This window comes from Priestia iocasae (genome assembly GCF_016909075.1).
In the GTDB taxonomy this organism is placed as follows: Bacteria; Bacillota; Bacilli; order Bacillales; family Bacillaceae_H; genus Priestia; species Priestia iocasae.
Map to the genome: position 1 here is coordinate 1 of NZ_JAFBFC010000001.1, position 115343 is coordinate 115343.

At 36.5% G+C, this 115343-nt stretch carries 107 protein-coding genes and 4 other annotated features (1 of these 111 running past the window's edge); of the genes, 89 read left to right on the plus strand and 18 right to left on the minus strand.

Translation table 11 applies throughout. The annotated features are described in order from the left end of the window. The 4 genes from JOC83_RS00005 to murC all read left to right on the plus strand — a co-directional run. Positions 1–1715: DNA translocase FtsK (locus JOC83_RS00005; RefSeq protein ID WP_205182350.1), on the plus strand; the 1715-nt coding region annotated here is incomplete at its 5' end. 444 nt (positions 1716–2159) lie between these two features. Further along, positions 2160–3245 carry a nicotinate phosphoribosyltransferase gene (locus JOC83_RS00010; protein WP_205182351.1) on the plus strand — a complete coding sequence of 362 codons (1086 nt, stop codon included), beginning with the start codon at positions 2160–2162 and terminating at the stop codon, positions 3243–3245. A gap of 67 nt (positions 3246–3312) precedes the next feature. Then, positions 3313–3999: a nicotinate phosphoribosyltransferase gene (locus JOC83_RS00015; RefSeq protein WP_205182352.1), complete on the plus strand. Its 687-nt coding sequence runs from the start codon at positions 3313–3315 to the stop codon at positions 3997–3999. Between the two features lie 169 nt (positions 4000–4168). Continuing rightward, on the plus strand, positions 4169–5464 hold the full coding sequence (murC, locus tag JOC83_RS00020) for a UDP-N-acetylmuramate--L-alanine ligase (protein ID WP_205182353.1): 1296 nt from the start codon (positions 4169–4171) through the stop codon (positions 5462–5464). Positions 5465–5573: 109 nt separating this feature from the next. Here murC and JOC83_RS00025 read toward each other — a convergent pair whose 3' ends face one another. Further along, positions 5574–6689 carry an aminopeptidase gene (locus tag JOC83_RS00025; protein ID WP_205182354.1) on the minus strand — a complete coding sequence of 372 codons (1116 nt, stop codon included), beginning with the start codon at positions 6687–6689 and terminating at the stop codon, positions 5574–5576. Between the two features lie 254 nt (positions 6690–6943). Between JOC83_RS00025 and JOC83_RS00030 the strand changes: the two genes are divergently transcribed. The 7 genes from JOC83_RS00030 (at position 6944) to motS (ending at position 12984) form a co-directional block, all read left to right on the plus strand. Continuing rightward, positions 6944–7435, plus strand: a complete 492-nt coding sequence (locus JOC83_RS00030) for a DUF948 domain-containing protein (RefSeq protein ID WP_205182356.1) — start codon at positions 6944–6946, stop codon at positions 7433–7435. A gap of 25 nt (positions 7436–7460) precedes the next feature. Beyond that, positions 7461–7880 carry a YtxH domain-containing protein gene (locus JOC83_RS00035; RefSeq protein WP_205182358.1) on the plus strand — a complete coding sequence of 140 codons (420 nt, stop codon included), beginning with the start codon at positions 7461–7463 and terminating at the stop codon, positions 7878–7880. A gap of 144 nt (positions 7881–8024) precedes the next feature. Then, positions 8025–8348, plus strand: coding sequence for a bacillithiol system redox-active protein YtxJ (gene ytxJ / locus JOC83_RS00040; protein ID WP_205182360.1), 324 nt, complete (start codon positions 8025–8027; stop codon positions 8346–8348). Positions 8349–8935: 587 nt separating this feature from the next. Next, positions 8936–10012, plus strand: coding sequence for a bifunctional 3-deoxy-7-phosphoheptulonate synthase/chorismate mutase (locus JOC83_RS00045; protein WP_205182368.1), 1077 nt, complete (start codon positions 8936–8938; stop codon positions 10010–10012). Between the two features lie 297 nt (positions 10013–10309). After that, positions 10310–11308, plus strand: a complete 999-nt coding sequence (gene ccpA, locus JOC83_RS00050; protein WP_205182369.1) for a catabolite control protein A — start codon at positions 10310–10312, stop codon at positions 11306–11308. Positions 11309–11363: 55 nt separating this feature from the next. Beyond that, a complete protein-coding gene (gene motP / locus JOC83_RS00055) occupies positions 11364–12179 on the plus strand; it encodes a flagellar motor protein MotP (protein WP_205182370.1) in 816 nt (271 codons plus the stop codon). Then, entirely contained in the window at positions 12172–12984 is an 813-nt protein-coding gene (gene motS, locus JOC83_RS00060; RefSeq protein WP_205182371.1) for a flagellar motor protein MotS, read from the plus strand. The genes motP and motS overlap by 8 nt, the downstream gene beginning before the upstream one ends. Before the next feature lie 132 nt (positions 12985–13116). On the opposite strand, the gene JOC83_RS00065 is transcribed toward motS, so the two are convergent. The 3 genes from JOC83_RS00065 to JOC83_RS00075 all read right to left on the minus strand — a co-directional run bounded on the left by JOC83_RS00065 (position 13117) and on the right by JOC83_RS00075 (position 15622). Continuing rightward, positions 13117–14286 carry an acetoin utilization protein AcuC gene (locus JOC83_RS00065; RefSeq protein WP_205182372.1) on the minus strand — a complete coding sequence of 390 codons (1170 nt, stop codon included), beginning with the start codon at positions 14284–14286 and terminating at the stop codon, positions 13117–13119. Continuing rightward, positions 14283–14927, minus strand: a complete 645-nt coding sequence (locus JOC83_RS00070) for an acetoin utilization AcuB family protein (protein WP_205182373.1) — start codon at positions 14925–14927, stop codon at positions 14283–14285. The genes JOC83_RS00065 and JOC83_RS00070 overlap by 4 nt, the downstream gene beginning before the upstream one ends. Before the next feature lie 62 nt (positions 14928–14989). Then, the gene (locus tag JOC83_RS00075) at positions 14990–15622 is read right to left on the minus strand and encodes a GNAT family N-acetyltransferase (protein WP_205182374.1); all 633 of its coding nucleotides are present in this window, start codon (positions 15620–15622) and stop codon (positions 14990–14992) included. A 244-nt stretch (positions 15623–15866) separates the two neighbouring features. On the opposite strand from JOC83_RS00075, the gene acsA reads away from it, so the two are divergent. After that, positions 15867–17582: an acetate--CoA ligase gene (gene acsA / locus JOC83_RS00080; RefSeq protein ID WP_205182375.1), complete on the plus strand. Its 1716-nt coding sequence runs from the start codon at positions 15867–15869 to the stop codon at positions 17580–17582. Positions 17583–17693: 111 nt separating this feature from the next. Here the strand turns inward: acsA and JOC83_RS00085 are convergent, their stop codons facing one another. Further along, the gene (locus tag JOC83_RS00085; RefSeq protein WP_205182376.1) at positions 17694–18755 is read right to left on the minus strand and encodes an SDR family oxidoreductase; all 1062 of its coding nucleotides are present in this window, start codon (positions 18753–18755) and stop codon (positions 17694–17696) included. Between the two features lie 339 nt (positions 18756–19094). After that, positions 19095–19323, plus strand: a binding site (T-box leader). Between the two features lie 67 nt (positions 19324–19390). Here JOC83_RS00085 and tyrS point away from each other — a divergent pair. After that, the gene (tyrS, locus tag JOC83_RS00090; RefSeq protein ID WP_205182378.1) at positions 19391–20647 is read left to right on the plus strand and encodes a tyrosine--tRNA ligase; all 1257 of its coding nucleotides are present in this window, start codon (positions 19391–19393) and stop codon (positions 20645–20647) included. Between the two features lie 160 nt (positions 20648–20807). Here the strand turns inward: tyrS and rpsD are convergent, their stop codons facing one another. Continuing rightward, positions 20808–21410 (minus strand): 30S ribosomal protein S4, encoded by a 603-nt coding sequence (rpsD, locus tag JOC83_RS00095; RefSeq protein WP_205182380.1) that lies wholly within the window; start codon positions 21408–21410, stop codon positions 20808–20810. A 441-nt stretch (positions 21411–21851) separates the two neighbouring features. On the opposite strand from rpsD, the gene JOC83_RS00100 reads away from it, so the two are divergent. Then, on the plus strand, positions 21852–23723 hold the full coding sequence (locus JOC83_RS00100; protein ID WP_205182382.1) for a sensor domain-containing diguanylate cyclase: 1872 nt from the start codon (positions 21852–21854) through the stop codon (positions 23721–23723). Positions 23724–23851: 128 nt separating this feature from the next. Here JOC83_RS00100 and JOC83_RS00105 read toward each other — a convergent pair whose 3' ends face one another. Continuing rightward, the gene (locus JOC83_RS00105; RefSeq protein ID WP_205182383.1) at positions 23852–24334 is read right to left on the minus strand and encodes a GAF domain-containing protein; all 483 of its coding nucleotides are present in this window, start codon (positions 24332–24334) and stop codon (positions 23852–23854) included. 259 nt (positions 24335–24593) lie between these two features. Here JOC83_RS00105 and refZ point away from each other — a divergent pair, with 259 nt between their 5' ends. Then, positions 24594–25244 (plus strand): forespore capture DNA-binding protein RefZ, encoded by a 651-nt coding sequence (gene refZ, locus JOC83_RS00110; protein ID WP_205182384.1) that lies wholly within the window; start codon positions 24594–24596, stop codon positions 25242–25244. Here refZ and hisJ read toward each other — a convergent pair. Further along, positions 25239–26033, minus strand: coding sequence for a histidinol-phosphatase HisJ (hisJ, locus tag JOC83_RS00115; RefSeq protein WP_205182385.1), 795 nt, complete (start codon positions 26031–26033; stop codon positions 25239–25241). The two genes, refZ and hisJ, sit on opposite strands and share 6 nt — an antisense overlap. Positions 26034–26354: 321 nt before the next feature. On the opposite strand from hisJ, the gene ezrA reads away from it, so the two are divergent. Then, positions 26355–28046 (plus strand): septation ring formation regulator EzrA, encoded by a 1692-nt coding sequence (ezrA, locus tag JOC83_RS00120; protein ID WP_205182386.1) that lies wholly within the window; start codon positions 26355–26357, stop codon positions 28044–28046. A gap of 77 nt (positions 28047–28123) precedes the next feature. Here ezrA and brnQ read toward each other — a convergent pair whose 3' ends face one another. Beyond that, positions 28124–29479: a branched-chain amino acid transport system II carrier protein gene (gene brnQ, locus JOC83_RS00125; RefSeq protein ID WP_205182387.1), complete on the minus strand. Its 1356-nt coding sequence runs from the start codon at positions 29477–29479 to the stop codon at positions 28124–28126. Positions 29480–29672: 193 nt separating this feature from the next. Here brnQ and JOC83_RS00130 point away from each other — a divergent pair, with 193 nt between their 5' ends. The 4 genes from JOC83_RS00130 (at position 29673) to JOC83_RS00145 (ending at position 34079) form a co-directional block, all read left to right on the plus strand. After that, a complete protein-coding gene (locus tag JOC83_RS00130; RefSeq protein ID WP_205182389.1) occupies positions 29673–30815 on the plus strand; it encodes a cysteine desulfurase family protein in 1143 nt (380 codons plus the stop codon). 6 nt (positions 30816–30821) lie between these two features. Then, positions 30822–32033 (plus strand): tRNA uracil 4-sulfurtransferase ThiI, encoded by a 1212-nt coding sequence (gene thiI, locus JOC83_RS00135; protein ID WP_205182390.1) that lies wholly within the window; start codon positions 30822–30824, stop codon positions 32031–32033. 87 nt (positions 32034–32120) lie between these two features. Further along, complete coding sequence (locus JOC83_RS00140) at positions 32121–32315, plus strand: alpha/beta-type small acid-soluble spore protein (RefSeq protein WP_205182391.1); 195 nt, start codon at positions 32121–32123, stop codon at positions 32313–32315. Positions 32316–32489: 174 nt separating this feature from the next. After that, the gene (locus JOC83_RS00145) at positions 32490–34079 is read left to right on the plus strand and encodes an amidohydrolase family protein (RefSeq protein ID WP_205182392.1); all 1590 of its coding nucleotides are present in this window, start codon (positions 32490–32492) and stop codon (positions 34077–34079) included. A gap of 74 nt (positions 34080–34153) precedes the next feature. On the opposite strand, the gene JOC83_RS00150 is transcribed toward JOC83_RS00145, so the two are convergent. Next, a complete protein-coding gene (locus JOC83_RS00150) occupies positions 34154–34954 on the minus strand; it encodes an NAD kinase (protein WP_205182393.1) in 801 nt (266 codons plus the stop codon). Positions 34955–35084: 130 nt separating this feature from the next. On the opposite strand from JOC83_RS00150, the gene sppA reads away from it, so the two are divergent. The 8 genes from sppA (at position 35085) to JOC83_RS00190 (ending at position 42272) form a co-directional block, all read left to right on the plus strand. Continuing rightward, positions 35085–36101 carry a signal peptide peptidase SppA gene (gene sppA / locus JOC83_RS00155; protein WP_205182394.1) on the plus strand — a complete coding sequence of 339 codons (1017 nt, stop codon included), beginning with the start codon at positions 35085–35087 and terminating at the stop codon, positions 36099–36101. A gap of 11 nt (positions 36102–36112) precedes the next feature. Beyond that, the gene (locus tag JOC83_RS00160) at positions 36113–36625 is read left to right on the plus strand and encodes an RDD family protein (RefSeq protein WP_205182395.1); all 513 of its coding nucleotides are present in this window, start codon (positions 36113–36115) and stop codon (positions 36623–36625) included. A 143-nt stretch (positions 36626–36768) separates the two neighbouring features. Continuing rightward, the gene (locus JOC83_RS00165) at positions 36769–37476 is read left to right on the plus strand and encodes a DUF2953 domain-containing protein (protein ID WP_205182397.1); all 708 of its coding nucleotides are present in this window, start codon (positions 36769–36771) and stop codon (positions 37474–37476) included. Positions 37477–37489: 13 nt separating this feature from the next. Then, entirely contained in the window at positions 37490–37981 is a 492-nt protein-coding gene (ytfJ, locus tag JOC83_RS00170) for a GerW family sporulation protein (RefSeq protein ID WP_205182399.1), read from the plus strand. 155 nt (positions 37982–38136) lie between these two features. Continuing rightward, positions 38137–38637, plus strand: a complete 501-nt coding sequence (gene tpx / locus JOC83_RS00175) for a thiol peroxidase (RefSeq protein ID WP_205182401.1) — start codon at positions 38137–38139, stop codon at positions 38635–38637. A gap of 249 nt (positions 38638–38886) precedes the next feature. Then, a complete protein-coding gene (locus tag JOC83_RS00180; RefSeq protein WP_205182403.1) occupies positions 38887–39873 on the plus strand; it encodes a class I SAM-dependent methyltransferase in 987 nt (328 codons plus the stop codon). Between the two features lie 208 nt (positions 39874–40081). Beyond that, positions 40082–41272, plus strand: coding sequence for an acetate kinase (locus JOC83_RS00185; protein ID WP_205182405.1), 1191 nt, complete (start codon positions 40082–40084; stop codon positions 41270–41272). A gap of 145 nt (positions 41273–41417) precedes the next feature. Beyond that, on the plus strand, positions 41418–42272 hold the full coding sequence (locus JOC83_RS00190; RefSeq protein WP_239583249.1) for an EcsC family protein: 855 nt from the start codon (positions 41418–41420) through the stop codon (positions 42270–42272). Between the two features lie 58 nt (positions 42273–42330). Here the strand turns inward: JOC83_RS00190 and JOC83_RS00195 are convergent, their stop codons facing one another. Next, positions 42331–42645 carry a hypothetical protein gene (locus JOC83_RS00195; protein ID WP_205182407.1) on the minus strand — a complete coding sequence of 105 codons (315 nt, stop codon included), beginning with the start codon at positions 42643–42645 and terminating at the stop codon, positions 42331–42333. Between the two features lie 206 nt (positions 42646–42851). Here JOC83_RS00195 and JOC83_RS00200 point away from each other — a divergent pair, with 206 nt between their 5' ends. The 7 genes from JOC83_RS00200 (at position 42852) to JOC83_RS00230 (ending at position 49961) form a co-directional block, all read left to right on the plus strand. Further along, positions 42852–44060: an argininosuccinate synthase gene (locus JOC83_RS00200; RefSeq protein WP_205182409.1), complete on the plus strand. Its 1209-nt coding sequence runs from the start codon at positions 42852–42854 to the stop codon at positions 44058–44060. Further along, positions 44057–45436, plus strand: coding sequence for an argininosuccinate lyase (argH, locus tag JOC83_RS00205; protein ID WP_205182411.1), 1380 nt, complete (start codon positions 44057–44059; stop codon positions 45434–45436). Before JOC83_RS00200 ends, argH begins: the two co-directional genes overlap by 4 nt. Before the next feature lie 130 nt (positions 45437–45566). After that, entirely contained in the window at positions 45567–45737 is a 171-nt protein-coding gene (locus JOC83_RS00210; RefSeq protein WP_205182412.1) for a hypothetical protein, read from the plus strand. Between the two features lie 173 nt (positions 45738–45910). Then, the gene (gene ald / locus JOC83_RS00215) at positions 45911–47032 is read left to right on the plus strand and encodes an alanine dehydrogenase (protein ID WP_205182413.1); all 1122 of its coding nucleotides are present in this window, start codon (positions 45911–45913) and stop codon (positions 47030–47032) included. 284 nt (positions 47033–47316) lie between these two features. Next, a complete protein-coding gene (locus JOC83_RS00220) occupies positions 47317–48000 on the plus strand; it encodes a metal-dependent hydrolase (protein ID WP_205182414.1) in 684 nt (227 codons plus the stop codon). Between the two features lie 273 nt (positions 48001–48273). Then, the gene (locus JOC83_RS00225) at positions 48274–48510 is read left to right on the plus strand and encodes a hypothetical protein (RefSeq protein ID WP_338038845.1); all 237 of its coding nucleotides are present in this window, start codon (positions 48274–48276) and stop codon (positions 48508–48510) included. 134 nt (positions 48511–48644) lie between these two features. Next, positions 48645–49961: a CBS domain-containing protein gene (locus JOC83_RS00230; protein ID WP_205182415.1), complete on the plus strand. Its 1317-nt coding sequence runs from the start codon at positions 48645–48647 to the stop codon at positions 49959–49961. 172 nt (positions 49962–50133) lie between these two features. Here the strand turns inward: JOC83_RS00230 and JOC83_RS00235 are convergent, their stop codons facing one another. Then, entirely contained in the window at positions 50134–50433 is a 300-nt protein-coding gene (locus JOC83_RS00235) for a YtpI family protein (RefSeq protein ID WP_205182416.1), read from the minus strand. Positions 50434–50568: 135 nt separating this feature from the next. On the opposite strand from JOC83_RS00235, the gene JOC83_RS00240 reads away from it, so the two are divergent. Then, positions 50569–51504 (plus strand): DHH family phosphoesterase, encoded by a 936-nt coding sequence (locus JOC83_RS00240; RefSeq protein WP_205182417.1) that lies wholly within the window; start codon positions 50569–50571, stop codon positions 51502–51504. A 139-nt stretch (positions 51505–51643) separates the two neighbouring features. Here JOC83_RS00240 and ytrI read toward each other — a convergent pair whose 3' ends face one another. Both ytrI and ytrH read right to left on the minus strand, forming a co-directional pair. Then, on the minus strand, positions 51644–52168 hold the full coding sequence (gene ytrI / locus JOC83_RS00245) for a sporulation membrane protein YtrI (protein WP_205182418.1): 525 nt from the start codon (positions 52166–52168) through the stop codon (positions 51644–51646). Next, entirely contained in the window at positions 52165–52500 is a 336-nt protein-coding gene (gene ytrH, locus JOC83_RS00250) for a sporulation membrane protein YtrH (protein ID WP_205182420.1), read from the minus strand. Before ytrH ends, ytrI begins: the two co-directional genes overlap by 4 nt. Before the next feature lie 118 nt (positions 52501–52618). Between ytrH and dnaE the strand changes: the two genes are divergently transcribed. The 8 genes from dnaE (at position 52619) to JOC83_RS00290 (ending at position 63398) form a co-directional block, all read left to right on the plus strand. Continuing rightward, complete coding sequence (dnaE, locus tag JOC83_RS00255; RefSeq protein WP_205182422.1) at positions 52619–55981, plus strand: DNA polymerase III subunit alpha; 3363 nt, start codon at positions 52619–52621, stop codon at positions 55979–55981. 143 nt (positions 55982–56124) lie between these two features. After that, a complete protein-coding gene (ystJ, locus tag JOC83_RS00260) occupies positions 56125–57354 on the plus strand; it encodes an NADP-dependent malic enzyme (RefSeq protein ID WP_205182423.1) in 1230 nt (409 codons plus the stop codon). Between the two features lie 21 nt (positions 57355–57375). Then, positions 57376–57978, plus strand: coding sequence for a FadR/GntR family transcriptional regulator (locus JOC83_RS00265; protein WP_205182424.1), 603 nt, complete (start codon positions 57376–57378; stop codon positions 57976–57978). A 145-nt stretch (positions 57979–58123) separates the two neighbouring features. After that, positions 58124–58987, plus strand: a complete 864-nt coding sequence (gene accD / locus JOC83_RS00270) for an acetyl-CoA carboxylase, carboxyltransferase subunit beta (RefSeq protein ID WP_205182425.1) — start codon at positions 58124–58126, stop codon at positions 58985–58987. Beyond that, the gene (gene accA / locus JOC83_RS00275) at positions 58981–59958 is read left to right on the plus strand and encodes an acetyl-CoA carboxylase carboxyl transferase subunit alpha (RefSeq protein ID WP_205182426.1); all 978 of its coding nucleotides are present in this window, start codon (positions 58981–58983) and stop codon (positions 59956–59958) included. The genes accD and accA overlap by 7 nt, the downstream gene beginning before the upstream one ends. 130 nt (positions 59959–60088) lie before the next feature. Further along, positions 60089–61048 carry a 6-phosphofructokinase gene (gene pfkA / locus JOC83_RS00280; protein WP_205182427.1) on the plus strand — a complete coding sequence of 320 codons (960 nt, stop codon included), beginning with the start codon at positions 60089–60091 and terminating at the stop codon, positions 61046–61048. A gap of 51 nt (positions 61049–61099) precedes the next feature. Continuing rightward, positions 61100–62860 (plus strand): pyruvate kinase, encoded by a 1761-nt coding sequence (gene pyk, locus JOC83_RS00285; protein ID WP_205182428.1) that lies wholly within the window; start codon positions 61100–61102, stop codon positions 62858–62860. A 145-nt stretch (positions 62861–63005) separates the two neighbouring features. Beyond that, on the plus strand, positions 63006–63398 hold the full coding sequence (locus tag JOC83_RS00290) for an FxsA family protein (RefSeq protein ID WP_205182429.1): 393 nt from the start codon (positions 63006–63008) through the stop codon (positions 63396–63398). A gap of 81 nt (positions 63399–63479) precedes the next feature. On the opposite strand, the gene ytvI is transcribed toward JOC83_RS00290, so the two are convergent. Next, on the minus strand, positions 63480–64601 hold the full coding sequence (ytvI, locus tag JOC83_RS00295; RefSeq protein WP_205182430.1) for a sporulation integral membrane protein YtvI: 1122 nt from the start codon (positions 64599–64601) through the stop codon (positions 63480–63482). Positions 64602–64761: 160 nt separating this feature from the next. On the opposite strand from ytvI, the gene JOC83_RS00300 reads away from it, so the two are divergent. The 25 genes from JOC83_RS00300 (at position 64762) to JOC83_RS00420 (ending at position 90664) form a co-directional block, all read left to right on the plus strand. Next, positions 64762–65223 (plus strand): DUF441 domain-containing protein, encoded by a 462-nt coding sequence (locus JOC83_RS00300; protein WP_205182431.1) that lies wholly within the window; start codon positions 64762–64764, stop codon positions 65221–65223. Between the two features lie 356 nt (positions 65224–65579). Next, on the plus strand, positions 65580–66698 hold the full coding sequence (gene citZ / locus JOC83_RS00305) for a citrate synthase (protein ID WP_205182433.1): 1119 nt from the start codon (positions 65580–65582) through the stop codon (positions 66696–66698). A 145-nt stretch (positions 66699–66843) separates the two neighbouring features. Further along, positions 66844–68130, plus strand: a complete 1287-nt coding sequence (gene icd, locus JOC83_RS00310; protein ID WP_205182435.1) for an NADP-dependent isocitrate dehydrogenase — start codon at positions 66844–66846, stop codon at positions 68128–68130. Between the two features lie 116 nt (positions 68131–68246). Then, on the plus strand, positions 68247–69185 hold the full coding sequence (mdh, locus tag JOC83_RS00315) for a malate dehydrogenase (RefSeq protein WP_205182437.1): 939 nt from the start codon (positions 68247–68249) through the stop codon (positions 69183–69185). Positions 69186–69260: 75 nt separating this feature from the next. After that, entirely contained in the window at positions 69261–69737 is a 477-nt protein-coding gene (locus JOC83_RS00320) for a MaoC/PaaZ C-terminal domain-containing protein (protein WP_205184688.1), read from the plus strand. A 267-nt stretch (positions 69738–70004) separates the two neighbouring features. Then, entirely contained in the window at positions 70005–70721 is a 717-nt protein-coding gene (locus JOC83_RS00325; protein ID WP_205182439.1) for a response regulator transcription factor, read from the plus strand. Beyond that, positions 70714–72483 (plus strand): two-component system histidine kinase PnpS, encoded by a 1770-nt coding sequence (pnpS, locus tag JOC83_RS00330; protein WP_205182441.1) that lies wholly within the window; start codon positions 70714–70716, stop codon positions 72481–72483. The genes JOC83_RS00325 and pnpS overlap by 8 nt, the downstream gene beginning before the upstream one ends. A gap of 340 nt (positions 72484–72823) precedes the next feature. Then, positions 72824–73789 carry an FtsH protease activity modulator HflK gene (gene hflK / locus JOC83_RS00335; protein WP_205182443.1) on the plus strand — a complete coding sequence of 322 codons (966 nt, stop codon included), beginning with the start codon at positions 72824–72826 and terminating at the stop codon, positions 73787–73789. Next, a complete protein-coding gene (hflC, locus tag JOC83_RS00340) occupies positions 73782–74717 on the plus strand; it encodes a protease modulator HflC (RefSeq protein ID WP_205182445.1) in 936 nt (311 codons plus the stop codon). Before hflK ends, hflC begins: the two co-directional genes overlap by 8 nt. A 103-nt stretch (positions 74718–74820) precedes the next feature. Further along, entirely contained in the window at positions 74821–77451 is a 2631-nt protein-coding gene (gene polA / locus JOC83_RS00345; RefSeq protein ID WP_205182446.1) for a DNA polymerase I, read from the plus strand. Between the two features lie 18 nt (positions 77452–77469). Then, complete coding sequence (mutM, locus tag JOC83_RS00350; RefSeq protein WP_205182447.1) at positions 77470–78300, plus strand: DNA-formamidopyrimidine glycosylase; 831 nt, start codon at positions 77470–77472, stop codon at positions 78298–78300. Between the two features lie 95 nt (positions 78301–78395). After that, positions 78396–79031, plus strand: coding sequence for a sporulation membrane protein YtaF (ytaF, locus tag JOC83_RS00355; RefSeq protein WP_205182448.1), 636 nt, complete (start codon positions 78396–78398; stop codon positions 79029–79031). Between the two features lie 27 nt (positions 79032–79058). Further along, the gene (coaE, locus tag JOC83_RS00360) at positions 79059–79655 is read left to right on the plus strand and encodes a dephospho-CoA kinase (RefSeq protein WP_205182449.1); all 597 of its coding nucleotides are present in this window, start codon (positions 79059–79061) and stop codon (positions 79653–79655) included. Positions 79656–79915: 260 nt separating this feature from the next. Further along, positions 79916–80947, plus strand: a complete 1032-nt coding sequence (locus JOC83_RS00365; RefSeq protein WP_205182450.1) for a glyceraldehyde-3-phosphate dehydrogenase — start codon at positions 79916–79918, stop codon at positions 80945–80947. A gap of 406 nt (positions 80948–81353) precedes the next feature. Next, positions 81354–81734, plus strand: a complete 381-nt coding sequence (gene speD / locus JOC83_RS00370) for an adenosylmethionine decarboxylase (RefSeq protein ID WP_205182451.1) — start codon at positions 81354–81356, stop codon at positions 81732–81734. A gap of 80 nt (positions 81735–81814) precedes the next feature. Beyond that, entirely contained in the window at positions 81815–82219 is a 405-nt protein-coding gene (locus JOC83_RS00375) for a cytosolic protein (protein ID WP_205182452.1), read from the plus strand. A gap of 227 nt (positions 82220–82446) precedes the next feature. Beyond that, positions 82447–82908: a transcriptional regulator NrdR gene (gene nrdR / locus JOC83_RS00380; protein WP_205182454.1), complete on the plus strand. Its 462-nt coding sequence runs from the start codon at positions 82447–82449 to the stop codon at positions 82906–82908. Between the two features lie 109 nt (positions 82909–83017). After that, entirely contained in the window at positions 83018–84442 is a 1425-nt protein-coding gene (locus JOC83_RS00385) for a replication initiation and membrane attachment family protein (RefSeq protein WP_205182456.1), read from the plus strand. Positions 84443–84540: 98 nt separating this feature from the next. Next, positions 84541–85473, plus strand: coding sequence for a primosomal protein DnaI (gene dnaI / locus JOC83_RS00390; protein WP_205182458.1), 933 nt, complete (start codon positions 84541–84543; stop codon positions 85471–85473). 93 nt (positions 85474–85566) lie between these two features. Then, positions 85567–86445, plus strand: coding sequence for a putative sporulation protein YtxC (locus tag JOC83_RS00395; protein WP_205182460.1), 879 nt, complete (start codon positions 85567–85569; stop codon positions 86443–86445). A 50-nt stretch (positions 86446–86495) separates the two neighbouring features. Further along, positions 86496–86774, plus strand: a binding site (T-box leader). 54 nt (positions 86775–86828) lie between these two features. Next, entirely contained in the window at positions 86829–88760 is a 1932-nt protein-coding gene (thrS, locus tag JOC83_RS00400; RefSeq protein ID WP_205182462.1) for a threonine--tRNA ligase, read from the plus strand. 234 nt (positions 88761–88994) lie between these two features. Then, positions 88995–89120 (plus strand) — a sequence feature (ribosomal protein L20 leader region). A gap of 86 nt (positions 89121–89206) precedes the next feature. Continuing rightward, positions 89207–89710 (plus strand): translation initiation factor IF-3, encoded by a 504-nt coding sequence (gene infC, locus JOC83_RS00405; RefSeq protein WP_205182464.1) that lies wholly within the window; start codon positions 89207–89209, stop codon positions 89708–89710. 21 nt (positions 89711–89731) lie between these two features. Continuing rightward, positions 89732–89932 carry a 50S ribosomal protein L35 gene (rpmI, locus tag JOC83_RS00410; RefSeq protein ID WP_110114071.1) on the plus strand — a complete coding sequence of 67 codons (201 nt, stop codon included), beginning with the start codon at positions 89732–89734 and terminating at the stop codon, positions 89930–89932. 37 nt (positions 89933–89969) lie between these two features. After that, entirely contained in the window at positions 89970–90329 is a 360-nt protein-coding gene (gene rplT / locus JOC83_RS00415; RefSeq protein ID WP_110114070.1) for a 50S ribosomal protein L20, read from the plus strand. Between the two features lie 74 nt (positions 90330–90403). Beyond that, complete coding sequence (locus tag JOC83_RS00420) at positions 90404–90664, plus strand: DUF1294 domain-containing protein (RefSeq protein ID WP_205182465.1); 261 nt, start codon at positions 90404–90406, stop codon at positions 90662–90664. 146 nt (positions 90665–90810) lie between these two features. Here JOC83_RS00420 and JOC83_RS00425 read toward each other — a convergent pair whose 3' ends face one another. Next, positions 90811–91197 carry a sigma-w pathway protein ysdB gene (locus tag JOC83_RS00425; protein WP_205182466.1) on the minus strand — a complete coding sequence of 129 codons (387 nt, stop codon included), beginning with the start codon at positions 91195–91197 and terminating at the stop codon, positions 90811–90813. Positions 91198–91367: 170 nt separating this feature from the next. Here JOC83_RS00425 and JOC83_RS00430 point away from each other — a divergent pair, with 170 nt between their 5' ends. Then, positions 91368–91856, plus strand: coding sequence for a dUTP diphosphatase (locus JOC83_RS00430; protein ID WP_205182467.1), 489 nt, complete (start codon positions 91368–91370; stop codon positions 91854–91856). A 78-nt stretch (positions 91857–91934) separates the two neighbouring features. Then, positions 91935–93020: a M42 family metallopeptidase gene (locus JOC83_RS00435; RefSeq protein WP_205182468.1), complete on the plus strand. Its 1086-nt coding sequence runs from the start codon at positions 91935–91937 to the stop codon at positions 93018–93020. A 42-nt stretch (positions 93021–93062) separates the two neighbouring features. Here the strand turns inward: JOC83_RS00435 and sspI are convergent, their stop codons facing one another. Further along, entirely contained in the window at positions 93063–93269 is a 207-nt protein-coding gene (gene sspI, locus JOC83_RS00440; RefSeq protein WP_205182469.1) for a small acid-soluble spore protein SspI, read from the minus strand. A 101-nt stretch (positions 93270–93370) separates the two neighbouring features. Between sspI and JOC83_RS00445 the strand changes: the two genes are divergently transcribed. The 3 genes from JOC83_RS00445 (at position 93371) to pheT (ending at position 98092) form a co-directional block, all read left to right on the plus strand. After that, entirely contained in the window at positions 93371–94126 is a 756-nt protein-coding gene (locus tag JOC83_RS00445; protein ID WP_239583251.1) for a TrmH family RNA methyltransferase, read from the plus strand. 212 nt (positions 94127–94338) lie between these two features. After that, positions 94339–94573, plus strand: a binding site (T-box leader). Between the two features lie 55 nt (positions 94574–94628). After that, complete coding sequence (pheS, locus tag JOC83_RS00450; protein WP_205182470.1) at positions 94629–95663, plus strand: phenylalanine--tRNA ligase subunit alpha; 1035 nt, start codon at positions 94629–94631, stop codon at positions 95661–95663. Positions 95664–95677: 14 nt separating this feature from the next. Continuing rightward, a complete protein-coding gene (gene pheT, locus JOC83_RS00455) occupies positions 95678–98092 on the plus strand; it encodes a phenylalanine--tRNA ligase subunit beta (protein WP_205182472.1) in 2415 nt (804 codons plus the stop codon). Positions 98093–98120: 28 nt separating this feature from the next. Here the strand turns inward: pheT and rnhC are convergent, their stop codons facing one another. Then, complete coding sequence (rnhC, locus tag JOC83_RS00460; RefSeq protein WP_378912562.1) at positions 98121–99017, minus strand: ribonuclease HIII; 897 nt, start codon at positions 99015–99017, stop codon at positions 98121–98123. Between the two features lie 248 nt (positions 99018–99265). Between rnhC and zapA the strand changes: the two genes are divergently transcribed. From zapA to JOC83_RS00535, 15 genes are all read left to right on the plus strand, one after another. Next, on the plus strand, positions 99266–99526 hold the full coding sequence (zapA, locus tag JOC83_RS00465; protein ID WP_205182476.1) for a cell division protein ZapA: 261 nt from the start codon (positions 99266–99268) through the stop codon (positions 99524–99526). A gap of 5 nt (positions 99527–99531) precedes the next feature. Then, on the plus strand, positions 99532–100074 hold the full coding sequence (locus tag JOC83_RS00470) for a CvpA family protein (RefSeq protein WP_205182478.1): 543 nt from the start codon (positions 99532–99534) through the stop codon (positions 100072–100074). 125 nt (positions 100075–100199) lie between these two features. Beyond that, positions 100200–101915 carry a DNA polymerase/3'-5' exonuclease PolX gene (gene polX / locus JOC83_RS00475; protein ID WP_205182480.1) on the plus strand — a complete coding sequence of 572 codons (1716 nt, stop codon included), beginning with the start codon at positions 100200–100202 and terminating at the stop codon, positions 101913–101915. 12 nt (positions 101916–101927) lie between these two features. Further along, a complete protein-coding gene (locus JOC83_RS00480; RefSeq protein WP_205182482.1) occupies positions 101928–104291 on the plus strand; it encodes an endonuclease MutS2 in 2364 nt (787 codons plus the stop codon). Positions 104292–104305: 14 nt separating this feature from the next. Continuing rightward, complete coding sequence (locus JOC83_RS00485) at positions 104306–104713, plus strand: DUF350 domain-containing protein (protein WP_205182484.1); 408 nt, start codon at positions 104306–104308, stop codon at positions 104711–104713. Between the two features lie 450 nt (positions 104714–105163). After that, positions 105164–106849 carry an AMP-binding protein gene (locus tag JOC83_RS00490; RefSeq protein ID WP_205182486.1) on the plus strand — a complete coding sequence of 562 codons (1686 nt, stop codon included), beginning with the start codon at positions 105164–105166 and terminating at the stop codon, positions 106847–106849. Positions 106850–106967: 118 nt separating this feature from the next. Beyond that, the gene (locus JOC83_RS00495; protein WP_205182488.1) at positions 106968–107561 is read left to right on the plus strand and encodes a TetR/AcrR family transcriptional regulator; all 594 of its coding nucleotides are present in this window, start codon (positions 106968–106970) and stop codon (positions 107559–107561) included. 49 nt (positions 107562–107610) lie between these two features. Continuing rightward, positions 107611–108384 (plus strand): enoyl-CoA hydratase, encoded by a 774-nt coding sequence (locus tag JOC83_RS00500; RefSeq protein WP_205182489.1) that lies wholly within the window; start codon positions 107611–107613, stop codon positions 108382–108384. A gap of 68 nt (positions 108385–108452) precedes the next feature. After that, positions 108453–109226, plus strand: a complete 774-nt coding sequence (locus JOC83_RS00505) for an electron transfer flavoprotein subunit beta/FixA family protein (protein WP_205182490.1) — start codon at positions 108453–108455, stop codon at positions 109224–109226. Between the two features lie 91 nt (positions 109227–109317). Then, entirely contained in the window at positions 109318–110298 is a 981-nt protein-coding gene (locus tag JOC83_RS00510; RefSeq protein WP_205182491.1) for an electron transfer flavoprotein subunit alpha/FixB family protein, read from the plus strand. Positions 110299–110626: 328 nt separating this feature from the next. Continuing rightward, entirely contained in the window at positions 110627–110941 is a 315-nt protein-coding gene (gene trxA / locus JOC83_RS00515; protein ID WP_205182492.1) for a thioredoxin, read from the plus strand. A 153-nt stretch (positions 110942–111094) separates the two neighbouring features. Further along, a complete protein-coding gene (locus JOC83_RS00520; protein WP_205182493.1) occupies positions 111095–112306 on the plus strand; it encodes a hypothetical protein in 1212 nt (403 codons plus the stop codon). A 118-nt stretch (positions 112307–112424) separates the two neighbouring features. Further along, entirely contained in the window at positions 112425–113375 is a 951-nt protein-coding gene (locus JOC83_RS00525) for an NAD-dependent epimerase/dehydratase family protein (protein WP_205182494.1), read from the plus strand. Beyond that, complete coding sequence (locus JOC83_RS00530; RefSeq protein WP_205182496.1) at positions 113362–114303, plus strand: lysylphosphatidylglycerol synthase transmembrane domain-containing protein; 942 nt, start codon at positions 113362–113364, stop codon at positions 114301–114303. Before JOC83_RS00525 ends, JOC83_RS00530 begins: the two co-directional genes overlap by 14 nt. Then, a protein-coding gene (locus tag JOC83_RS00535; protein ID WP_205182498.1) for an alkaline phosphatase family protein crosses the window boundary here: on the plus strand, positions 114300–115343 show its 5' portion. Its footprint extends 417 nt past the window's final position; only the first 1044 of its 1461 coding nucleotides appear in the window; its start codon is at positions 114300–114302; its stop codon lies beyond the right edge, outside the window. The genes JOC83_RS00530 and JOC83_RS00535 overlap by 4 nt, the downstream gene beginning before the upstream one ends.

A 115343-nucleotide genomic window follows, 5' to 3' on the forward strand; every position in this document is an offset into this window, starting at 1 on the left:
ATACAGAACCGGCTAGTTCTGTACAAGAGAGCGCACCAATTCAACAAGTGGAAGAAGTAAAAGAAGAAAAAATTTACAATGAAAAAGAATCAGCACCTGCTTTACTTTTTGAGAACGCGTCTAGTGTTGATGTAGAACAGCAAGAAGAAAAGCAAGAAGAAAAACAGGAAGAACGATCAAATCCATCAAGGCGTTATGTACCTTACAATGTCATGATGTTAAAGAAGGATCGTCGAAAAATGGAACAGAAGCAAATCGAAAAAAAACCGGAATTAACGCAACCTCAACAAGGAAATTATAGATTTCCTTCCATGAACTTGCTTAATATCCCACCAGCTAAAATGGAAGATGACAATCAGTGGTTAGAGGATCAGCGAGAGTTGCTTGACATAACATTAAAAAACTTTAACGTACGTGCGAAAGTAGTGAATGTGACACAAGGGCCTACTGTAACAAGGTTTGAAGTGCAGCCCGAGCCAGGTGTGAAAGTTAATAAAATTACAAACTTAACAGATGATATTAAGTTAAGTTTAGCGGCGCGTGATATTAGGATTGAAGCGCCGATTCCTGGGAAAAATACAATCGGAATTGAAGTCCCTAATCGCCATAGCAAGCCTGTTTTATTGAGAGAGATTTTAAGAAGTCCAGCTTTTAATCAAAGTCAGTCCCCATTAACTGTTGCATTAGGGTTAGATATTTCGGGTGATCCAGTTGTAACAGATTTAAATAAAATGCCACATGGGCTAATTGCAGGGGCAACAGGATCTGGAAAAAGTGTATGTATTAATACAGTTATTGTGAGCTTGTTGTACAAAGCAGCTCCTCATGAAGTAAAGCTAATGCTCATCGATCCAAAGATGGTGGAATTAGCTCCTTATAATGGTATTCCTCACTTAGTCAGTCCTGTTATTACCGATGCAAAAGCGGCTACAGCTGCTTTAAAGTGGGCAGTTGAAGAGATGGAACGTCGTTATGAACTGTTTGCTCACACAGGTGTACGTGATATTACAAAATACAATGAGCGTGTTCGTGCTCATAATGAAAAAAGTGGGGAGCTTCCTTACCTCGTTATTATTATTGATGAGTTAGCTGACTTAATGATGGTTTCACCAGGGGAAGTAGAAGAAGCGATTTGTCGCATTGCGCAAAAAGCACGTGCATGTGGTATTCATCTATTGCTGGCTACGCAACGCCCATCAGTGGATGTAATCACAGGTTTAATTAAAGCGAATGTTCCAACACGAGTTGCATTTTCAGTCTCTTCACAAGTAGATTCTCGTACGATTATTGATACGGGTGGAGCTGAAAAACTACTAGGTAGGGGAGACATGCTACTTTTAGAAAATGGATCTTCTAAAACCGTTCGTGTTCAAGGGAACTTTGTTTCAGATGAAGAAATCGACAATGTAGTGGCTCACGTGAAATCACAGCAAAAACCTACCTACTTGTTTAGCCAAGAGGAATTACTGACAAAAAATCAAACATCGCTTTCTCAAGAAGAGGATGAGCTTTTTTATGAAGCATGTGAATATGTGTTAGAGCAAGGTGGAGCATCTACTTCAAGTTTGCAACGTCGCTTTCGCATTGGATATAACCGTGCAGCACGACTTATTGACATGATGGAAGAACAAGGCATTATTTCTGAAGCAAGAGGAAGTAAACCAAGAGATGTATTAATTACAGAGGGCGACTTACAAGAGATTCATAGTTCATGAATCTTATAAGAATAATAAAAGAATGGGTTAATCTATTAAGGTGAATGAAGACCACAATAGATTAACCTCTTTTATTGTGATATCAATTAACTTCATCATGATGGTACATCATTTTCATAAAAAGAGATCCGTTCATAAATCGTTACCTAGGCCTCTTAACATCTCTCAAAGGTTAGGGGGTATGACATAAAAGCTCTTTTATCATGTTAAATTTTCTAAACCAATTTATATAATAAGCTTCAAGATTGCTGCCTTTTTTAAAAGGTTTGTCATTATGTTTAAAATGATTTACTATATGTAAAGATAAGTAAAAGTTCATTCATATAGATTGTATAATTGTTTCGCACTTATTAGCTAAAGCATGATCATTGGTTTTAGCTTATTATTGTTATGGGGATATGTCAGGTATTAAGAATGGATTTATAAATAAAGGGAGTTTAGGGAATGAAGGAAATAGAGTTAAAACTACAAGGTAAGATTAAACGTCTGACAAATCGAACGTTTAAATTTGATGACCGTGTAAAAGAAGGTTGGTTTTCAGCTGTTTATTTTCTTAAAACAAAAGAAATTGTCAAAGAGTTTAAGACTGATAATATTGTAACAATGCAATTTTTTCAAAAAGACCATGCTGTTTTATGTGGGACAGATGAAGTTATTGCATTAATTAAAGCCTATGCCGATAAGCCGGAAGACTTAGAAATTTATTCGTTAAAAGATGGAGATAAAATTAAACCATTTGAGACCGTTTTAACCATCACTGGACCTTATCAAAACTTCGGGTTTTTAGAAGGTGTAATTGATGGAATTTTAGCGCGTCGTACATCTGTTGCGACAAATGTGTATAACGTCGTAAAGGCGGCTGGAAAAAAGCCTGTTATCTTTATGGGAGATCGAGATGATCACTTCACACAGCAATCGGGAGATGGATATGCAGCCTACATGGGGGGCTCTACTGCTCAAGCTACTCATGCGATGAATGAATGGTGGGGCAAGCAAGGTATGGGTACAATGCCTCATGCACTTATTCAGCTATTTAATGGCGATATTGTAGAGGCGACAAAAGCTTATCATGCTAAGTTTCCAAATGATGAACTAATTGTTCTTGTTGACTACAACAACGATGTGATTACAGATGCATTGAAAGTAGCAAGAGAATTTGGTGACAAGCTAAAAGCAGTTCGTGTAGACACATCGCGGACAATGATTGATCAACATTTTGTTAGACATCCAGAAGTGTTAGGAACGTTCGACCCTCGAGGGGTGAATGCAGAACTAATTTTTGCACTGAGAGAAGCATTGGATCAAGAAGGATTCAATCATGTCAAGATTGTCGTAAGTGGTGGGTTTACAGAAGAACGGATTTCTAAGTTTGAAGAAAGACATGTACCAGTTGATATGTATGGAGTTGGCAGTAGCTTACTAAAAATTCATATTGGCTTTACCGGAGATAATGTCTTATTAAATGGTAACCATGTTGCAAAAGCAGGAAGACGTTATCGACCAAACCCTCGTTTAGAAAAAGTGGAGTGACTCAAACACAGATAGGCTCTTTCTCTCGTGCATATTTAAAAAGATACTGGTCAATAGGTGATCGAGGATGAAAGATGAAAGAAAGATTGTACACTTTTCAAGCATTCGTGAGCAAAAACAAGCACAAGCAGACGACGGTATTATCCATTTTTACAGCCAAGTTTTGTCTTTTGTGAAAAGATATGCAAACATTCGAGAAAAAGTAAGAGCAAGTTATTTATTTCGTGAAAAAGTTGGATTTCCTCATAATCAAACACTTACAAGCGAATTAGAAGAGACTTTTTACGATTGGTTTGCTTTTGATTACGTGACGATACAAGGTAAAACAATGTTGCATGTTTTTTTAGATGAAAACAAGCATGAGAAACAAGAGCCCTTTTTTATTCAATTAGCGCTATTTTTGACGAGTGTGTGGGAGCCTGTTTATGTGTCAAAAGTACCTGATTCATTTTTCGTAAAAGGATATAATCCATTGACAAATGAGCCCACAATCATCAAAGATGTAAGAGGGAGATTTACAGAAGTTAAGCAAGGTAAGATACTATGGGTTCGAAAAATAAAATCGATTGGATATGATGTGTTAGTTAGCTCTCGTCTATTATATGTAGACAATACAACATGTGTAATAACCGAGTTACATCATCGGTTTATGTGTACGCAATTACAAATGGAAAAGCCATCGTGGCGCACATTTTTTAAAATGTATGCAATAGAGTATGTAGTAAATGGAGATACTAAAAGAGAAGATGATTGAAATTGGACATATTTACATGTATATGAATCCATGGTGTCATCAGAGTATCAATGCTATAATAAACAATCGTTATTGACGCGTATACATTATTTACATATGTTGATAAGAGCAATTCTAAATAACCGTCATATACTGTCTTACAGATAGACGAATGTTGGAGGTTCTTTATATGACAGTTTACCATTTTGTTGGAATTAAAGGTGCAGGAATGAGTGCATTAGCACAAATTTTACACGATATGAACTTTCAGGTTCAAGGATCAGATATCGAAAAAGAAATCTTTACACAAAAAGCACTAGAACAAAGAGGCATTAGCGTTTTACCATTTGATAAAGACAATATTAAGACAGGCATGACTTTGATTGCAGGAAATGCGTTCCCTGATACACATGAAGAGATTGTAGCGGCAAATGAATTAGGTGTTGAGGTTATTCGTTATCATCGCTTTTTAGGCGACTTTATGAAACGTTATACAAGTGTAGCGGTAACAGGAGCTCATGGAAAAACATCAACAACAGGTTTACTCGCACATGTGATGCAAGGTGGCCAGCCTACTTCTTATCTTATTGGAGATGGTACAGGTAGAGGCGTAGACAATGGAACGTATTTTGCATTTGAAGCATGTGAGTACCGTCGCCATTTCTTGTCCTATACTCCTGACTATGCAATTATGACAAACATTGATTTTGATCATCCAGATTACTTTACAAGCGTTGAAGATGTGTTTAGTGCATTTCAAGAGATGGCACTTCAAGTGAAAAAAGGTATCATTGCTTGTGGAGACGATGAACATTTACAGAAAATCCAAGCAAAAGTACCTGTTTTATACTATGGACTTGGAGCAGAGAACGATTTTCAAGCTCGAAACATTGTAAAAAGTACAACGGGTACAGCCTTTGATGTATTTGTGAGAAACACATTTTTTGCATCATTTGAGATACCAGGTTACGGAGATCATAATATTTTAAATGCATTAGCAGTAATTGCAATTTGTCATTATGAAGAAATTGACGTTGAAGTGATTCAAGCACAATTACAAACATACAAAGGTGTAAAGCGTCGCTTTAGTGAAAAGACAGTTGGAACACAAGTACTAATCGATGATTATGCTCATCATCCAACTGAAATTACGGCAACCATTTCTGCAACTCGTCAAAAGTATCCAGAGCGTGAAATAGTAGCGGTCTTTCAACCACATACATTTACACGAACACAGACGTTTTTAGAGAACTTTGCAGAAAGCTTACAAAAAGCTGATAAAGTTTATTTATGTAATATCTTTGGTTCAGCTCGTGAGCATCAAGGTAAATTAACAATTGAAGATTTACGCGAAAAGATTAGTGGTGCCGAGCTAATTGGCGAGCAAAACGTTGAAATTCTGAAAGAACATGAGGATGCTGTGCTTGTGTTTATGGGTGCAGGAGATATCCAAAAGTTTGAAGAGTTATATCAAAACACAATTTAAATAAAAGCTTTGTCAAAAGGAGCAAAAAGTGCACCAGTTGGCAAAGCTTACAATAATCCCTTTCACGTTTAACTTCATTTATACAATGGAGTTAAACGTGGGGGATTTTTTATTTTAAATTCTCAGGATTAAGAGGTTCTAATTCTGAAATGACGAATCGTCCATCTTTACGAATTAATACGTCATCAAAGTAAATTTCTCCTCCTCCATATTCAGGACGTTGAATCATTACCATATCCCAATGGATATTTGATTTATTTCCGTTGTTCGTGTCTTCATAGCATTCACCAGGAGTAAAGTGGAAGCTACCATCAATTTTCTCATCAAACAGAATATCTTGCATTGGATGTTGAATATAAGGATTTACCCCAATTGCAAACTCACCAATGTATCTAGCTCCCTCGTCTGTATCAAAGATTTTATTAATGCGATCTGTGTCATTAGCCGTTGCTTCTACGATTTTACCATCTTTAAATGTTAGTTTTACATTTTCGAAGGTGAAACCATGATAAGGTGAAGGAGTATTATAAGTAATGGTCCCGTTTACAGATTCACGGACAGGAGCTGTATAGACTTCGCCGTCTGGAATGTTCATTTCTCCTGCACATTTGACAGACGGAATATCCTTGATTGAGAAAGTAAGATCTGTTCCTTCTCCTGTAATGCGAACTCGATCTGTTTTATTCATTAAAGCAACAAGGCCATCCATTGCTTTTGACATTTTGCTATAATCTAAGTTACAAACGTCAAAGTAGAAATCCTCAAAGGCTTCTGTGCTCATTTTTGCCAGTTGAGCCATTGAAGCATTTGGATAACGTAACACAACCCATTTTGTTTTTGGAACACGAATGTCTCTATGTACTTTTTTCCCAACTGTGTTCCCATAGAGTGCCATTTTATCGCTTGGTACATCTGATTGTTCAAAAATGTTTTCACCAGATCGAAGTCCTATGTAAGCATCCATGTTGCTCATAACGTTTGCTTCAAATTCAGCAATCATATTAAATTGCTCCTCTTGAGCACCGTTTAAAAGAGAACGGTCTACTGCATGATCTTTTAAAAGAACAAATGGATAGCCTCCAGCTTCATAAGCTTCGTTCACTAAAGCAGTTACAAGCTCACGTTGAAGACCAAAATTTTCAATTAATACTTTTTCACCTTTTTGAAGACGAATGGAGTAATTAATTAGATTTTTTGCTAATTTTTGAATTCTAGGGTCTTTCATTTTGTATGCCTCCTAATGTATCATCAATACTGTAGATTATTATATATGACTTTTAGTAAAAAACATAATATTTCAACATTTAAAGGAATTACGTTATACTTTAACGAAAACAAGGTAATACATGTAATACATTCAATGTTTACATAGTCTATAAAATCGAGCCTCTAATCATATACGGCTAACGATGTTTGATTTTTGTTAACAACGGGTATCGTTTTGTAACAACAAGACTAATTGGAGGTGTCATCAACCTGATGATCATTATTTTATATCTAAGTGCAGCAGTAGCTGCGATTGCATTTCTCTATCTCGTTATTTCTATTTCAAAAACATTAAAGTCTGTTCAGCAAACATTAGACTCAGTGGGGGGTACACTTACTGGGCTTGAGAAACAAATGACTGGCATTACAACCGAAACAACTGCATTATTACATAAAACAAATCTTCTAGCAGAAGACATTCAACGGAAATCAGAGTCCTTAAATGTGGTTGTGGACTCAGTTAAAGATGTCGGGGATTCTATTCATGATTTGAATAAATCCATTAAAAATGTTTCTAACAGTGTTACGCAAAAAGTAGAAGCAAACAAAGAAAGCGTTGCGCAAGTAATACAGTGGAGTAACGTTGCTTTGGACATTTGGGGTCGCATTAAAGCAAAAAAGCAGCAAAATGAAGGGACAGACGAGCAAGTTGAGCTTAGAGAACCTGTAGAATCACAAATGAAACGATCGAGGTCGTACTCTTAATTTATTTTGATGAGGAGGAGTTTTCATGGGTAAAGAAAAAGAAGGTTTAAGTAGCAAGGATTTTTTACTCGGATCAATCCTAGGTGGAGTGGTAGGAGCAGCAACTGCTTTGTTACTTGCACCGAAAGCAGGTAAAGAGTTACGTTCAGACTTAAATGAACAAGCAACGTTTGTAAGGTTAAAAACTGAGCAAATTGCTAATACAGCCAAAGACAAAACTACCGACTTATCTCAAGCATTCTCAGAGCAATCTGCTCAAGTTGTAAATAAAATTAAGTCTATTGGTAAAAAAGAAGCAGAACAAGAAGAACTACCACAGCCAAGCTTAGATATATTAGAGGACGAAGTAGAAAGTCAGCATATTGAACAACAAGGCGATGTGCAAAAGAAGTTGCAAGAAACACAGCAAGCATTGCAAGAATTTGAAGAGAATGTAACAAAATAAGACAGGTGGCTCACTAAAAGTTTGTTCTTTCCTTCCTTTTCTGTAGAAAAGTGAAGAGGTGTAAACGTTAAGAGTGAGCCTTTTTATTTATCATGTTATAGTGATAGACAGTAAACAAAAGCTGTTTGAAAGGAAGAGAATAGTATGAAGAAAATTTCAACTAGAGAAGAATTTAATCAAGTTATAAAAGATAACGAAACATTTTTATTCTTAAAACATAGTATAACGTGCCCAATTAGCAGCGCGGCATATGAGGAGTTTAAAAGCTATGTAGAGGAAAATCAACACATTCCTTCTTACTACTTGCATGTTCAAGAAGCAAGACCACTTTCAAATGATATAGCAGAAGAATACAATATAAAGCATGAGTCACCACAGGTGTTTCTGTTTAACCAAGGAAACGTAAAGTGGCATGAATCACATTGGCGCATTACTAAAAGTGAATTAGCTAATCAATTAAATAAATAAGCGATGTATCATAACGGACTTTGCCCTTCTTGTTTGCATAGAACTTGAAGGGCAAAGTCTTCTTTATTTCCTTTATGTTCTTCATTACTCGCTCTCAAAAAAGAGTTTAATCTCAAGGGTGGCATACTCATGAATCAATGGAGGAAGGGAGAGAGCAGTGATAACGTGTGTTCTTTTAAATTGTTGAAATGTTTTTACAAAAGTGCTATCCTATCTTTGCAAGCTGTTCATTGAAAGAACAGGCTAGAAGCTTCTAGAAGAAGTTTTTCACTTTTAACGTTAGTTCAGTAGTGGATAGCTTATATCGTGAAGTTAGTCGAGATTAGTTGAGTAGAGAGAAGAGTTGCTTAGATGAGCTGAGTCGCATTTTTTATATAGATATTTTTACCTCTTCTCCTCTTGTAAAAGGGGGCCTCAAGATGTTTATCTTTTGTTATCCACTTCTTTGTTAAACATATCAAGATCTATTCACTTATCAAACACATTTCAATTTAGTGAGATCATTCATAAATGCATATAAGCTAATATAATGAGAGTTAAATGTAAAAAATGTTTTTAATAAGTAATTATGGAGAGGAATGGATGATATGTCGAATCCAAAGTTAACAGAATTACGTACTCAAATTGATGAGTTGAATTTACAGATTCTAAACCTTATTAATAAGCGGGGGCAGCTTGTGCAAGAAGTTGGTAAGCTAAAAGAAGTGCAGGGAACGAACCGCTTTGATCCAGTACGTGAGCGTGCTATGCTTGATTTAATTCAAGAGAACAACAATGGACCGTTTGAAACATCTACGTTGCAACATATTTTTAAAGAGATTTTTAAAGCAAACCTTGAATTACAGCATGATGATCACCGCAAAGCATTGCTTGTTTCTAGAAAGAAAAAAGCTGAAAATACAATTGTAGATATAAAAGGTGAAAAAATTGGCAATGGAAGTCAGCACTTCATTATTGGTCCTTGTTCAGTAGAAAGCTACGAACAAGTAGCTGAAGTAGCAGCAGCGGCTAAAAAACAAGGAGTAAAGCTGTTGCGTGGTGGTGCGTATAAACCAAGAACATCTCCATATGATTTCCAAGGGCTAGGATTAGAAGGGTTGAAAATTTTAAAGAAAGTAGCAGACCAATATGATATGGCTGTTATTAGTGAAATTGTAAACCCAGCAGATATTGAAACAGCTCTAGATTATATTGATGTTATCCAAATTGGTGCGCGTAACATGCAGAACTTTGAATTATTAAAAGCAGCAGGCTCCGTAAACAAGCCAGTACTATTAAAACGAGGATTAGCCGCAACCATTGATGAATTTATCAATGCTGCTGAATATATTATCTCAAGAGGAAATGACCAAATTATTTTATGTGAACGTGGTATTCGTACGTATGAGCGTGCTACGCGTAATACGCTTGATATTTCAGCCGTTCCAATTTTAAAGAAAGAAACACATTTGCCTGTGTTTGTAGATGTTACTCATTCAACAGGTCGTCGTGATTTGTTACTGCCAACGGCGAAGGCAGCCTTAGCAATTGGAGCTGATGGTGTAATGGCTGAAGTACATCCTGATCCAGCCGTAGCATTATCAGATTCAGCGCAACAAATGAATATTCCGCAATTTGATGAGTTTATTTCACAACTAAAACCATTATGTAATTTAAATACGTAATGTAATAAACATGTTTGGTAAATAAAAAGCAAATAAATTGGTAGATGAGGCTTCTTTATGTAATTGAGTTTTTGGACTTTATTACGCAAAGGAGTCTCTCTTTCATTAAGAAATATGTAAAGGTTACAATATTATGAATGATGTACGAAAACAACGTAAATACATTGCGGTCATGTACAGAGTATCGTATATTAATTAAAGACATTCGATGAAAATGTTTTATGTATATACATAATTACAAATTTTTAAATAAGGGTAGACTAAAACAAAAGGTTTTAAAATAAGGAGTGTTTTTTTGTGAATGTAACAATATATGATGTAGCAAGAGAAGCGAGTGTATCAATGGCAACTGTTTCACGTGTTGTCAATGGTAACCCAAATGTAAAGCCATCTACACGAAAGAAAGTACTAGAAACAATTGAACGTTTAGGATATCGTCCAAATGCTGTAGCGAGAGGCTTGGCTAGTAAGAAAACAACAACAGTAGGCGTTATTATCCCAGATATTTCAAATATCTTTTATGCAGAACTTGCGCGTGGTATTGAAGATATTGCAACGATGTACAAGTATAATATCATTTTAAGTAACTCGGACCAAAATCAAGATAAAGAATTGCATTTGTTAAATACAATGTTAGGTAAACAAGTGGACGGAATTATTTTTATGAGTGGTAATGTAACAGAATCTCATGTAGAAGAATTGAAAAAATCACCTGTACCAATTGTCCTTGCTGCTTCAATTGAATCAACTAACCAAATTCCATCTGTCACAATTGATTATGAACAAGCTGCTTATGATGCTGTAAAAGCATTAATTGACAATGGACATGACAAAATTGCATTTGTATCAGGTACATTAGAAGAGCCGATTAATAAAGAAAAGAAAGTAAAAGGCTATGAGCGTGCATTAAAAGAGAGCGGTTTATCTCTTCGCGAAGAATATATTGTCGAAGGAGATTATACGTACGATTCTGGAATTGAAGCAATTGAAAAATTACTTGAAGAAACAGAAAAGCCAACAGCTATCTTTGTTGGAACAGATGAAATGGCATTAGGTGTTATTCATGGTGCACAGGACCGTGGATTAAATGTTCCAAATGACATCGAGGTAGTTGGATTTGATAATACACGATTATCTACAATGGTACGTCCACAGCTAACAACAGTGGTACAGCCAATGTATGATATCGGAGCGGTAGCGATGCGTTTACTTACAAAATATATGAATAAAGAAACAGTGGATAGCAATATTGTACAACTTCCACATCGAATTGAGTATAGACAATCAACAAAATAAAAAACTTGTCGATATAAAAAGGGAAGGAAGTTTTTAGTCGACAGGGAGAGAAATTATGAAAAAGTTTGATGTGCTTACACCGATTGGATTAATTATCGGTATGGTAATGGTTATCTTTGGTATTGTCTCAAGTGGTGGTCTAGCAGGTTTTATGGCTTTTGTTAGTATATCGTCTCTTTTAATTGTAATAGGTGGAGTTTTGGGAGCTTTATTTATTAGCTTTCCTATGTCTGATTTAAAGAGTGTCTTCAAAGTAGGTAGACAAGCATTTCATACAGATGAACAAGATTTAAAAGGACTGATAGAAACTTTCGTGTCATTAGCTGAAAAAGCTCGCCGTGAAGGGTTACTGGCATTAGAAGCAGAAATGGAAGCAATTGAAGATCCTTTTATTAAAAAAGGTGTTCTATTAGCAATTGATGGCGTTGAGCCTGAAGTTATTAATGATATTATGACAGCTGAAATTATTGCAATGGAAGATCGCCATGCAAAAGGGCGCAATATCTTTGAAAAAGCAGCGGAATTTGCTCCTGCATGGGGAATGATTGGAACATTAATTGGCTTAGTATTGATGCTGAAAAATTTAAATGATCCTTCAACATTAGGCCCTAACATGGCAATTGCGTTGTTAACAACGTTATATGGATCGTTAATGGCAAACTTATTTTTTCAACCAACTGCAGCTAAGCTAGCAATAAAATCAGAAAAAGAAGTGTTTTTAAAACAAATTGTCATTGAAGGCGTTATTGGTGTTCAAGGTGGTCAGAATCCTAAGATTTTAGAAGAAAAACTTAGTGCTTTTCTTCCAATTAATGAGCGTATAGCAGAAAAGGTAGTCGAAGAAGAAGAAGAGGGTGTGCTCAATGCATAGAAGAAAAAAGCGCCCTCTTTCTTCTGATCAAAAATGGCTCGTCACATTTTCAGATTTAGTAACCTTAATTCTTGTGTTTTTTATTTTACTATTTTCAATGTCACAAATTGATAATGTGAAATTTAGAGCATTAGCTCAGTCACTGCAGAATCGTGAAATTTTTGAATACAATCAATCTGTCATTCCTTTTGAGTATATGGAGTCTTCTACTGTAAAAAATGTCGGTGAAAATCAAAATAAATCGTCAGAGCTTCAAGATGAACAAAAGTTTTCGCCAAGTACCGAATTAACACCTAAAGAGAATAATGTAATAGCTAGTACTCAAGGAGAATCTGATTCATTAGATCAAATATTAGTCGAAGTCAGACAATACTTAGATGAAGCAGACTTAACAGATGTGATTGTTGCCAATCGAGATGACCGTGGAGTAGTACTCGTTCTACAAGAGCAGGTACTATTCGATACAGGTGAGGCCATCCTTCTTCCACAAGCATACCCCTTTCTTAGTAAAATTGGAAACCTCCTTTCAGGTATTCCTAATTACGTAAAGATAGAGGGTCATACAGATAATCGTCCAATTACGACTTATCGTTATCCATCAAATTGGGAACTATCAACAGCAAGAGCTAGTAGTGTCATTCGTTATTTTACTTCTGAGCATAATGTTGATCCTAGGCGTTTTATTGCAGTGGGTTATGGGGACACACGTCCAATTGTTTCAAACACAAATCCGAACAATTTGCAAAAAAATCGTCGTGTTGAAATTGTAATTTCAGATCCAGCAAGTAAGGAAGTTATTGATTAAAAAACGTCTAACAATTTAAAAGCCTTATTTGATAGACAAAACAAAGTACCCTGCCTTAAATCCGTTAAAAGGAATGGATTTCGGGCAGGGTATTTTTTATAGCGGTTCTATCAATGCTAGTTTGCCATCAAATCAAGCTTTCTTTAAGTGTTGACGAATGGGAAAAAGTGCTTTGTTAAGTGTTTGGGTATTCTTCTCCGTAATTTCAGCCTTTCGAGGAATAGGCTCATATAGGCCATCGTGATCATCCCACTCTTTGCAAATTGGTAAAGGGGCAATTTTGGACCACGTATCAATCCAGGAATGAGGCAGAGGTCCTTTTATATCTTGTTGCCCAATCATTTCAAGCCAAATAAATGACCATGCTCTTGGAACAACACGCCAAATATCATATCCACCTCCACCAACTGCAATCCATCGACCGTTGCAATATTGATGAGCTATTTCATGGGCTAATTTAGGAATCTCACGGTACATACGTGTTGTCCCACAAAGGTGTGTGAGAGGATCATAGTAATGAGAATCTGCACCGTTTTGCGTTAAAATAACGTCGGGTTTAAAGAAAGCTGCTACCTCTTTTAAAGATGTTTTGTAGGCTTCAAGCCATGAGTCATCCTCTGTATAGGCATCAACAGGAACATTAAAAGAATATCCATATCCTTCACTATGTCCTCGTTCGTTAATATTACCCGTTCCAGGAAACAGGTATCTTCCTGTTTCATGAATAGAAAGTGTGCAAACATTTGGATCATCATAAAATGTCCATTGTACACCATCTCCATGATGTGCATCTGTATCCACATAAAGCACTTTTGCTCCATATTTTTGTTGTATATACTTAATGGCAACAGAACTGTCGTTGTAAATGCAAAAACCCGATGCTTTGCCTCTAAATCCATGGTGCAATCCTCCACCTAAACTTAGTGCATGATTAGCTTTACCAGTCATAACATGGTCCACGGCAGTTAAGGTCCCACCAACTAAGTAGGAACTTGCTTCATGCATATTTGGAAAGATAGGTGTATCTTCTGTCCCTAATCCATAGTCGGATGCTTTTTCAGCAGGAAGCTTTCCTTCACTTGCTAATTTTACAGCTTGAACATAATTAGAATCATGTACTAATTCTAGCTCTGAATCTGTTGCTAATCGTGGTGGAACAATGTCTTCTGGACGTAATGCACCTAGACTAGTCAATAGGTCATATGTTAATTTTACTCGTAATTGATTAAAGGGGTGATTGTTACTGAATTTATAGTTTAAAAATTCCTTTGAATAGACAAATACACAATCTTTTTTGGTCATAAAGAGATACCTGGTAAATTAGGCCACAGGACATCATAGCCTTCCTGTTTTAGTTCAGTAATAATCACCGTAGGATTTAATGTTTGAATTCGAAAAACGATAACCTTATAACGATCATCCTTATCAGGGTAGACGAGTACACTTAAAATGTTAATCTTATGTTTTCTAAACATAGACGTTACTTCACTTAGAACACCAGCTTTATTTTCTACTTTTACTTCAATTTGAGAGCCAGGCTGATGAGCACCGGTTAATTGAATGAGTGTATGTAAAAGATCTCGCTCTGTTATGATACCAACTAACTTATTATTCTTTGTAATAGGAAGACAACCAATTTGATACTCATAAAATACCGATGCTACTTCTTCTACAAAATCAAGTGGATGAGCGGTAATAACAGATGTTTTCATAATAGATTGAATAGGTTGCTGTAAGTCCTCTAAATGAGTATTGCGATGAAAAATAGACGGACTTGCATCTCGTACATCACGATCCGATATAATTCCTGCTAATTCGTTATGATCATTCACAATAGGGATATGTCTAATTTTATGTTCTTCCAGTAGTTTAATTGCTTCTTCGATGGTATTAGTAGGCCTTAATGTAATCACATCTTGAATCATCATCTCTTCAACAATCATATGAAAACGACTCCTTATTCATTTATATCAAGTATGCTTGAGACTACGATGAAATCTAGTTGTTAATACATAAAACGATTTTGAAAGCGTAACCGGTCAAATTCTTGAATTGCAGTTGGTTGAATTCGTTTTCCGATACGTGCCATTAAGCAATTAGCAGGGTGTGAGCTAATTTCTGGGTCATCGGTTGCGAACCATTCTAGACCGCCTGCTTGCATCATCTTCTCCATTACTTTACGGTAATCCCATACATTTAATCCCGTTCCTTTGAGATCCCAATGCCAATAGTATTCAGTTGTGATAATAATATAATCTTCCATTGCATCGTCCATCATCGATACTTGTAGTAAGTTCTTTCCGATTGCATATCCTCGAAAAGGAGCTGCCACCTCAATAGCGCCAAGCTCAATTAAATTTTCCATGTTGCCCTCTGACCATCTTTCTAACGGATCTGGATAAAGGTACGTTACGTATCCAATGATTGTATCTAGATGACGTGCAATTAGTATTCTACCTTCTGGTAAGTCTGCAATCTCAATTAATGCTTTCTTTTGTTGATCTGGAGGTCTAAAAGCAACGAGTTGTTTATGAAATTCAAGCTCTCTTAGTTTATGAGAAGGAATGGGACCTTCTATGACGATTGTTCCAATAGGTGTTTTTAATTCTTTTGCATTATAGGTTTTTGGATGATTCACTTTATTCACCACCTGAGTTTTTCATAGAAAAGTATAATATTCTTCTATTATACATAAAAAAGCAGAATATAAAGCGTTTTCAAAAAAATAACACATTTTAAAGGGAATTGATAGGTTAAGTAGAATATTAGGTTGTATAACGACTTTTCTACTAATTTTCTAAAAGAATATTTTTAAAATTGAGAAAAGTTAAATAATGTATTATAATAGATTTGTAAATTTCATACATAAGGGGGAGTTTGTGATGAAAGTGGAAGCGCTTCCTGTAACAAAAGGGGATTATAACTTACAGGACTATAATCAAGCTTACGAGACGTTTGATTGGTCACAAGTGGAGAAAGAATTTTCATGGTATGAAACTGGAAAGGTAAATGCTGCTTATGAAGCAATTGATAAGCATGCAAACTCTTTTAGGAAAAACAAAGTAGCTCTTTATTATCGCGATGGGAATAGAGATGAAAAGTATACCTATAAAGAAATGAAAGATTTATCTAATAAAGCAGCGAATGTGCTAAAGCAGGCAGATGTAGAAAAAGGAGATCGTGTTTTTATTTTCATGCCTCGTTCTCCAGAATTATACTTTTCTGTTTTGGGAGCAATTAAGTTAGGGGCTATTGTTGGTCCTTTATTTGAAGCTTTCATGGAAGGCGCTGTTAAAGACCGCCTAGAAGATAGTGATGCAAAAGTATTAATTACAACTCCAGAATTACTCCAACGTGTTCCCGTCGATGAATTACCTGCACTTAAACATGTTATTCTCGTAGGAGAAAACATTACTGAAGAAGGTCCATTTTTAGATTTCCATAAACGTTTAGAAGAAGCTAGTAAAGATCTTCGAATTGAATGGGTAGAGCGTACAGATGGTTTGTTGTTACACTATACATCTGGATCTACTGGGAAGCCAAAAGGTGTACTTCATGTACATAATGCGATGATTCAACATTATCAAACGGCCAAGTGGGTGTTAGATTTAAAAGATGACGATGTATACTGGTGTACAGCCGATCCAGGCTGGGTAACAGGTACTTCATATGGTATTTTTGGTCCATGGTTAGTTGGCGCGTCCAACGTCATTATTGGTGGACGCTTTAGTCCAGATACTTGGTACCAAGCCCTTGAAGACTATGGGGTAACAGTATGGTATAGTGCACCAACGGCATTTCGCATGTTAATGGGTGCTGGAGATGATTTAGTTAAAAAGTATGACTTGAGTGGACTGCGTCATATTTTAAGTGTTGGTGAGCCACTTAACCCAGAAGTAGTACGCTGGGGTGTGAAAGTATTTAATAATCGTATTCATGATACGTGGTGGATGACGGAAACAGGTGGACAAACCATTTGTAACTACCCTTGCTTAGAAGTAAAACCAGGCTCAATGGGCAAACCAATTCCAGGTGTGAAAGCTGCAATCGTTGACGATCAAGGAAATGAGCTTCCTCCATATCGAATGGGGAATTTAGCGATTAAAAAAGGCTGGCCTTCAATGATGTATACGATTTGGAATAATCAAGAGAAGTACGAATCCTACTTCATGCAAGGGGATTGGTACGTATCTGGAGATTCAGCCTATATGGATGAAGAAGGATATTTCTGGTTCCAAGGCCGAATTGATGATGTGATTATGACAGCTGGTGAACGTGTTGGACCATTCGAGGTTGAGAGCAAACTAGTGGAACATCCAGCAGTAGCAGAAGCAGGTGTAATTGGTAAGCCAGATCCAGTTCGTGGAGAAATTATTAAAGCGTTCATTGCGTTACGCGATGGATATACAGAATCAGACGAATTAATTGAAGACATTCGTCAATTCGTAAAGAAAGGCTTAGCCGCTCATGCAGCGCCACGTGAAATTGAGTTTCGTGATAAGCTACCAAAAACACGCAGTGGTAAAATTATGCGTCGCGTCTTAAAAGCGTGGGAGCTTGATTTACCAACTGGTGATTTATCAACAATGGAAGATTAATAGAAGGGGCTGAGACAGAAGGGATAAAGAACATTCCTGTTTGGCTCAGCCCACAACATCCCTTACCCCAAAAATCCAGTAAAATCAATGGATAGAGAGGTAAGGGATGTTTTATGAGTGTACTCTTTCTTTAACGAAACTAGAGATAATGCGCCTTAACATCTCCTCATCCATGTTCAGCTCATTTCGATTAGCTTCTTCTAACATCTCTTTTGTATGTTGACTTTCAAATATAATGGAACGATTCCAGTATGAGTGGAATACTTTGAGCGGCTCGTTAACGAAATGCTCTTCCTTAGAAAATGTTGCTTCATCAGCTGTTGCCACCATTTTAAGATTTGGAAACTGTAAAACATCTTTTACAATCTCAAAGATTACTTGATGGTCTAGAGGATGTGGGTTTGTAATATTATAAATTTTGTTCGGCTGTGCGTAAGTTAACCCAATGGTTAAAACATCAGCTACGTAATCAACAGGTACAAAATTAGATTGTGTTGATGGATTGATTAGTAAGCGATACATGTTACTTGTCCAATTGTCTTTTCTAGATATTTTTCTTTTTAAGAGCTTTAACCCTTTTAATAACCCGTACAATGCAAAGCTTGTATCTGCTTCACCTGTTATTGAATCACCAATAATGATGGCAGGGCGCATAATGTAAACATTGAAATCTTCTTTGTAAGAGAAAACGAGATGTTCACTTACGCATTTGCTTTCTTCATAGTAGTTAACAAATGAGCGATCCGTCGAATAAAGTTGTTCGTACCCTTGCTCGCTTTTTCCTAGCGTATAAGCAGTACTTACATAGAAAAACTTTTTAGCTGCAATCTCTTTAGCGAATTCTAAGACATTTCTTGTTCCGTCCACATTCACGTTAAATGTCACATCTTTATCAGCAGGGTCAAACGATAAAAGTGCAGCCATATGATAAATGGCATCAATTTGCTCATTTATTCTTTCATAATCAACGTCTGATATGCCTAACTTTTCTTTTGTAATATCTCCATATATGGCGGTTAAACGAGTTGATTGCTGAGAAGAAAGTGATTGACACAGTGTATGAAACTTATGTTTATTACGAACAAGCACATAGATGTGGTGGTCTTGAGTTAATAAATTTTTGATTAATCGTTTACCTAAAAATCCTGTTGCTCCTGTTAAAAAGATATTCATTTGTTCAGCTCCTTTATGTTTTTCTAGAGGAGAAAAAATTGTCTTGTAAAATAACGATTAAAATTAGTTGCTCGTCATATTTAAGTTCAATTAAATTTAACATTGCTTCTCCAAAAAGAAGCTACTTTACAATCCATGATGTAGACTTCCTGAACCTCTATTAAACGCATACTTATACCTCTATGATACCATTATCTCTTTTAACTTGACTATTGAAAGCATTTTCTTTTAAGTTGCAGTAAAGTGAACGATAGAAGCTACAATTTTAATAATTGCACTTGAATTTCCTTTTTAAATAGGGCATAATGTTGCTGTATAGACTTTTTTACTCAATCAAATAATTAGGCATAGATAGGAATAAGTAGTGAGAATCTCCCTGTTTTAGAGAGCTGATGGTTGGTGAAAATCAGCACATAGATGATCATGAATTACATCCTTGAGCATCTTTTGTGAACCTATAAATTAGTAAGTAACAAAAGACGGGTAGACCGTTACATCGTTTTAAGTGGAGGCTTATTTTTTAATTAAGCTTCAAATAGGGTGGTACCGCGATATTTTCGTCCCTTCTTCTATAGAAGGGGCGTTTTTTGTTTTTATTTATCTTTAATAACAAATTAAAAGGAGAGATTATAAGTATGGATATCCTAAAGGATTTAACCTTTCGAGGGCTTATTAATCAGCAAACAGATGAAGAAGGTTTAACAGCTCTCTTAGCAAAAGAAAGTACAAGATTATACTGTGGATTTGATCCGACAGCAGATAGTTTACACATTGGTCACTTACTTCCAATTCTTATTTTAAGTCGATTCCAGCAAGCAGGTCATCAACCGATTGCGCTTGTAGGAGGCGGAACAGGACTAATTGGAGATCCAAGTGGGAAAAAAGCAGAACGTACATTAAACGAAAAAGAAACAGTTGCGATGTTTAGTGATCGTATTAAAGATCAACTTTCTCGTTTCTTAGATTTTGAAGAGAAGGAAAATGCGGCGATTATTGCTAACAACTATGAGTGGATTGGCTCATTAGATGTTATTACATTCCTACGTGATATTGGTAAAAACTTTGGAATTAACTACATGATGGCAAAGGATTCTGTTCAATCGCGAATTGAATCTGGAATTTCCTTTACTGAATTCAGCTACATGATTTTACAATCATTTGACTTCTTAAAGTTATACCAAAACTACAACTGTCGTCTACAAATTGGTGGAAGTGATCAGTGGGGGAATATTACGGCTGGATTAGAATTAATTCGTAAATCTGAAGAGGATGCAAAAGCATTTGGATTAACAGTGCCACTCGTTACAAAAGCTGATGGTACAAAATTTGGTAAAACAGAAGGTGGCGCAATTTGGTTAGATGCTGAAAAAACAAGCCCATACGAATTCTACCAATTCTGGATTAATACAGATGACCGTGATGTTGTGAAATACTTAAAGTACTTCACATTCTTATCTCATGAAGAAATTATAGCATTAGAATCCAAGGCATTAGAAGCGCCAGAAAAACGTGAAGCACAAAAAGCATTAGCTTCAGAAATGACAAAGCTGGTTCATAGCCAAGAAGCGTTAAATCAAGCAATTCGTATTTCAGAGGCCCTATTTAGTGGAAGTATTGCTGAATTAACGGCAGAAGAAATTAAACAAGGCTTTAAAGATGTACCATCTTACCGTCATGAAGGTGGAGAAATTGGTTTAATCGATTTATTAGTAAATAGTAAAATTTCGCCTTCTAAACGCCAAGCTCGCGAAGACATTTCGAACGGAGCGATCTATATCAACGGAGAGCGTGTGCAAGACCTTCAACAAGTTGTAGGAGAAGATGAGCGAATTGAAGGGCAGTTTACAGTTATTCGTCGTGGTAAGAAAAAATACACATTAATTCAATACTAATAAGTGATGTTACAAAGAAGTAATCATCCATAGTTATAAAAAATACCCTGCTTCCTAAATCATATCCATAAAAATGGATAAACAGGGAGGAGGGTATTTTACTAACCTAATAGTCATGAATAATAAAAAAATCTCTCCAAAAGGAGAGATTTTTTTATTATTAACGAGAGTAGAACTCTACGATTAGTGCTTCGTTGATTTCAGCAGCTAATTCAGAACGCTCAGGTAAACGAGTGAATGTACCTTCTAATTTCTCAGCATCTACAGTTAAGTAGTCAGGAACGAAGTTTGTAGCTTCAACAGCATCTTTAACTGCGCTTAGGTTGCGAGATTTTTCACGAAGGCTGATCACTTGACCAGGTTGTACACGGTAAGATGGGATATCAAGACGTTTACCATTCACTAAAACGTGACCATGGTTAACTAATTGACGAGCTTGACGACGAGTGCGAGCAAGACCCATACGGTATACTAAGTTGTCAAGGCGAGCTTCTAAAAGGATCATGAAGTTCTCACCATGCTTACCAGTCATTTTACCAGCAGCAACGAATAGGTTACGGAATTGACGCTCATTTACACCGTACATGTGGCGTAATTTTTGCTTCTCTTGTAATTGTAAACCATATTCAGAGATTTTTTTGCGTTGACCTGGGCCATGTTGACCAGGAGCGTAAGGACGCTTTTCTAATTCTTTTCCAGTACCACTTAAAGAGATACCAAGACGACGAGATAATTTCCAGCTTGGACCTGTATAACGAGCCATGAATGACTCCTCCTTATTGTTTTTATTTTATGCAAAACAAAAACAGACACAATCTTTGGCTACGCTCATTTTGTTTTCATGTACCTTCGCTCTAGCAGCAGAGAGTTACAAGATACACCTCAATGATGAGGAACAAAATGAAAACATAAAAAAGAATGTATAGGCTGCAATATTTCACACAACGAAAATTATATGATTTTTATATACTAATGTCAAGAAGAAAAGAAAAAGAATGAAGAAGCACATCAATTATGGGATAATCTCATGTTATCCTATGAAGAGTTTATCAAGACTTCGTAAACAATTCTCTACCTTTTCTAAATAGACGTATATACATTAGAAAAGGTAATATATAAATGATAGGAAAAAATTACTTTATTCATTATAATGGTAATATTAGCGTTTAATGTATCGGTGTACTTTTAACTGTAGGTGATAATGGTGAATGAATTGAATAAAAGGAACTTAGAATATTTACAAGCTTACTTTTTCAAAGTGTTATCTTTAGACGAAAATACAAGTTCTCTTCAATATATGATGAATAAAATAGTAAAGTTTCTTGTGAAAGAATACAGTTTGCAAAGCGTGTCGTTCATCATATGGGATGAATTTACAAACCGTTATACGGTCGAGTCTACAACAAATGAGATAGAAAGAGAATCTGTTTCACACCTCGTTTTTGAAGCGTTCTCATTTCTTCGGCAACAAAATCAACAGTCTTTTACTGTAGAAGGAAACGACGTATCTATATGCTTGCGTACAGATGAAAAAAAGTACTATTTGCATATCGTGCAAAGTGAAGAAAGTCAAATAGACGCTGAATTTTGGGAACAATTATCAACGGAATGCGGAAAAATGCTTGAGCTATTATTAACGTATAAACGTGCTGTCAGTCAAGAGATGAAGTATGAACAGCTTTATCAAATTACAACAAAATTCCATTTATCTTTAGAAATGGAAGATATTCTCGAAGAAACGGTCTATACGTTACAGAAAGTTTATCCAGATTTCACCTACCTGTTGCTGTTGTCGTATGATAATAAAAATGATCGGAAATTACCAATTGAATACTTACAATATGATAATAAAAATATTAGTGAAAAAGCAATGGAAGCTTATGTGTGTGGAGAAGTAGAAGTAGAATATGACTTAGTAAATCAATCTGCTATTTTATATGCACCTTTAAAAGGAAAGCAAGGGAACTATGGTGTATTGCAAGTGGTAACAGAAGATAAAGAGCTATTCTCAAAAGATATTGTTAAATTTATTACGGTTCTGGCACATACAGCTGGAAGTGCATTAGAAAAGGCACAGCTTTATGCTCAATCACGAAGACTTATTGATGATTTAAGACTAATTAATGAAACATCACATCAGCTGAACTCTAATTTACGGTTAACGGATACAATTTGTTATATGTCACATCAAATAAGAGAATCATTTCATGCACAAGAAGTTGGATTTGTTTTGTTTTCGGAACATAGCGATAAATATCAGCTGTTAAAGGGAAGTACCTTATTTTTCTCAGAATCATCCGCCCATTTTTATATTGAGTATGTATACAACCGATTGCAAGAAGAAAAAGAAGCTATTTTTGTAAATGAATCACCTTTTTCTTTTTCAAATGAAGAAATGTACTATCATTCCATTATTGCTGTACCAATGGTTCAAAATGGAGTTGTTAAAGGAGCAGCGATTGTACTACATAGCGACCCGTACTCTTTTACATTTGATACATTCAAACTTCTTCAATCTTTAATTCATCATTCAACGCTAGCATTTACAAATTCGATGTTAAGAGAAGAGCTTGAAAAGCTTGTTGTAACAGATCATCTGACAGGCTTATATGCTCGCAATTATTTAGATGATAAAGTAGAAAAGTCGATGATTCAAGACCCATGTGGTACTTTTCTTTTAATTGATATTGATGATTTTAAGAAAGTAAATGATACATATGGCCACCAAATAGGCGATCAAATTATTATTCAAATTGCTAACATTATTATCCAAAATATACGGGTGAAAGATGTTGGAGCAAGATGGGGTGGAGAAGAATTAGCTGTCTATCTTCCATCTGTTCCAATTGAATTAGGGGTAACAATTGCTGAAAGATTAGTCAAGAAGGTAGAAGCAGAAACGAAGCCAAGTGCAACCATCTCATGTGGTGTTTCCTGCTGGTCAAGGGATAAAGTGGATACGCTTGAAGAGCTGGTTCTGCGTGCAGATCAAGCATTATACTGTGCAAAAGACTTAGGGAAGAATAGAGTAGTTGTGGAACGAGAAAAAGAAAACACCTCTTATTCAGAAAAGTGAAAATGATTTTTGTGTAAGATGTATCGTTACAACCTAAAATAAACGAGGCTGAGGCAAAACCTAGTGAATGAAAATGAAAGAAGCGGATGGGAACAAATTTGTTCCCATCCGCTTCTTTCTGGTTTAGGTTAGTTAATGTGATTGACTAGCTCAGCTACAAATTTTTCGAGATATTGTTGATCAATTTCATCGAAGCGATTTTTACTAGGACTATCAATGTCTAATACTCCTAGTAATTTTCCATTCTTTAAAATAGGGATAACAATTTCAGATTGTGATGCTGCATCACAAGCAATATGACCTGGGAATTGGTGAACATCTGCCACTAGTTCGGTTTGCTGATTCTTTGCAGCAGTACCACATACTCCTCTTCCGTAAGGGATACGCACACAAGCTGGTAAACCTTGGAATGGTCCGAGAACAAGTTCACCTTCTTCTGCTAAGTAAAAGCCAACCCAATTGACTTCCGTTAAGAATTGATTAAGTAACGCAGAAGCGTTTGACAAGTTCGCAATTGAATTTGTTTCTCCATCTAATAATGCACGTAATTGTTTAATTAACAATTCATAATCTTTTTCTCGTGAACCACTGTAATTTTCTACTTGAAACATGAAGAATTCCCCCGTTTTCGTAATCAGTATTTAGATACATCGCTTTTATACATGTCGAATTCCCTAATAAATACGTGTAACATCGTCATTTTTACCACAACTTTGTCGATAAGAAGATAAAGGAATGTGTCTAAATCTAACGAACCTTTAATAGTAAGACTATTTATTTTTACTACACTTTAAGAGTTCTCTAATAATGTAACTATTCTGTCACATCGTAAATGATTTTTCAATTAATAAGTTGTGGGGTGTGATTATAATGGCTGTTAAGACAAAAACAAAAGAAAAAGTTATTGATGCTGCGGTATCTCTCTTTAATACAAAAGGATTTGATGGGACTTCTGTTCGTGAAATTGCTAAGAAAGCAAAAGTAAATGTCGCTAACATCTCATACTATTTTGATGGTAAAGAAGGTCTTTTAGAAAGCTTAGTTACTATGTTTTTTGAAGGATACATTAAAGAGATTGAAAAAGCATTTCAGTTTCTTGATACACATTCCCCAAAAGAATGTTTAATGTTATTAGTTAGGAACGTTCTAATGTATCAACATGAACATCGACATATTGCTCGGTTTGTTTATCGAGAAATCTCCCTTGATACTATACTGATAAGAGAAGTTATGACGACATATTTAACAAAAGAGAAATTTTATATTAAGACGATACTAGAAAGAGGGATGAAAGAGAGGCAATTTCGAAAAGTGCAGCCTCCTTTTATAATCGTACAATTAAAAGGGATGCTAATGATGCCATATCTTCACCCTCAATACATGACTGAAGTGCTTCATTTATTTGCTCATGAGCCTTACTTTGTCGATCACTATCGAAAAGAAGTAGAAAGTTGGATTTCCTATACAATTTGCGGAGAAAATGACTCAAGTAACAAAGTTATTCTTCAATTAAAATCATAACGGAAAAAGAGATGTGTAACCTTGACCTAAATCCTTTGAACAGTGGGCATCTGACCCATATACAAGAGGGATTTTTTTCTTTTGTGCTTCTTTTACAATCCAACTAGGCGGATACGCTTCTTGGCAAAAAGGCTTGTATAAGCCCGCTGCATTGTAATCTAACTGTAATTGTCGACGTTTTATTTCGTCTAAAATAGTTGTAATGGTTCCTTTAAAGTTTTTCTTACAAGGAAAACGTTTTTGAAACTTATGAACGAGTGTAACATGTCCAATTCGATTTGGTTTGTGCTTCCCTAACTCTGCTTGAATAGATTTCAAAACCGTTTGATAATATGCTTCATATACATGTTCTACGCCTGAAAATAAGTGGATAATACGTGCAAACTCATCATCGCTGTAATCAAGACAATAATATTGATCTCCTTGCGTTAAGAAATGCACAGATAAGATACTGTCATCTAAATAAGGTCCGTATTCTTCTAACAATATGGTTGTTTGCTTTTCAAAGTTGATAATGTAATCCACTTCTAGGCCAATATGAATCTTTATGTCGTTTGCATAGCTCTTCTTTAAGTGTTCTAGTTGAGAAATATATTGTTCCATATGACTTCTTGACATAGCGCTATCTTTTAAGGGTGTTGGGTCAATGAAGCCTTCTGGCAATGGTGCGTGCTCGGTAAAAGAAATTTCATTAAATCCAAGTGATAGAGCTTGGTTGATATACTGTTCAAATGTATCTGCAGATCCATGTGGACAAAAGGGAGTATGGAGATGTTTATCAGCTTTCATGTTTTGTTCCTCCTATAGTTTCATCATTTAAAGAGTCGTTATATACAAACTCATTACGGGGGGTGAAATCACCTTCTGTAATTGTCGATTTTTAACGATAAAAAGGTCGAAAAAATATGAGATTTATCTGTTGTGTTTATTGTAACGACACCATTTGACAGATTGCTAATATTTTTTGAGCAAAAATTTAAATTTTTGCTCAAAAAATAGTGTTAACATGGTATCATTAAAACATTGACGCAAAATCTTTAAAGGGTATCTTTTCCTTTTTTTATAAATGTCTTATGATGTCATTGGGAGAGTCGCGTAAGGGGGCTTAATATGGAACTCATTATAGCACTAATCATACTAATTATTGGGTTAATTGTGTATGGGATGTTTTCACGCAAGCAAATATATAAAGAAGTGGATCGGCTAGAAGCTTATAGAATGGAATTAGCAAATATGCCGGTAGCAGAAGAAATTTCAAAAGTCAAAGAGCTAAACATGACAGGGCAGACAGAAGAAATGTTTGAGCGTTGGCGTGAGCAGTGGGATGAAATTGTTGCTGTTCAACTTCCAAAAGTCGATGAGCTTCTATTTGAAACAGAAGAGGCTACGGATAAATATCGCTTTAAGAAAGCCAAGCAACTCGCTACGCAAATTGATACAACACTCTTGCAAATTAAAGCAAACATTGATGAGATTTTAAATGAACTACAAAGTTTAATTGGAAGTGAACAAGACAACAGACATGATATTGAAGCGCTACAGCAGTCATATCGACAAGTAAAGAAAAAGCTTTTATCTCATCGTTACTCATATGGAAAGGCAGAAAAAAGCCTAGAGCAAGCTATCGAAGAGTTAAAAGATCGTTTTACGTTATTTGAAGAAGAAACTGACAATGGTAATTACCTTCAAGCGCGGGAAGTAGTCTTGAGTATTCAAAGGGACTTACATACGATTGATACTTATTTAGATGAAATTCCAAAAGTGTTTATCGAGTGTCAAACAAGCATACCGACTCAATTAGACGAATTATTTGAAGGGTATCAAGAGATGGTTCAACAAGGTTATGTTCTTGAACACCTTCAAATAGAAGAGTCCATAGAAGCTTTAAGAGTTTCAATAGCTGAAATTATTCGAGCAATTGAAAACCTTCAAGTAGTAGAAGCAACAACAAAGCTAGATGAAGTAAATGCAAAGTTAGAAAGTATGTATGATTCATTAGAGCACGAAGTGATGGCTTATCATACCATCAATCGTGAAGTACATGTTATTATGACGTCATTAAGAGCGTTGCAAGAGAAAAATAAAGAACTAAGAGAAGAAACAACATTTGTACAACATAGCTATCAAGTGAATGAAGCGGACTTAGACATTTATTATAAAATGGAACGCGAGTTAAAACGCTTAACAAACTTTTATTACAATATTTCAGACAAAATTGCTGAACATAACATTGCATATAGTGTCATCCAAGAAGAGCTAGAAGAAGTAGCCAAGCAACTTGAGAAGCTAAAAGAAACGCAGCATGCATATGTAGAGATGCTACAAGCGTTAAGGAAAGATGAAATTATAGCAAAAGAAAAAATTAATGAATTAAAGCTACAATTACAAGAAACGAAAAAAATTATTCAAAAAGGTAATTTACCTGGTCTTCCACAAGAATACAAAGCGCAAGTAGAAAAAGCGAAGAAACGCTTAGAGGAAGTAACGGTTAAGCTACATGAAAAGCCGTTAAGTATTCGAGGAGTAAATGAATTGCTTGAAGCTGCTATTGATGATGTACAAGCAACTTTCATGGCAACAGAGGATATGGTAGAAGAAGCATTTCTTGTTGAAAGGGTTATCCAATACGGTAACCGCTATCGTAGTAGCTACAGTACCGTTGCACAATCCTTGCAACAAGCAGAAGAAGCATTTCGTAAATATGAGTATAAAGAAGCTCTTAGCCAAGCATCTGCTGCTATTGAACAAGTAGAACCAGGTGCTGTAGAGCGAATTCAAAAGCTTGTAGCAGCTGACAAATAAAAAAGATGACTCGTAAAAGTTTAGCATCCTTTCAATGAAGGTTACTTACACTTTTAGTCAGAGTCATCTTTTTTTATTTAAGAAGCTTTTTTGGAGTGATTGTCTGAGTTCGCTGTATGACGCACTTTTCCAATTACATAACCAATTATGGCTGCTATGATGGTAGGAACTATCCATCCGATACCTTGGCTATATAATGGTAAGTAAGCTTCAAATAATGAATCAATAGCTCGAATTGGCATTCCAGCTCCTTTTAACGCATCCATTAAGCTAACAATACTACCAGCAATAACCGTACTTACATATACTTCTTGATATAAGGAACCTTTTCGGTCTATAAAAGATAAAACAATTAAAATAATGGCAATTGGATAAATAAACACTAAAATTGGCACTGAAATTTGGATGAGCTGAGTTAATCCTACATTTGCAATGATTGCACTAAAGATGGTTAACACAACAACAATCGTTTTATATGAAAGCGATGGAAAGATAGTTGTGAAAAACCTTCCGCAAGCTGTTGTTAGCCCAATTGAAGTTGTTAAGCAAGCAAATGTAATAGCCAATGCTAAAATCAATGTCCCAAACGAGCCAAATAAATAAGTAGCAACAGAGGTTAAAATAGATCCACCGTTTTCTTTTAATCCAATTGCTTCGACACTTGAAGCCCCGATATAAGCCAGTGACAGATATACTAGTACAAGACCTACAGCTGCAATTATTCCTGCTTTTACACAAATAGAGGCTATAGTTGTTTCACTCTTTATTCCCTTCTCTTTAATCGCTGTAATGATCACAATTCCAAATACTAGCGCTGCGATCGTATCCATCGTTAAGTAACCATCGATGAACCCTTGAGTAAATGGAGAAGATGTGTACTTTTGTTCAGGTGCTTGAAAAGAACCCATAGGAGTGATAAAGCTCTTAATCACTAAAAGAGCTAATACACCTAGCAGTAAAGGAGTGAGTACCTTTCCAATTCGATCAACAATCTTAGTTGGATTTAGTGCAAGCCAAAGGGTTACTCCAAAAAAGACAACAGTATATAAAGCTAGTGGGACACCTGTTGAGTTCATATCACTTCGCAAAAAAGGTGTTAATCCAATTTCAAAGGCTACTGTGCCAGTTCGAGGGATACCGAATAAAGGCCCAATAGCTAGATATAAAACAATTGTAAATAATATTCCGAAAATAGGATTTACACGCTTGGAAATTTCAGTGAAATCACCATTTGTTTTAGAGATAGCAATGACACCCATAAGCGGTAAACCTACACCGGTAATTAAAAAGCCTAATGTCGCACTCCACATGTTTGTTCCAGCTTCTTGTCCTAATGCAGGTGGAAAGATCATGTTGCCAGCACCGAAAAACAGGGCGAAAAGCATTAAGCCGATGGCAAATGTCTCTCTCTTTGTAAGCGTTTTCTTATTCATATTTCCTCCTAAAAGCAAAACCAAATTTATTTTCTGATACATATTAACATACTTTCTAAAAAATTTGTCGAATATTTTTAAAAACTAAATATTCTGTCTAGTTGTTGAGTAAACTAACAATTCAATTTAAAAAGTACATTAGATATGATATGATAATACGATGCCTACAATTAATCAACAGGGGGCGCATACATTGATTTATTTAGACAATAGCGCTACAACAAAGCCTTATAAGGAAGTAGTTGATTCATTTGTAAAAGTTTCATCTACTTATTATGGTAACCCATCTTCGCTCCATAAATTTGGTGTTCAAGCAGAAAATTTATTAACATATGCAAGAGAACAGGTGTCTAGCTTGTTGCAGGTTCAATTTAATGAAGTTATTTTCACTTCTGGTGGTACAGAAGGGAATAATTTAGCTATAAAGGGTGCTGCCTTGCAACACCAAGGGCGTGGAAAACATATTGTGACGACAACGATTGAGCATGATTCAGTGCATGAACCATTCAAACAATTAGAACAGCTAGGGTTTTCCGTCACGTATGTTCCTGTAAATGAGAATGGCTTTGTTGAGGTGGCTGATATAGAGAAAGCCATTACGAATGAAACCATTTTAGTTTCGCTTATTCATGTAAACAATGAAGTAGGAGCCGTTCAGCCAGTTAAAGAAGTTGGAATGTTAGTAAAGAACTATCCAAAAGTCATTTATCATGTAGATCACGTACAAGGGCTTGGGAAAGTTCCTTTAAATATTAAAGATGCACACATTGATCTTTGTACAATTTCTGGACATAAGATTCATGGTCTAAAAGGTACAGGTGTATTATATATACGAGATGGTGTGACTTTATTTCCTTTAGTAAGTGGAGGATCGCAGGAGTTACAGAAACGCTCTGGAACGGAAAATGTTGCTGGTATTGTCTCCTTTGCTAAAGCGTTACGCCTAACTGTTCAAAATCAAGCAGAACATATAAAGAAAATGGAACGTATAAAGGAGAAGTTAATAAACCGTCTTGTACAGCATGAAAGAATTGTTATGAATACGGCACGAATGAATACGGCACCACACATTATTAATATAACCATTCGAGGTATGAAAGCGGAAGTACTTGTACACAGCCTTGAAGAGAAAGATATTTTCGTCTCTACAACATCTGCTTGCTCATCAAAGACAAAAAAGCCAAGTAAAACATTAATGGCGATGGGGAGAAGTATGAGTGATGCGAATGAAGCAATTCGCATTAGTTTGTCTCATCTAAACAATGAAGATGAACTAGAAATAATTGTTAGTGCGCTTTTTGAAACAATTGATGAACTAAAAAAAGTAATGAGGTAAAACGTTATGATTTATAATCACATCTTAATTCGTTACGGTGAAATTTCAACAAAAGGTCAAAATCGTAAAAAGTTTGTGGAGCAATTGAAACGAAATATTGCCCAAGCTCTTGAAGCTTTCTCAAACGCCAAGATTAAATTTACGAGAGATCGTATGTATGTTCACCTAAACGGTGAAAACCATGAACCAATTGTTGAAGAGCTACAAAAAGTATTTGGTATTCAAAGCTTTAGCTTGGCACTAAAAGCTGAAAATGATATTGAACAAATTAAAGAATTTGCTTTGCAAGCAGCACAAGAATTTGATCAACCTAATACAACATTTAAAGTGAGTGCTAGACGAGCAGACAAACAATTTCCTCTAGATACACACGAATTAAATTATGAAATTGGTAGTCACATTTTACGTAATACTGAAAATTTAAAAGTAGATGTACGCAATCCAGATGTAAATGTACGCGTGGAAGTAAGAAAGGAAGCAACCTATATTACATGCTTTGATTATCCCGGCGCAGGAGGCTTACCGGTTGGGGCAAGTGGAAAAGCAATGCTTATGCTTTCAGGTGGTATTGATAGTCCAGTAGCAGGTTTTCTAGCAATGAAGCGAGGATTAGAAATTGAAGCCGTTCATTTCTATAGCCCTCCGTTTACGAGTGAGCGCTCAAAACAAAAAGTAATTGATTTAGCACAGAAGTTAACAGCATATAGCGGGAAAGTAAGATTGCACGTTGTTCCATTTACTGCTGTTCAACAAGCTATTCAAAAGCAAATACCAGAAAATTATACAATGACATCCACACGAAGAATGATGTTGAAAATTACGGACAGAATCCGTGAGAAACAAGATTCATTAGCCATTGTAACGGGAGAGAGTCTGGGACAAGTAGCAAGCCAAACAATTGAAAGTATGTTTGCTATTAATGAAGTAACAAACACGCCTATTATTCGTCCGCTTATTACGATGGATAAAACAGATATTATTAAAATTGCTCGTAAGATTGATACGCATGAAATATCAAACCGTCCTTATGAAGACTGCTGTACGATCTTTACACCAAGCTCACCTAAAACAAAACCAAAGCGTGAGAAGGTAAATCGATATGAACAATTTTTTGATTTTGATCCATTAATTGAAGAAGCTGTTCAAAATACAGAGGTAATGGAATTAACATCTGAATTGAATAACCAGTCATTGGTTGCTGAAGAGGATTTATTCTAATATAACGCATTCAAAAAATTACCAAATATATTTTGTATGAAGCCATGTGTTTTTACACAATCTATACTCACAAGGAGGTGAAAACACATGGCAAACACAAACAAATTAGTAGCTGCTGGTTCTCAAGCTGCTATCGATCAAATGAAATATGAAATCGCTTCTGAATTTGGTGTAAACCTAGGTCCTGAAGCAACAGCTCGCGCTAACGGTTCAGTTGGTGGTGAGATCACTAAGCGTTTAGTTCAAATGGCTGAACAACAACTTGGTGGTAGCTACAAATAAGCAATTCACAAATAAATAAGCATGGCTACAAAGAGTGGGGTTTCCCCACTCTTTTTATTTGTAAAGAGATGGATGATTTTTGTGAATTTAATAAATTTTCTATTATAATGGATGTATGAAATAGTATGTCATAGCTAATTAAGTGAATAGACATAAGCTAGGGAGCTGGTTTAAGTGAGCACACTTTGGTATGGTGGAACAATTTATACAATGAGAAGGGAAGGGGAGACAGTAGAGGCTGTTTTGGTAGAAGACGGTGTCATTCAAGCGGTTGGAAAAGAAGACGTTCTTAGAAGAGAATGGCAACATAAAATAACAGAAGAAATTTCTTTACATAATCGAGTCATGTATCCAGGGTTTGTGGATAGCCATTTGCATCTAATTGGCCATGGAGAAAAACTTCTTCGTCTGGACTTAACAGAGGCTAAATCAGGAGAGGAAGTACTAAGATTATTAAAAGAAAAAGTAAACGAGGTTGAAGAAGGAGAATGGATTATTGGCGAAGGATGGGATGAAAACCAATGGGAGAACCCTTATATCCTTCATAGGCGACAACTTGATGAAGTGACAACAAAGCACCCTTTAATTATTAAAAGAGTTTGTCGTCACGCACTAATTGCCAATAGTAGAGCGTTAGAAATGAGTGGCTTTTCTGCAGAAGTTCAAGATCCTAGTGGTGGCGTCATTCATCGAGATGAAGATGGCACTCCTAATGGATTTCTGCTTGATCAAGCCCAAGAGCTTGTTACAGCTCATATTCCATTAGCATCTGAAGCGTATCTGCAAAAAGCGTTAACAGTTGCCATTGACGATTGCATAAAACATGGATTAACAGGAGGACATAGTGAGGATTTAAATTATTATGGAGGATTTTTACGTACATATGAAACATTTAAACGCGTAATTGATGGGGAAAAAACAAAATTCAGAGCGCATCTATTAGTTCATCATGAGGTAGTTGATAACATGATGGAGCTGTCTGAGGAAGTACGAAATGAAAACTCTTTTATTGAGTTAGGTTCGGTGAAGATTTTTTCAGATGGCTCTTTAGGTAGCCAATCAGCGTTATTAAGCTTTCCGTATCACAATGATCCATCTACGAATGGAGTAGCTATTCATTCATTAGAGAAGTTAAAAAGTATTGTAAAAAAAGCGCGGGAGTATGGTCGAACAGTTGCTGTTCATGCTATTGGTGATTTAGCATTTGAATATGTGTTAGATAGCATTGAAGATTATCCTCCAAAAAAAGGGCAAAGAGATCGTATTATTCATGCTCAGATTTTGAGAGAAGAGTTAATTGAGAGAACGAAAAAGCTTCCAGTTGTATTAGATATTCAGCCACGCTTTGTTGTAAGCGATTTTCCATGGGTCATTGGACGAGTTGGAGAGAAAAACCTTTCTTATTGTTACGCATGGAAGACGTTGATAAAAGAAGGGATTTTATGTGCAGGTGGATCAGATGCGCCAATTGAGCCTATTAGCCCTTTATTAGGTATTGAAGCAGCTGTTACACGTCAATCGTTATCAGATGGGAAAGTGTACATGAAAGAAGAGCAGTTGAGTGTATTTGAAGCTATTCAGCTGTTTACCATAGGAAGCGCTTATGCAATTAGTCAGGAAGACAAAAAAGGATATATTGAAAAAGGGTACGTAGCTGATTTTACCGTTCTTGAAAAAGATTTATTTAAAGTCAAAGAAACAGAAATTTCTGGTGTAGAAGTTATCTATACTGTTATAGATGGGGTCATTATGTACAAACAATAAGGCAGTAAATTTGTTAAGAGAAGAAAAAATGACTCGAAAGGAATGGAGCTGACCTTTCGAGTCACGTTTAATTATTATAAAAATGTACGTTGAACACGTTGCCAAAACGAGTTATCTTTTAATTTCAATGTTTTAATCTGACGATCGCTTAAATTAATTTTAATTTGTTCAATTTGTCTTGCGCTTAGCGCTTCATTGTCAATGCCAATCGTCGGCCAGTGACTATTATCAGTGCGTAGTTTCAATGTGAGTGTATTTTCACCACTTAAAATAAACGAAGAACCAAGTGTACGATAGTCGTTGTTATTTAATGATGCGATTTCACTTACTTGCATGCACGGTAATAGTGGATCGACAACAGCACCATTTAATGATTTATTGTAGGCTGTACTACCAGTCGGTGTTGAGATAACCATTCCATCTCCACGGAATGTCTCGAAGTAATTTTTATTAATAAATACATCCATAGAGAATGCTTTTATAACAGAAGATCGAATAGAACACTCATTTAAGCAGTAAAAGGATGGATTATTGTCAAATTGAACTTCGATGACAGGGAACCTTCTTACTTCAAGGTTTTCCGTTTTCATCGCTTCAATGATTTTTTCAGTATCATCAATGTGAAAGTCGCAATAGAAGCTAAGGTGATCAGAAGTTGCGATTCCAGCATATAAACAATCGTCGCGGAAACCTGTCTGACGTACAGCTTGCAAAAATGCACCATCTCCACCAATTCCAATAACGATGTTTGCTTCTTTCATATCGTTAACAATATGAAAGTTGTGTTCATCAGCTAATTTGTATAATGGCTGAATTCGTTCATTCATTTCTTTGCTTTTACGATAAAATAAGTAAACATTACGACGATTAGGCATATCTGTTCCCCCTTGTGTGACTATGGTGTAAACTGGTAAAAAAGTTTGCTACAATAATTATATCATTATTTTGAAAAAAATTAAAAGAATTATCTTGCAATTTAGTTATCTTTTTAGGAGGGTGTACAAGATGAATAAAAAACGGTGGATTGCACTTAGTTTAGCTTTAGGCTTGTTTGTTGTATCTGTGATCGCAAGCTTTGCAACAAATGTGTTGTTTTCAGGAAAAGGAGAAGGAATAAGCTCTATGTTTGGGCAAGGAAGCGATGACCTTTATGCAGAAACAGTACTAGAAGAAGGAGATCCTACAAAGAAAGTCGTTGTCCTAGAAGTAAATGGCGTCATTCAAGATACAGACGCCCAAGCAAGTCCGTTTTCAGGACAGAGTGGATATAATCATCGAGTTTTTTTGGAAACATTAGATGAATTAAAGGAAGATTCATCAGTTGGGGGAGTCATCATTAGGGTCAATTCACCTGGTGGTGGTGTAGTAGAAAGCTCAGAGATTCATAAAAAAATAGCAGAATTTAAGCAGAAAACAAAAAAGCCAGTGTACATATCAATGGGAACAATGGCAGCTTCAGGAGGCTATTATATTTCAACAGCTGCTGATAAAATTTATGCAATTCCTGATACGCTAACAGGTTCATTAGGTGTGATTATGCAAAGCATTAACTATAGTGAATTAGCAGGACGCTTAGGTGTAGAAGATGTCACAATTAAAAGTGGTCCGTATAAAGATATTATGTCTCCTGGACGAGACATGACAAAAGAAGAAGCAGCGATTATGCAAAATCTTGTTAATAATGCGTACGATGGCTTTGTGGATGTGATCAAAGAAGGACGTAATTTATCTGAAGATGAAGTAAGAAAAATTGCTGATGGACGTATATACGACGGGCGTCAAGCAAAAGAGTTAAAGTTAGTTGATGAGCTAGGGTTCTTTGAAGATACAATCAAAGCTATCAAGAAAGATCATCAATTAAAGGGTGCGCAAGTTGTTCAATACAACCAAGCATTCAGCTTTCCATCTTGGCTTTCAATGAGTATGACACAAGCTTTTAGTGGTCGGTCAGAGCTTTCAGGTGTATTAAATCTGTTAGGGAAACCAAATTCACCACGCCTTATGTATTTATATATGGAATAGGGGTGAAAGGTATGGATGTACAAAAAAATGAAGGGCTAATAGAAGCTGAAGTGGCTAAGCTAGATGAGAGAGAGAGCGTTGTTGAACAAAATAGAGTAGATCCTTCTATTTATTATGCGGGCTTTTGGATGCGCTTTTGGGCGTATGTTCTTGATATTATTGTCATCGGTAGTTTAAATAGATTAGTGATCAAGCCAATCTTTCAAGTGTTAGATATATCAAGAGAAGGGGGAATTTTATCTCCTTATGCAATTACAACAGCCATTGTATTCTATCTTTACTTTATTTTAATGACAAAGATTTGCAGTCAGACGCTTGGTAAGATGGTATTTGGATTAAAAGTTGTTCATATAAAAGGAGAACAATTAAGTTGGCCAGTTATCGTATTTCGTGAATTAGTTGGTCGCTATATATCAAAAACCCTTTTATTTATTGGGTATCTTCTTGTAGCGTTTCTACCAAAAAATCAAGGGTTACATGACTATTTCGCTGAAACAACGGTTATACATGAAAACCGAGGGTAAAGAGGCAGACTAATAAGGTCTGTCTCTTTTTCTATGTAAAGGATAAGTAGCTTCATTCATTTCATAAACATAGAGAGGGTTCACGTCTATGTTTATTTCTGACGGAGAAGGACATAATGGAAAGCTAAGAAGGGGTGAACGTAGTGTTATGGATTGTTAGTATATGTGGCTTTCTACTCCTCTTTCTTTTGCTTGTCATTTTCACGAAAATAAAGGTATTCGTTACTGTTAATCATGTGAAAGATAATGATTATGCAAAAATTACTTTTTCAGCTTGGTTTGGGCTCATTCGTTATACATATGAGATTCCAGTGATTAAGGTTCAAAAAGATTCTCCCACCATATTAGTTGAAGAAGAAAAAGGAACTGGAGATAAAGGAAACGAGAATCAAAAAACAGCAAAGGATTATTCTGTTAATGATGTACTAGACTTCTTGCAAGATACAAAACAATTTCTACAACATGTTGTGGGATTTCATAAAATTTTAAGAAGGTTTCTAAAAAAAGTCTCAATTAGAGAGATGAAATGGCATACGAGATTTGGAATTGGAGATGCAGCTCATACAGGAATGGCCATTGGGGTAGGGTGGACATTAAAAAGTGGAATTATTACACTTATCGGTCAGTATATGAAATTGAAAGATTCTCCAGAGATGTCCATTACACCTGTGTTTCAACATGTTTGGTCAGAATTTCTATTTGAATGCATAATTTCTTTTCGTATCGGACATGCTATTCTAGCAGGATTTCGGACATTTAAGTATTGGCGCAGCGCGTATGAAGGAAAAAAAGAATTTTTTACTCAACTAAGGCCGAAACCAGAACATGAAGAACGTTCTTTAAAAACATAAGGAGGCTACCAATATGGGAGAACATCCAATTAAAGGTCTAATGTCAACAGCGATGGAAAATCTAAAAGAAATGATTGATGTGAATACAATCATTGGCGATCCCGTAGAAACACCTGATGGCAGTGTCATTTTAACAGTTTCAAAAGTAGGTTTTGGGTTTGCAGCAGGAGGCAGTGAGTTTCAGGCTGAAGGACAAAAGTCATCTAAAAGTGAAGAGAATCAGCAGCAAAACGAACCGAAGCTCCCATTTGGAGGAGGTAGTGGGGGCGGTGTCTCAATCACACCCATTGCTTTTTTAATTGTCAATGCAACAGGAATTAAAATGCTACATTTGAATGAAAGTGCTCATCTTTACGAAAAAATCTTAGATACAGCACCTCAAGCAATTGAGAGAATCCAACAGATGTTTAAGAAAAATGAAAATACAAATAATCAGCATTCAACACAACAATCCCAGTCTACTCAACAGCATGGAGAGGGACATACGGGGCAAATAAATTTATAACGATTTTGAATTGAAATACCTAAAGAGCAACTTATGAGAGAGTGAATCTCTCATAAGTTGCTCTTTTTCATTTATTCGTTACTGAAATAATTGCATTCTAGTAGTGGAAAGGCTATATTTACACTGTACATATCTTTAAAAGGGAGGAATTAACAATGGCAACAGTTACATTTAAAGGAAATGAAGTAACATTAGCGGGTAGTCCAGTGAAAGTAGGGGACGCTGCACCTAACTTTACGGTTCTTGCAAATGATTTATCGGAAGTAACGCTTAATGATACAAAGGGATCAGTGCGTTTAATTAGCGTTGTACCTTCAATTGATACAGGTGTTTGTGATGCTCAAACTCGTCGTTTTAACGAAGCAGCAGCTCAGCTAGATAATGTAAAAGTATTAACGGTAAGTGTTGATTTGCCATTTGCTCAAAAGCGCTGGTGTGGAGCAAACGGCATTGAAAATGTCCAAACTTTATCAGATCATCGTGATCTATCATTTGGTGAAGCATACGGAGTAGCGATTAAAGAGCTACGTTTATTAGCTCGTTCTATTTTTGTAGTTGATTCAAATGATAAAGTAATACACGTAGAGTATGTGAACGAAGTAACAGATCATCCTAATTATGAGGCAGCAATCGAAGCAGCAAAAGCGGCTCAGTAAAAGTGAGGATGGCTTATTTTATAAGCTGTAAATAAGAAAAGAATAGTTTAACAAAGCCCCCTGTACATTATCCAGTCATTCAATGGATGGAAGAGTCAGGGGGTTTTGTCTTTGTTGGCGTTAGCTCGTTTTTCTTTTTTGTGTTCAATTTAGTATTTATGATAAAATGGGATGTTCTTATTATCATGATTACGCTGTTTATAACGGTTCGTAAGTATATAGATAGAAGAGAAAAAAGGAGGACAAGACATGAGTCATTTAACAGAAATGGAAAAAGTGTTTTCTGCCATTGATCAAACTGCGATTATTTTACGTAAAGAATTAAACTGTTTATACCTGGAGGCCATAGCTGAGACAGGGGAAAACATGTTTCATGGAGAGATTTTACAGGATGAACTAGATGAAGTAACCAAGAAGCGATTAGAAAGAGAGTATGAATCCATTAACTTAGAAAAAATAGATGGAGAAACAATTCGTAAAGCCTATCAACTTGCCATTTTAAAAGGAATGAAAGAAGCGGTTCAACCAAATCATCAAATGACACCAGATGCAGTGTCCTTGTTTGTAAGTTATTTAATTGGGAAGTTTATGGAAGGTAAGTCGAATTATAACCTACTAGACCCAGCAGTTGGAGCTGGTAACTTACTAACAACCATTTTAAATCATCATCATCAATTAATTGATGCAGCTTATGGAATTGATGTGGATGACTTATTAATTAAGCTGACGTATGTAAATGCAAACTTACAAAAGCATGGTGTTCAATTGTTTAATCAAGATAGTTTACAGCCATTATTCATTGATCCTGTAGACTTAGTTGTATGTGACTTACCAGTAGGATATTATCCAAATGATGAGGGAGCAAAGGCATATCAAGTAAGAGCGGAAGAAGGTCACTCATATGCTCATCATTTATTTATTGAGCAAAGTTTAAATCATATGAAAGATGGGGCTTACGGTATTTTTCTCGTGCCAAATAATTTGTTTGAAACGGAACAAGCAAAGAGTCTACATGCATTCTTAAAAGAGGTAGCAGTCATTCAAGGACTAATTCAGCTTCCACTTTCTATGTTTAAGCAAGAAAGTATGGCGAAAAGTATTTTCATTATACAGAAAAAAGGCGAAGGTGTTGTCACACCTAAGCAAGCTCTTCTTGTTCAGCTACCAAAGTTTTCAAACCGTGAAGCAATGAATGATATGATGACTCAAATGAATGAATGGTTCCGTAATTGTTAAATAGCTATTTTTAGAAAATAACGAATATTTTCAGGTACCGCTTTCAAAGCGGAGTAGCTCTTGAAATATGTTGTAGTGAATGATTAAATGGATAAGGATAGAAAACGTGTCGAAATGCATAGAATATTGTAGAGAGCCTACTTTTTAAGTTCGTTCTGTTCGTCATGTTGATGATGTGCGTACAACAAAAAAGGAGCTGTATTAACTTATGTCAAAAATTATGGCCATTAATGCCGGTAGCTCTTCACTTAAGTTTCAGTTATTTGAAATGCCAAGTGAGAACGTGTTAACAAAAGGTTTAGTAGAGCGTATTGGTTTAGATAATGCGGTATTTACCATTTCAGTAAATGATGAAAAGCAAACAGATGTTATGGATATTCCGGATCATTCTGTTGCAGTAAAAATTTTAGTAGAAAAACTTCTTTCTACTGGAATCATTAAATCCTACGACGAGATTACAGGTGTAGGTCATCGTGTTGTTCATGGAGGAGAGCGCTTTGCGGATTCTGCTTTAATTACAGATGAAACATTAGCAGAAATCGAATCTTTATCAGACTTAGCTCCGCTGCATAATCCAGCTAACGTTGTTGGAATTAAATCATTCCAAGAGATTTTACCAAATGTTCCAGCTGTAGCGGTATTTGATACTGCATTCCATCAATCAATGCCAGAGCAATCGTATCTTTATAGCTTACCTTATGAGTACTATGAAAAATATGGTATTCGTAAGTATGGTTTCCATGGTACATCTCATAAGTACGTATCAGAACGTGCGGCTGAATTATTAGGACGTCCAATTGAGCAATTACGTTTAATTTCTTGTCACTTAGGAAATGGTGCAAGTATTGCTGCAATTGAAGGTGGAAAGTCAATTGATACATCAATGGGCTTCACGCCATTAGCAGGTGTAGCAATGGGAACGCGCTCAGGAAATATTGATCCTGCGTTAATTCCATACATCATGGAAAAGACAGGAAAAACAGCTGATGAAGTATTAAATGTTTTAAATAAAGAAAGTGGTTTATTAGGAATTTCGGGTATTTCGAGTGACCTACGCGACTTAATCAAAGCAAGTGACGAAGGTAGTGAACGTGCAGAAACAGCACTTGAAGTATTTGCGGGCCGTATCCACAAATATATTGGTTCTTATGCAGCACGTATGTCTGGTGTAGACGCTATTATCTTCACAGCAGGTATTGGTGAAAATAGTGATATCGTACGTGCACGTGTTCTTCGTGGACTAGAATTTATGGGTGTATATTGGGATCCAGCGCTGAACAACGTACGAGGAGAAGAAGCATTTGTGAGTTACCCTCACTCTCCAGTAAAAGTAATCATTATTCCTACAAATGAAGAAGTAATGATTGCGCGTGATGTTGTCAGATTGTCTGAAAATTAATAAATGATGTAAATAGCCTGCCTATCTTATTCAGTGTTTCTGAGTAGATAGGCAGGCTATTTTATTACACAATCGATTCGACGCTTATTTCACTGTACATATAAACATTTGATATAATGAAGGAAATGGCATTAGGAAAAGGGTGATGATTGTGAGATTAACAAATCGAGAGCAACAATTGCTTAGTGAGATTGAGCAATGGGAGAAATCACTGCAACATTATGAAGCGACTGAAATGCAAGTAACATACGAACAGTGGTTAGATCGTTCATTGTCGCTCATTCCAGATGATGTACTTTCTACATATTTACAAAAAGTAGATAATTGGATTTTTCATTTAAATGGAATTATTCAAGGAACACAAATTCATGAAAATGCCAAAATACAAATTCTAGAGTCTTCACGCGTGTTTAATGAGGATATTAAACAGTTATCAGAAATAAAAGGACTACACCTTGATCAACTTTCTTATATATGTGAGCAGCAATTAGCGAAACAGCGACTTTATTCTCTCACACAAGGTGCTCTTTCTGGAACGGGGAATATTTTGTTTCTAGGTGCCGATATACCAGGGTTGTTAGTCTTGAACTTACATGCTATCCACGTCACCGCGATGAGCTACGGCTACGAAGTAAATACTCCGTTTGAAATGATGCTTGCTTTAAAAGTTTTTCATGCAGCTACTTTACCAAAGCGCTGGCAGTATGAAGGATGGGAACATATAAAAGAAGAAGTTACGCAAGACTACGATCTTTTCTTTTATGAAGGAAATGAACGTATAGTCGATAAAACATGGGTTGAAAAAGTGTGTACGCAATTACTCAAAACCATACTCATTTTAGTGACAAAGAGAAAAGCGTATGATCGCTTACCCATTATTAGCATGGCAATTGGTGGAGGGTTAAATTACCGCTTTACGCGAGAAGTAACAGATTTTGCAAAGAAGTTCTACCAATATCGATCGATTATGGACAAACATACCGAACATATAGATGTATAAAAAGGAAAGGTTATCTCCAAAAGAGACACTGTTTTGTCTCATTAGAGATAACCTGTTTTTATGTGTGAATAGCCTTTGATACATGTTGATTAAGACGATACCAAATCCACAAATCATTAATAATGGAAGCTAATTCTGAAATATCATGATTCAATTGACAAGATCGTTCAAAATTACTTTCTTCACCTAACTGCGCTTGTTTCTCATTAATGATTGTTTCTAATTCATAAATACGATCAGGAATGGTCCCTCTTATTTCTTCCCATTTTAATAGAATAGCTTGCTGCTCTTCTTTCGTGTAATCCTCCCACTCTTTCTGAAGACGTGGTAAAGAGATACCTAACCGCTCATCCATTTTAAAGATTGATTTCATTTACTAGCTCACCCCATCTTATCTTAGTTTCTATTGTACATAATATGTGTTGAAAACTCATCATGTTTTCACACGGAAAAACATAAGAGATAAATTTTTATACTTTTTTGTGAATAAGTATTGAAAAGAAGAGCTTTAATTGTTACATTATTATTAACTTAAATGAATAAAAATTAATTTATGGTTATATAGAGGAGGACATATAAATGAGTCAGCAGAAAGTGGTATTAGCGTATTCAGGTGGATTAGATACATCCGTTGCAATAAAGTGGCTACAAGATAAAGGTTATGATGTAGTAGCTTGTTGCTTAGATGTAGGAGAAGGAAAGGACCTTCAGTTTATTAAAGAAAAAGCATTAACAATTGGAGCAATTAAATCATATGTTATTGATGCAAAAGAAGAATTTTCGAATATTTATGCATTGTCGGCTTTGCAAGCACATGCTTTGTACGAAGAGAAATATCCACTTGTATCAGCACTCTCTCGTCCGTTAATTGCTCAAAAGTTAGTTGAGGTAGCGGAGCAAGAGCAAGCTGTAGCAGTTGCTCATGGTTGTACAGGAAAAGGGAATGATCAAGTTCGGTTTGAAGTATCAATTAAAGCGTTAAATCCTGATTTAGAAGTAATTGCCCCAGTTCGTGATTGGAAATGGTCTCGTGAAGAAGAGATTGAGTATGCCAAAGAACATAATATTCCAATTCCTATCAACTTGGACAGTCCATTCTCGATTGATCAAAATCTATGGGGAAGAAGCAATGAGTGTGGGGTATTAGAAGACCCTTGGGCAGCACCGCCAGAAGAAGCGTATGATTTAACAGTATCATTAGAAAAAACACCAGACACGCCTGATATTGTAGAGATTAAGTTTGAAAAAGGTGTCCCAGTAGCGTTAAACGGACAGTACTATGCCTTGTCACAGCTTATTTTAGAGTTAAATGAAATTGCAGGTAAGCACGGCGTAGGACGTATTGATCATGTTGAAAATCGTCTTGTTGGAATCAAGTCTCGTGAAGTATATGAGTGTCCAGGTGCTATGACTCTATTAAAAGCACATAAAGAATTAGAGGATTTAACGTTAGTAAAAGAGATAGCACACTTCAAACCAGTCATTTCAAAGAAATTGACAGAGGTCATCTACGAAGGGTTATGGTTTTCGCCGTTAACAAAAGCGTTATTAGCATTCCTACAAGAAACACAGCAATATGTAAATGGTGTAGTTAGAGTCAAATTGTTTAAAGGTCATGCCATTGTAGAAGGACGAAAATCACCTAATTCTCTATACAATGAGAAGCTAGCAACCTATACAAAAGAAGATGAATTCGATCATCAAGCAGCCGTTGGATTCATTACATTATGGGGACTACCAACAAAAGTAAGTAGCATAATCAACAACAAGAAGGTGACAAACGTATGAATAAATTGTGGGGAGGGCGTTTCACGAAACGTCCTGAACAATGGATTGATGAGTTTGGAGCGTCAATTGAGTTTGACCAACAGTTAGTAGAAGAAGATATAGAAGGTAGTCTTGCTCATGTTAAAATGCTTCAAAAGTGTGCCATTTTATCTGAATCAGATGCAAAACAGATCATTGACGGTCTTCATGTGTTACTTGAAAAAGCAAAGAAGAAAGAATTATCGTTTTCTGCTGAATATGAAGACATTCATCTTAATCTTGAAAAGTTATTAATTGACGAGATTGGGCCAGTTGGAGGAAAGCTTCATACAGGAAGAAGTCGTAACGATCAAGTAGCAACAGATATGCACCTCTATTTGAAAAAACATGTAAATGTGATTTTGTCACTTTTACATGAGTTAGAACATGTGCTTGTGACAAAAGCCGAGCAACATGTTGAAACGATTTTTCCAGGTTATACACACCTCCAACGTGCCCAACCGGTTTCATTTGCACATCATTTACTTGCTTATGTAGCTATGTTTAAGCGAGATGCACAAAGATATGAAGAATCGTTAAAGCGTATTGATCTATCTCCTTTAGGATCAGGAGCATTAGCAGGTACGACATTTCCTATAGACCGTCAGTATAGTGCACAGCTGTTAGGATTTCATGGTATCTACGAAAATAGCATGGACGCTGTAAGTGATCGTGACTTTATTATTGAATTTTTAAGTAATAGCTCTATTCTCATGATGCATCTTTCTCGTTTTTGTGAAGAGTTAATTATTTGGTCAAGTCATGAGTTTCAATTTATTGAAATGGATGATACGTATGCGACGGGGAGTAGCATTATGCCTCAGAAAAAAAATCCAGATATGGCTGAATTGATTCGAGGGAAAACAGGACGTGTATATGGCCACTTATTTAGTTTGTTAACGGTATTAAAAGGAACACCATTAACGTACAACAAAGATTTGCAAGAAGATAAAGAGGGCATGTTTGATACTGTTACGACCATTGAAGGGTGCTTGACTATTTTTGCTGGTATGATTGAAACAATGACGGTCAAAACGGATGTGATGGAAAAAGCAACGCAACAAGACTTTTCAAATGCAACGGAGCTTGCTGATTATTTAGCTGCAAAAGGTATGCCGTTTCGTGAGGCTCATGAAATCGTAGGGAAAGTAGTGTTAACATGCATTCAAAAAGGCATCTATTTGATGGATTTGTCGTTTGATCAATATAAAGAAGCTTCTCACCTATTTGAAGAAGACATTTATGAAGTTCTTCATCCCAAAACAGCTGTTAATCGTAGAAATAGTGCGGGTGGAACAGGATTTGAACAAGTGAAAATGGCCATTCAAAAAGAAAAACAACGCTTAAATGACGTGTAAATCAAAAAAGGCTTTATCATTCATGTATAAACGAATGATAAAGCCTTTTCGTTTTGTTAGGAGTATAACATATAAAAAAAGAAGGAAAATTAATGTGTGTAAACTAACAATAACAAAAGGAGCGAAAAAAATGAAAGACAAAAAGCATCCGCAACATCAATATGAATACGATCAAGCAGGAGAACAAGAAACGTTTCAACAATTAATGGATTCTTACGCAAGTGGTGTCGTTGGAGATGGGTATATGGCTCAGCCGATTGAAGATGTAGAAGCAAAGAGTGATAGTGAACTATACGAATAGTCATGAGCATATAATGTAGAAATCCATTTAGAAGATCTGACATGACAGCTTTTCCGTCATGTCAGATCTTCTAAAGCTAAGAGAACTTTATACACCTAGAAAGTGTGAAATTAAAAAAAGTTTAACGGCAGACTTTCTAGGTGTAGCCACTAATTGAACAAGGAGGAATAATTGTGAGAATTGGTGTACCGAAAGAAATTAAGAATAATGAAAATCGAATTGCGATGACACCAGCAAGCGCCATGTATCTGATTAATAATGGTCATGAAGTATACATTGAAAAAAGTGCAGGAATTGGATCAGGCTTTGATGATGACCAATATATTCAAGTTGGAGCAACCATTGTTGAGAGTGCCGAAGAGGCGTGGGCCATGGATATGGTGATGAAGGTAAAAGAACCGTTAGCAGAAGAATACCAATACTTTCGTGAAGGACTTATTTTATTTACATACTTACACTTAGCCGCTGAGTCCGCATTAACGAAAGCATTGATTGATAACAAAGTAATCGGAATAGCTTATGAAACTGTTCAATTGCCCAATAGATCTCTTCCGCTCCTTACACCTATGAGTGAGGTGGCAGGAAGGATGTCTTCGCAAGTCGGAGCTCAATTTTTAGAAAGAACAAAAGGTGGAAAAGGAATTTTACTAGGTGGGGTACCTGGTGTCCAACGTGGTGAAGTGACCATTATTGGTGGAGGAGTAGCAGGGACAAATGCTGCAAAGGTAGCGGTAGGGCTAGGAGCACACGTGACCATCATTGATTTAAATGTAGATCGCTTAAGGCAATTGGATGATATCTTTGGCAAAGAGATTACAACGCTTATGTCTAACCCTTACAATATTGCACAAGCTGTAAGAGAGTCAGACTTAGTAATCGGTGCGGTCCTTATCCCAGGAGCAAAAGCTCCGAAGCTTGTAACTGAAGAAATGATTCAAATGATGTCGCCAGGTTCTGTCATTGTTGATATCGCCATTGATCAAGGTGGCATTTTCGAAACGACAGATCGCATTACAACTCATGATCATCCAACTTACGAAAAACACGGTGTCGTTCATTACGCAGTTGCAAACATGCCAGGAGCCGTTCCTCGTACATCTACATTCGCCCTTACAAATGTAACCATGCCATACGCGTTGCAAATCGCAAATAAAGGTTACAAAGCTGCTTGTCTACAAAATGAAGCATTACTAAAAGGGGTCAACACATTAAATGGATTTGTCACGTATGATGCTGTGGCTGATGCTCATCAGTTAACATATGCGGATGCACGAACGTTGCTTGGGCAAATGTAATCTAATCATTTAGAACGAGGAAATGTATCAAATAAAGCGTTTTTTGCTCTGTTTGGTACATTTCTTTTTTAGTATCTCTTTGCTGCAAAGATGTTAAAGATAGCTATATCCTACTAGTTGTTAAAAAGAAACACAGTTTAGTGGAACAGTCTTACATGAGTTGCATAAAAGTCTTCAAAGGTTAAAGTGAAACAAAATAAGGGTAATAGTAAAAAAGACAAGGAGTTCTTTGTTTTTTCTTGAACTAAATATAATGAAAACGACAATAGCAAGGAGAGAGTATAATGCGTATTTCATATCATGGTCATTCTGTTGTAAAAATCGAAGCGAACGATAAAGTTATTTTAATTGATCCGTTTATTAATGGAAATGAGCTTACAGATTTAGAAGTAAGTGATATAAAAGCAGATGTTATTTTGCTTACGCATGGTCATAATGACCACGTTGGAGATACGGTTGAGATTGCAAAAAACAATGATGCACTTGTCATCGCCCCATTTGAGTTGGCTACTTTTTTAAGTTGGAAAGGAGTAAATACTCATCCAATGCATATTGGTGGCTCTCATACATTTGATTTCGGTACAGTTAAACTGACACAAGCATTTCACGGTTCAAGTTATACAGATGAAGAGACAAAGCAAATCATCTATACAGGCATGCCTGCGGGGTTACTCATTACAATTAATGAAAAAACGATTTATCATGCAGGAGATACAGCTCTTTATTCTGACATGAAGCTTTTAGGTAAACATCATTCAATCGATGTCGCTTTTTTACCAATAGGAGACAACTTTACAATGGGACCAGATGATGCCCTTTTAGCTGCCGAATGGATTAATGCTAGAGTTGTGGTTCCTATCCATTACAATACCTTTCCTGTTATTAAGCAAGATCCACACGCTTTTGTAGAAAGATTAACAAAAGCAAAAGGTCAAGTGTTACATGCTGGAGAATACGTGGAGGTGTAAAAATCCTCATCTAAAAGGTGTTGTTTTTTGAAACGTAATTGCGAAAGGTTGATTAGAACAGAACGTGAACAATCTAGAATTAAAAAGACTTTCTACTAGTTGTTAAATTGCAACACCGTTTATAAAAATAGCCTAAATAAAAGAAAGATAGTGCTCTCTTGTCTGAGCGAAAAGGATGGCTTGGTTTTTCTTCATTCCTTTTCACTCAGACTCTTCTTTTTTTCCGGACAAGTGCATACAATGAACTAACTTTAATGCAAGGAGAGAGCAAAAGTGAAAAATAAAACGTTGCTTTATCTGTTATTATGTGGATTTATGCTTTATTATGCCGTGCCCAAGTTGGTCTTAAATACTGAAACGCTGCAGGGGATTTTTTCTTTATCATGGTTATTTTTATCTGTTCTTGTAGTAGGAGGAAACTTATCAGCATTTCTTTATCGTACTAAAAAAGAACGCCAGCAAGTTGTACAAACAAAACAAGGACAGAGAAGAATTTATCAACGGAGCTAAGATACATTGAATCAAACAACGTGCACCCTTATAATAAAAGATAGAAGAAACTATTTGCTGTAAAATAAAAAAGTTTTTATAAAATCTAGTAGAAAAGCATGAAGCGTGAAAATGCTTTAAAAGGGTGAACAAATTTGGCGACGAAGCACGAACAAATTTTACAATATATTGATTCTTTACCGATTGGTGAAAAAATATCGGTAAGGCAAATTGCAAAAGAATTAAGTGTGAGTGAAGGCACCGCATATAGGGCAATTAAAGATGCCGAAAATAAAGGATATGTATCAACGATTGAACGCGTCGGAACCATTCGAATTGAAAGAAAGAAAAAAGAAAATATTGAAAAGTTAACGTATGCAGAAGTTGTAAACATTGTAGACGGACAAGTATTAGGTGGACGAGAAGGATTACACAAAACCTTAAATAAATTTGTTATTGGGGCAATGAAGCTTGAAGCGATGATGCGTTATACAGGAGCTGGCAACCTTCTTATTGTTGGAAATCGCACAAATGCTCATGAGTTAGCGCTCGAAGCTGGAGCTGCCGTTCTTATTACGGGAGGGTTTGATACAGAAGACCGTGTAAAGCGTCTTGCTGATGAATTGAAGCTTCCAATCATTTCAACAACATATGATACCTTTACTGTTGCTACAATGATTAACCGAGCGATTTATGACCAACTGATAAAAAAAGAAATTGTACTTGTGGAAGACATTTTAACACCTGTTACAGAAACGATTGTTTTACGTTTGGCAGATACAATTGAAAAATGGCATGAGTGTAATGAAAGAACGAAGCATAGTCGCTTTCCAGTTGTAGATCAACAGCTAAAAGTACACGGGATGGTTACATCCAAAGACGTAATGGGTTTTGACCGCAGTACATCAATTGAAAAAGCGATGACAAGAAATCCGATGACGGTTCATGGAAAAACATCTGTTGCATCTGCCGCTCACATGATGGTGTGGGAAGGAATTGAGGTATTACCCGTTGTTGATGAGTATCATCGTCTTGAAGGAATCATTAGTAGGCAAGATGTATTAAAGGCATTGCAAATGATTCAACGCCAACCTCAAGTCGGTGAAACAATTGATGATATCGTGACAAATCAATTCATTGATGTTGAGGAAACAAAAGGAGAGCAATATTATCGTTGTGAAATTACGCCGCAGATGACCAACTTTATGGGAACAATCTCGTATGGTGTTTTTACAACCATTGTAACGGAAGCGGCTAATCGTGTCTTGCGCGCTTATAAAAAAGGTGATTTAGTTATCGAAAACATCACGATTTATTTTATTAAGCCTGTTCAAATTGAAAGTATGATTGAAATTCGTCCAAAAGTATTAGAGCTTGGACGAAAGTTTGGGAAAGTAGATGTAGAAGTTTACAATGAAGGCATTGTTGTAGGAAAAGCGTTAATGATGGCCCAAATTCTTGACCGAACATAATTCGTTAATCAGTCATTGGTCCTTCATAGAATGGGATGGCGTGAAACAGAGCTTTCTTTTTTGGTTCATCTTTGTAAAATGGAACGTCATCTAAGTCCTGAGATTGTTAGGATTTAAACGGACGTTCCATTTTGCATAAATGTACCTTATATACGCTAGTAAGTAGTGCGTTCTATTTTTGCTCTTGCGCTTCTTTGATAACAAAAGGTAAGTAATGTTTGTAAGCGCGAACCCCAGCCCATATGCTTCCGGCACCTATTAAGACAAAAAGAAGACCGACGATAATAGATAGAGTGGTTTGATAAATAAACCATTGATTAATGCCAAAAAATAGTACGAATACGCCTAAGGCAATACTGGATTTTGCAGACAACCATTGCTTTTCAATAGGACGTTTTGAACGAACATATTTTAATTTTAGGTATACATAGAAACCTAGTGAAGATAAGATTAATATAACAAGAAAAGGCATTGTTGTTCCTCCATTAAAACGCTTTAATTCATTCTCTTTTATTGTACCGATAGATGAAATGAAATTCTAGTGTTATAGACGTATTGTTTCAAAACATTCAAATTTTACGAAATGAATTGAGAGGGAGATAGATAAATGAAAGATCAAATACTCGAAGAAATTAAGCAGTTTGACACCATCATTATTCATCGACACGTTCGTCCAGACCCAGATGCTTATGGTTCTCAATGCGGATTGGCAGAAGTGCTGAAAGCTTCTTTTCCTCATAAGCAAATTTACGTAGTAGGTAAGCCGGAATCCTCCTTGCAATTTTTGTACGAAATGAACGAAATAGAAAATAAAATATATAAGGAAGCTCTAGTCATTATCTGTGATACCGCTAATGAAGAGAGAGTGTGTGACCAGCGCTATAAAGAAGGCAAGAAAATCATTAAAATTGATCATCATCCGAATGAAGATGCGTATGGTGACCTTTTATGGGTTGATACGGATGCTAGTTCAACAAGTGAAATGATCTTTGAACTGTATTTACACGGCAAAGAGCAAGGTCTAACGTTGACAGATAAAGGCGCTCAATTAATCTACGCAGGTATAGTAGGAGATACAGGTCGTTTCTTATTTCCGAGTACAAAGCCTAAAACCTTGGAATATGCTAGTCAGCTTATTCAATATAACTTTGAGTTTAAAGATTTATATGATCAACTTTATAATACAAAAGTGAATGTTGCCCATTTACAAGGTTATGTGTTGCAAAATTTCGTTATGAGTGCATCAGGTGTAGCTTCAATGATTATTTCAAAAGAAATTTTACAAAAATATGATGTGACCCCGTCGGATGCGTCACAATTAGTAGGCATATTAGGCAATGTCGAAGGAATTAAAGCGTGGGCGTTTTTCGTAGAAGAAGATAACCTTATTCGCGTTCGCTTACGTTCTAAGGGTCCTGTGATTAATAAAATTGCTCAAAGGTATAAAGGAGGAGGCCATCCAATGGCAGCCGGAGCTTCTATTTATGACTGGGAAGAAGTGAAGAGTGTATTAGCGGATTTAGAAGATGTTTGCTGCTACTAGAGCGTTGGTTGAAAAATAACGATCTAGTAGATACGCAACATCCCTTGTTCATCTATTTATTATGATAACTAGATGAACAAGGGATGTTTTAGTTTGAGTCAAATGAGGTGTTTTTTACCTTGTTTGACTTTTTCTTTTTTTAAATGATCTTTTTCACTGATTTAATTTTTAACTGAACAGACAGTGTTGTATAAAATAAAATTTCATGAACTTCAACAGTGTACAACATTTTGTCGATTTTGTACTCTTTATTTTCGATTGCTTTTTTTAATAATTGATTTGAATTATAGACATCTTCTATGTTTTTTGAGATTAAATATTCAATTTCTTCTTTCGCACTTTCTTGAATGAGATAAGCAGAATAGCTGTCCAATTTGTACTTCTCTTTTTGTTCGGTAGCGACTCTTACTTTTATATCTTGAATAAGTAGGTTTCGTTTGTTTTCTTTGTTTAGTGCTTCTTTTTCACTCATCCAAATTTCTTTGTCTCGCTTTAAATCCTCAAATTCTTCTTTTCGATCATTAAAATATTTAATCCTGGCATCTTGAGACATCCCATACAAGGCTAAAAAAACCCCCCAGCTTATAATAGCGCCGATTGCTAATCCAGCAAAGAAACGTTGCCAATCAGACCGTTTATAGAGGCGGTTATCTGGAACTCTCATGTACCTAGGTGCTCCTGAGTTAGCCATTTAATAATGATAGACCCTGTTTGAGCGCCGCCCATTGCGACTAAGATAAGAAGAATTTGCTTAAACACATCCTTTGTTGCTCCTTCAAACAAGCCTCGTTCAAAGCTGTAAAAGGTATCAAACGTTCCACCAATGGCCCCCACAATCGCCCAAATCTTTAGGCTATTGCTTAACATATACATCGTATATAGAGGGGGTTTGCCCACTAGAAATCCCCCGAATGCACCAATTAATGAACCGCCTAAAATAATTCCTAAAGAAGTAAAATAACTCCATATAAATAACGTCATGAATGGTTCTTTCATAAAATAGCCTCCTCTCTTTTCATATATATGGACAAACTGAGGAAGTTATGTAATTTGTGTGTATGGACAACAAATTTTATAATAAAGATAACGATAAATTATAAGGGTGGGAAGACATGTGCCTTTTGTTCATTTACAGGTACAAAGTTCATACAGCTTATTACAAAGCTCAGTGAAGGTAGAAGAGCTAGTTCAAAAAGCTAAGGAATTACACTATGATTCAGTGGCACTGACAGATGAAAATGTCATGTACGGAATAATACCTTTTTATAAAGCATGTAAGCAGGAAGGAATTAAACCAATTATTGGCTTGACGTTGTCTATTTTAGATAGTCAAGGAGACGAAGTGAGCGTTGCGCATCCGATGGTTTTACTAGCTGAAAATGAAGTTGGCTATCAAAATTTATTAAAAATGAGTAGCATCGTTCAAACAAAAGAAACAAAAGGACTAAATCGAAAATGGCTTCCTCATTATAGTGAAGGAATTATTGCTATTACTCCAGGACAGCGGGGAGAAATTGAGGATTTGTTGCAACAAGGACGTATAAGTGAAGCAGAGGAGTCTGTGCGTTTCTTTCAAAACACATTTGGAAGAGACCACTTTTATTTAGCTGTTCAACACCATGATGCTAAAGATAAAGAGTTACAATCCAAGGTCATAGAATTAGCTGAAAAATGTGACGTATCACTGGTTGTGACAAATGATGTGCGCTATTTAGAGCAAGAACAGCATCTTGCTCAAGATTGTTTGTTAGCGATTAAACAAGGTACACAGTTAGAAGACGAACATCGAGAACGATTAGAGGGGTCAGAGTATTATCTAAAGACAATTGAAGAGATGACAAGCCTCTTTACTCATTTACCTGAAGCGCTTAAGAATAGCGTTGAAATTGCAAAAAGATGTAAGATGGATTTGGAATTAGGATTAACGGTTCTACCTAGGTATCCTGTACCTGGAGAGCAAAGCGCTGATGAATATTTACAGCACTTATGTGAGAAAGGTTTAAAGGAACGAGTAGTCAGTATTTCAAAAGAATATGTAGAGCGCTTACAATATGAATTACATATTATTAGTAAGATGAATTTTAGTGATTATTTCTTAATCGTATGGGACTTTATGGATTATGCTCATCGACAGGATATTCTAACAGGGCCAGGACGTGGTTCAGCTGCAGGATCACTTGTTGCTTATGTACTGCGTATTACGAATGTTGATCCAGTTAAGTATGATCTTTTGTTTGAGCGATTTTTAAACCCTGAGCGAATTTCAATGCCTGATATTGATATTGACTTTCCTGATAATCGAAGAGATGAGGTTATTCAATATGTGGCTGAAAAATACGGACAACTACATGTTGCACAAATCATTACGTTTGGAACGCTAGCAGCAAAAGCAGCCATTCGCGATGTAGGAAAAGCAATGGGAGTGAATGCGGAAGAAGTTAGTACATTATCCAAGTTAATTCCAAACAAAGTTGGAATTACGTTGAGACAAGCTTATGAGCTTTCTCAGCCTCTAAGAGCTTTTGTAAGTCAGTCCGCTCAATCTCGAAACTTGTTTCAAACTGCGATGAAAATTGAAGGTCTACCGAGACATACATCTACTCATGCGGCGGGCGTAGTTATAAGTGAGAAATCGTTGACAGAAAAAGTCGCATTACAAGAAGGAAGCAATGGTGTTTATTTAACGCAATTTCCAATGGGAGCTCTAGAAGATCTTGGATTGTTAAAGATGGACTTTCTCGGATTGCGTAATTTAACTATTTTAGATGAAATTGTCAAGCAAATTAAGAGAGACACAAGAGAACGAATTGATTTAGAGAATATTCCACTGAACGATTCTGAAACGTTTACCTTGTTAGCCAAGGGAGATACGACTGGTATCTTTCAACTAGAGTCAGAAGGAATGCGCAAAGTATTAAAACAGTTACAACCTACGGAGCTAGAGGATATTGTAGCAGTTAATGCATTGTACCGACCAGGACCTATGGAACATATTCCTATGTATATCCGTAGAAAACATAAACAAGAGCCCGTTCACTACCCTCATCCAATTTTAGAGCCTATTTTAAAAAAGACATACGGTGTAATTGTTTATCAAGAGCAAATTATGCAGATTGCATCAAAAATGGCTCGCTTTACATTAGGTGAAGCGGACTTATTACGGCGTGCAGTAAGTAAGAAAAATAAGCTCGTATTAGATGAACAACGAAGTCACTTTGTGCAAGGGTGTATAAAAAATGGGTATGAAGAGCAGATTGCTCAATCAATATATGATTTAATCGTTCAATTTGCCAATTATGGATTTAATCGTAGTCATGCCGTGGCTTATAGCATGGTAGCTTATCAACTAGCCTATTTAAAAGCCAATTATCCTGTTCAATTTTTTGCTGCGTTGCTAACAAGCGTCATTGGAAACGAAGGGAAATTAGCACAGTATATTCAAGAGGTTAAGCAACGAAATTTATCACTTTTACCACCTTCTATTAATAACAGCATTTATTCGTTTAAGGTGGAAAAGGGACAAATACGCTATAGTTTAGCAGCGATTAAGCACGTGGGTGTTGCAGCTTTACAAGAAATAACGAAAGAAAGAAGAAAAAAACCTTTTGAAGATTTATTTGATTTTTGTATGCGTGTTTCAATGAAGATTGTGAACAGAAAAGTCTTAGAATCTCTTATTGTAGGAGGTTGTTTTGATGAATTTGAAGAGAACCGAGCTACTTTACTAGCAAGTATTGATGTTGCTATGGAGCATGCGAATCTTGTTCAACCAACCGACCATTCTACAGAAGGATTCATCGATGATGAGTTTATGCTAAAGCCGAAATATGTACATGAAGATGAGCTCTCCTTAGAGGAACGTCTCAAGAGAGAAAAAGAAGTTCTTGGGTTTTATTTATCAAGCCATCCTGTATTACCTTATAAAGAAATTCGTATATTTAATCAATGGAAAACCATTTATGAATTAACTCAATCTTTCTCTATATCTAATGCAGATACAATCATTTTTTTAGCAAGAGAACGAGTCATTCGTACAAAAGCAGGAGAAGAGATGGCGTTCTTTACAGTCAGTGATGAAACGGGTGAAATGGACGCCGTAGTGTTTCCGAAAGTATATAAACGCTTTTCTTCTTTGTTAAAGACTGGGGAAGTACTAGCTGTAAAAGGAAAAGTAGAAGATCGAGACAACCGAAAACAACTGGTTATTCAACATGTGCAATTCGCACAAGAGCTAAAAGAAACGCTGCGACATGAGGAGCTTTATTTAAAAATCGAACAAAAACATCAAACAACCAACATGCTTCGACAAATTCGACAATTATTATCGGCATATAATGGGAATACACCAGTTATTCTTTATTACGAAGATGAGAAGCGAATGCTGCGATTACCGAATGAATATGCAGTGAATGCTGATAAAACTCTTCTTGCTGAATTAAAAGGAATACTAGGAGATTTAAATGTTGTGTTGAAATAATCTTTACAGATTTACATTGTTGTTATATTGTAAAATAGTTAGAGTGGTCTGACCACCCTGTATAAATCTGTTAATTATATATTTTATTTATTTATTTATTTATCACATATGTTGAACCCATTATCTACAAGGAGTGAATTTAATTGTCTTTACGTGAAGAAGCACTACACATCCACCGAATCAATCAAGGAAAGCTTGAATCTAAATCTAAAATCCCTGTACGCAATGCGAAAGACCTCAGTTTAGCATATTCTCCAGGTGTTGCAGAGCCTTGTAAAGCAATCTATGACGATGTTAATAAAGTATATGAGTATACAATGAAGGGTAACATGGTTGCTGTTGTATCAGATGGTACAGCCGTTTTAGGTCTAGGAAATATTGGACCAGAAGCAGCAATGCCTGTAATGGAAGGAAAAGCTGTATTATTTAAAAGTTTTGCCGGTGTTGATGCATTCCCTATTTGTTTAAATACAACAGATGTGGACAAGATTGTAGAAACGGTAAAATTATTAGAGCCAACGTTTGGAGGCATTAACCTTGAGGATATTGCTGCACCAAATTGCTTTGAAGTAGAAGAGCGACTAAAAAAAGAAACAAATATCCCTGTTTTTCATGATGATCAACATGGAACAGCAATTGTAACAGCAGCAGGTCTTGTAAATGCATTAAAACTTGTAAACAAATCGATGTCTGAAATCAAAGTGGTTGCCAATGGTGCTGGAGCAGCTGGGATTGCGATTATAAAGTTACTCTATCGCTACGGTGTGCGTAATATTACAATGTGTGATTCAAAAGGCGCAATTTATGAAGGTCGTCCTTATGGAATGAATCCTGTAAAAGATGAGGTTGCAACATATACAAATCGTGACAAGATCGATGGTCAATTAGCAGATGTAATTGAAGGAGCAGATGTATTTATCGGTGTATCTGTTGAAGGTGCTTTAACACAAGAAATGATTAAGACAATGAATTCAGATCCAATTATCTTTGCCATGGCTAACCCAGTTCCGGAAATTATGCCAGAAGAAGCAAAGGCTGCGGGTGCTAAAGTGATTGGTACAGGACGCTCTGACTTTCCTAACCAAGTAAATAACGTATTAGCATTTCCAGGTATTTTTAGAGGAGCACTTGATGTGCGTGCTACTCATATTAATGAAAAAATGAAAATGGCAGCTGTAGAAGCAATTGCTAGTTTAATTTCAGAAGAAGAGTTACATGCTGATTATGTAATTCCAGCTCCTTTTGATGCAAGAATTGCTCCTGCTGTAGCGGCCGCGGTAGCGAAAACGGCGATGGAAACAGGCGTTGCACGTATGAAAGTAAACCCTGAAGAAGTAGCAGAAAAAACGCGTCGCTTGGCAATCATTGAATAAAGTGAGTGAGACGGTACGTTGATGAGTGAAAGGTCAAAAGTATATGTTGAGATTCTAGAGCAAATTCGAGAAATGATGGAAGCAGATGGATTAAAAACAGGTGACAAAATTCCATCTGAGCGAGAACTTGCTGAACGGTTAAATGCGGGACGGTCTTCTGTGCGGGAAGCTTTACGAGCCTTAGAACTATTAGGAATTATTGAAACAAGGCGCGGTGAAGGTACATTTATTAAAGAAGTTGGTGAACACCAATTAATTGATGTATTAGCTACCTTTTTATTGCAAGATCATAAAGCAAAAGATGATTTAGCGGAAACGAAATATTGGCTAGAACGTACGTGTTTATACCTATCTTTAGAGCGAATGACATCGTCATCACTGCAAACATTCCAGCGGCGAATGACTAATAAAGAAGAGCAGTATGACTATCTTTTTGAAGTGTTATTCGACGTAACAGACAACCATTTATTATACAGAATTTGGAGAGCAGTCGCTGGATATGCTCGAACGATGAAAGATGTAAGTGATTGTAATGATAAAGAGAGAATGGAAATGTTAATTGAAGCAATTATAAGTGGAAATAAAAAGCAAGCCCTCCATCTCCATGAGCAATTTTATAGATAACCATTACAAGCAGAAAATGTCGAATAGGACATGTCACCTTTCTACACAAACCTTTTTTGCTTTCTTGTAAAGTAGATAAAAAGCAATGGAGTATGAATAGAGATTCTTTTGCTCACGTGTAGAAGGATCAAGAGGAGGTCATACCTTGTTAAGAGATTTATTTGCAAAAAAAAGAAAATATGCACAGATACCGTCTGAACATATAAAGCAAGATGTACCGGAAGGCATTATGACAAAATGCAAAAAGTGCAAAAAGATTATGTACACAAAAGAGCTTAATAAAAACCTAAAAGTTTGCTTAAATTGTGGACATCATCATCAAATGACGGCAAAAGAGCGTATTGATAGTTTAGTTGATAAAGGCACGTTTGTTGAGTATGACAAACATATGTTATCAGAGAACCCGTTATCATTTCCTGATTATGTAGAAAAGCTAGAAAAAGATCGTGCATCAACGAATCTAAATGAAGCGATTGTAACAGGAGAAGGAAAGATAGATGGGATGAAAATGGTCATAGCTGTTATGGATGCACACTTTCGAATGGGCAGTATGGGCTCGGTTGTAGGTGAAAAAATTACAAGAGCAATTGAAAAAGCAATGGAGCTTCAAGTGCCTTTCATTATTTTTACAGCATCTGGTGGTGCTCGTATGCAAGAAGGTGTATTAAGTCTTATGCAGATGGCAAAGACAAGCTCGGCCCTCAAAATGTTTAGTGATCAAGGTGGACTCATTATTTCTGTTATGACACATCCAACAACAGGAGGAGTTTCCGCTAGTTTTGCTTCTTTAGGAGATTATAATTTTGCAGAACCAGGGGCACTCATCGGATTTGCTGGTCGACGAATTATTGAGCAGACCATTCGTGAAGATTTGCCTGAAGATTTTCAAACAGCTGAATTTCTATTAAAGCATGGCCAATTAGATGCCGTCATTTCGCGTCATGACTTAAAAGACAAACTAATCAATATTTTAGATATTCATGTAACAGGTGGTGAAATAGAGTGGTAGGAGAACTAGAGTTTGAACGCCCAATTATTGAATTGCGTAATAAAATTCAAGAGCTAAGGGATTTCGCGACAAATACAGATGTAGATTTATCGAATGAAATTGGAAAGCTAGAGACGCGCCTAGAAAAAGTAGAGAAAGACATCTATGAACATCTAAGTCCGTGGAATCGTGTTCAAATTGCTCGTCATCCTGAGCGTCCAACAACCCTTGACTATATTTCACGCCTATTTACGAACTTTTTTGAATGCCATGGAGATCGTACATTTGGTGATGACGAAGCAATTGTGGCGGGCATTGCTAAGTTTCACGGCATGCCTATCACAGTTATTGGTCATCAGCGCGGGAAAGATACAAAAGAAAACATTCGTCGTAACTTTGGAATGCCTCATCCCGAAGGATATCGTAAAGCGCTACGCTTGATGAAACAGGCAGAAAAATTTAATCGTCCAATCGTTTGTTTTATTGATACAAAAGGTGCTTATCCAGGAAAAGCAGCAGAAGAACGAGGACAAAGTGAAGCCATTGCACGAAATTTATTTGAAATGGCTGGCTTAACAGTACCCGTTATTTGCATTGTGATTGGCGAAGGTGGAAGTGGCGGAGCCCTTGCGTTAGGAATTGGCAATCATCTTCATATGCTGGAGAACTCTACGTATTCTGTTATTTCACCAGAAGGTGCAGCAGCGCTTCTGTGGAAAGATGCAACGTTAGCAAAGCAAGCAGCTGAAACAATGAAAATCACCGCACCAGATTTAAAGGGATTGGGTATTGTGGATGAAGTCGTTCAGGAGGTAAGAGGTGGAGCTCATCGACAAGTTGACGAACAAGCTCAATACATTGATAATGTATTGAAAGAATCGTTACAGAAATTAACAAAATTAACACCTGAACAACTCGTGCACGAACGTTATTTAAAATACAAAAAAATCGGACAATTTTCGTTTGAAAACGATACCATTGGTGTAAAATAAAGAAACGTGCATCCTATTGAAAGGTAGGATGCACGTTTTCCTGTCTTGACAATGCTCCTTCTCTATTGTTTTTGCAGGTTCTTCGTGTTATTTTATAGACAGCAAAAACCTATGAGGTGAGGATTTAAAAATGAGAAAAATTGGTGTTCTTACAAGTGGTGGAGATTCACCTGGTATGAATGCTGCTGTGCGAGCTGTTGTTCGTAAGGCCATTTATCATAACTTGGAAGTATATGGTGTTTATAATGGGTATGCTGGATTAATTGATGGGAATATTAAGAAACTAGAAGTAGGCGATGTAGGAGATATTATTCATCGTGGTGGTACAATGCTTTATTCTGCTCGCTGTGAAGAGTTTAAGACAGTAGAAGGACAGAAAAAAGGGATTGAACAGCTGAAGAAATTAGGTATCGAAGGACTAGTCGTTATTGGTGGAGATGGCTCTTATATGGGGGCTAAAAAGCTAACTGAGCACGGCTTCCCTTGTGTAGGTGTGCCTGGAACTATTGACAATGATATTCCTGGTACCGATTTTACAATAGGCTTTGATACGGCGCTTAACACTGTTATTGATGCCATTGATAAAATTCGCGATACGGCTACCTCTCATGATCGTACATATGTAATCGAAGTAATGGGAAGACATGCTGGAGATATTGCTCTTTGGTCTGGCTTAGCAGGAGGCGCAGAGACCATTTTAATTCCTGAGGCAAACTATGACTTAGGAGACGTTATCGGTCGCTTAAAGCGTGGTCATGAGCGTGGGAAAAAGCATAGTATTATTATGGTTGCTGAAGGTGTAGGAAGCGGTGTTCAATTCGGCAAAGAGATTGAACATGCAACTGGCTTTGAAACGCGAGTAAGTGTGCTAGGTCATATTCAACGTGGTGGATCACCAACTGCTTTTGATCGTGTGCTAGCAAGTCGCCTAGGAGCTAAAGCTGTTGAACTTTTACTTGAAGGTATTGGTGGACGAGCTGTTGGAATTCAAAATAATGAATTAGTTCATCATGATATTCTTGAAATATTAAATGAGAAGCATGATATCGATCATAGCATGTATAAGCTTTCTAATGAATTATCGATTTAATAGTATATAAATTATTATAAATGTTGGATAACAATGTAGGAGGAAATTTGAATGCGTAAAACAAAAATCGTTTGTACTATCGGACCTGCTAGTGAAAGCGTTGAAAAGTTAGTTGAATTAATTAACTCGGGGTTAAATGTTTGTCGTTTAAACTTCTCACACGGTGACTTTGAAGAGCACGGTGCACGTATCGTAAATATTCGTGAAGCTGCTAAACAAACAGGTAAAACAATTGCTATTTTACTTGATACAAAAGGACCTGAAATTCGTACAAATACAATGGAAAATGGTGCAATTGACTTACAAGAAGGTCAAAAAATCATTGTATCAATGGAAGAAGTGATTGGTACAGTAGATAAGTTTTCAATTACGTACCCAGGCCTAGTTGACGATGTTCAAGTTGGTTCGAAAATTCTTCTAGATGATGGTCTTATTGGTTTAGAAGTATTAGAAATCAATAAAGCTGCTGGAGAGATTACAACAAAAGTATTAAACCCTGGTACATTAAAAAATAAAAAAGGTGTAAACGTTCCGAACGTAAGCGTACAATTACCTGGTATTACAGAAAAAGATGCAAACGACATCGTATTCGGTATTGAGCAAGGTGTCGATTTTATCGCTGCTTCTTTCGTACGTCGCGCATCTGATGTATTAGAAATTCGTGAGCTTTTAGAAAGACATGATGCTGGACACATCCAAATTATCTCTAAAATTGAGAACCAAGAGGGTGTAGATAACATCGATGAAATTTTAGAAGTGTCTGACGGCTTAATGGTTGCTCGTGGAGATCTAGGAGTAGAAATTCCAGCTGAAGAAGTACCACTTGTACAAAAAGAATTAATTAAAAAATGTAATGCATTAGGGAAACCGGTTATCACAGCTACGCAAATGTTAGATTCAATGCAACGTAACCCACGTCCAACACGCGCAGAAGCAAGTGACGTAGCTAATGCAATCTTTGATGGTACAGACGCAATCATGCTTTCTGGTGAAACGGCAGCAGGATCTTATCCAGTAGAGGCTGTACAAACGATGAACTCAATTGCAGCTCGTGCAGAACAAGCGCTTGATTATCGTGATATTTTACAACAACGCAGTAAGCAAGTAGGTACGACAATTACCGATGCAATTGGACAATCGGTTGCTCATACAGCGTTAAACTTAGGTGCAGCTGCAATTCTTGCTCCAACTGAAAGTGGTTATACAGCAAAAATCGTTTCGAAATACCGTCCACAATCACCAATCATTGCTGTAGCAGCAAATGATTCTGTAGCTCGTCGTCTAGCTCTAGTATGGGGAGTAACACCAATCGTTGGTGAGCATGTAAGCACAATCGATGACATGTTAGATCATTCCGTACAAGCTGGATTAAAAACAGGAATTATCTCTCATGGAGATTTAGTTGTTATTACAGCTGGAGTTCCTGTAGGAGAATCTGGAGCAACAAACTTGATGAAAGTTCAAGTTGTTGGTGATGTATTAGCAAAAGGTCAAGGTATTGGACGTAAGTCAGCAGTTGGTAAAGTAGTGGTCGCTAAGACTGCAGCTGAAGCAAATGAAAGAATGACAGATGGTGCAATCCTTGTTACAAATAGTACGGATCGTGATATGATGCCTGCTTTAGAAAAAGCAAGTGCTCTAATTACAGAAGAAGGTGGCTTAACGAGTCATGCTGCTGTAGTAGGACTAAGCTTAGGTATTCCTGTAGTTGTAGGTGTTGAAGGAGCAACAAGCACATTCACTGATGGACAAGACATTACAGTACATGCAACACGTGGTGTTGTATATGATGGACACGCTTCTGTCCTTTAATCGTACGTAAAAGCATCTATGTTCGTCCTAGCGAGGACGGACATAGATGCTTTTTTATATAGAAACAAGAATATTGATATTTTCTATTTGTAAAGTATATAGTTAAGAAAGAGAAGAGCATGATGAAGTAATAGGAGGCGTATACTTGAGAATTTTATTTCCACTCTTAATTATTGTTCCTGCTTTAGAAATCTTTTTGTTACTTTATGCAGGTAAAACAATCGGAGCCTTCCCAACATTTTTAATTGTAATGGGTACAGGGTTACTCGGTGCTTTTTTAGCTAAGAAACAAGGGTTATCAACATTAACCAAGGCGCGTGAACAGCTTTCTTACGGTGAGCTTCCAGGACAAGCTATTTTGGATGGGATTTGTATTTTAGTTGGTGGAACCTTGTTGTTAACCCCAGGATTTGTGACAGATGCTTTTGGCTTTTTCTTATTGTTTCCGTATACACGTAAATTCGTGAAGCCGTCTTTAGCAAAATGGCTGGAAAGATTTTTTCAAAAGCGAAATCATATAACGATTATCCGAAGATAGTATGGAAAGGCCCTATCTGTAAATCTTCCACGAGGAGGAAGGAATAGATAGGGCCTTTCACTATGATGAGAAACTGGTTTGTTAGGTAGTTGGCTTTTTATTAATAATAAAATACCAAATATCTTGAAATACACCAGCTGTATAAAGGGTTCGAACAATAACAAGTGTGACCGGTCCGGCAATGAGTCCTAAAAAGCCAATAAGTTTAAATCCAATAAACAGGGAAATTAACGTGGCTAAAGGATCTAACCCAATACTAGATGATAATACTTTTGGTTCCATGATTTGACGTTGTACAATGACAATGCCATATAAAACGGAAAGTCCAATTGCAAACGAAATATTTCCACTAGCAAATGCGTAAATCAACCATGGAACGAAAATAAGCCCTGTGCCTAAATAAGGTAAGATGTCGACAAACCCTATTAATAAAGCGATTGTAATGGCATATTCTACACGTAAAATGAGCAGTCCAATTAATACAATAACCGTTGTAATTGAAATAAGGGTTAACTGCGCTTTTAAAAAGCCAAATAAAGCTTTCTTTAAATCCAAAAAGACCGTCTTACTGCTTTGTCTTGCTTTTGAAGGAAGGATTTTGCGTCCTAGCGCGGCTAGTCTGTCCCAGTCTTTGCTAATAAAGAATGTAGCAAGTAAAGAAAAAATAATAACGGTTGCGATGTTAGGAAGTAATGCAATAATGTTAGGGATGGCTTGCAAAAAATTTGTTAAAAACGCTCCAACTGTTTCGGTAATTTTAGCGCCAAAGCTTTGGATATTTGCAATAATCGTTTCTTGTTGACCTGAGTTTAAGCTATTGAATAAAGAGGAAATCTGGTTGTAGAGTGGAATAATCTGGCTTGCGATAAAGTTTTCAATATAGACAATAACAGCTTCCAAGTTTTCAGGAACAACCTTTGCTAAGTGTTCAGTGCCTGAAACAATTTCAGTAATTAATAATGTAACAAGACCAATGAGGAGGCCAAAAACAAGTATAAGAGAAATAAACACGGCCAAAGAACGAGGAACAGACAGTTTCTTTTCAAATACATTTACAATAGGATTAATGAAAAATGCAATACTAAGTGCAATGATAAATGGATAGGTAAGTGTTGACGCATAATAAACAATAAAGATGCCAATAATGACAGCTAATAATACGATTATAAAGCGAAGCGTACTATATACATAATGCATATTCAAGCTTGTGATCTCCCCCTTATATAAATTCTGGTTTGTTTTACCATTATTGTACAATGGTCATGGCAAATACGAAAGCTATTTTCATGATGAATATAAGATAAAATTTGATTTTCTAAAAACATAATTTAACGATATAAAATACATAAAAAAGGTGATGCGAATGTTTTCACAGCCTGTTCTATTTTTACTAGTTTTACTAGCAGTTGGATTGATAGCAAAAAATCAATCTCTTATCGTTGCGGTTGCTTTGTTGCTTATTATAAAAATGATTGGATTTGATGGAAAGCTGTTTCCGTATCTACAATCAAAGGGTATTAATCTAGGGGTTACAGTTATTACAATTGCTGTCCTCGTTCCAATTGCCACTGGTGAAATTGGATTTAAGCAACTAGGAGATGCATTAAAATCGTCTTATGCATGGATAGCTTTAGCATCAGGAATTGCCGTAGCTTTAATTGCTAAGTATGGATTAAATTTATTAGAAAATGATCCACATATTACTGCTGCTCTAGTGTTTGGCACCATTCTAGCGGTTGCTTTATTTCAGGGTGTAGCGGTTGGCCCATTAATTGGGGCGGGAATTGCTTATTTATTCATGAAATTGACACAGTTATTCTCTTAAAATTTTTGTATAATAGTAATTTTTTTAAAATTTATTTATTGTTTCCATTCACAAAAGTCTGATAATTGTTTATAATATAGTTTGAAGAGACATCCATTTACATATGAATGAACGTTGCACAGATGCTAACAGAAGTATTGTAATGTTACACGTATGCTTATCATACGTGTAACATTACGAGAAAAAGAAAATGTAAGCATTTTCTTTTTCTAGAAGCTATTATTCTATTACTCTCAACACCTAAGGATGTCCAATTTCAATTTGATGTTTTTATGTTGAGCAAACGCTCAATTGTCGTTACCGTAAGTTTAGTTAACAGGGTTATGGGGAATTTTTTCTGTAAAGGAGAGAAGTTTATGACAACGACTCGAGGTTTAGAAGGGGTAGTAGCAACAACGTCTGCTGTAAGTTCCATCATTGATGACACATTAACATATCGTGGGTACAATATTGATGATTTAGCAGATTATGCTACATTTGAAGAAGTTATTTATTTACTCTGGCATGGTAAACTACCAAACAAGCAGGAATTAGCAGCTTTTACACAACTATTATCTGAAAATGCAAGCTTACCAAACGAGGTTGTAGAACATTTTCAAACATATCCAATTAAGAATGTTCATCCGATGGCAGCATTAAGAACAGCGGTGTCACTATTAGGGTTATATGATCCAGTAGCAGATGAAATGGATGAAGATGCTAATTATTTAAAGGCAGTACGTTTACAAGCACAGTTACCTACAATTGTGACAGCTTTTTCTCGTATCCGTAAAGGCTTAGAGCCAATCGAGCCACGTAAAGGTTACGGGGTAGCAGCAAACTTCTTGTATATGTTGACGGGAGAAGAGCCAAGTGAAGTAGCAGTTGAAGCGTTCGACAAGGCACTTGTCTTACATGCTGATCATGAGCTTAATGCATCAACATTTACAGCCCGTGTTTGTGTAGCCACATTATCAGATATGTATTCTGGCATTACGGCTGCAATCGGTGCGTTAAAAGGCCCTCTACATGGAGGAGCAAATGAAGCTGTTATGAAGATGCTTACAGAAATCGAAGAGGTAGAAAACGCTGAAGTATACGTGCGTAACAAGCTGAATAGTAAAGAAAAAATTATGGGCTTTGGACACCGTGTATATCGACAAGGTGATCCACGTGCAAAACATTTGAAAAAGATGTCTGAAAAGCTGACAAAGTTGACAGGTGAGACAAAATGGTATGAAATGTCATTAAAGGTAGAAGAGGTAGTAACTACTGAAAAACAACTTCCACCAAATGTAGATTTCTATTCAGCATCTGTTTATCACAGCTTAGGAATCGATCACGACTTATTTACACCAATTTTTGCTGTTAGCCGTGTATCAGGATGGATTGCTCATGTGTTAGAGCAATACTCAAATAACCGTTTAATTCGTCCAAGAGCAGATTATACAGGGCCAGGAAAACAAGCGTATATTCCAATTGAGCAGCGCATGTAAGAAACAACAAAGTATGAAAAAGTGCTCAACCTATCTCACAAACCGTTGAGCACTTTTTATCATAATTAGGTGAGTGTCTTTCTCTTCACATGTTAGAAATCATTCACATACTTGAAATTGACAAGCTTCTAGGGAGGAATTTATTGTGACACAAGGACAAAAAATTACTGTAACAGATGGCGTATTAAATGTACCAAATAATCCAATCATTCCATTTATCGAAGGCGATGGAACAGGTCCTGATATTTGGGCAGCTGCATCTCGTGTTTTAGAAGCAGCAGTTGAAAAAGCATATGACAGTCAAAAGCAAATTGTATGGAAAGAAGTATTAGCAGGTGAAAAAGCATTCAATGAGACAGGTGAATGGTTACCTGAAGAAACATTAGATGCAATTCGTGAATACATAATTGCGATTAAAGGTCCATTAACAACACCAGTGGGTGGAGGGATTCGTTCTTTAAACGTTGCATTACGCCAAGAGCTAGACCTATTTACTTGCTTACGTCCAGTTCGTTATTTCCAAGGTGTACCTTCACCAGTTAAACGACCAGAAGATACTGATATGGTTATTTTCCGTGAAAATACAGAAGATATTTATGCTGGTATCGAGTATGCAAAAGGTTCAGCAGAAGTAGAGAAATTAATTCACTTCTTACAAACAGAGATGGGCGTTGGAAAAATCCGTTTCCCAGAAACATCTGGTATCGGTATTAAGCCTGTTTCCGAGGAAGGGACAAAGCGTCTAGTAAGAGGAGCAATCAACTATGCGATTGAGCATGGCCGTAAATCAGTAACGCTTGTTCATAAAGGAAACATCATGAAGTTCACAGAAGGTGCCTTCAAAAACTGGGGTTATGAACTTGCTGAACAAGAGTTTGGCGATAAAGTATTCACTTGGGCAGAATACGATCGTATTGTAGAAAAAGAAGGAACAGGAGCGGCAAACAAAGCGCAAGCGGATGCAGAAGCAGCTGGTAAGATCATTGTAAAAGATTCAATTGCTGATATCTTCTTACAACAAATTCTTACACGTCCACGTGAGTTTGATGTAGTCGCAACAATGAACTTAAACGGTGACTATATTTCAGACGCATTAGCAGCTCAAGTTGGTGGTATTGGAATTGCACCTGGTGCAAACATCAACTATGAAACTGGCCATGCTATTTTCGAAGCAACGCACGGTACAGCGCCTAAGTATGCTGGATTAGATAAAGTAAATCCATCATCTGTTCTATTATCAGGTGTATTAATGCTAGAACATCTTGGTTGGGTAGAGGCGGCAAGCTTAATCATGAATTCTATGGAAAAAACAATTGCATCAAAAGTTGTCACATATGATTTTGCACGTTTAATGGATGGTGCAACAGAAGTAAAATGTTCTGAGTTTGCAGATGCCTTAATTAAAAACATGGAAAAGCAAGTAACAGTCTAATTACGATACTCAATATTCTAAGTAGATGTAGCTCGTTTCAACGAGCTACATCTATCAATTGGTAAGAGTCCATCTATAAAGGTTGCTTTATAGATTAAGAATAGGGAGGATTTATCATGACATTAAAGCGTAAAAAGGTTTCGGTTATTGGTGCTGGCTTTACTGGTGCAACAACAGCATTTCTACTAGCTCAAAAAGAATTAGCAGATGTTGTGTTAGTTGATATTCCACAGCTTGAAAATCCTACAAAGGGTAAGGCGCTTGATATGTTAGAAGCTAGCCCAGTTCAAGGATTCGATGCAACTATTACAGGTACATCTAACTATGAAGACACAGCGAACTCTGATATTGTAGTTATCACAGCTGGAATTGCTCGTAAGCCAGGTATGAGTCGTGACGATCTTGTTACAACGAACCAAAAAATTATGAAATCTGTTACCAAAGAGATTGTAAAGTATTCTCCTGAATGTTATATTATCGTATTGACAAACCCAGTTGATGCCATGACATATACCGTATTTAAGGAATCAGGGTTCCCTAAAAACCGTGTGATTGGTCAATCAGGTGTGTTAGATACAGCTCGTTTCCGCACCTTTGTGGCTCAAGAACTTAATTTATCAGTAAAAGATGTAACAGGCTTTGTATTAGGTGGACATGGAGATGACATGGTACCTCTAGTACGTTATTCTTATGCTGGTGGAATCCCTCTTGAGACGTTATTGCCGAAGGATCGCATAGATGCAATCGTTGAGCGTACACGTAAAGGTGGGGGAGAGATTGTAAACTTATTAGGAAATGGTAGTGCTTATTATGCACCAGCTGCTTCTATAGTAGAAATGACGGAAGCGATCTTAAAAGATCAACGTCGCGTGTTACCTTCTATTGCTTACTTAGAAGGTGAATACGGGTACAACGGTATTTATTTAGGTGTACCCACTATTTTAGGCGCAGGTGGCATCGAGCAGATCATTGAGTTAGAATTAACGGAAGATGAAAAAGCAGGGCTAGACAAATCAGCTGAATCTGTCAAAAGTGTAATGAGTGTTCTAGCATAATAAGAAGGGAAAATTCGGAGGACGCTCCGAATTTTTTCTTACATAGATAGAAAACGCTTACATTAAGGGGTGTTTATTATGCTTTTTAAGAAACGAAAGTTAGGAAGAAGTATTGATGAGATTACCATTGGAGAAAAGTTAACATTAACAGAACGAATAGAAGACAAAGATTTACTTCTCTATCTAGGTTTAACCAATGATGCAAACCCTCTTTATATTCAACATGACTATGCTTCTCAGACACCATTAAAAAGACCAATCGTTCCAGCAATTATGATTACAGGTATGATGACAGCAGCTATCTCTAAATATTTACCAGGTCCTGGATGCCATATTTTAAAACAAACAATCGAATTTCCTAAAAGGGTTTATCATTACGGCACGGTTGAATTTTTGTTTAAAGTAATAGATGTAAATCATGAGGAGCATGTGATTACAATTGATGTTCAAGCAAAAGATGAAGAAGAACATCAAGTAGTGAAAGCTCAATTTGTTGTTTGCCCTCCATATAAAGTCCCTTCGATTGAAGAACATGAATTTGAAAATTTTTAAAATCAAACAAGAAGAAACGAAATCAAAGTAATCTTTTGAGTCACAATATCCTTTCTCTTTAAAATTTAGTGATAAATAAAAAGAAGAACAATGGGGAAAAAGAAAGCCAAATTCTTTTCGTCCTATTGTTCTTCTTTTTTACATGTGTAAAGAATTTTCTTTGAGAACTTGTATAAATCGTTGTATGATAATGGTGACATACTAAATAATATTGGATGAAAGTGCGGTTTTTAAATCTTTTATAATATGGAGGCAGACGTTATTAATATGAGTAAGAAACTATTAGTTGTTGACGATGAACAATCGATTTCTACATTGTTACAATATAACTTACAGCAAGCAGGGTTTACAGTGGTGACTGCGGCAGACGGAGAAGAAGGATATAATAAAGCGCTTGAAGAAAACCCTGACTTAATGGTTTTAGATTTAATGCTTCCTAAAATGGACGGAATTGAAGTGTGTAAAAAATTGCGTCAACAAAAAGTGATGATCCCAATTTTGATGCTTACAGCAAAAGATGATGAGTTTGACAAAGTATTGGGGTTAGAGTTAGGTGCAGATGATTACATGACTAAGCCATTTAGCCCTCGAGAAGTTGTAGCGAGAGTAAAAGCTATTTTACGTCGTGCTCAAGTAACGAATCAAGAAACAATGGATGAAGATGAAGGAGAACGCATTTTTATTGCTGGATTAAAAATTCTTCCTGAACATTATGAGGCTTATTTTAATGACGAGCGCTTAGAGTTAACGCCAAAAGAATTTGAGCTCTTGTTATATTTGGCCAAGCATAAGGGGCGTGTATTAACACGTGATCAGTTACTAAGTGCAGTATGGAATTATGACTTTGCCGGTGATACGCGAATCGTTGATGTTCATATTAGTCATCTCCGTGAAAAAATTGAAAAGAATACAAGAAAACCGCTTTATATTAAAACAATTAGAGGACTTGGCTATAAGTTAGAGGAGCCAAAACTGGATGAATAAATTTCGTTCACGCCTTTTATTTGCTCTTTTAACCTTGATCATTGTCGTGTTAGTAGGGTTAGGATTAGTGTTAGGCCAACTGTTTAAAAGCTTTTACTTACAAACCTTTCATGAACGCATGGAAAAAGAAGCAAGGTTAGTCGAGTTATTTGTGAGAGAAGAGGGCTTAACCAATCCGTTTTTACAATCAAAGATTGACCAAATGAGTGATGTTTTAAATGTTCGTACTACTATTATTCATAAAGAAGGAAACGTACTTTTTGATGCAAATCAACGTGGTGATAAATTTAGTGTGGAGAAAAGCGTTGTCATCCAAGAAATTATCCGAAATCATTTAAATAGTACAAAAAGCTTCTACAAAGTAGACGAGGAATATGATCTATATTATTATGGTGTTCCTCTTAGAACGGATAAACAGCAAGTGGGATTTGTTATATTAAGCACATCAGTTGATTCATTAAATAGAATTAACCAACAGATATGGGGATTGTTAATTGGTAGCTTAGGGATGGCGTTAATTGTTATTTTACTTCTAGGTGTACGAATCATGAATCAATATACCCGTCCAATTGAATCGGCAACGAAAGTAGCAATGGAGCTTGCTAAAGGAAATTATAAAGCACGTACATACGAAGATTATGTTGATGAGACAGGAATGCTTAGTCAAGCAATTAACATATTAGCTCGAAATTTACAAGAATTAATTAGTGCACAAGAAATGCAGCAAGACCGGCTTCGTACACTCATTGAGAATATGGGAAGTGGAATGATTTTAATTGATAGCCGTGGCTACATCAATCTTGTAAATAGAGCCTATAAAGAACAGTTTCAGATAGATCCTGCTGATTATATGTATCGCTTGTATTATCAAGCTTTTCAACATAAAGAAGTAGTTGGAATTGTTGAAGAAATCTTTATGACTGAAATTAAAGTAAGAAAGCAAGTAGTACTTCCGATTAAGATTGAGCGAAGACATTTTGATGTATATGGGGCTCCGATTATTGGCTTAAATGATGAGTGGAAAGGAATTGTGCTTGTTTTCCATGATATTACAGAATTAAAGAAGCTTGAGCAAATGCGCAAAGACTTTGTAGCAAATGTTTCTCATGAGCTTAAAACACCTATTACTTCTATTAAAGGGTTTAGTGAAACATTGCTTGAAGGAGCGATGGAAGATACACAATTACGTGAGCAGTTCTTGGATATTATTCTAAAAGAAAGTCAACGTATGCAAGAATTAATTCAAGATTTGTTAGATTTATCAAAAGTCGAGCAACAAGGCTTTAAGTTAAACATTCAAGCTGTAAACGTTAAAGTGATGTTAGAAGAAATTGTCATGATTTTATCGAATAAAGCTGAGGAAAAGACCATTCAATTACAAACAAATCTACCTGAAGATGAAGTTTGGATTCAAGGTGATCCACAGCGTTTGAAACAAGTGTTTATTAATCTTATTAGCAATGCTGTTACATACACCCCTCAAGGTGGTCGTGTTGAAGCAGAATTAATTGAAACGCAAGAATATGTAACAATTAATATTTCAGATACAGGTATTGGCATTAGTAAAGATGAAATTCCTCGTATTTTTGAACGCTTCTATCGAGTAGATAAAGCTCGCAGTCGTAACTCTGGAGGGACTGGATTAGGACTTGCAATTGTGAAACATTTAATTGAAGCACATAAAGGGCAGATTGAAGTGACCAGTACAGTTGGAGAAGGTACAACATTCTCTGTTCAATTAAGAAAAGAGTTACATATTTAAAAGAAATTGGACAAAATTGGACGAAATTTACGTTTGCTTTACATTGTATTTATGTCAGATTAATAAAATGTTGCTAGAATAATCTTTGGAAACCCCTTCATCCAAGGAGCCAATGTAGAAAGGCGGAAGCGTATTTGCTTCCGCCTCTTCTTTTTGTATAAGGCTTTAAATACCTAACTGAATTTTAAATTTTTTGAAACTTCTCTCTTTTTGAAGCGTATATATAGGCGTAGAAAAAAGCTAGCCAACTATTTTAGGGGGAATTAAGAGCTGATAGCAGAATTGCATCATAAAAGCTCAGAAGTAGTGTGGATATAGAAAAAGAGAGAGGGTGGTACGCATGGTTAGTGTGAAACAAATTAGTAAGTTTGTAGCGATGGGAGTCGGCTTAATCATACTCGGAGTTGTTGCCTTTACAAGTTGGTATACAGTAGATGAATCGGAACAAGCTGTCATTGCAACGTTTGGAGCAGTAAATGAGGGAATTTCAGAGCCCGGCCTTCACTTTAAACTCCCATGGCCAATTCAAACTGTAGAAAAACTTTCAAAGGAAACGTTTAGCTTGCAATTTGGTTATAAAGAAAAAGACGGAGAGATTAAAGAGGTTCCTAAAGATACAAAAATGATTACTGGTGACGAAAACATTGTCTTAGCAGATATGGTTGTACAATGGAAAATTACAAATCCAGAAAAATATCTTTATAATGCAGAAAATCCTGAAGAGGTTTTATATAATGCAACGAGTGCTTCTCTTCGCAGTATTATTGGAAGCTCCAAAATTGATGATGCACTCACATCAGGAAAAGCAGAAATTGAGGCAGATGTGCGTGAATTATTATCGAATTTGATGGGGAAATACGATGTTGGTATTTCAGTTGTCAATGTAAAGCTACAAGATGTAGAGTTGCCAAATGCAGAAGTACGTAAAGCTTTTACAGATGTAACGGATGCTCGTGAAACGATGAATACGAAGATAAATGAAGCGAATAAATACCGTAATAAGCGAACAAAAGAAGCAGAGGGAGAAAGAGATGCGCTTATTTCCAATGCGGAGGGTGACAAAGCTTCTCGTATAGAAACTGCTCGTGGAGATGTTGCCGTATTTAATGCTATTTATAATGAATATAAAAATGCACCAGAAATTACAAAAACGAGATTAATATTAGAGACAATTGACAAAGTGTTGCCTAATGCAGAAATTTATATTATGAAAGATGAAGGAAATACATTAAAGTACCTTCCACTAAAACCGATGGAGCAGCAAGCACCACCAGCTCAAGGAGAAGGAAGTGATAAGAATGGATGATCAAAATATCATCAACCTAAATGAACAAAAGAAAGACAAATTAGCTTGGAAGAAATATACAAAAGGTGGTATAACGATTGTTCTCATCCTAGCACTTCTTCTGTTTTTGCTTAGCAATTTATTTGTAGTAAAAGAAAATGAATATAAGGTAGTAAGGCAATTTGGTGAAGTTGTTCGCATTGTGTCTGAGCCAGGTTTGAATATCAAAATCCCGTTTATCCAATCAGTCACGTCACTTCCAAAATATCAAATGACATATGATGTAGAAGAAGCCGAGATTAATACAAAAGATAAAAAGCGGATGATTATTGATAACTACACAGTATGGCGTATTGAAGATCCAAAGAAGTTAATTGCTAACGCTCGTTCCGTTGTGAATGCAGAAACAAAAATGGGTGAGTTTGTTTTTTCTGTTGTTCGTTCGGAACTTGGTCGCTTAAATTATGATGAAATTATTAATGATGAAAATTCAGGACGTGGAAGTTTGAATGATCAAGTGACTGAGCAAGTAAATAAGCTTTTGAGCGACAGTAATTATGGTATTGTTGTAACAGATGTTAGAATGAAGCGTACAGACTTACCACAAGAGAACGAACAATCTGTATATACTCGTATGATTTCAGAGCGTGAGACAAAGGCGCAGGAATATCTATCGATGGGTGATGCCAATAAAAATCGCATTGTCGCTGAAACAGATCGTGAAGTAAAAGAAATGCTATCAAAAGCGCAAGCGAAAGCTGAAACGATCCGAGGTCAAGGGGAGACAGAGGCAGGTAAAATTTACAATGGATCATATTCACAAGATGCAGAGTTCTATGAACTACATCGAACATTACGATCTTATATTAAAACCATTGATGATAAGAGTGTCATTGTTTTACCAGCAGATTCACCGTATGCACGTATCTTAATGGGTTATACTGATTAAAAAAGAAGCTAAGCCATGAGGCTTAGCTTTTTCTTCTGCTCTAACTTTTGCTAGAATAAAGGCAAGACTAAATAGAGGTTGAGAAGGAAGCGGAGGATTATAAATGACAAAGAAATTAGTGTTAATTGATGGAAATAGTATCGCTTATCGTGCTTTTTTTGCGTTACCATTGTTGAACAATGATAAAGGAATACATACCAATGCTGTTTACGGTTTTACGATGATGTTAATGCGTATAGTAGAAGAGGAAAAGCCCTCTCACCTGTTAGTTGCTTTTGATGCAGGGAAAACAACATTCCGTCATGAAACATTTAAAGAGTATAAAGGTGGAAGGCAGAAAACGCCACCTGAACTTTCGGAGCAATTTCCGTTTATTCGCGAGCTTTTAGACGCCTACAATATTAAGCGCTATGAACTAGCGAACTACGAAGCGGATGATATTATTGGCACTCTATCTGCACAAGCGGAGCAAGAAGGACTTGACGTGAAAGTTATTTCAGGAGACAAAGATTTGCTTCAGCTCGTTTCAGATCGAGTGACTGTTGATATTACAAGAAAAGGGATTACGGAAGTAGATTCCTATACACCTGCTTTTATCGACGAAAAATATGGCATTACACCAGAACAAATTGTCGATATGAAAGGATTAATGGGGGATAGCTCAGATAATATCCCAGGTGTACCAGGGGTTGGAGAAAAAACGGCATTAAAGCTTTTAAAAGAGCATCATACGGTAGAGCAATTACTAGAATCCATTGATCAAGTGAGTGGTAAGAAATTAAAAGAAAAACTTGAGGAACATAAAGAGTTAGCGATAATGAGTAAAAAGCTAGCGACAATTTTTCGAGAGGCACCAATTGAAGTAAAAGTAGAAGATGTAAGCTATGAAGGACACGATAATGAAAAGCTAGCAGCTCTCTTTAAAGAATTAGGATTTAACTCTCTTCTTGATAAGCTAGGATATGAGGCTGAAGAAATCCATGAAGAATTTGAAGATATGAATTATGAGATTATCACATCTGTCAGGGAAGAGATGTTAACAACGCATTCAGCTTTGATCGTTGAACTTTTTGATGAAAATTACCACCACGCTGATATTATTGGCTTTGGTATCGCTAATGAGACAGGAAATTACTTTATTCCAGCTGATACGGCACTAGAATCAGAAGTGTTTTTATCATGGATAAGTGATGAACAAATGAAAAAAGTGGTGTTTAACGCTAAGAAGTCAGCCGTTTCTTTAAAGTGGAAAGGAATTAATTTAAAAGGGGTTTATCATGATGTGATGATTGCTTCTTATATTATTAATCCTTCTGATTCAAATGATGATTTAGCTACAATTGCAAAGCAAAAAGGCTACTCACAAGTTCAGTCAGATGAAGCTGTATATGGTAAGGGAGCAAAGCGAAAAGTACCAGAACAAGACATTTTAGCAGAGCATGTTGTTCGAAAAGCACTTGCTGCTTATCACCTAGAAAATCAGCTAACAGATGAATTAAAAGCAAACGAGCAATATAAGCTCTTTGAAGATCTTGAAATGCCTTTGTCCCTTGTGTTAGGTGACATGGAACATCAAGGTGTCAAAATCGATATGAATCGTTTAAACACAATGGGTACAGAGATTGGTGAACGATTAGATGAAATTGAGAAAAACATTTATAGATTAGCTGGTGAATCATTTAATATCAATTCACCAAAACAATTAGGAGTTGTGTTGTTTGAAACGCTAAATTTACCTGTGATTAAGAAGACGAAAACAGGCTATTCTACATCCGCAGACGTATTAGAGCAATTGGCAGATAAGCATGAGATTATCTCAGAAATTTTGCACTATCGTCAGCTCGGGAAGCTGCAGTCTACTTATATTGAAGGTCTTAAAAAGGTTGTGTATGAAGAAACCAATAAAGTACACACACGTTTTACGCAAACATTAACGCAAACCGGGCGGTTAAGCTCTACAGATCCAAATCTCCAAAACATTCCTATTCGCTTAGAGGAAGGAAAGAAAATTCGTCAAGCATTTGTTCCTTCTCAACAAGATTGGGTTATTTTTGCAGCTGATTATTCACAAATTGAATTACGTGTTCTTGCACATATTGCAAATGATGAAAAGCTAATCGAGGCATTTCAAAATGATTTAGATATTCATACGAAAACAGCCATGGATGTTTTTCATGTTGAGCAAGATGAAGTGACATCGAATATGCGTCGTCAAGCAAAGGCTGTAAACTTTGGGATTGTGTATGGAATCAGTGATTATGGTTTATCTCAAAGTTTAGGCATTACCCGAAAAGAAGCAGGAAAATTTATTGAGCGTTACTTAGAAAGCTTTCCAGGTGTAAAAGAATACATGGATGACATTATTCGAGATGCAAAAGAAAAAGGGTATGTCACAACGCTTTTACAAAGAAGAAGGTACTTACCAGAAATTACGAGTCGTAATTTTAACTTGCGAAGTTTTGCAGAACGAACAGCGATGAATACACCGATTCAAGGAACAGCGGCTGACATTATTAAAAAAGCAATGATTCATATGGCTGAACGTTTAAAAGAAGAAGGACTACAGTCAAAATTATTATTGCAAGTTCACGATGAATTAATCTTTGAGGCACCGAAAGAGGAAATTGAAACATTAAAAAAATTAGTGCCTGAGGTAATGGAACAGGCGCTAGAGCTTAAAGTTCCTCTGAAGGTAGATTACTCGTACGGAGATACATGGTTTGATGCAAAGTAATAAAGGAAGTGAGACAAGATGCCGGAATTACCTGAGGTCGAGACGGTTAGACGTACCCTTATTGAGCTCGTAAAAGGGAAGCAAATCCAACATGTGAAAGTGTATTGGCCAAAAATGATTAAGCAACCAGACGATGTACATCAATTTGCAGATGCATTAAAAGGTCAAACCATACAAGATGTATCACGTAGAGGAAAGTTTTTAAAATTTATATTAGACGATTATGTACTTGTTTCTCATTTGAGGATGGAAGGTAAATATGGGCTGTACGATAAAGTAGAAGAGTATGATAAGCATACACACGTTTTTTTTGAGTTTGCAGATGGAACAGAGTTACGTTACAGAGATGTTCGTAAATTTGGAACGATGCATTTATTTAAAAAGGGTGAGGAGGAGTTACATGCTCCTCTTGTTTCTTTAGGACCTGAGCCTTTTTCTAATGACTTCACTCCTGAACTTTTAGAAAGTAAGCTGAGAAAAACCAACCGTAAAATTAAGCCCGTCTTATTAGATCAAAATATTGTTGTTGGTCTTGGTAACATTTATGTAGACGAAGCGTTATTTCGAGCGGGAATTCATCCTGAGCGGATAGCAGCTACATTAACGAAAGAAGAAATTGAGCGTGTACATAAAGAAGTGGTGGCGACACTACAAGAGGCCGTAGAGCAAGGAGGAAGCACGGTTCGTTCTTATGTCAATACACAAGGGCAAATTGGCATGTTTCAACTTCGTCTATTTGTATATGGTAAAAAAGGAGAAGCATGCAAACGTTGTGGAACACTGATTGAAAAAAGCGTGGTAGGAGGACGTGGAACGCATACATGTCCAAGCTGTCAGCCACGTCCATGAGGTTAAAGTGATTGAGTATGCATCTTTAGGTGTATAACACACTGGATAGGCTCTTTCCATATACTATTTTAGAAATAGATGGAAGGAGCCGTAAAATGACTGTCACACTTTCCTTACTTGTATTAGCATTTGCAGTTAGTCTTGATAGCTTTAGTGTAGGCTTAACATATGGGCTTCGCAAAATGGTTATCCCTTTAAAATCGATTGTCATTATTGCGGGTTGCTCGGCAATCTCTTTAATGACGTCTATGTTTTTAGGAAAGATAATAGCTGCCTTTTTTTCACCTCAAATTATGGAGAAAATGGGAGGATATATCCTCGTTTTATTAGGGGGATGGATTTTATATCAATTTTTTCGTTCATCCGATTCACTAAAAAATAGTAACGAAGAGAAAGTTTTATTCAAATTAGAGATTCAGTCATTTGGAGTTGTCATTAATATTTTGAAAAAGCCAACGGTAGCTGATTTTGATCAATCAGGGTCAATTACTGGTATTGAAGCATTTGTATTAGGCGTTGCCCTCTCTCTTGATGCATTTGGAGCAGGAATTGGAGCAGCTCTATTAGGATACTCGCCTTTTTATTTAGCGATTGCCGTTGCGTTAATGAGTTCTATTTTTCTATATGCAGGTATTCGATTTGGAAAAGTATTTTCAGCATTGAAGTGGATGAAGGCCTTTTCTTTTTTACCTGGTATTTTACTTATTGTATTAGGCATTTGGAAGTTATAAAGATGTTTTGATGGAAGGAGAGCCGACATGGCGGTTGTAATTGGTCTAACAGGAGGAATTGCTAGTGGGAAAAGTACGGTTGCTTTCATGATGGAGCAGCTAGAAATTCCAGTTATTGATGCAGATAAAATTGCAAAAGAAGTAGTAGAGGTCGGCACAGATGCTTATCATAAAATTGTAAAAACATTTGGAGAGCGAATTCTTCAAGAAAATGGTTCAATTGATCGTGCTACATTAGGCTCCATTATTTTTCCGAATAAAGAAGAGCGTGAAAAATTAAACAAGATTGTTCATCCAGCTGTAAGAGAAATGATGCTACGTAAGAAAGAACAGCTACTACATGAAGGAAACGAAATAGTCGTACTCGATATTCCTTTACTATTTGAAAGTGATTTAACACATTTAGTTGATAAGGTATTAGTTGTTTATGTAGATGAGGATGTTCAATTAGAGCGATTGCTAAAACGAAATCAATTGACAGAGGAAGAAGCAAAATCACGTATTCAATCGCAACTACCACTTGTTCAAAAAGTGGCTTTAGCAGACGCTGTCATTAACAACAATGGATCAATAGAAGAGACGAAAGCTCAATTACTTAGCGCACTCGCTTATTGGAATAAATAATAAGTGATTTTATGTGCGACAATTTATAAAACCCCTTGCCTACTAAGTATTCAGTGAAATCACTGAATAAATAGGTAAGGGGTTTTCGTTGTACATCTTTATGTAGGCGAATTTTTCATTTTAATTTCATTGGCACTAAAAAAATAGATAAAATTAGAAAAATAAGCGTTTTCATCATTCCTTTTTCGATTATATGTGTTATACTTATTATCGTAAAACAACAATAAGTATAACACATATATATAGAGAGGGGAATGACCATGAGAGCGAAGATCGCGATTAATGGTTTTGGGAGAATAGGAAGAATGGTATTTCGTAATGCCATCCAACAAAATAATTTAGAGGTTGTAGCGATTAATGCAAGCTATCCTGCAGAGACGCTAGCACACCTTATTAAATATGATTCAATTCACGGTAAATTTGAAGGGGAAGTTATTACAGGAGATAATGAGCTTATTGTAAACGGGAAGAAAGTACGGTTAATCGATTCAAGAGATCCGTTGTTTTTACCTTGGAAAGAGTTAAACATTGATATCGTCATTGAGGCAACTGGTAAGTTTAATTCTCGTGACAAGGCGAAGCTACATTTAGAAGCTGGCGCTAAAAAGGTTGTTCTAACAGCTCCAGGAAAAGAAGAAGATATTACGATTGTCATGGGAGTAAATGAACAAAACTTTAACGTATGTGAACATCAAATTATTTCGAATGCATCTTGTACGACTAACTGTCTAGCTCCAGTGGTAAAAGTATTAGATGAAGCATTTGAAATTGAAAATGGATTAATGACAACTGTTCATGCTTACACAAATGATCAAAAAAATATTGATAATCCACATAAAGATTTAAGGCGTGCACGCGCATGTGGACAATCAATTATTCCAACTACAACAGGAGCAGCTAAAGCTTTAGCTTTAGTATTGCCTCATTTAAAGGGTAAGTTACATGGAATGGCATTACGTGTACCAACACCCAATGTATCACTAGTTGATTTAGTGGTAGACGTTAAAAAAGATGTCACAATCGATGAGGTCAATGAAGTATTCTTAAAAGCTTCACAGGGAGCGTTAAAAGGCATTCTTGACTTTACATTAGAGCCTTTAGTGTCAATCGATTTTAATACAAATTCAAATTCGGCTATTATAGATGGATTGTCAACGATGGTGATGGGTGATCGGAAAATAAAAGTGTTAGCTTGGTACGATAATGAGTGGGGGTATTCAACTCGAGTAGTTGACTTAGTACAATACATTGCTACTGAGATGTTTAAAAAAAATGAAATGAAAGTAGGATGAAAAAACGAGAGTAACATCTCGTTTTTTCTTTTTATGGTAGATACTGATGGCTTGTAATGTGAAAAAATTAACAAATTGTTTTAGTATTTATAAATAGGGTAAAAAGTAAACACATGGAGACAAGTTTCAAAGCTTGTAGAATAAGCATTTTTTATTGCGGGAATGGTAAATAAATGGTTACTTTGAAAAAACTTTAGAAATAAAAAAACAAAAAACATATATTGCAAAAAAAGTTTAAACAAAGTATACTATGTTTCGTGAACTTCTTATATACCTTTCGGCTATGTAGCTACTTAAAGGGTTAGGACCTCTCTGGACTAACTTTCCCCCGTGGTAGTTCACATTCCATATGGCGAAAGAAATTCATGTTTAACGATTAAAAATTGTTAAAGGGGGAAATACGAGTATGGAAACTATGGGTCGTCACGTTATCTCAGAATTATGGGGTTGCGATTTCGATAAGTTAAATGATATGGAATACATTGAAAAAACATTCGTTGATGCTGCACTAAAAACGGGTGCTGAGGTTCGCGAGGTAGCATTTCACAAATTTGCTCCTCAAGGAGTAAGTGGAGTTGTTATTATCTCTGAGTCACACTTAACAATTCACAGCTTCCCAGAGCATGGTTATGCAAGCATTGATGTTTATACTTGTGGTGAGTTAGATCCTACGATTGCTGCTGATTATATCGCAGAAGCGCTGAATGCACAAACTCGTGAAACAATTGAAGTTCCACGTGGTATGGGTCCTGTACAAGTAAAGCCAGCGCAAGTAAAAGCACTTTAATAACGAATTTGAAATCGGAACTAAGATAAGAGGTGTATATCATGCACCTCTTTTTATTATAGGTAAAAGGAGTTGCACAAATGGGGGCATTACAATCACTTAAGCAAGCGTTCTCAAATCATACAGAAACAAATGATCATCACCATGATCCGAATTTGAGAAGTCACTATTATAAAACAACAGCTCCAAATGGATTCAAAACAGTGAAAGAGATGGTTGAGAAGATTGAGGGCTTTCACATTTTAGCGGCTTACGAAGACCGTGGAGAAATTAGTGTCAATATCAAAAAAGGTCGGAAGGCATTTATGGTAATTACAGTCATTTCGTTACGACCATTTGAAACAGCCGTTGATTTGTCTGTTACAACAGAAACGAAGGTATTACCTTTTGATTTTGGGTACAGTAAGCAACTTGTAAAAGCAATGTATGAACAGCTAGATAAAAAGCTCGTTTTAGTGAGACAAGGCTCTACGTCTGTGAAATAGTTAAATTAAATCAGAAAATACTGTTCATTCCCTTGTATTTATGCATCATTTTCTATAAGATGAAAGAAAGCAAAACTTCCTTTTCGGGAAGTTTTTTTATCACGGAAATAAAATGGTTTGTCATTGTTATGGACCATTTTGAACAAAGTGAATATTTATCAATAGGAGTCTTACCTGTTGAGTTAAAATAAAATCAAAAGAAAATGTGTATTAATGGAGCTGAGAAGATGAAGTGTCCATCGTGTCAATTTAATGGAACGAGAGTATTAGATTCAAGGCCCGTTGAAGAAGGGCGTTCAATTAGAAGAAGACGAGAGTGCGAAGAGTGTCATTATCGCTTTACAACATTTGAAAAAGTAGAAGAGCTTCCTCTTATTGTGGTAAAAAAAGACGGAGCGAGAGAAGAATTCAGTAAGGAAAAAGTATTAAGAGGATTAATTAAAGCGTGTGAAAAGAGACCGGTGAGTTTAAAGCAGCTAGAAGATACAGTCATGGATGTTGAGAGAGAACTACGTAGCCAAGGAACGTCTGAAATTCAATCAGAGGTTGTAGGCGAAATGGTCATGGAGCGCTTAGCTTTAATTGATGAAGTCTCTTATGTTCGATTTGCATCTGTTTATCGACAGTTTAAAGATGTAAATGTCTTTATTGAAGAGTTAAGGGAATTAATAAAAAAAGAGCGGTTATAAAAGAGCGTATAAAGGTTCCTTTAGGCTCTTTTTTTGCACTTTCGGGGTTTTTACAGCAAAATTAATACATAATGAATTTAAAACGAATAGTAGGTAGGGTTAAAATAAAATGACAGAGCAACATTGGAAAGAACTAATACCAGTTGATCGCTATGTTGTACGAGCGAGCGCTATTCTTCAAGATTATGATCGAAGAATTTTGACGATGCTTTATCAACCGCTAATAGGATCACTTTCTTTCAGTTTATATATGACATTATGGAGCAGTTTAAATGAAGACCGATTATGGGGGAAAGAAGTGACGCATCATCATTTAATGGCTATGATGCAAATGAATTTACCGCAAATCCATCGTGAACGTTTGAAGCTAGAAGGGATAGGGTTATTAAAGACCTATGTGAAAAAACAGGATGAAGATCGTGTTTTTATTTATGAGTTAGTCCCGCCATTAACTCCTCGTCAATTCTTCAATGATGGTGTGTTAAATGTGTATTTATATAATCGATTAGGAAAAAATGTGTTTCAGAAAATAAAACAGTATTTTTCAGAAGAAGCTATTCATCATGAGGAGTTTAAAGATATTACACGACCATTTAATGAAGTATATCAATCGGTTCATGCAAATGAGTTGGCAATTAACTTTCAAGGTGAAGCCAAACATGATTTAATAGAAACACAAGGGTATGAATACATTGATTCCTCTCATGAGACAAGCTTTAGTATCTCTGGGGATACATTCAATTTTGATTTGTTTCATGCAGGACTTAGTGAAGCGATGATTTCTAAAAAGGCCATTACACCGAAAGTAAAGGCTGCTATTCAAAAATTAGCCTTCTTATATCATATTGATCCGTTACAGATGAAAAATATTGTGATTAGTGCAGTGGATGAATTCGATCAAGTTGATATTGAACAGCTACGAAAAGCAGCTCGTGATTTTTATCAATTTGAACATGGTGATTCATTACCTAGTTTGAGTGAAAAAGTTCAGCCGCCTTTATTGAGGACAATGGAAAATAAACAGCCAACTTCACAAGAAGAGCAGCTTATTAAGCATCTTGAAGTGATTTCGCCTAGACAGCTACTTATTGAAATATCAGGAGGAGCTGAGCCAACAAAATCAGATTTACAAATGATTGAAGACATTCTGTTTCAGCAAAAATTATCTCCAGGTGTTGTCAATGTACTCATTCATTACGTGTTACTTAGAACGGATATGAAGCTGTCCAAAGCTTATGTAGAAAAAATTGCTGGACATTGGGCAAGAAAAAATATAAAGACTGTTCAAGAAGCAATGAAACTGGCAAAGAGTGAGCATAAGGATTATCAAAACTGGGCTGAAAACAAGCAGCAAAAAACAACTTCTAAGAAGATTGTTCGAAAAGAAATGGTTCCAGATTGGTTAAAGCAGGAGTCGGAGGAGCAAGAAGTGAAGAAACCTGCTGCATCTCAAACATTTGAAGAAGAGAAGAGAAAATTAAAACAAGAGCTTGAGCAATTAGACCAAGACTTGAAGAAAAAGCGTCAAGAGTAAAAGGTTCATTTTATTCATTGTGTTGATTTAAAGAAGCACATACGATGCATTAGACTAAAAGCCAAGCGGTGATTAATAACCAGAAAGAGGTGAGATAGTTGAAGCCTATTAATGACTCTTTAGATAAGTTAGTCCAAAATAAAGGGTTTAAAGAACGCTATGAAGAGTTAAAGAAACAAGTGCTTAGTGATGAGGGAGTTCGTGCATTTATTCAAGAACATCGATCAATGTTAGATGAACAAATGGTCAATCGAGGTCTTGTAAAGCTAAATGAATATAAAGGTCAAAGTAAGCAATGTGAAAACTGTCCATCTCTAAATGGCTGTGTCAATATGATCAAAGGGTATCAGCCTCAATTAGTGTTAGAAGGTAAGGGTATTGAAATTCAATACGAGCGCTGCCCGCGAAAAATACGTGAAGATCAGCGAAAAGAACATGAATCGTTTATTCGTTGTTTATATGTACCGAAAGATATTTTAGAAGCCTCAATGGTGGGGGTTGAAATTGAAGAGGGACGATTTGAAGCGATTAAGCTAGCACGTGATTTCGTTCGTGAATATGAACCGAATAAAAAAATAAAAGCTCTCTATTTACACGGGCCTTTTGGTGTTGGTAAAACGTATATACTAGGTGCAATTGCAAATGCACTAGCGGAGAAGAAAATTCAGTCTACAATTATTTATGTACCTGAATTTCTAAGAGAATTAAAAGGTTCCTTTCAAGATCAAAGTTTCAATCAAAAAATTGAGTTTATTAAAAATGCACCTGTGTTGATGTTAGATGATATTGGAGCTGAAGGTGTAACTAGTTGGATGAGAGACGATGTATTAGGAACAATCTTACAGTTCCGTATGTTAGAGAATTTACCAACTTTCTTCTCATCAAATTTAAATTTTAAACAGTTACAACATCATTTTACGTATACACAACGTGGTGAACAAGAAGAGATTAAAGCGGCACGTATCATGGAACGAATTAAGTCATTAGCACGTTCTGTGGAAGTAATTGGTGACAATAAACGTAATCTATGAGGAAGTCATTTTACTTTTCAAGTAATGACTTGCTCATTTTTTTTCATTATCTCCCATATACATGAATTAAGCGTGTCCAAAGGGGGGATATGATTGATCAACATTTCATTTCAATATTCAAATGACGCATTAAGAATATATGAGTTAATTTGCGCAGAAAGCAGCGCTTTATCATATAATCCTCAATCTATTGAGGTTGTGGGTCATAAGGTTTTAATTAAATATGTCTTAAGAGATTGTGATTATGTGCTTGAGCAAATCGTCATCCCAGCATTAACAAAGTTTGTTCTTCTTTATAAAGAAAGCGAGTTGCTTATGACGATTTTGCAAGATAGGTTCTTTTATTGTGAAGTAGATGAACAAGTACACATTTTACAGATGGTACAATCAATTATAGAAGGAGAACGTGAAGATATTCCTCAACAAACGTTTAATGATTCTAAAGAACAATTAGTTAAAGAAGCATTAACTAATTTTATGAAGGATGGTCTTACGTTTACCTTTGAATCGTTTTTACAATTTCGATTAAAAGAATACATGGAACGTCTTGTCTATTATATCGGAATTGGAATTGATGAATATAAGCTTGAACAAGAGTACCAAGTATTTGTGAATCAATTAAGAATGCTCATTCAAGAGTCCAAAACAAATGTGCCGTCTGTACATGTTTTTCATCATGGTGAAGATGAATTTGCTTTCTACAATGACCAATTTAACGAGCTAACAGAGGAACAAAGGCAGCATTTCTCAGAGATGTTTTTTCAACAGCACCGTACGATATACATAGATAAACAAGTTGTAGCTCCATTGCTTCAAATGTCTCCTCTAAAAATTCATATCTACACGAGTTCGTCTGAGAATAGTTTGATTCAGACCTTGCAAAATATTTTTGAAGAGCGCATCGAAATTGCCCATACGAACCTGTTTTTCGAAGTGCAATCGTTCAATCTACAACAAGAGGTTGATTTCTAATTCTAAAATGCATATAATAAATTCAGATTGTTACAAAACGTCATAAAATGTAAAAAGTTATGATGAGGACATGAATATATTTCTACGGTTCACAGAGAGGGAAATCGAGGCTGCAAATTTCCTAACACGATTAATATATTTACCACCTTTAAACTTCAGTAATGAACAAATGATATATTTCATTAGTTACTGACGGTCTTTCCGTTATCAAGCCCAGAGATGTTTAGCGTATGTGTTCGTTCAATACATATTTGTAGAGACGATGAGTGATTACATAGGTTGAACTAAAAAAAGGGTGGTACCACGTGTATACACAACTCGTCCCTTATTTAGGGATGGGTTTTTTTGTGTTTATTCCCATTATTTATAAGGAGTTGAATAGAATGTCTGACGTAGTAAAAATGACATTTCCAGACGGAGCAGTAAAGGAATTTCCAAAAGGAACAACAACAGAAGAAATTGCAGGCTCAATTAGCCCTGGTTTAAAAAAGAAATCAATTGCTGGTAAAGTAAACGGTGAGTTAGTGGACTTACGTACATCAATTGAAGAAGACGGAACAATTGAAATTGTGACGCAAGATTCGGCGGATGCACTTGAAGTGATGCGCCACAGTACAGCACATTTAATGGCACAAGCGATTAAGCGTTTATACAAAAATGTGAAATTAGGTGTAGGCCCAGTTATTGAAAATGGCTTCTACTATGATATTGATATGGAAGAGTCATTAACACCTGAAGATTTACCGAAAATTGAAAAAGAAATGAAAAAGATCGTAAACGAGAACATTGAGATTGTTCGTAAAGAAGTGCCTCGTGAAGATGCAATTAAATTATATGAAGAAGTTGGCGATAACTTAAAGTTAGAGCTAATTGAAGCGATTCCTGCTGGAGAAGCAGTATCAATCTATGAGCAAGGTGAATTTTTCGACTTATGTCGAGGTGTGCATGTCCCGTCTACAGGTAAAATTAAAGAATTTAAATTATTAAGCATTGCAGGTGCTTACTGGCGTGGAGATAGCAAGAATAAAATGCTTCAACGTATTTACGGAACAGCTTTCTTCAAAAAAGCTGAATTGGACGAGCATTTACGTCTTTTAGAAGAAGCAAAAGAGCGTGACCATCGTAAATTAGGGAAAGAACTTAACCTATTTACTAATTCTCAAAAAGTAGGACAAGGTCTACCTTTATGGCTACCAAAAGGTGCGACAATTCGTCGTGTAATTGAGCGCTATATTGTAGACAAAGAAGAGCGTTTAGGTTATCAACATGTGTACACGCCTGTTCTTGGTAGTGTAGATTTATACAAAACATCTGGACATTGGGATCACTATCAAGATGGCATGTTTCCAGCAATGGAAATGGATAATGAACAGCTTGTTCTTCGTCCTATGAACTGTCCACATCATATGATGGTGTATAAAAATGATATCCATAGTTATCGTGAATTACCAATTCGTATTGCCGAGCTTGGTACAATGCATCGTTATGAAATGTCTGGTGCATTATCAGGGTTACAGCGTGTTCGCGGTATGACACTAAATGATGCTCACATTTTTGTACGTCCAGATCAAATTAAAGAAGAGTTTATTCGCGTAGTTCGCTTAGTACTTGATGTCTACAAAGATTTCGGTTTAGATGATTATTCATTCCGTCTTTCTTACCGTGATCCTGAAGATACAGAGAAGTATTATGATGATGATGAGATGTGGGAAAAAGCACAAGCGATGTTAAAAGAAGCGATGGATGACATGGGCTTAGATTATTATGAAGCAGAAGGTGAAGCAGCATTCTACGGTCCAAAGCTTGATGTTCAAGTGAAAACGGCGTTAGGAAAAGATGAAACACTTTCTACTGTTCAACTAGACTTCTTATTGCCTGAGCGATTTGATTTAACATATGTAGGAGAAGATGGGAAGCAACATCGTCCGGTTGTTATTCACCGCGGGGTTGTATCAACAATGGAGCGTTTCGTTGCGTTCTTGATTGAAGAATACAAAGGGGCATTCCCAACATGGTTAGCGCCAACTCAAGTACAAGTGATTCCAGTTTCTTCTGATGTACATCTAGAGTATGCAAAGAAAGTGCAAGAACAGCTGCAGCTAGAAGGCTTCCGCGTTGAGCTAGATGACCGCAACGAAAAGATGGGCTATAAAATTCGTGAAGCTCAAATGCAAAAAACACCATATATGCTGGTTGTAGGAGATAAAGAAGTGGAAGAACAAGCAGTAAACGTGCGTAAATATGGTGAGCAAAAGTCAGAAACAATTGAATTTGAAGCATTTCTTAGCAACTTAAAAGGCGAAGTGAAGCGCTAAAATTACATGTTGTTCATTTGAGTAGATCCTACGTGCCTTTGTACCTGGAGTAGGAATCAATCTCTCTTCACTATCGCGAGTAACAAAGTTTGTAGCAACAGTATTTTTTAAAAAACTATTGCATAATGGTTTTTCATTTGATACAATATTTTTTGTTGTGAAACAAAAGAAACCAAGTCATTGACATTTGTCTTTGTTAATAATATAATAGCTTAAGTAATTGAATACTTGTTTGTGCAGAAGAAGGAGCACCCGCTTCTCACCTGATTGACGCTACAGCAGTTGGCAGGTTTAAATCGTATGATAACTTTAACGATAGAAGTGTGGGTGCAGTATGTGTGCTCACACTTTTTTGTTGGGTCTATATGCAAGCTGACTAATAAGCGTTTTGTCAAACGAGTTATTCGCTCATTAAACCTTGGAGGTGGCTACTTATTAGCAAGGACATGATGGTAAACGAGGGCATTCGAGCTCGCGAAGTTCGCTTAATTGACCAAAATGGTGAACAATTAGGGATTAAATCAAAACAAGAGGCGTTAGATATCGCCACACGAGTGAATTTGGATTTAGTAATGGTTGCTGCAAATGCGAAACCACCAGTATGTCGTATCATGGACTACGGTAAATTCCGCTATGAGCAACAACGTAAAGACAGAGAAGCTCGTAAAAACCAAAAGGTTGTTAACTTAAAAGAAGTTCGTTTAAGTCCAACAATTGAAGAACATGACTTTAATACGAAACTTCGTAATGCACGCAAATTCCTTGAAAAAGGCGATAAAGTAAAAGCTTCTATCCGTTTTAAAGGACGTGCTATTACGCATAAAGAAATTGGTCAACGAGTACTCGATCGTTTTTCAGAGGCTTGTGCTGATATAGCTTCGGTTGAAACTTCACCGAAAATGGAAGGTCGTAGCATGTTCTTAGTTTTAGCACCTAAAAACGAAAAGTAATAGAACGAGGAGGAACACCCTATGCCAAAGATGAAAACACACCGTGGCGCTGCAAAGCGTTTCAAGAAAACTGGAAGCGGTAAGTTAAAACGTGCTCGTGCTTACACAAGTCACTTATTCGCTAACAAATCTACAAAACAAAAGCGTAAACTACGCAAAGGTACGTTAGTAAGCAAAGGTGACTTCAAACGTATCCGTCACTTACTAGACAACATTAAGTAATTCGTTTAAATAGAAACATTACAGGAGGGAAACGATTATGCCACGCGTAAAAGGCGGTACAGTAACACGCAAACGTCGTAAAAGAGTTTTAAAATTAGCTAAAGGTTATTTCGGTTCTAAACATACATTATACAAAGTTGCTAACCAACAGGTAATGAAATCATTAATGTATGCTTACCGTGATCGTCGTCAAAAGAAACGTGATTTCCGTAAATTATGGATCGCACGTATCAATGCGGCTGCACGTATGAACGGTCTTTCTTACAGCCGTTTAATGCACGGTTTAAAATTAGCAGGTATTGAAGTTAACCGTAAAATGCTTGCTGAATTAGCTGTAGCTGACGAAAAAGCATTCGCTGAATTAGCATCTGTTGCAAAAAGCAACTTAAGCAAATAATTCGATAAAATCTCGCTGTCAATTGATAGCGAGATTTTTTTATTAACAATAAGCTTAAATGAGGTGATTTAGTAGTGAAACCATTCGTTCTCATTTATTTAATCGTTGTAAATATAGTAGGTTTTTACTTAATGGGAGAAGACAAAAAAAGAGCAAAGAAAAGAGAATGGCGTATTCAAGAAAGTACGTTATGGTTGGTTGCAGCTGTTGGTGGAGCAGTAGGATTAACCATTGGTATGTATTTATTTCGACACAAAACAAAGCACATTGCGTTCAAGGTAGGCTTTCCTCTCTTAGCTATCACTTTTTTAGTTCTTCTTTTTATGAGAATGTAAAAAATGAAAAAAGGGTTGAATCAAAACATCTAATTTGACTCAGCCCTTACTATTTCTTACCTCTAAAATCTAGCAAAATGAATAGATAGGTACGAGAAGTTGCATACATGCATTCCCCTCTACCTAATGAATGTAAGAATCACGTCTTAGTGTTGAAGAAACTCTTTTATAGGGCTTTTCCACTGAACCTTTGCATGTGGATAATGAGCTCTTACTTCGTGTTCAATAATAGCGAAATCATCACGCGTTAATCCTTCTAATTGTTGAGCATTCTTAATAGCGATAATGATAGATACAATTTCAAAGGAGTCATGGGTTGTACCTAAATATTTTTCTCCTTCAAATAAAATCCCTTGATACGTTATTAAAAAGTTTTTACGAGTATTTCTCTTTTCATCTAACATATAAAACTGCTTTTGCTCATGAGCTAGTTCGAGCTTGCGCTTCGGATTTAAAAAGTAGCGAATGGATCTATATAGCAAGTAAATAAACAAAATAACAATCAGGATGCGTACGAGAAGAACAAAAAACATAGTACTTGTCCCTCCTTCTATAATCTTCTCATATTGTACGTATAAGAATAGAAAAGGTTTCACTATTTAAGAAGAATAGTTTATTCTTTTTCAATCGATAAGTTCCTTTTATAAATACTGATAATGAAGTAAGCTATGTGTAGATACATAATGAATGAGGAGTGAGAGTCATGAACATAACAAAGTTGTTTCAAATGCAACAGCAATTGGACAAGCATATCCAACAAAAGCATGAATTACAAAATGAAAGGCTGATTGAACGAAAGCTACTAGCCTTGTTAGTAGAAATGGGTGAATTGGCCAATGAAACACGATGCTTTAAATTTTGGAGCCTAAAGCCTTCCTCAGAGAAAAAAATTATTTTAGAAGAGTTTGTAGACGGTGTTCATTTCATTCTGTCACTAGGGATTGAAAATGGATATACTACTATTCAGACGCTTCCAACGATGCAACAGCAAGAAACAATGACAGGACAATTTTTACAAGTATTTAAAGAGGCGATGAACTTCCAAGAAGAGATGTCAAAGGATAAATATGTTCAATTATTTGCATCATACATAACGCTAGGTGAAATGCTAGGTTTTGAAGCTGAAGAAATAGAAGAAGCATATGTGTCTAAAAATGAAGTCAATTTTAAACGTCAAGAGCAAGGATATTAATGAGGCACTGCTCTATCATTTAGCGTTTTTTAAAACTTTTCTGTATAATTAGAGAATACATAAGAAGGGGGAAGTTAAATGAAGAAATTAGATGAAACTTTAACCATGTTAAAAGATTTAACGGATGCAAAAGGGATTCCTGGAAACGAGCGTGAACCTCGTGAAGTGATGAGGAAGTATATTGAACCTTACGCAGATGAATTAAAAACAGATGGCTTAGGTAGCTTAATTGCTGAAAAAGTAGGTCTTGAAAATGGACCTAAGATTATGATTGCAGGTCATTTGGATGAAGTGGGCTTTATGGTCACACAAATTGATGATAAAGGATTTGTTCGCTTTCAAACAGTTGGTGGCTGGTGGTCACAAGTTATGCTTGCACAACGTGTAACCATTGTGACAAATAAAGGTGACGTTACTGGGGTAATTGGTTCAAAACCACCGCATATCTTATCACCAGAAGCGCGTAAAAAACCAGTAGAAATTAAAGATATGTTCATTGATATTGGTGCTTCAAGTCGAGAAGAAGTGTTAGAGTGGGGAGTAAAGCCTGGCGATCAAGTTGTTCCTTACTTTGAATTTACCGTATTAAATAATGAAAAGATGTTATTAGCAAAAGCATGGGATAACCGTATTGGTTGTGCGATTGCAATTGATGTTTTAAAGCAGTTAAAAGGTGTTGACCATCCTAATGTTGTATACGGTGTAGGAACGGTTCAAGAAGAAGTAGGGCTGCGTGGAGCGAAAACCGCTGCTAACATGATTCAGCCTGACATTGCATTTGGTGTGGATGTGGGAATTGCAGGAGATACACCTGGTGTTTCAGAAAAAGAAGCGCTTGGTAAAATGGGCAAAGGTCCACAAATTATTCTCTACGATGCATCAATGGTGTCTCATAAAGGATTAAGAGATTTTGTAACAGATGTAGCGGATGAGTTAGCCATTCCGTATCAGTTCGACGCAATGGCTGGTGGAGGAACAGATTCAGGAGCTATTCATATTTCAGCTAACGGAGTACCAGCCCTATCCATTACAATCGCTACACGCTATATTCATTCTCATGCGGCAATGTTACACCGTGATGACTATGAGCATGCGGTAAAACTAATTACAGAAGTGATTAAACGTTTAGACGCAGACACAGTGAAAAACATTACATTTAATTAATGAGAAAGGGCGACTTCATTAAGTCGCCCTTTTTACTGACTTCTACTGTAAGCTTTTCTCTAATGTTGAAAGGATCTCTTGTTTATCTTGTTGATCGGAGTTTTGCCAAAGCACTTCAAACAACACACCTAATCCTGGAAGCATTTTTTCTTCACCTTGTTGAATGGCATCATTAATCGTTTCTTGGATCTCCTCCTGAGAGTTTCCGGAAACGTTTGAAAGAATAGCTTTTCGTAAGTTTAAGTTCATTTTTATCACCTCGTTATGTGTAAGATGCAAAATTAGTTTTTGTTTTCTAGACAAAATATATGTAAAATCAATAAGAGATTATAAAAAAGGAGTTATGTTCGTTGAAACGAATCGATTCTATTAAAAATCCGCAAGTGAAAACGTGGAAAAAACTACATACAAAAAAAGAACGAGATAAATCAGGACTTTTCTTTATTGAAGGCTTTCATTTAGTAGAAGAAGCATTAAAAACAAAGGCAATCATTAAAGAACTAATCATAACGGAACAAACAGAAATTCCTGCCCATTGGAACATAGATGATGTGTCGGTAATAATGGTAACAGATGACATTATGAAGATGATTTCAGAAACAGAAACCCCTCAAGGAATCGCAGCTATTTGTTATCAGCAAACCAATGAAGAGGTGCTACATACAGCACAGAAAATCTTATTATTAGATGCAGTCCAAGATCCTGGTAATTTAGGAACGATTATTCGTACTGCAGATGCAGCAGGAGTTGAAGTAGTTGTCATCGGAGAAGGTAGTGTCGATACTTATAATGGGAAAGTGATTCGTTCTACACAGGGCGCACTATTTCACTTGCCTGTTATAAAAAAAGACCTTCATGAAGTGGTGAAGCAACTAAAAGAACGCGATGTTAAGCTGTATGGTACGTCACTTGAAAATGGGCAGCCTTATACAGACGTACAACCATCTTCTTCGGTTGCTCTTATAGTTGGAAATGAAGGAAATGGCGTTAGTAAGGAATTGCTTGAGGCAACAGATACGAATCTTTATATTCCTATTTATGGTAAAAGTGAATCGTTAAATGTAGCTGTTGCAACAGGGGTTTTACTTTATTATCTATATGTTTGATAAAGAAATGCTTTGCTAAGGGGCGGTTGATTTTAGTGCCTCTTCTTGAAAGATAATCGTTTAAAGCTGTTAAAGAGATCCGAGATGAAAATCAACTATACATGATTACTTGGTAAAGAATACTAAAGTTTATGAAAACAGCTGTAAAGAATATAGGAGATGTAGTTGCAACTTTGAGTTGTTTTCAATATAATAAAAAAATAATTGTATATATAAAAACGATGATAGAGCCTAGTAACTTACTGCTCACTATTTAGGGAGAAAGTACCGCGACTGAAAGTACTTTTATGGCAGAGGTAAGTGAATTCATCTCTTGAGTTGACACTTGGACCATTGACATAATGTAAAGGTGTTCCGGGAATTCCGTTAAAATGAATGAAGTGAACAATACATAGATATCGTGTGTTGTTAACAAGGGTGGTAACGCGATTAATCCTCGTCCCTTTTTGGGGGCGGGGTTTTTATTTTGGAATTTTTTAGATAAAAGGAGGAGCAATAAGCGATGAAAGAACGTTTACAAGAGCTGCAACATGAAGCAATTGCAAAAGTTGAAGCAGCAACTAATTTAAAAGAATTAAATGATGTGCGTGTAGCTTACTTAGGAAAGAAAGGACCTATTACGGAAGTATTAAGAGGAATGGGTAAGCTTTCTGCTGAAGAGCGTCCTGTCATGGGAGCATTAGCAAATGAAGTACGTGAAGCGATTGCATCTAAAATTGAGGAAAAGCAAGTAGGATTAGAACAAGCTGAAGTAGAACGCAAGCTTGCGTCAGAAACCATTGATGTGACACTTCCTGGTCGCCCTGTAACAATCGGAGGACACCATGCGTTAACAGCAGTTGTGGAAGAAGTAGAAGATTTATTTTTAGGCATGGGCTATCAAATTGCGGAAGGTCCAGAAGTAGAGCAAGATTACTATAACTTTGAGGCGTTAAACTTACCAAAAAGTCACCCAGCGCGTGATATGCAAGATTCTTTCTATATTACAGAAGAAATCTTATTACGTACCCATACATCTCCTGTTCAAGCTCGCACAATGGAGAAGAACACAGAAAAAGGGCCAATCAAAATCATTTGCCCTGGTAAAGTATATCGTCGTGATGATGACGATGCGACGCATTCTCATCAGTTCACTCAAATTGAAGGTCTTGTGATTGATGAAAACATCAGCATGAGTGATTTAAAAGGTACATTAGAAGTATTTGCGAAAAAGATGTTTGGAAACGATCGTGAAATTCGTTTACGTCCAAGCTTCTTCCCATTTACAGAGCCATCTGTTGAAGTAGATGTATCTTGTGCGAAATGTGGCGGAAAAGGCTGTAACGTATGTAAACAAACAGGATGGATTGAAATTTTAGGAGCAGGGATGGTTCATCCGAACGTTCTTGAAATGGCTGGTTACGATTCAAAGAAATATCAAGGATTTGCATTTGGTATGGGGCCTGAACGTATTGCGATGTTAAGATATGGCATTGATGATATTCGTCATTTCTATACAAACGATGTTCGATTTTTACAACAATTTAAACAAGCGTAAAGGAGGGATTTCACATGTTTGTATCATATCGTTGGTTACAAGAATATGTGGATTTAACAGGAATTTCAGCAACAGAATTAGCAGATAAAATTACAAAGAGCGGTATCGAAGTAGAAGGTGTAGACGTACTAAACAAAGGTGTAAGCGGCGTTGTTATTGGGCATGTTGTCGTGCGTGAACAACATCCTAATGCAGATAAGCTAAGCCGATGTCAAGTGGATATTGGCGAAGATGAGCCAGTTCAAATTATTTGTGGAGCACCGAACGTTGCTCAAGGTCAAAAAGTAGCGGTTGCGAAAGTAGGCGCGGTGTTACCAGGTAATTTTAAAATTAAGCGTGCAAAGCTTCGTGGAGAAGAGTCTCACGGAATGATCTGTTCGTTACAAGAACTAGGTATTGAAGGCAAGTTAGTTGCCAAAGAATATCAAGAAGGCATCTTTGTTTTCCCTAGTGATGCAGAAGTAGGGTCTGATGCATTAGCGGCATTAAACTTACACGATGAAGTGCTTGAGCTTGGGCTGACACCAAACCGTTCAGATTGTTTAAGTATGCTTGGAGTTGCGTATGAAGTAGCGGCTATTTTTGGAAAAGATGTGAAGCACCCAGAAGTAGCGGTCGAGGAAACGACTGAAAAAGCGGCTGATTATGTGTCAGTAAAAGTAGAAGCAAGCGAAGATAATCCATTATATGTAGCGCGCATTGTGAAGAACGTAAAAATCGGACCATCGCCACTTTGGATGCAAACACGTTTAATGGCATCTGGTATTCGTCCTCATAACAACGTTGTGGATATTACAAACTACATTTTACTAGAATATGGTCAGCCACTACATGCATTTGATTACGATCGCTTTGGTTCAAAAGAAGTTCTTGTTCGCCGTGCAAAAGCAGGTGAAAAGATTATTACGCTTGATGATCAAGAGCGCGCATTAACGGAAGCCCACCTTGTGATTACAAATGGTACGGAGCCGGTTGCATTAGCAGGCGTCATGGGCGGGGCAAACTCAGAAGTACAAGAGGATACAACGACTGTACTACTTGAGTCAGCTTTCTTTAAAGGAACAACTGTGCGTCAAGCATCAAAAGACCATGGACTACGTAGCGAGGCAAGTGCACGTTTTGAAAAAGGAATTGATCCAAATCGCACACGTTTAGCTGCAGATCGTGCTGCTCAGTTAATGGCTCAATATGCGTCAGGTGAAGTTGTAAGTGAAGTTGTAGAAGTTGATACATTAACCGTAGAACCAGCAGTGGTAGCTGTATCATTAGAGCGGATTAACAGTGTACTAGGAACGAACTTATCAATGGATGAAGTAAAGGATATCTTTACTCGTCTTCAATTCACGTATAAAGAAGAAGAAGGTCAGCTTATTGTAACGGTTCCAACAAGACGTGGAGATATTACAATCGAGGAAGACTTAATTGAAGAAGTTGCGCGTTTATATGGCTATGATCATTTACCAACAACGTTACCAGTTTCAGCAGCAACACCTGGTAAATTAACAGAGTATCAAGCAAAGCGTCGCAAAGTACGTCGTTACCTAGAAGGTGCAGGTCTTTATCAAGCGATTACGTATTCATTAACAAGTCAGGACAAAGCGACTCAATTTGCTCTTGAAGAAGCAGATACAGTTCGTTTAGCTATGCCGATGAGTGAAGATCGTAGCATCTTACGTCAAAGCTTGATTCCGCACTTGCTAGAGGTTGTAAAGCATAACAATGCTCGTCAAATCGATTCAGTTGCGGTTTATGAAACAGGTTCGATCTTCCTATCAAATGGTGCAGGTCAGCTTCCAATGGAAAAAGAACGATTAGCAGGTGCTGTAACGGGCTTATGGCATATGCATGGCTGGCAAGGCGAAAAGAAGGTTGTTGACTTTTATGTGATCAAAGGTGTGCTTGAAGGCTTATTTGCGCAACTTAGCTTAGAAGATCGTATTGTGTACCAGCCTGTGAAAAAAGAAGGGATGCACCCAGGACGTACGGCAGAAGTACTTCTAGATGGTATGAGTGTTGGATATGTAGGACAATTACATCCAGTGACACAAAAAGACTATGATTTACGCGAAACATACGTATTCGAACTAGATTTACAAGCTGTACTAAATACGGAAGTAGCGCACCTTTCTTATACAGCAATTCCACGTTTTCCATCTATTACACGTGACATCGCACTTGTTGTAGATCAGTCGGTACTTGCTGGAGAAATCGCTCGTACAATTAAAGAAGTGGGCGGCGATTTATTAACAGATGTAACGGTCTTTGATCTATATGAAGGTGAACGAATGGAAGAAGGGAAAAAATCAGTAGCTTACTCATTACGTTACTTAAATCCAGAGCGCACGCTAACGGACGAAGAAGTAACAACGGTACATGAGCAAGTATTAACAACGGTTGAAGAAAAATTTGGCGCAACATTGCGTTCATAAAAAAGAGCGGTGTGGATATCCACACCGCTTATTTTTTAGCTAATTTTATCGCTTTTTGTGTATTCGCAAAATGAAGCTTTGTTAAGGAAGCAAGAGAGTCGATGCCTTGTTTTTGAATAAGTTTAGCGGCAGCTACATCTACTTGCGCACCTGCTCCTTTTGGAATCGTCATTCCTGCTACCTTACTTAGCTTATCCATCTCACGTAAAAATGCGTATCTTGCCATAATAGAGGCAGCAGCAACGGCTAAATGGATGCTCTCACCCTTTGTACTAAAAAACACATTTTCTTTGACAATCTGTTTTTCTTTTACAATATGCTTATAGTAGGTAGTTTGTTCGACGAATTGATCAATTAAAATAGCATCAGGTTTGATTGGTTCTATTTTTGTTAGAACATTGTGAATGGCTTTATTGTGGAGGAGAGCTTTCATTTTCCCTTGAGACATTCCTTTTTGTTGCCACTCATTATACTTTTCGTTATGTAAAATAAGCAGACTATAAGGTATGAACGTCACCAGTTGTTTGGCAATTTCTACAATCTTAGCGTCATTTAAATCTTTTGAATCACGAACCCCTAACTCCTTTAAAAGAGGGATTTGTTCTTTTGAGACGTATGCTGCGACAACGGTAATTGGACCAAAGTAATCACCCGTCCCAACCTCATCTGAACCGATGACCGACAATGAATGAAAGTTGGCGGGCAAGTTAGCAGTTTTGCCGTTCTTTGCTGAAGAAGGCTGGCTTTTTGATGTAGGTGCCTTTCCTTCCCATTTGTTTACTTCTTCTGAAGCAGCTCTTCCTTGAAATAATACCTTTCCTGAGCGATAAGCCGTAATACTGCAACCGTCTATTTTAGCAGCAAAGATGCCCCCCTGTGGAACTTTAGGTAGTAAGTAGGCATGATAGTGTGATTTCATCTTCATAACAGTGTCGTTTGAAACGACTAAAACAGCGTGTGACAACTATGTCAACTCCTCTATTAATATTTTCAATTAAAACAGAACATGGTAAATTCATTTTAGTTTACAATGTACGTATTTATTAAGTAAACTCTATACATCTACTTTTTTACTATGTCCATGATAACGTACTCATGGACATCTTTCCATTCCATCTCTTTTCATGGTATTATAAGGATTAGGATTTTTTTCATGGAACGGAGGACTTTCTCGTGTCAGAACAAGAAAAAACGCGTGCAACAGTCGATATATTTGGACAACAGTTTAAAATTGTTGGGACCGAAAGCACAAGCCATATGCGTCTTGTTGCTTCAATCGTGGATGATAAAATGCGGGAAATTAGTCAAATGAACCCGTCTTTGGATATAAACAAATTAGCCGTATTAACCGCTGTGAATGTGGTTCATGATTATATAAAGTTAAAAGAAGAGTACGAAAAATTAGAAAAGGAACGTCGAACGAAAAAGGAATGACAAACATGTTAGATATTATCTTAATAGGATTACTTCTTTTAGGTTTCTTTGTTGGAATTAAGAGAGGTTTTATTTTACAACTTGTTCATCTGATTAGTTTTGTTGCGGCCTTTCTTGTAGCTTATACGTTTAGTGGAGATTTAGCGCCTCGATTACGTATTTTAATTCCGTTTCCTAATTTCGATCAGCAAAGTGTTGCATCATTCTTTGTTAGCTCCGCATATATGGAAGATGCGTTTTATCGAATGATTGCTTTTGCAATCTTATTTTTCGCTACACAAATTTTACTGAGAATGGTTGGTTCTATGCTCACATCTCTAGCTCAGCTACCAATTTTAAAGCAGTTGAATAAGTGGGGAGGCGGTATACTAGGGTTTTTAGAAGTATACGTGGTTGTCTTCATTTTACTCTACATTGGAGCGGTTCTACCTGTAAGTGGCATACAAATACCTATTCAACAGTCGATTGTAGCGACACATATTGTTCAAAATACGCCATATTTGTCCGCTACTCTACAAGATTTATGGACACAGTATGGATCAATATAACGTTATGTCATAAAGGGTGTTCCAAAAGTAATTGAAGCTTTTTGGGCCCTTTTTTTTTATAAAGTGGATTTTTCATTCAATTATTTGTATCATTTTCCTTAGTGATACGTAGAAGAGGTGATAGCATGAATAAAAAAGAAATCATTCAATTGTTAGAAACGATTGCTACATATATGGAGTTAAAAGGAGATAATCCATTTAAAATATCCGCGTTTCGAAAAGCAGCGGCTGCACTTGAAAGCGATGAAAGAAGCTTAGCCGACATCGAAGATTTTACAGCTTTACAAGGAGTGGGAAAAGGTACATCAGCCGTTATTGTAGAGTTTATTGAAACAGGTAAATCCTCTGTTCTTGATGAGTTAAAAAAAGAGGTACCAGAAGGACTTATTCCTTTGCTTAAGTTACCAGGATTAGGTGGGAAAAAAATTGCCAAGCTCTATAAAGAGCTTGAGGTTACGGACCTTCATACATTAAGACAAGCGTGTCTTGATCACAAAGTCCAGGAATTAAGTGGATTTGGTAAAAAAACAGAAGAAAAGATTTTAGCAGCCGTAGAGGAATTCGGAAGTCGTCCTGAACGCTTGCCTCTTTCTTTTATGCTACCAATTGCGGAAGAAATCGATCTGCACCTATCAAGCATGAATGGAATTAATCGATATTCAAAAGCTGGTAGTATCCGTCGAATGAGAGAAACAATTAAAGACTTAGATTTTATCATTTCTACAAACAATCCAAAGCAAGTAAGAGAGCAATTGATTACCATGCCGAATGTAAAAGAAGTGATTTCAAATGGTGATACAAAAGTATCGGTCGTTTTATCTTACGAATACGATGTATCCGTCGATTTTCGTCTAATTGATGATACCGCTTTTGCAACTACTCTTCACCACTTTACCGGATCTAAAGAACATAATGTACGTATGAGACAGCTAGCGAAAGAGCGTAGAGAAAAAATAAGTGAATATGGCGTAGAGAATAGTGAAACTGGAGAAGTAATGACGTTTGAATCTGAAGCAGCTTTCTATGCGCACTTTGGCTTGCCATTTATCCCTCCGGAACTACGTGAGGATGGTTCAGAGGTAGAAAGCTTTTCTCAGTCACATACACTTCTTACGCTGGAGGATGTGAAAGGTGATTTGCACATGCATTCAACGTGGAGTGATGGTGCGCATTCAATTGAAGAGATGGCAGAAGCTTGTCGAGCAAAAGGGTATAAATACATGGCAATTACCGATCATTCTCAATATTTAAAAGTAGCCAATGGTTTAACACCTGAGCGCCTTAGAAAGCAATTAGAAGAAGTAAAAAGACTAAACGCAAAATATGATGACTTTACAATTCTAGCAGGAATTGAAATGGACATTTTACCAGATGGAACATTAGATTACGATGATGATTTACTGAAGGAAATGGACGTCGTCATTGCATCCATTCATTCTAGCTTTTCGCAATCTAGAGAAGAGATTATGAAGCGTTTAAAAACAGCGTTAGAAAGTCATCATGTTGATATTATTGCCCATCCAACGGGTCGATTAATTGGTCGACGTGAAGGGTATGATGTGGATGTTGAATTACTGATTGAACTAGCGAAAGAGACAAATACAGCCCTTGAATTAAATGCAAACCCGCATCGTTTAGATTTAGCGGCAGAACACGTACGAAAAGCACAAGAAGCTGGTGTGAAAGTGACCATTAATACGGACGCTCATCGAATCGATATGTTAGATCATATGGAGGTAGGAGTAGCGACAGCGATCAAAGGGTGGTTGAAGCCTGACACCGTGATAAATACGTACTCATTGGAAGAGTTGGTCACATTTTTAAAACGCAACGACGAATAGGAGGACCAAATTGTGCAGCAACGAGTTATGCATGTACTTGAATTTCACAAAGTAAAAGAACAATTAATGACACATGTCGCTTCTTCACTTGGAAGAGAGAAGGTATCAAACTTAACCCCTTCATCTAATTATGAAGAGGTTGTTAACTGGCAAGAAATGACAGATGAAGCAACAACTATTTTGCGATTAAGAGGCAATGTTCCTTTAGGCGGTATTTTCGATGTGCGTCCGAACGTAAAGCGAGCCCAAATTGGAGGAGTACTTAGTGCAAATGAACTTCTTGATATCGCAAGTACCATTTACGCTTCGAGGCAATTAAAAAACTTTGAAGAAGATTTAGCATCAGATGAAGGAATCGTTGTTCCACTTTTTCAAGAGCTTGTATCGAGGATTACGCCCCTTCCTCATCTTGAGCAAACGATTAAACATAGCATTGATGAGAATGGGACAGTGCTAGATGGAGCGAGTGACAAACTAAGAACAATTAGACAAAAGCTACGCTCAACAGAATCGAGAATACGTGAAAAACTAGAAAATATGATTCGTTCATCTTCGGCTCAAAAGATGCTGTCAGATGCGATTGTCACAATTCGAAATGAGCGTTTTGTTATTCCTGTTAAGCAAGAATATCGAAGTGCTTACGGTGGAATCGTTCATGATCAGTCTTCTTCAGGTGCAACATTATTCATTGAACCTCAAGCAATTGTTACGTTAAATAATGAATTGCAAGAAGCAAAGGTAAAAGAAAAACAAGAAGTAGAGCGGATTCTTATTGAGCTAACGAAGGAAGTTGCTGAAGTAGGAAGTGAATTGTACCAAAACGTTAATCAGCTTGCAGAATTAGATTTTATGTTTACAAAAGGGAAGTATAGTCATGCATTAAAAGCTTCAAAGCCAAAGATGAATAATCAAGGATATGTTCGATTATTTAAAGCGAAACACCCACTTATTTCACAAGAAGAAGTGGTCGCAAATGATATTGAGCTTGGAACAGACTTTACATCCATTGTCATTACAGGTCCAAATACAGGAGGAAAAACCGTCACATTAAAAACGTTAGGGTTGTTTACGTTGATGGCACAAGCTGGTTTACAAGTTCCGGCCCTAGACGGCTCAGAAATGGCTGTATTTAGTAAGGTTTTTGCTGATATTGGAGATGAACAATCTATTGAGCAAAGCCTAAGTACATTCTCCTCTCATATGGTAAACATTGTTGAAATTTTACGTGATGTAGATGAAGATAGCTTAGTGTTATTTGATGAGCTAGGTGCTGGAACAGATCCTCAAGAAGGAGCGGCTCTTGCCATATCTATTTTAGATGAGGTATATCAAAGAGGAGCTCGTGTCATTGCAACAACACACTATCCAGAATTAAAAGCATATGGATATAATCGTAAAGGTGTTGTGAATGCAAGTGTGGAATTTGATATTGAAACATTAAGTCCAACATACAAGTTATTAATTGGTGTTCCAGGGCGAAGTAATGCATTTGAAATCTCAAAGCGACTGGGTCTTGAGTTCTCTGTCATTGAACGAGCAAGAGGATATGTTGGAGCGGAAACAAATAAAGTAGAAAATATGATTGCATCACTTGAACAAAGTCGAAGAAAAGCCGAGACAGAGCTTGAAGACGCTGAGCAATTACGTAAAGAAGCTGATAAGTTACATAAAGAGCTTCAAAAGCAAATTATCGAGTTTAACGAAAAACGAGATAAGTTGTATGAAAAAGCGGAAGAAAAAGCAGAGAAAACGGTGGAGCAAGCAAAAGAAGAAGCAGAATCCATTATCCGTGAGTTACGCAATATGCGTAAAAATCAGCAAGCATCAGTGAAAGAACACGAGTTAATTGAGGCTAGAAAGCGATTAGAAGAAGCGGTTCCTACTCTTGAGAAAAGTAGTAAAAAGAAGGCGGTTCAGAAATCTCAAGTTAGAACCCTTTCAGAAGGTGATGAAGTAAAAGTACTAACATGGGGTCAAAAAGGAACGTTAATTGCAAAAGTGAGCAATACAGAATGGCAAGTTCAAATGGGTATTATGAAAATGAAAGTAAAGGAAAAGGACATAGAGTATGTAAGTTCTCCTAAACCAATCGAAACAAAGCCACTAGCAACGGTGAAAGGGAAAGACTATCATGTGAGCCTAGAATTAGACTTGCGAGGAGAGCGCTATGAAAATGCCCTTTTACGAGTAGAGAAATATATTGATGATGCTCTATTGGCAGGCTACCCGAGAGTGTCAATTATTCATGGAAAAGGAACAGGTGCATTACGTCAAGGAGTACAAGAGTATTTGAAGAATCACCGTTCCGTTAAAAGTGTGCGATTTGGGGAAGCAACAGAAGGTGGCACAGGTGTCAGTGTTGTAGAGTTTAAGTAAGGGAGAGCGTAATCATGCATAACTTCTGGAATAACCCATACGTAGAAACCGTAGGGTATTATAGCGTAGTAGTCTTAAGTATGATTGTCTTTTTGGTCATTTTTGAAGTTGTAACGAAGTATAAAAACTGGGAAGAAATTCAAAAAGGGAATCTAGCCGTGGCGATGGCTACCGGAGGGAAAATCTTCGGCTTGGCTAATATATTTCGATATTCAATTGAGCAGCATGACACGTTGTTAACGATGCTTGGCTGGGGTGTATTTGGTTTTATCATTTTATTAATGAGCTACTTTATGTTTGAATTTTTAACACCAAAATTTCGAATTGATGATGAAATTGAAAAAGACAATCGAGCAGTAGGGTTAATTTCTTTCATTATCTCAGTCGGGATGTCATTTGTCATTGGAGCCAACATAGGGTGAGGAGAGAAAGATGGAAACGTTAGCCAAAGTATTAATTGCTTTATGTAGTATATTTGTCATAATTGGTATGATTTATTGGGCGTTTTTCGCTTAAGGAAAGCTGGTTTAGAAACAAAAATAGTTATAAATGAGAAGACGACTATCTCAAGAGGCTTCTGCCTTCTTATTAGAGATAGTCGTTTTTATTTTACCATTCAAGGATCATATGAAAAGATGAGGAACATAGAGAGGAGAATTAAATCATTTGTTTATGAATGCCAAAAGCACCATTTTTCATTTTAGAAGTAAGCTTGGTTTATGACATGTTTACATCATTCCGTCGATATAGTTAAGTATAAAAGCTTTATATTCAAACATATTTTTAGTAATCTCACATTGAAACACATGAAGGCATGTACTATAATTTATGTATTGAATATTCAAAAAATTAGGTATATAGGGGGAGTGTATATGGAAAATACGAAGCCATGGTTAGCGTTATATCCAAAGGAGATACCTGTGTCTATTGACTATGGAGGAAAGACGCTAGTAGAGCTATTTGAAGAAGCAGCCGTTGAATATCGCGATAAGAACGCTATTCACTTTTTGGGGAAAACCGTAAAGTTTGGGGAGTTATATGAGCAGTCATTAAAATTTGCTTCCTATTTACAGAGCCTAGGCTTAACAAAAGGGGAAAGAGTAGCCATTATGTTACCAAACTGTCCACAAGCAGTTATTGCTTTTTATGGCGTATTACTTGCTGGAGGAACAGTAGTTGAAACAAATCCCTTATATATGGAGCGAGAATTAGAATATCAGTTAAATGACTCAGGGGCTAAGTTCATTATTTCTTTAGATTTATTGTATCCACGTATCTCTAAAGTGAAAGCGCTAACAAAGATAGAACACGTTATTATTACAAGTATCAAAGATTACCTTCCTTTTCCTAAAAATCTTATTTATCCATTCATTCAAAAAAAGCAGCATGGTATCACGGTTAAAGTAGAGCACCATGGCTCAACTCATTTACTAGCTGAGATTATGAAAGTAGCATCAGCTAATCCAACGGCTGTAGACATTAAACAAGAAGACTTAGCACTTTTACAATATACAGGAGGAACGACCGGCTTTCCAAAAGGTGTCATGTTAACACATCGAAACTTAGTTGCTAACTCTATGATGTGCTCACATTGGCTTTATAAGTGTAAAAAAGGAGAAGAAAAAATACTAGGTGTTTTACCATTTTTTCATGTGTACGGCTTAACAACGGTGTTAATTTTATCTGTTCTACAAGGCTATGAAATGATTTTACTACCAAAGTTCGATCCAGAGACCACACTAAAAACCATTCACAAGCAAAGACCAACGTTGTTTCCAGGAGCGCCAACGATTTATATTGCACTATTAAATCATCCAAACCTACAAAAATATGACTTGTCTTCCATTGACTCTTGTATTAGCGGATCTGCTCCGTTACCTGTAGAAGTACAAGAACAATTTGAAGAAGTAACAGGAGGAAAACTCGTAGAAGGATATGGACTTACTGAGACATCTCCTGTAACACATGCAAACTTCGTATGGGAAGAAAGAGTGACGGGAAGTATTGGAGTTCCTTGGCCAAATACAGAATCAATGATTATATCCTTTGAAACAGGTGAACAAGCAGATATAAAAGAAATAGGAGAGATTGCTGTAAAAGGTCCACAAGTGATGAAAGGGTATTGGAATCAACCAGAGGAAACAGATTCTGTGTTAAAAGATGGATGGTTTTTAACGGGAGATTTGGGATATATGGATGAGCGTGGATACTTTTATGTTGTCGATCGTAAAAAAGATATGATTATTGCTGGTGGATTTAATATTTACCCGAGAGAAGTAGAAGAGGTATTATATGAGTATGATGCAATTCAAGAGGTGGTCGTTGCTGGCGTTCCAGATCCATACCGAGGAGAAACAGTAAAGGCATATGTCGTATTAAAAGAAGGTGCTACTTGTACAGAGGAAGAGCTGAACAAATTTGCTAGAACCTATTTAGCGGCATATAAAGTACCGAGAATGTATGAGTTTAGAAAAGAATTACCAAAAACAGCAGTAGGAAAAATATTAAGAAGAGCTCTTGTTGAAGAAGAAAAAGAGAAACAGAAAAAAGCAACGTAGACACAAACGGCAGGTTTTGTTCTCTTTTTTTAAAACAATATTGACATAAGCCGTTTGTTTCTTTATTATAAAAATATGAATGAATGGTCATTCATATTTTAAAAGGAGCGTAAATAGATTGAAAAGAAACAAACCAAAATATAAACAAATTATTGATGCTGCTGTTATTGTAATAGCCGAAAACGGTTATCATAACGCACAAGTTTCTAAAATTGCAAAGCAAGCTGGCGTTGCGGATGGAACGATTTATCTTTATTTTAAAAACAAAGAAGACGTACTGATCTCCTTGTTTCAAGAAAAAATGGGACAATTTGTTGAAAAAATTGAAGAAGAAATTGCAGGAAAACAGAGAGCATCAGAGAAGTTATATATGTTAGTTGAAAAGCACTTTGCTCTTTTAGCAGAAGATCACCATTTAGCAAAGGTCACGCAATTAGAGTTACGACAATCAAACAAAGATTTACGTTTGAAAATTAATGAGGTGCTAAAAGGTTACTTGCAAGTCGTAGAATCGATTTTACAAACAGGAATTGAAACAAATGAATTTCACAAAGATTTAGATGTTCGCTTGGCGAAGCAAATGATCTTTGGAACAATCGATGAAACAGTAACAACATGGGTGATGAATGATCACCGATACAACTTAATTGAATTATCACCAAAAGTGCATCACTTATTGATCCATGGATGTGGCGGCTCTCAACCTTCTTAGGTTGAAGCCGTTATAATACATATTTTCAAACAAGGGGTGGGACAAAACAGTGGAATTTTTACAAGTTGAAACAAATGAATATATCACGACCATTACGTTAAACAGACCTCCTGCAAATGCTTTGTCACAAGCAATTTTGAAAGAGCTTTCAGAAGTGCTAGGCGAAGTAAGAGAAGATGACAATACAAGAGTGATTGTGCTACAAGGGGAAGGGCGATTTTTCTGTGCAGGAGCAGATATAAAAGAATTTACTACTCTTCAAAATGAAGGGGAATATGAAGAATTAGCGAAAAAGGGCCAACAATTATTTGAATACATCGAAACATATCCAAAGCCAATTATCGCTTCTATTCACGGGGCAGCACTTGGAGGAGGATTAGAGTTGGCCATGAGTTGTCATATTCGCCTTGTAAGTGAAAATGCGAAACTAGGATTACCAGAATTACAACTTGGTATTATTCCAGGGTTTGCTGGTACACAAAGGCTGCCAAGATATGTGGGGGCAGGAAAAGCAGTTGAAATGATGTTGACAAGCGAGCCAATTTCAGGGCAGGAAGCAGCTAATCTGACGTTAGCCAACAATGCTTATCCTGAAGAGGAATTAAAAGAGCAAACATTCAAGCTTGCAAAGAAAATTGCGAAGAAAAGTCCAGTATCAGTAAAAGCAACATTAGAGTTGATTCAGTATACAAAGTCATCTACATTCCATGAAGGTGTAGCGAAAGAAGCGCAGTTATTTGGAAAAGTGTTTGGCTCCAATGATGCCAAAGAAGGTGTAAGCGCTTTTATGGAAAAGCGTGAACCTAGTTTCTCAGGAAGATAATTTTTTATCGTAAATTTTCTAAAGATTTTTAACATATAAACTTTTTAATTATTCAGGAGGGGAACAGAATGAACATTTATGTGTTATTAAAAAGAACGTTTGATACAGAAGAAAAAATTGCGTTAAGCAACGGCCGAATTGCAGAAGATGGAGCAGAATTTATTATCAATCCGTACGATGAATATGCGATTGAAGAAGCAATTCAAGTCAAGGATCAACACGGTGGAGAGATTACGGTTGTGACAGTTGGATCAGAAGAGTCTGAGAAAGAGCTTCGTACAGCTTTAGCAATGGGAGCAGATAAAGCGGTATTAATTAACATTGAAGATGAAATTGAAGATGGAGATCAATACACAACATCTAAGATTCTAGCAGAGTACTTAAAAGATAAAAATGCGGATTTAATCTTAGGAGGTAACGTTGCGATTGATGGAGGATCAGGTCAAGTGGGACCTCGTGTTGCTGAATTATTAGAGATTCCTTACGTAACGACGATTACCAAATTAGAAATCGATGGTAAGAATGCAACGGTTGTACGCGATGTAGAGGGTGATTCAGAAGTGATTGAAACAACGTTACCTCTTCTTATTACGGCACAGCAAGGACTAAATGAGCCACGTTATCCATCTTTACCAGGGATTATGAAAGCGAAGAAGAAGCCATTAGAAGAGTTAGAATTAGATGACTTAGATTTAGATGAAAGTGACGTAGAAGCTAAAACAAAAACAATTGAGATTTATTTACCACCTAAAAAAGAAGCGGGTCGTGTATTATCTGGTGATGTTCAAGATCAAGTAAAAGAACTTGTAGGTCTTCTACATTCAGAAGCGAAAGTAGTGTAAATAGTAAAGGTGCTAATTGACTGAGCGCTAGCTCAACGATCTGAAATAAAGCAATATCATAAAACGGAATACATGATACGGGGGTATTAACATGGCGAGAAAAGTATTAGTAGTAGGAGAAGTTCGAGACGGAGTATTACGTAACGTATCTTTTGAAGCAATCGCAGCAGCAAAAACAATTTCTGAAGGTGGAGAAGTTGTTGTAGCTATTTTAGGAGAAAATGTTCAAACGCTAGGTGAAGAGTTAATTCATTACGGTGCAGATCGTGTAGTTGCAGTAGAAAATGAAAAGCTTGCAACATATACAACGGATGGATACTCACAAGCGCTACTAACCGTTACACAAGAAGAAAATCCTGAAGCACTTGTTATTGGTCATACTGCATTAGGAAAAGACGTATCACCAAAATTAGCAGCTAAGCTTGATAAAGGCTTGATTTCCGATGTTACGGCATTAGAAGTAGCAGGTGGTAATTTAGTCTTTACACGTCCAATCTATTCTGGTAAAGCTTTCGAAAAGAAAATTATGACGGATGATTTTATTTTCATCACTATTCGACCAAATAACATTACACCGCTTGAAAAAGATGTGAATCGCACTGGAGATGTAACTTCTCTAAGTGTAGATGTAAAAGATTTACGTACGGTAGTAAAAGAAGTTCTTCGCAAAGCAACACAAGGTGTTGATTTATCAGAAGCAAAAGTGGTCATCGCTGGTGGACGTGGTGTGAAAAGTACGGAAGGATTTAAGCCGCTTCAGGAGCTTGCAGATGTATTAGGAGGAGCAGTTGGGGCTTCACGTGGAGCGTGTGATGCAGATTATTGCGATTACTCTCTGCAAATTGGTCAAACAGGTAAAGTTGTAACACCGGATCTGTACATTGCATGCGGTATCTCAGGTGCCATTCAGCATTTAGCTGGAATGTCTAACTCAAAAGTAATTGTAGCTATTAACAAAGATCCAGAGGCAAATATCTTCAAAGTAGCTGATTATGGAATTGTGGGAGACTTATTTGAAGTTGTACCTTTATTAACAGAAGAACTGAAAAAGTTAAAAGTACAATCAGCATAATTATAATACTTAAAGCGGGCAAAAATGCCTTACTCAAAATAGCTTGAAACATCCTTTGTCTCAAAATCCATCTATATCAATGGATAGATGAGCAAAGGATGTTTTGTTAATATGCGTGGTTGTTTTTGAACTGATTTTTGACTAATTTTCTTTCTTCTAGAAGTGAGAAGGAAAGAAGGTTTAAGTTAAAGTGAATAGGGCATAGTAACAGTGGAAGTATAGAGATAGTGAAGAATTACATAATGAGCAGAAAAATAGCGTTAAGAATTTTTAGGTGCTATACTTTCTTTAGATTCATTTAAATGTATATTATATAGGAGGAATTACAATGGCAATCGTACATGCGACTGATCAATCTTTCAATAACGAAATCGGTTCAGGATTAGTTCTAACTGATTTTTGGGCACCTTGGTGTGGCCCTTGTAAAATGATCGCACCAGTTCTTGAAGAACTTGATGGTGAAATGAGCGATAAAGTAAAAATCGTAAAAGTAGATGTAGACGAAAACCAAGAAACTGCAGGGAAATTCGGCGTAATGAGTATCCCAACATTAATCTTATTTAAAGATGGTGAAGCAGTAGATAAAGTAGTTGGATTCCAACCAAAAGAAGCGCTTGCAGAATTAATTGCAAAGCATTCATAATAAAAAAAACCTAGCTCAAGCTAGGTTTTTTTATTTTCAAAAAACAGCTTAAAATAAGATTGACAATGAGAATCGTTCTCTATATAATTAACAACAGTTAATGAAATTCATTATCATTGAATTACATACAAATATGTTCGGGGGAAGTCAGAGATGAAAAACAGAAAATCACTAACATTATTTGCAAGCGTTCTCGTAGCAGGAGGAGTATTAGCAGGCTGTAACACTTCTACTGAAAAAGCTGAAGAAAAGCCAGCAGCAGAGGAGCAAGTAGAAGAAACAGAAGCTGAAGAAGAAACACAAGAAGAAGCAACAACTGAACAAGCGACAGCAGCAGAAGAAATTAAAGCGTTTCAAGATATAAAAGCACAAACGGAAAAGTCAAAAGAAGGACAAGAAGTAGATTGGGAACAAGTTTCTACTCTTTATAATGACCATTTAAAAACGGCAGTAAACCAATTAAATGGTGAATATGATCAAGCAATTGAAGCAGCAATTTCAGGTGGACAAAGTGGTGAGCTAGAAGCACTTATTGCACATCAGTTGATTGATAAAACAACACAAGCTTACTTCTACCAAAAGCAAAAGAGATTACATCAGGATGTCATTGCAGCTCTAGAAGCAAAAGACACGGATGCAGCAAATGCTTCATTTGAAGAATTAAAAGCAGTAGTAAATGACATTATTGTACCAACAGCTGAAAAGCGCGATGGCTATTATGAATTAACAGGTGAAGCAAGCCTAGTTGAAAACATTAACAATGGTCTAAAAACGCAAGAAGAAGCACTAGCAAACAATGATGTAGATTCATACAAAATCTATACACAATTAACAGATAAATCTGTGTATCGTAGCTACTATTTAGCAGCTAACTCTTATGCTGAAAAAATTGAAGCAGCAGTAAAAGAAGGAAAAGAAGAGATTGAACTTCAAAACATGCAAGCTGAAGCATGGGGCTTCTTACAAGCTATTAAAGAATCACTTTCTGGTGGAGATGAAGCTGCAGCAACTCGCCTAAATGAACTTTTCACTTTAAACACAACAAACCCAGCGGATATTAAAGCAGATGAGGTAAACAGCTTGTTTGTTAAAGCGATTGTTGGTAAAGTTAAAAGTTATCATGAAAAAGCACCAGTTGAGCTTGACAACGGAAATGTAACAGAAGCTCAAGTAAAAGCACTTGAAGGAAATATGTTCTTAAAAGCAATTGAAATTCAAGGAAAAGAAAAGCTAGGCGAAGAAAAGTATGCTGAAACAATGAAACAAGCAGAAGCTTGGTTTAATGCAATTGCTGAGAATAATAAAGAAGAAGCAGCAACACAGAGTGAGCAAATTCTTATGACTCTTGAAACACTTACAAAATAAACATCATTAAAAGCCGCATATGTAGCGGCTTTTTTGCTTGTGCTTATAACTTGTAAATTGAAAACACATTCATAAACAGCTAGGATAGAAGTTATAAGTTTGGATGGAAGAGGTGTAAATGGTGAAGGTTTTAATTACTGGTGGTGCAGGTTTTATTGGTAGCCACTTAAGCAAAAATTTTATTGAAAAAGGTCATGATGTAGCCATTGTTGATATGTTGCATCCATACTATTCAATTAATCGAAAAAAACAGCAGTTAGCACATGTGAGACAAGCTGGATCATTTCGCTTTTATGAAGTGAATTTATTAGATGAGGTAAAAACAAAAGAAATTTTTGAAGTTGAGCAACCAGAAGTTGTTATTCATTTAGCTGCTATTCCTGGCGTTATGCAATCATTAGAAAAGCCATTAGAATATGTTGATTATGATGTGAAAGCAACCATTAATACACTAAAGGCAGCAGGTGAAGTAGGGGTTAAGCGTTTTATGTTCGCTTCATCCTCTTCCGTTTACGGTGATCATCATGAGAAGGCCATGAAAGAAGAGATGGCTAACGGAAAGGTCATTTCTCCATATGCTGCTGCGAAGTATAGTGCAGAAGCTTTTTGTCATGCCTATCAGTCTATCTTTGGATACAGTTTAACGATTTTGCGTTTTTTTACTGTGTATGGACCTTGGGGACGTCCCGATATGGCAATTGGTAACTTTATTCAGTCTGCCATTCATCATGAGCCTATTACTATTTATGGCCAGCATACAGCAAGAGATTATACGTATATTGATGATATTGTTAGGGGAATCGAAGCCGCTATGTGGCATAACCATCAAAACGAAACATTTAATTTAGGATCCTCTGCACCTGTTACAATTGAACAGCTAACAACTATTATCCAGAAGCATTTTCCGCATTTAAAAATTGAGCGAGAAGTATCAAGGATTGGGGATGTGAGAAATACATGGGCGGATCTTACGAAAGCTCAACAGTTATTGTCGTATAACCCAAGTGTAACAATTGAAGACGGAATTGCAAGGACAGTTGAGTGGGCTAAAGGCTATGAAGCGCCTTAAATATATATCTGCTTTTGTAAGTCTATTATTAATCGTTGCTTTTATTGTACTATCGATGCAAGCTCTTGATGTTACGTATTTGACTAAGGCATTTTATCTTGTGTTTACCTCACCTCTGTTACTACTAACTTTAACCATTTGCTATACCATTGCCTTTTTTTTAAGAGCAATTGCTTGGAAGTTATACGTAAACCATAAAATCACATTTAAAAGTGCTTTAATAGCTTTGTTTTATAGTTTGTTTTTAAATCACCTTATTCCTGTGAAGGTGGGAGATGTCTTAAGAGTTGGGATTATTAAAAAAGCGAATAAACGATTGCGTTTAGTAGAAGCAATTGAGTCTGTGATCATGATGAGGGTACTCGATATGCTGACTCTTATCACTTTTTCTGCTATAGGTGTTTATTTACTTATTGGTTGGATTTCTTTTCAGTGGCTGTATGTTGTTATAGGAGTGGGTTTACTTCTAAGTATAGGAGGACTATTCTATTATAGAAACCGCAGGTACTTTTTATTTGATAAATTAAAAGAAATCAAAGAAAAAGTAATGACAAAGCATTTTTTAGCAATTGCTTTTCTTGTAGGATTGAGTTGGGTTTTTGAGGGTGCTGTTGTCTTCTTAGTTGCATCTATTTTAAACGAGTCAATCTCATTTATGGAAAGTATATGGATAAACAGCATGACGGTAGGTGGGCAGGTCTTTCAAGTAACACCTGGAGGCATTGCTACGTATGAAACAGTGATGAGTGCATCACTTGCAATGGTAGGAGTTCCTTTAAAAGAAGCTTATACTATTGCATTTACTAGTCATGGCTATAAGTTTTTTTATTCGTATTTAGTAGGAGCTATTTGCATCATTGTCATGCCTATATCTATTCGTCAAATTCGTGAATGGATACGAGAGAGGGGAGAGCAAAAAAACGTATGAAACAAGCATCATCATTTGAGAAAGTAGCAGCGCGATGCTGGAATTTGCTTAATGAAGGGAAACCTTTCACACCAATCTTTGTAGTAGGAACCATGAGTTTATTTTACTTTTCTGTTTTACTACAAGATGCTGTGTCTTTCTTCATTAGTTTCTTAGTGATTTTACCGCTACTAATTCTATATTATCTATATGATTTTCCACTTTTTTTAAGGAATTATTTATGGATTCCGTTTATTGCTTATCTAATGATTTGGCAGCAATATTCATTGTCGTTATTGTTATTTGCAGCGGGGTTATACTTCTTTTTTACTATCCTTTTTTGGGGAACATTATATTACCACTTAAGAATTGGTACATCATGGTTGAACTTTACACGCTTTTGGAAGCTAGTGCTGAAAAATAGTGATTCTACGAGTGGAAACGCTCAAGAACAGTTACCTAAGTTTTTGTTAATTTTATCATTATGGTCATTTTACTTTGAAGAGGTTCGTGTAAGTGGATTGTCTGCCATTACAGTCGATCTTATGACATTGCTTCTTTTTTATGGAGCTCTTTTTGTATTTACATTCATTTTGCATCGTTATTTATTTGATTGGAAGCCAAAAGTGATTCCTACGTATACAGAAGATGAAGCACCATCAAAACCTTTAAGTGATAAAGTTGTTGTGATTGTTGTAGATGGGATGAGAAAAGAAAGATTTGAGGAAGCAAAGACACCATTTTTAGATAAGTTAAGAAAAGAAGGAACCGATTATGCTCAAATGGAGACGGTTTATCCGGCTCGTACTGTCGTTTGCTTTACTTCTATGTTTACAGGAACATATCCGTTTGAACATGGAATCAAATCAAATATGGTTTGGAAACTAGGTATAAAAGTAGAAAGCATTTTTGACTCTCTACGTAAAGTCAACAAAAAAGGACGTATGCTAGCAGTTGCTCACCTTGTTGATTCCATGGGGAAAGATGTTGAGACATTTACGGCAGTTATGAACAAAGATCAAGCAGACCGCAACATCATTGAACGAGCCAAACAAGTAATG

Bases quoted from the DNA above. Each gene is read 5' to 3' on its own strand.
- JOC83_RS00010 (WP_205182351.1), top strand. From the start codon at position 2,160: ATGAAGGAAATAGAGTTAAAACTACAAGGTAAGATTAAACGTCTGACA.
- JOC83_RS00015 (WP_205182352.1), top strand. From the start codon at position 3,313: ATGAAAGATGAAAGAAAGATTGTACACTTTTCAAGCATTCGTGAGCAA.
- murC (WP_205182353.1), top strand. From the start codon at position 4,169: ATGACAGTTTACCATTTTGTTGGAATTAAAGGTGCAGGAATGAGTGCA.
- JOC83_RS00025 (WP_205182354.1), bottom strand. From the start codon at position 6,689: ATGAAAGACCCTAGAATTCAAAAATTAGCAAAAAATCTAATTAATTAC.
- JOC83_RS00030 (WP_205182356.1), top strand. From the start codon at position 6,944: ATGATCATTATTTTATATCTAAGTGCAGCAGTAGCTGCGATTGCATTT.
- JOC83_RS00035 (WP_205182358.1), top strand. From the start codon at position 7,461: ATGGGTAAAGAAAAAGAAGGTTTAAGTAGCAAGGATTTTTTACTCGGA.
- ytxJ (WP_205182360.1), top strand. From the start codon at position 8,025: ATGAAGAAAATTTCAACTAGAGAAGAATTTAATCAAGTTATAAAAGAT.
- JOC83_RS00045 (WP_205182368.1), top strand. From the start codon at position 8,936: ATGTCGAATCCAAAGTTAACAGAATTACGTACTCAAATTGATGAGTTG.
- motP (WP_205182370.1), top strand. From the start codon at position 11,364: ATGAAAAAGTTTGATGTGCTTACACCGATTGGATTAATTATCGGTATG.
- motS (WP_205182371.1), top strand. From the start codon at position 12,172: ATGCATAGAAGAAAAAAGCGCCCTCTTTCTTCTGATCAAAAATGGCTC.
- JOC83_RS00065 (WP_205182372.1), bottom strand. From the start codon at position 14,286: ATGACCAAAAAAGATTGTGTATTTGTCTATTCAAAGGAATTTTTAAAC.
- JOC83_RS00070 (WP_205182373.1), bottom strand. From the start codon at position 14,927: ATGATTGTTGAAGAGATGATGATTCAAGATGTGATTACATTAAGGCCT.
- acsA (WP_205182375.1), top strand. From the start codon at position 15,867: ATGAAAGTGGAAGCGCTTCCTGTAACAAAAGGGGATTATAACTTACAG.
- JOC83_RS00085 (WP_205182376.1), bottom strand. From the start codon at position 18,755: ATGAATATCTTTTTAACAGGAGCAACAGGATTTTTAGGTAAACGATTA.
- tyrS (WP_205182378.1), top strand. From the start codon at position 19,391: ATGGATATCCTAAAGGATTTAACCTTTCGAGGGCTTATTAATCAGCAA.
- rpsD (WP_205182380.1), bottom strand. From the start codon at position 21,410: ATGGCTCGTTATACAGGTCCAAGCTGGAAATTATCTCGTCGTCTTGGT.
- JOC83_RS00105 (WP_205182383.1), bottom strand. From the start codon at position 24,334: ATGTTTCAAGTAGAAAATTACAGTGGTTCACGAGAAAAAGATTATGAA.
- refZ (WP_205182384.1), top strand. From the start codon at position 24,594: ATGGCTGTTAAGACAAAAACAAAAGAAAAAGTTATTGATGCTGCGGTA.
- hisJ (WP_205182385.1), bottom strand. From the start codon at position 26,033: ATGAAAGCTGATAAACATCTCCATACTCCCTTTTGTCCACATGGATCT.
- ezrA (WP_205182386.1), top strand. From the start codon at position 26,355: ATGGAACTCATTATAGCACTAATCATACTAATTATTGGGTTAATTGTG.
- brnQ (WP_205182387.1), bottom strand. From the start codon at position 29,479: ATGAATAAGAAAACGCTTACAAAGAGAGAGACATTTGCCATCGGCTTA.
- thiI (WP_205182390.1), top strand. From the start codon at position 30,822: ATGATTTATAATCACATCTTAATTCGTTACGGTGAAATTTCAACAAAA.
- JOC83_RS00140 (WP_205182391.1), top strand. From the start codon at position 32,121: ATGGCAAACACAAACAAATTAGTAGCTGCTGGTTCTCAAGCTGCTATC.
- JOC83_RS00150 (WP_205182393.1), bottom strand. From the start codon at position 34,954: ATGCCTAATCGTCGTAATGTTTACTTATTTTATCGTAAAAGCAAAGAA.
- sppA (WP_205182394.1), top strand. From the start codon at position 35,085: ATGAATAAAAAACGGTGGATTGCACTTAGTTTAGCTTTAGGCTTGTTT.
- JOC83_RS00160 (WP_205182395.1), top strand. From the start codon at position 36,113: ATGGATGTACAAAAAAATGAAGGGCTAATAGAAGCTGAAGTGGCTAAG.
- ytfJ (WP_205182399.1), top strand. From the start codon at position 37,490: ATGGGAGAACATCCAATTAAAGGTCTAATGTCAACAGCGATGGAAAAT.
- tpx (WP_205182401.1), top strand. From the start codon at position 38,137: ATGGCAACAGTTACATTTAAAGGAAATGAAGTAACATTAGCGGGTAGT.
- JOC83_RS00180 (WP_205182403.1), top strand. From the start codon at position 38,887: ATGAGTCATTTAACAGAAATGGAAAAAGTGTTTTCTGCCATTGATCAA.
- JOC83_RS00185 (WP_205182405.1), top strand. From the start codon at position 40,082: ATGTCAAAAATTATGGCCATTAATGCCGGTAGCTCTTCACTTAAGTTT.
- JOC83_RS00190 (WP_239583249.1), top strand. From the start codon at position 41,418: ATGATTGTGAGATTAACAAATCGAGAGCAACAATTGCTTAGTGAGATT.
- JOC83_RS00195 (WP_205182407.1), bottom strand. From the start codon at position 42,645: ATGAAATCAATCTTTAAAATGGATGAGCGGTTAGGTATCTCTTTACCA.
- JOC83_RS00200 (WP_205182409.1), top strand. From the start codon at position 42,852: ATGAGTCAGCAGAAAGTGGTATTAGCGTATTCAGGTGGATTAGATACA.
- argH (WP_205182411.1), top strand. From the start codon at position 44,057: ATGAATAAATTGTGGGGAGGGCGTTTCACGAAACGTCCTGAACAATGG.
- JOC83_RS00210 (WP_205182412.1), top strand. From the start codon at position 45,567: ATGAAAGACAAAAAGCATCCGCAACATCAATATGAATACGATCAAGCA.
- JOC83_RS00220 (WP_205182414.1), top strand. From the start codon at position 47,317: ATGCGTATTTCATATCATGGTCATTCTGTTGTAAAAATCGAAGCGAAC.
- JOC83_RS00235 (WP_205182416.1), bottom strand. From the start codon at position 50,433: ATGCCTTTTCTTGTTATATTAATCTTATCTTCACTAGGTTTCTATGTA.
- JOC83_RS00240 (WP_205182417.1), top strand. From the start codon at position 50,569: ATGAAAGATCAAATACTCGAAGAAATTAAGCAGTTTGACACCATCATT.
- ytrI (WP_205182418.1), bottom strand. From the start codon at position 52,168: ATGAGAGTTCCAGATAACCGCCTCTATAAACGGTCTGATTGGCAACGT.
- ytrH (WP_205182420.1), bottom strand. From the start codon at position 52,500: ATGAAAGAACCATTCATGACGTTATTTATATGGAGTTATTTTACTTCT.
- JOC83_RS00265 (WP_205182424.1), top strand. From the start codon at position 57,376: ATGAGTGAAAGGTCAAAAGTATATGTTGAGATTCTAGAGCAAATTCGA.
- pfkA (WP_205182427.1), top strand. From the start codon at position 60,089: ATGAGAAAAATTGGTGTTCTTACAAGTGGTGGAGATTCACCTGGTATG.
- pyk (WP_205182428.1), top strand. From the start codon at position 61,100: ATGCGTAAAACAAAAATCGTTTGTACTATCGGACCTGCTAGTGAAAGC.
- JOC83_RS00300 (WP_205182431.1), top strand. From the start codon at position 64,762: ATGTTTTCACAGCCTGTTCTATTTTTACTAGTTTTACTAGCAGTTGGA.
- citZ (WP_205182433.1), top strand. From the start codon at position 65,580: ATGACAACGACTCGAGGTTTAGAAGGGGTAGTAGCAACAACGTCTGCT.
- mdh (WP_205182437.1), top strand. From the start codon at position 68,247: ATGACATTAAAGCGTAAAAAGGTTTCGGTTATTGGTGCTGGCTTTACT.
- JOC83_RS00325 (WP_205182439.1), top strand. From the start codon at position 70,005: ATGAGTAAGAAACTATTAGTTGTTGACGATGAACAATCGATTTCTACA.
- pnpS (WP_205182441.1), top strand. From the start codon at position 70,714: ATGAATAAATTTCGTTCACGCCTTTTATTTGCTCTTTTAACCTTGATC.
- hflK (WP_205182443.1), top strand. From the start codon at position 72,824: ATGGTTAGTGTGAAACAAATTAGTAAGTTTGTAGCGATGGGAGTCGGC.
- hflC (WP_205182445.1), top strand. From the start codon at position 73,782: ATGGATGATCAAAATATCATCAACCTAAATGAACAAAAGAAAGACAAA.
- polA (WP_205182446.1), top strand. From the start codon at position 74,821: ATGACAAAGAAATTAGTGTTAATTGATGGAAATAGTATCGCTTATCGT.
- mutM (WP_205182447.1), top strand. From the start codon at position 77,470: ATGCCGGAATTACCTGAGGTCGAGACGGTTAGACGTACCCTTATTGAG.
- ytaF (WP_205182448.1), top strand. From the start codon at position 78,396: ATGACTGTCACACTTTCCTTACTTGTATTAGCATTTGCAGTTAGTCTT.
- coaE (WP_205182449.1), top strand. From the start codon at position 79,059: ATGGCGGTTGTAATTGGTCTAACAGGAGGAATTGCTAGTGGGAAAAGT.
- JOC83_RS00365 (WP_205182450.1), top strand. From the start codon at position 79,916: ATGAGAGCGAAGATCGCGATTAATGGTTTTGGGAGAATAGGAAGAATG.
- speD (WP_205182451.1), top strand. From the start codon at position 81,354: ATGGAAACTATGGGTCGTCACGTTATCTCAGAATTATGGGGTTGCGAT.
- JOC83_RS00375 (WP_205182452.1), top strand. From the start codon at position 81,815: ATGGGGGCATTACAATCACTTAAGCAAGCGTTCTCAAATCATACAGAA.
- nrdR (WP_205182454.1), top strand. From the start codon at position 82,447: ATGAAGTGTCCATCGTGTCAATTTAATGGAACGAGAGTATTAGATTCA.
- JOC83_RS00385 (WP_205182456.1), top strand. From the start codon at position 83,018: ATGACAGAGCAACATTGGAAAGAACTAATACCAGTTGATCGCTATGTT.
- thrS (WP_205182462.1), top strand. From the start codon at position 86,829: ATGTCTGACGTAGTAAAAATGACATTTCCAGACGGAGCAGTAAAGGAA.
- infC (WP_205182464.1), top strand. From the start codon at position 89,207: ATGATGGTAAACGAGGGCATTCGAGCTCGCGAAGTTCGCTTAATTGAC.
- rpmI (WP_110114071.1), top strand. From the start codon at position 89,732: ATGCCAAAGATGAAAACACACCGTGGCGCTGCAAAGCGTTTCAAGAAA.
- rplT (WP_110114070.1), top strand. From the start codon at position 89,970: ATGCCACGCGTAAAAGGCGGTACAGTAACACGCAAACGTCGTAAAAGA.
- JOC83_RS00425 (WP_205182466.1), bottom strand. From the start codon at position 91,197: ATGTTTTTTGTTCTTCTCGTACGCATCCTGATTGTTATTTTGTTTATT.
- JOC83_RS00430 (WP_205182467.1), top strand. From the start codon at position 91,368: ATGAACATAACAAAGTTGTTTCAAATGCAACAGCAATTGGACAAGCAT.
- JOC83_RS00435 (WP_205182468.1), top strand. From the start codon at position 91,935: ATGAAGAAATTAGATGAAACTTTAACCATGTTAAAAGATTTAACGGAT.
- sspI (WP_205182469.1), bottom strand. From the start codon at position 93,269: ATGAACTTAAACTTACGAAAAGCTATTCTTTCAAACGTTTCCGGAAAC.
- pheS (WP_205182470.1), top strand. From the start codon at position 94,629: ATGAAAGAACGTTTACAAGAGCTGCAACATGAAGCAATTGCAAAAGTT.
- pheT (WP_205182472.1), top strand. From the start codon at position 95,678: ATGTTTGTATCATATCGTTGGTTACAAGAATATGTGGATTTAACAGGA.
- rnhC (WP_378912562.1), bottom strand. From the start codon at position 99,017: ATGAAGATGAAATCACACTATCATGCCTACTTACTACCTAAAGTTCCA.
- JOC83_RS00470 (WP_205182478.1), top strand. From the start codon at position 99,532: ATGTTAGATATTATCTTAATAGGATTACTTCTTTTAGGTTTCTTTGTT.
- polX (WP_205182480.1), top strand. From the start codon at position 100,200: ATGAATAAAAAAGAAATCATTCAATTGTTAGAAACGATTGCTACATAT.
- JOC83_RS00485 (WP_205182484.1), top strand. From the start codon at position 104,306: ATGCATAACTTCTGGAATAACCCATACGTAGAAACCGTAGGGTATTAT.
- JOC83_RS00490 (WP_205182486.1), top strand. From the start codon at position 105,164: ATGGAAAATACGAAGCCATGGTTAGCGTTATATCCAAAGGAGATACCT.
- JOC83_RS00505 (WP_205182490.1), top strand. From the start codon at position 108,453: ATGAACATTTATGTGTTATTAAAAAGAACGTTTGATACAGAAGAAAAA.
- JOC83_RS00510 (WP_205182491.1), top strand. From the start codon at position 109,318: ATGGCGAGAAAAGTATTAGTAGTAGGAGAAGTTCGAGACGGAGTATTA.
- trxA (WP_205182492.1), top strand. From the start codon at position 110,627: ATGGCAATCGTACATGCGACTGATCAATCTTTCAATAACGAAATCGGT.
- JOC83_RS00520 (WP_205182493.1), top strand. From the start codon at position 111,095: ATGAAAAACAGAAAATCACTAACATTATTTGCAAGCGTTCTCGTAGCA.
- JOC83_RS00525 (WP_205182494.1), top strand. From the start codon at position 112,425: ATGGTGAAGGTTTTAATTACTGGTGGTGCAGGTTTTATTGGTAGCCAC.
- JOC83_RS00530 (WP_205182496.1), top strand. From the start codon at position 113,362: ATGAAGCGCCTTAAATATATATCTGCTTTTGTAAGTCTATTATTAATC.